The sequence below is a fragment of the Tamilnaduibacter salinus genome, assembly GCF_003096655.1.
GTDB classification, from domain to species: domain Bacteria; phylum Pseudomonadota; class Gammaproteobacteria; order Pseudomonadales; family Oleiphilaceae; genus Tamilnaduibacter; species Tamilnaduibacter salinus.
Map to the genome: position 1 here is coordinate 113724 of NZ_QEKQ01000005.1, position 114337 is coordinate 228060.

Here is a 114337-nt window from a genome sequence, read left to right on the forward strand (position 1 = left end):
GCATTCCTGAAAACGCGGCATTATACCCCATAGCAGGGACATTCGGGTAACAACCTGTCCTGACCTGCATTGGTGGCAATGCGGACAACGCGTATCATGGCCGGCTGGCGAAAAGTGGATGGAATCTGGTTTGCATGTTGGATTGTTGAACAATTACCATCCCTTGCTGATTGTTTCTTGCGGAGGTTACCGATGAAAAAGTGGCAATGCGTTGTATGCGGCTGGATCTACGATGAAGCCGAAGGGTGGCCCGAGGATGGCATCGAGCCTGGTACGGCCTGGGAGGATGTCCCCGACGATTTCGTCTGCCCGGACTGCGGTGTGGGCAAGGAAGATTTTGAGATGATCGAGATCGGCTGAGGCCGGTTCGTCGCCGACGTTGAATGAATTCGGAGGTCTGTGCATGAGCAGCCGTGAAGCGCCGATTGTGATTATTGGAACCGGACTGTCCGGTTACACCCTGGCGCGGGAAATCCGCAAGCACGACAAGGACACACCGGTGCTGATGATCACCGCCGACGATGGGCACAGCTATTCCAAGCCGATGCTCTCGACCGGCTTCACCAAGGACAAGACCGCGGACGAACTGGCCCAGTCCGACGCGGCGGCCATGACAGAGCAGCTGGGTATCGAGCTGCGGACCCTGACGCACGTGACAGGCATCGACCCCGATGCCCACGAGGTGCTGATCGGGGACGAGCGGCTGCCCTACAGCCGGCTGGTGCTCGCCTGGGGGGCGGACGTGATTCGTCTGAACCTGGCCGGTGATGGCCTCGACCATGTGTATTCGATCAACGACCTGATGGATTATCGGACCTTCCGTAAGGCGGTCGATGGTGCGCAGAAAATCGCCATCATGGGTGCGGGGTTGATCGGCTGCGAGTTTGCCAACGACCTGCGCAACGGCGGTTACGAGGTGGAGGTGGTTGCGCCCTGTGAAACGGCCATGCCGGGGCTGTTGCCGCCGGTCGCCGGTGATGCCGTCATTAATGGCCTTCGCGAGGAGGGCGTGAGCTTCCATCTGGGGGCGGCGGTTGAGCGTGTGGACGCCGCCGGCGACGGTGTGCGCCTGCACCTGGATAACGGTCAGACGCTGGAGGCCGACCGGGTCATCTCGGCCGTGGGCCTGCGGCCCCGGACCGGTATGGCGCAGGAGGCGGGTCTGGACGTTGGCCGTGGCATCCGCGTGAATCGCCTGCTGGAGACCAGCCACCCGGACATCTACGCGCTCGGGGACTGCGCCGAGGTGGATGGGCATGTGCTGCTGTATGTGCTGCCGCTGATGAGCTGCGCCCGGGCGCTGGCGAAAACGCTGACGGGGCAGCCGACAGAGGTGGCCTATGGCGTGATGCCGGTCATGGTGAAAACTCCCTGCTGTCCGACGGCCGTCTACCCGCCGCCAGCCGATTCGGACGGGGAATGGCATGTGGAGCAGAATGGCAACAGCGTGAAGGCGCTGTTCCGCGCCCCGGATGAGCAGCTTCTGGGCTTTGCGGTAACCGGTGATTACGCCATCGAGAAGCAGGCTCTGGCCAAAGAGGTGCCGCCGATCCACGGCTGATGTCGATTGTCGGGCATGGTCATCCCCTGCGATTATTCGTAAGATAACGATCGCTGAAGTCTGAGGCCCCTCTGAAACGGATTCAGGGGGGCAAAGCTGGGAGAAGGGTATGCTCGACGTCACACGCAAGCTGGTGGAACTGCTGGATCTCGCCCCGATTGGCGACGACCACTTTCAGGGGGATAGTGAAGACCTGGGCTTTCCCAATGTGTTTGGCGGCCAGGTACTGGGCCAGGCATTGATGGCGGCCAGCCGCACGGTCGAAAACCGCCTTGCCCATTCTCTCCACGCGTACTTCCTGCGCCCCGGCAATCCCCGGCTGCCCATCGACTATGAGGTCCAGCGTGTCCGGGACGGGGGTACCTTCACCGTCCGGCGGGTGATCGCCCGGCAGGACGACAAGGAAATTCTCACCGGTTCGGTGTCCTTCCAGGTGGAAGAGACCGGGTACGATCACCAGTTCGACGCGCCCGAGGCGCCGGACCACGAGGGGCTCAAGTCTGAGCACACCTATGCGCTGATGCTCAAGCAACACATTCCCGAGCATCTTCAGGAGAGTTTCACGCGCGAGCGCCCGATTGAGATCCGACCGGTGAATCCGGTCAATCCGCTGAAGCCGGAGCCCCGGGAGCCGGCCAAACAGAGCTGGTTTCGCGCACAGGGCGAGCTGCCGGACGACCCGGTCCTGCATCGCTGCCTGCTGGCCTATTCTTCAGACTTCGGGTTGCTGGGGACGTCGCTTGCCCCTCACGGGGTCACCTTCATGGACCGTGACATGCAGGTCGCCAGCCTCGATCACGCCATCTGGTTCCATCGCCCCTTTCGGATGGACGACTGGCTGCTCTACGACATGGACAGCCCCAGCGCTTCTGGCGGACGTGGCTTCAATCGAGGCAATGTCTACAGCCACGATGGCACGCTCGTGGCCTCCACGGCGCAGGAAGCGCTGATCCGCCGGCGCCCCCGCCGGGACTGATCAGGCCTGGCGGGCGCGCTCCGGCGCGTCCAGCCATTCCACGAACGCGTCGATAGGCCGCGGTGGCACCAGGACATAGCCCTGGATCATATCGCAGTCCATTCGGGAAAGCAGTTCGAGCGTCGCCTGATCCTCCACCCCTTCGGCCACCACCTGATATCCCAGGTCGTGGCACATATTGATGGTGGTCTGAACGATGACCCGATCCTCCGGCTGGCTGCGCAGATCCGTGACCAGAGAGCGGTCGACTTTGACCTCGGTGGCTGGCAATTGCTTGATGTAGGACAGCGAGGAGTAGCCAGAGCCAAAATCGTCGATGGCCACTGGAATGCCTGCGGATGCAAGGGCCCGCAGGGCGCGCAGTGAGTTGGCCGGGTCCAGCATCATGGAGGTTTCGGTGACCTCCAGCATCAGCCGGTTCCGGTGCTCCGGATGGGCGGTCATCAGCCGCTGCACGAACACGGGAAAGTCCGGCTCCCGCAGGTTGTTGGGCGACACGTTGACCGACAGCGCCAGATCGTGGCCGGCCTCGACCAGGCGTGTTCGCAGCGTCAGGGCCGTTTCCAGCACCCACCGTGTCAGCGGCTTGATCAGTCCGGTCCTCTCCGCAACGCTGATGATCTGGTCGGCCGGTACCGGTTTGTCCCGGCCGGGCCAGCGGATCAGCGCCTCGGCGCCAACGACCCTGCGACTGGTCAGCGAGAGCTTGGGTTGGAGGTAGAGTGCCAGCTCGTTCTGCGCCAGCGCCTCACGAAGCTCTGCCACCATCGTCAGCCGATCGGCACTGTAGGAATCCTGGTCGGCCCGGTAATAGGCGAGGCCCCGGTCGCGGGCCTGGTCACTTTCCAGGGCGACGTACGCCTGGCGGACGAGTGTGTTGGTATCGTCGGAGTGGGTCGGGTACACGGCGACCCCGGCCAGAGGATTGAGCGGCAGACGCATGCCGAGGTATTCGATCGGCTCACGAATGGCGTCCAGGCACTGAATGATCATCCGTGGCGTTTCCAGCGGGCGGCGGGCGTCCGCCATGAATCCGAAACTTGCCGGGTCCAGGGATGCGACGTAGAACGGCTGTCGTTCCCGGCGCTCCACCGGATAGATGCCTGGCAGATCCCTGAGGACCCCGTTGAAGCGCCTTGCGACCAGCTCCAGTACCCGATCTGTATTGCGGTGACCAAGGGTTCTGGTCACCGCCTGCAGGTTGGTCAGCTGGATAACGCCAACGGCAAGCTGATCGTTCGGTCGCTCGGAAAGTGACTCCTGCAGGGCCAGCTCGAACGCTGTCCGGTTGGGCAGGCCGCTCAGGGGGTCGTGCAGGGCCTGATCCATTAGTTTCAGTTCCGCCTCGTGGCGGGCGGCCATGGCGTCCAGCTGCGATTCGCGGGCCCGTATGCGGTCTTCGCGCTCCTGGTAGAGCCGGGCGGCCAGCGCCACGGTCAGCAGAATGGCTTCAAAAGCCGACCCGATCTGCATGCCGTATTCGGTGACGAAGCTGCTGGCCAGCAGTCCGTATTTGTTCAGGGCGGTGAGCGCGGTGCCAACCGTCAGCGCGCCCCAGGCGATGGTATACAGCCCGGCCTGACGGTTGCCTCGAAACCACTCGATTGGGCCGATCGCCGCCAGAAGGAGAAAGCTGGGAATCGCCAGGGCCACGGACAGCCGGATCGACGTGTTGTAGTCCAGTACAAATGTGCCCAGTCCCGCTGTGACACTGCCCGCAATGGCCATCAGAACCAATCCGTTGAGGACCCGACTGCGCTCGGCCAGCTTCAGGAACGCCCGCGCAAACAGGGATGCAAAGAGCACAACCAACGGAACGGCCAGCAGAATGGCCTGGTTGTGGGCCCAGGGCGTGTCCGGCCAGAATACGGGATAGGTGGCCCCGCGCAGGGATGCCACCAGAAACAGATAACCGGATGTGGCGAGCGAATAATACAGATAGGTCCGTTCGCGCAGGGCTAGGAACACCAGCAGGTTCAGGAAGCTCACAGTGGCGAGGATGCCGTAATAGAGCGCGTGGATCTGATCGGCGTTGCGGCTGTGACCGAAGTACGCAGTGCGCTCCCAGATCGTGACAGGCACCTGCAGTGCGCCGCGGGTTTCGACCCGTAGCAGCAGTGTCGAGTCTTGCCCAGCACGTGTGTCGAACGGAAACAGGAAGTGCGGATGGGCGATGGCCCGGGAGTCAAATGGGCGACGATCGCCGGTGTCCAGCTCGCGGACCAGCTCGCCGTTCCGAAACAGATAGATGTTCAGGGCGTCCAGATGGGGGTAGCTGATCTCCAGAATGCGTTGGGCATCGCCAGCCGGGGCCTGGAAGCGGAACCAGTAAGGGGTTTTGTCGTAGCCGAAATTGGGCGTTTCGCCGGGCAGGGTCTGCCAGCCGTCCCCGCGCATGACGTCCCGTGCCGATCGGCTCTGCGTGGCGGTCTGGAACTCAATGGGGGGCACCACGCGGCTGGCCGTCTCCGGCGCCGCCTGGGTCGTGTGGATCGGCATCATGACGGCGACGCCGAGCATGAGCAGTAACAGCAAAGTCAGGCGCACTGGGTCGTTCTCATTTCTCGTTATTGTGGTTGAGTGCTGCTGAAAGAGCGATGCGCAGTCGGTCAACGAATGAACCAGACGGGACACTAGACGCAGTATGGCGTTTTGCCGGGAGCGACTCAATTGATGCCGGTGTTTCCGGGGCATCCTGCTGTCAGGTTGTGGTCTGGTCGAGTGTTTTGGCCCATTCCCGGGCCCAGGGCAGGGCCTCGGCTTCCGGCTCAACGGTTTCCATCGCATCGATGCGCAGGGTGTCACCGACCTTGCGGCAGGCGATCTCGTAAAGGGCTTCTTCCATCAGTTCGCCGGCGCCGCAGTAGGTGTCGCCATAGGAACTGTCGCCCAGCACGATGACGCCGAATGGCCGGCCGTTCTGCAAAGGCAGTTTGTCTCGTATCTCGGCCCAGAAGGGCACCAGGTTGGAGGGCAGTTCGCCCTGGCCGGTTGTGGATGTGCACACCAGGATCGCGTCGTCGTGGCTCGTCAGCTGCTCAAGCTCGGGAGCTTCGAAGAGTCGGATCTGGTGGCCGGCTTCCGTCAGGTCTTTTTTCAGGGCGCGGGCGGTGAGCAGGGCGCCGCCATAGACGCTGCCGGTAAAGATGCTGATCTGTGCCATGATGCTCCTCCAACAAAGGCGCAATGGTAGCGTTTGCTCCGGGGCGCCTCAATGGCTTCGTACGCGAGGCGCAATGCGGTTTCGGCCAGCCTCCTTGGCCTCGTAGAGGTTCTGGTCCGCCTGGCGCAGCAGTTCATCCAGATTGTTGCACTGACTGATGGAGCAGACCCCGGCGCTGATGGTGACCGGCAGGCGCTGGCCGTCATGCACGAACTCATGCCCTTCAACGGCGTCGCGCAGGCGTTCCGCCAGCGTCAGCGCCTGCAGGAGCGAGGTGTCCGGTAACAGCAGCAGGAATTCCTCACCGCCCCACCGGGCGGCAAGATCGCTCTGTCGACACAGCGACTGCATCAGCCAGGCGAATTGCTGGAGGACTTCGTCGCCGGCGTCGTGGCCAAAATCGTCATTAATGCGCTTGAAATGGTCCAGATCCATCAGGACCACGGAGAAATGGTGACCGGCACGCTGGTAGCGGGAGAACTCGTTGTCCATCCGGTGCTGCATGTCGCGCCGGTTTGCCAGCCCGGTCAGTTCGTCCGTTCGGGCGGCCTGCTCATAGGACGCTGCCAGCGTAACCAGGTCGTTGCGGGCATTACGGCGGCTGGCTTCCAGGACGTAGCAGAACAGTGACGAAAACAGCATGGTGGCGAAGAATCGAAGCTGGAAGTTCCCCCCGTACTCGGCGAAGACGAATGGCAATCCGGGAAAACGGAAGACGATGGCCGTAAAGAACAGGCAGGCGAGCAACAGGATCGTGCCGGTGCGCAGGCTGGTCAGGTAGAATACGAGCGGAGGAAAGACGTACAGCCATAGCGGACCGGTATTGCTCTCGCCGCCAGAGGCCACCAGATAGATGAACAGACCGGCGACGATGGTCAGCATGCCGGTTTTGTTGCGACCGCGGTTGCCGGTGCGCCAGAACACCAGCAGGTTCAGCACCACCAACAGGAAGAACAACGCGAGTGCGAGTGCGTGGCCGGTATGATCGGAGAACCAGGACTTGATGCTGATGCCGGCCAGAAAGAAAAGCGCGGCGACGGAGAGTCCGGTCAGCACGCGGGCGACCCGCACCTCCTCGTCGGCACGGGCGGCTTCAAATCGTGTCTGTCGGAACTCGCTCATTCAGTGTCCCGTCCGGTTGGGTCGATGATCGGTGCGCATGACGCCAGGGTTGTGGCCTGTCGGCATCGCGCGGGATAATGCTGTCATTGTTTTGTAGAGACTGTCATGCCATCGCAAACGGTCAGCCGGGAGTTGCATTATGACCACACCAGTCGAAAGCCAACAGGCTCGGGTTATCGACGAGCTCCGTCATTTCATCAAGAAAGTCCTCAGTGATCCCACCGTTGCCGTCAAGTGCGTGGAGATCGCGCGCCGGTATCGGCATGAGCCGGACGGCGATGAAAAGATGGCTCGCGAGATCAGCGCCAGCACCATTGTCCGGATTCCGGAACAGTGGAGTGAAGCGGACCGGATGTTCATTGAGGTCCTCAAGGACGTGCTGGACGACGAAGCCGCGCTTTACTGACGTCGTGCCCGTCCCTCCCGGGGTCCGGTCACCGCGCAAACGGGGCCGAGGTCTGCGCTGGTCGATCGGGTCGCCGTTCTGCCGCGCAGATTGTAACCAAAAGCGACACAGGGTGATAGGCGTCCGCCCCGGGGCCGTCGGGTCGCTTACTGACGGTATGCGAAACCATCAGTCTGCCTCTGTTGGCCTTGGTCTCTGAGCCTCCTGCACGCGCCTGGCAGGCCCGCGAACGAGCGTTTAGCGTGCAGCCAGGACTCGTTGTGACAGTTCCGACAGGACCCGCCTTTCATCCTGAATTGCCTCATCATCGGCGATCGCACGCTGTTCGCTGAGAATGTCGTCGAGAATTTCCCGGCTGGTGAGTGGGTTGGCCAGCACCACGCGCAGGACCACGCACGGGAAATGATCGTATCGGGCCGGTTCGAGACGGGTCCGGGAGACAAAGGCCTTGCCGTGTTCCCGCTGTGTTTTCTGCACGTATTTGGTGATGCGGTTCAATGACGCGTTGATCCGCTCGGCACTATGGCTGTCGGCGATGCCGAGGGCCTTGCGTGCCTCGGGGGGGCAGTAGCGGTAGGTGAGAATGTTGAGTTCCGGCTCGGTGATCAGTTCGAAGTCCGGGCGCTGGTCGATCATGTGGGCGAACGTCTGGGCTTTCTCGATGCCCTGATCAATCAGTATTTCGTAGCCTTCTTTCGCCAGAATGCGCAGGCCGGAATGTATCAGCATGGCCATTCCGGGGCGCGAGCCTTCCAGGGTGGTGCTGCCCAGATCCCGGGAACCTTTGCGAATGATGTACTGGGCGTGGTGCTCGATGGCGGATGGCAGTTCCGGGTTGCGGAAAACCACGAGCCCGGCGCCCATCGGTACATAGAGCTGTTTGTGGGCGTCCAGGGTCACTGAGTCCGCCCGCTCAATGCCCTTGAGTTTGTGGCCGTGCTGGCGTGAAAACAGGGTCGGCCCGCCCCAGGCCGCATCCACATGGAAGTGGGCTCCGAACTCACGGGCGATGTCGGCCATTTCATCAAGCGGGTCGATGTTGCCCGTTTCGGTGGTTCCCGCAATCCCACAGATGGCCAGTACCTTGATGTTCTGATCCCGGAGTTCCCGGCACTTGTCGCGCAGTGCATCGGTTTCGATGCGGTTGTGCCCGTCCGTGTCCACGGGGATCAGGAAGTCGCGTCCCAGGCCGAGGACATCGGCCGCCTTGCCCAGCGAATAGTGACCGCGGCGGGACACCAGCACGGCCGCGCCTTCGTAGCCGTAGTATCGCAGTGCCCGGAACAGGCCCTCGCGGTGAAGCCCCCGGAAGTGTCCTTCGGCGGGAAACGCGTGATTGCGTGCGACCCACAGCGCGGTCAGATTGGCGACGGTGCCCCCGGAGCACATGGCGCCCAGCGCGTGCCCCGGGTCATGCATCCATGTGCGGTACCAGGCGTCGTCCCGGCCGTACACCAGCCGATGGATCATGCCGATGACCTGGCGCTCCATTGGGGTAAATGCCTTGGACGTCTCGGTCTTCACCAGGTTCTGGTTCAGGGCAATCATGATCTTCGACAGCGGCAGCATGAAGTAGGGCAGCGCTGAGGTCATGTGTCCGATGAAGCTCGGGGAGGCGGTGTGGACCGAATTGGCGACCAGCTTGTCGAGCAGGAACTGGGTCTGCTCGGAGACGAAGACGGGCTTGTCCGGCACTTCCGAGTCGGAGAAATTTTTCTCCACATCCGACAGATCCCGCTCCAGGGCCACGATATGCTCCTGCAGGAACCCGGCCAGATTGCGGGAAATGTCCTGATCGATACGGCTGAGGGTGGAGTCCGGCGCCTCAGGTACGGTAAAGACCCGATACATCGCCTCCAGTGAGGCCTTCGCCGTCTTCTTCTTACCGGTCATAGGAATACGGAGTCAAAAGCCGGCATTATAAAGCGACATGCCGTGGGAAACCATCGTGTCGGCAAAAACGGCCCGACAGGACCGTCTGAAACGTCCTTCAGAGGACGTCACATTGGACGTCCACGATGGGTGCGTCAATGCGTTCGGCGATGGCCTTCTCAATCTGGTCGAGGCGTTGGCGGATCTGTTGGCTCGAGGGGCCCAAAGCGGCGATGGACCAGCAGGCCCGGTCGAGGGCGTCCTGATCGCCGGTTTCTGACACGGCCAGGTCGGGTTCCCGTCCCCAAATCGACTTCAGTGGCGCAAACGCCCTTTGTTTGTCCCGGCCGTCGAGGCATCCGTGGAGTTCAAAACGCAGCGTCATCACGCCGACGTGCGGCGTGATGACGGGGTCTTCGGGAGTGTTGTCCAGTAGCCGTCGCAGGGCGTCCGACATCAGCCCACCACCGGAGTGCTGCGGTCGATAATGGCTCGAGCGTCGATACCGGCCGGCAGGTTGCCGATATTCAGCCCGTCGTTGCCTTCCAGGCGCCCCGCGCAGAAGGCATCGGACACAGCGGCCGGGGCGTGACGCAGTAGCAGGGAGGCCTGCATGGTCAGCGCCAGCCGGTCCACAAGGTTCCGGGCCCGGAACTGGACGTCCGACGTGTCGGCAAAGTCGTTCTGGAGCCTGGCGAGGAAACGGTCGAAACGCGGATCGGCACCGCGCGCCTGCGCCGCCTCGGTGAAGAAGGCATCCAGCGAATCCGGCGACTTCTGCAGCGCCCGCAAAGTGTCCAGGCACTGGACATTGCCGCTGCCCTCCCAGATGGCGTTGACCGGTGACTCCCGCAGCAGCCTCGGCATGATGCAGTCTTCCATCACCCCGCTGCCGCCGATGCACTCCATTGACTCGTAGGCGTAGTTGGCCGTGCGCTTGCAGATCCAGTACTTGCCAACCGGTGTCAGCAGACGGGCCAGCAGTCGCTCGTGTTCGTCGTCCTGATGGTCCATGGAACGCGCCAGGCGCAGTGTCATGGTCAGGGCCGCTTCGCTTTCCAGGGACAGGTCCGCCAGGACGTTCTGCATCAGCGGTTGGTCCTGGAGCGTCGCGCCAAAGGCGCTGCGGTGACGGCAGTGGTGGAGCGCCTGGGCGGCCGCCTGGCGCATGCCGGCAGAACTGCCGATCATGCAGTCGAACCGGGTCATGGACACCATTTCGATGATGGTCGGCACGCCCCGGCCTTCCTCGCCAATCATCCAGCCCAGGGCTCCGCGCAGTTCGGCTTCACTGGAGGCGTTGGCAACGTTGCCCATCTTGTTCTTCAGGCGCTGGATCTGCCAGGGATTCTTGGTGCCGTCCGGGCGCCAGCGCGGCATCAGAAAGCACGACAGGCCGCCGGGCGCATGGGCCAGCACCAGGAACGCATCGCACATGGGTGCCGAGACGAACCATTTGTGACCGACCAGTTCATAGGCCTCTCCCGGTCCGCCGGAACCGGTCGGGTAAGCGCGGGTGCTGTTGGCGCGCACGTCCGAGCCGCCCTGTTTCTCGGTCATGGCCATGCCGATGGTGACCGCCTGCTTCTGGCTGTCCGGTACGTTGCGCGAATCATAGGCCTCCGCGGTCACCTTCGGTCCCCATATCGCCTCCAGCTCCGGCTGCTTACGGATGGACGGCATGGCCGCGAAGGTCATTGTGACCGGGCAGCAATGGGCTGCTTCGACCTGAGAGTGCAGGTAGTACTTGGCGGCGCGGGCGACGTGGGCGCCCTCGCCAGGCGTGGTCCACGGCCGGCTGTGCAGGCCGTTTTCGAGCGCCATGCCCATCAGCTGGTGATAGGCCGGGTGGAACCGCACTTCATCGATACGATGCCCAAACCGGTCATGGGTATGGAATTCGGGTTTGCTCGCGTTGGCATCGAAGCCAAGAGCGATGATCTCGCGCTGGCCGGTCAGGGCGCCGTAACGGGTCAGGTCATCGTGAGCCCAGGCGGCTCCCTCGCGGGCGACGCCCTCGCTGAGCGCGGGGTCCTGCTCGTAGGAGTTGTAGCCCTCCAGGGCCGGCGGCTGGTTGAACACCGTGTGGGTGTCAGCCAGCCAGGGGTCCCGTTCCTGGTCGGTCATGCTGTTCCGGGCGTTCTGGTCAGGTGCGTTCATTGTCTCCTCCCCGGCCGGTCAGCGCCTGCATGCAGAAGCGAATGATCGGCTCGATCAGTGTCTCTTGTTGTGCGTTTTCCAGACCGGTATACCGGTCGCGATGTGCTGGCGCCAGCGGGCCAACCAGGCTCTCTGCAATGGCGCCAACCAGGCAGGTGGCGGTGATGTCCGCGTTCTGCGGCGGAAGCGATGTTTCCCGGATGCCATCGTCGATGGCCTGCCGGAACTGGAACGCATACGCCTCGCGGTACTGCAATCGCTCCCGTTCCACCTTGGGGTCCACCGGTTCGGCAATCAGCGACCAGGCGATGGTGGGCCCGCGTAACGCCCGGTGAGCGAACCGGCGCAGTGCCCGCTCCAGACGGGCCGGCGCGGGTTCGTCACCGGCCAGTGCCTCCGTCACCTTGTCCACTTCCCGTTGCGTGGCCTGGCGGAACACTTCCGCGAACAGTGCTTCCTTGGACTCGAAATGGCGGTAGACGGTTCCCGTTGCAACGTCGGCCTCTCGGGCAACCCGGGATATCGTGGCCTGCCCGAAGCCTCCCTCCGCCACACAATGGCGGGTGGCTTCCAGAATCCGCTGCCGGGCCGCTGCCTTCCGGCGTCTCATTTTCTCGGTTTCACGGTAAGGCATGACGGAATGCGATCTCCTGCCTGTAAAGAAGTGAATCACTATTCATTTGTTGTGTCAAATGGCCTCAGCCATTCAGTTCAGTCCGACTGTCCGGGCGACAGGCTGACTGCTAAGATAGTCGACATTGCGGTTCAACGTCTCTGAGATGTCTGACTTTTTGCGGTCAGTTATCCGGGATGTTCTGAGAGTGTCTCCGGTTTTTTTAACGAGCCTGTCATAAGGCGTTACGTATCATTCGCGTTGGTTGTATGATCTCGGGAACGACGCGTCCCCAGTCTGTCGGTAGCGCGGTCCGCGCCCGCCAGCATGCTCCTGCTAGCCAGCCTGTTCCTGCTAGAGAGTACAGCCCGTCAAAGAAGAGGTCTTTATCGTGTTCAATGCCGTCCGCCGCCAGTTTCCCGCCACCCGTTTACGCCGTAATCGCCGGGACGATTTTTCCCGTCGCCTGGTGCGCGAACATCGCTTGAGTGTGGACCATCTGATCTGCCCGCTGTTCATTCGCGAGGGAGAGCAGCAGCGTGAACCGGTGGCCTCCATGCCAGGCATTGAGCGGCTCAGCGTGGATCAGCTGGCGGATGAGGCGGATGAACTGGTCGGGTTGGGCATTCCGGCCGTTGTTCTGTTTCCGGTAGTGCCCGCGGAGGAGAAAAACGCGGACGGATCGGCGTCCTGGGCGCGGGACGGGCTGGTGCAGCGTGCCGTCCGGGCGCTCAAGAAAGCCCGACCGGAGCTGGGCGTGATTACGGATGTGGCGCTGGACCCGTACACGACCCATGGGCAGGACGGCATCATTGACGACAATGGCTACGTTCTCAACGATGTGACAACCGAAGCGCTGGTGCGTCAGGCGCTGTCTCACGCAGATGCCGGAGCGGATGTGGTTGCCCCCTCGGACATGATGGACGGTCGCATCGGCGCGATCCGTGAGGCCCTGGAAGAAAATGGCTACAGCAATACCCGGCTGCTGGCCTATTCCGCGAAGTATGCATCCGCCTACTACGGGCCCTTCCGGGATGCGGTCGGATCGGCCAGTAACCTGGGCAGTGGGGGCAAGGCCACCTACCAGATGGACCCGGCCAACAGTGATGAGGCGTTGCACGAGGTGACGATGGATCTGTCCGAAGGGGCGGATATGGTCATGATCAAGCCCGGGATGCCCTACCTGGACGTGATCCGCCGGGTGAAACAGGAACTTCAGGTGCCCACCCTTGCCTATCAGGTCAGCGGTGAATACGCCATGCACATGGCCGCGGCCAACAACGGTTGGTTGGACGGTGAGGCGGTCATGATGGAAAGCCTGCTGTCCCTGCGCCGGGCGGGTGCCGACGCGATTCTCACTTATTTTGCCAAACAGGCGGCGCGGCAGTTGCGCGCCTGACCCCAGACACGGAACGGACCCTATATGACAGAGCAGAGCCAGCAGACCGCCGAGGCGGTCACACCGATCAGCGACGCGTCGGCGCCGGCCGTGCCCGATCTCCGGGCCAGCGAGAACTATTTCAACCGGGAACTGAGCCACCTGGATTTCAACTATCGGGTGCTCCAGCAGGCAATGGACGACACCCACCCGCTGATCAACCGGTTGATCTTCTGTTGCATTTTCAGCAGCAACATGGACGAGTTCTTCGAGATCCGCGTCGCCGGTCTTCGTCAGCAGATGAAGTATGGCCGCGAGATCGTCGGGCCCGATGGCATCCTGCCCGAGCAGTTGCTGAATGACATCAGCCGGGTGGCCCACGAGTACATTCAGGAACAGTACGAGATCCTGAATGACACACTGATTCCCGCCATGGAAGAGGAGGGCATCCACTTCGTCCGTCGGCGGGACTGGACTCAGGCCCAGGCCGACTGGGTCCGTCGGTATTTTGAGGATGAAATCCTGCCGGTCGTCAGCCCGATCGGGCTGGACCCGTCGCACCCGTTTCCCCGGCTGGTCAACAAAAGTCTGAACTTCATCGTTGAGCTGGACGGCAAAGACGCGTTCGGGCGTGAGACGGGCATGGCGATTGTCCCCGCCCCGCGTTCGCTGCCGCGTCTGGTGCGCCTGCCGGACGACATCTGTAACGGCGGTGACAACCTGGTATTTCTCTCGTCAATGATCCACGCCCATGCCGATGAGCTGTTCCCGGGCATGGAGGTCAAAGGCTGCTATCAGTTCCGCCTGACGCGCAATGCGGACCTGGAGCTGGAAGACGATCTGGAGGATCTGGCCTCGGCGCTACGTGGTGAGCTGCTGAGCCGGCGTTTCGGCGATGGCGTGCGACTGGAGGTGGCGGACAACTGCCCGCAACCGCTGATCGATCTGCTGCTGGCCGAGTTCAAACTGACCGAGCGTGAGCTTTATCGCGTGCATGGGCCAGTGAACCTGACCCGGCTGATGGCGGTCAGCAGCCTCGTGGATCGGCCGGATCTGGTTTACCCGGGCTTTTCGCCGACGGTGCCGAAGACGCTGCGCAATCATGAGGTGATCTTCGACGCCATCCGTCAGAAGCCGATCCTGATGCTCCACCCCTACCAGAGCTTCACGCCGGTGGTGGATTTTCTCAGGCAGGCCGCGCGGGACCCGCAGGTGCTGGCCATCCGACAGACGCTGTACCGGACCGGTGCCGATTCAGAGATTGTCGACGCCCTGATGGACGCGGCCCGCCGGGGCAAGGAAGTGACGGCGGTGATCGAGCTGCGTGCCCGGTTCGATGAGGCGGAAAACCTGGAACTGGCCAGCCGCCTGCAGGAGGCTGGCGTGATCGTGGTCTACGGCGTGGTGGGGTACAAGACCCACTCCAAAATGATCCTGATCGTGCGCCGCGAGGAAGGCCGTCTGAAGCGTTACGTGCATCTCGGCACCGGCAACTACCACGCCGGCAATGCCAGGCTCTACACCGACTACAGCTACCTCTCGTGTGATGAGGCGCTGGGGGATGACGTCAACAAGCTGTTCCAGCAGCTCACCGGCATGGGCAAGGCGCTCAAGGTCAAGAAACTGTTCCATGCGCCCTTCACCCTGCACGACCGCCTGATCGACCTGATTGATCGGGAAGCCGAGCATGGTGAGGCAGGGCACGTCATCATCAAGGTCAACGCCCTCACCGAACCCCGTTTGATGGAGGCGCTCTACCGGGCCTCCCAGGCAGGCACGCGCGTTGACATGATCATTCGGGGCATCTGTTGCCTGCGACCCGGGGTGCCGGGCCTGTCCGATAACATCCACGTCCGCTCCATCGTGGGGCGCTTTCTGGAGCACACCCGGGTCTATTACTTCGCCAACGGCGGGCGGTCAGAGGTCTACTGTTCCAGTGCCGATGGCATGACGCGCAACCTGGTCAACCGGGTGGAAGTGGCCTTCCCTGTGGAGGACCCCGAACTGGTGAAACGATTGCGCGATGATCTGGAGACCTACCTGGCCGACAACTGCCAGAGCTGGGAACTGCAACCGGACGGACGCTACATCCAGAATCAGCCGGGGCCGGAGGAAGAGCGTTTCGCTTCTCAACTGGTGCTGCTGGATCGACTCTCCGCTCAATGACGCGTGGTCTCCAGGGGGCAGTGCTGCTGCTCGTGCTGATTCCGCTGGCCGTTGCGGCCGGGCTGCGAGTCACCGACGACAGCGGGCGCGAGGTGGCGCTGTCGGACCCGCCGGAGCGGCTGATCAGCCTGGCGCCGCACCTGACTGAGCTGCTCTATTCCCTGGGGCTGGGTGACCGGCTGGTGGGCGTCAGTGCCTACAGTGACTACCCGTCCGACGCCCGATCGCTACCTCGGGTTGGGGGGCACGACCGCTTTGATCAGGAGCGCATTCTCGCGCTTGATCCGGATCTGGTGGTCGCCTGGAAAAGCGGAACCGACCGGGCTCTGGTTGACCGTCTGGAGGCTTTGGGCATTCCCGTTCTCGTCCTGTCTTTTTCCGATCTGCAGAGTATCCCGGATGCATTGGAAACGCTGGGGCGGATGACCGGCACCAGTGGTGTGGCGGGGCGTCAGGCCCGGGCGTTCCGGGAACGTCTGACCGCCCTGACGAACCGCTATCAGACGCCTCCCAGGATCCGGGTGTTCTATCAGGTCTGGTCCTCCCCACTGATCACCGTCGCCGGTGACCAGTACATTCAGGATGTCATTCGACGGTGTGGGGGGCGGAATCTGTTCTCGGAGCTGGATGGGGCGACCGCCACCGTCACGCGCGAAGCGGTTCTGGACCGCCAGCCTCAGTTGATCGTGACCGCCGCGAAAGAGGGCGGGGAACCGCTGGCGGAATGGCGGACGCTTGGCGGCACTCCGGCGGTCCAGTACGATCAGCTGGCGGTGTTGCCACCGGACACACTGGCCCGGCCGAGCCTGCGGGTGCTGGAAGGCATGGAACGGGTGTGCCGGCGAATCGAGGCAGCGCGTCAAGCGATGACAACAACGGGAGAGTAGTGCGCATGAAGAAATGGATTCTGGTGGCCGTCGTGGTTCTGGTGGTCGGTGTGGCCGCCCCCTGGGCGACCGGCAAGCTGACCGAGCAGCAATGGCACGCCGCGGCGAACCAGCTGGACACGGAGGCGTCCCCGGTGACGCTGGACAGCACGCAGTATGAGCGTGACTGGTTTGGCAGCGACCTTTCGGGCCGGGTGACTCTCAGAAACCCGCAGACTGGCGAGGTGGTTCCGGTCCCCTACACGGGCTCTGTGTCCCACGGCTGGCTCGGCAGCGAGATCACCCTGACGCCCGAGGTCAACGATCAGGAGCTGGCACAACGCCTGTTTCCGGACGAGCAACCGACAGTCGTCATCAGTACCTCGGTGTGGGGCACGGGCCGGGTGGATGTGACGGTGCCGTCAATCCACGTTGAGGATAAGGAGACGGGCGAGAGCCTGAATATGTCCGAGGCTTATGGCTGGGCCGAGTTCTCGGACGGGGGTCGTGATGTGAAGGCCCATCTGAGCTGGCCCGGACTGGTGGTCCGCGCGCCCGGACTGCGTGCCCGGCTTGGCAACCTTCAGTTTGACCAGGATGCCCGGCGTGTGGCCGAGTCCCTCTGGGCGGGCGAGATGGATATGACGCTCGATTCGCTGGCCCTGGAGAGCGAAACGCAGCCCGACGTTGTGCTGAGCAACCTGTCGCTGACCGGTGACACGGAGGCATCGGAAGGGAACGAAACCGTGCGCTCGGATTCCACGATGACCGTGGAGTCACTCAAGGTGGCCGATCAGGCGACTGGACCGCATCGGATGACCCTGACCCTGGACAATCTGGACGTCGAGTCCTGGACGCGTCTGATGGCCGTCTCAAGGGACGTCCAGCAGTTTCAGGTGCGGGTGGCCAACAATCCGAACCCGGACGTCAATCAACTGCGCCAGCAGCAGATGCAGCTCATGCAGCGATTCAGCCACGCGGCCAAGGGGCTGGCCGGCGCCGGTATCGCGTTGCAGCTCAAGGAACTGTCGCTGGAAACCCCTCAGGGCACCGTGTCCGGGCATCTGTCCCTGAGTCACCCCGAGGTGGCGCCGAACAAGCGGGACAGCATGCCGCTGATCATGCAGCAGCTGACCGGCAAGCTGGACCTGAGCCTGCCGGTGGCGCTGGTGAAACAGGTGCCGCGCCTGGAGCGTGACGCCGAATCCCTGATCCGCCAGGGCTTCCTCAAACGCGACGGTGAGACCTATTCCGTTGACGTCTCCCTGAAAGACATGCAGGTGAACCTCAACGGCGAAACCATTCCGGTGCCGCCCCTGATCTGATCAGTCCACGGGTTGGGCAATGGCCTGGCCGATTCCCCGTGGATCGGCCACAGCCTGTGTCTGCCCGCTTGTGTGATCGGTCAGAATCAGCTGCATATTGCCGTATTTCCGCCCGACGTTCTCCAGGCGATGCCCCAGCGCCTGTAACCGGAAACGCTGATCCGGCGTGAACGCCTCCGGCTCATGCTGGATCTGATCCGGCCGATACTGGTGGTGGTAACGGGGACGGCTGACGATGGCTCCGGCCGGGTGACCGTCCATGACATCCAGCAGGCCCAGAAACACCATCGAGATGATGCGGCTGCCGCCGGGGGTGCCAATGATGGCACTGCGCTGCGGCGTGTCGATCAGGGTCGGGCTCATGCTGCTGAGAGGGCGCTTGCCGGCTTCCACCTGATTGGCTTTGCCGCCCACCAGTCCATAGGCATTCGGTACCCCGGGTTTGATGGCGAAGTCGTTCATCTCGTTGTTCAGCAGAATGCCCGTCTGGCCGGAAAGGAAGCCTGATCCGAATGGCCAGTTGATGCTCAGCGTTGCGCTCACGCGTCGGCCATCGCTGTCCAGCACCGAGAGGTGAGTCGTATGTCGCCCGCCGGTTCCGGCGTCGAACAGGGTGCGGCTGTCAGAGGCCGTCAACGGCTCGATGGAGCCGGCCTGGCGAGCGAGGTAGTCACTTGAGCGCAGCCGCTCGCGGGGGACATCGGTGTACGCCGGATCGCCCATATGGCGGGCCCGGTCCCGATAGGCGCGACGCATGAGTTCTGTGCGGTAGTGGATACGATCCACCGCGTCAGGTTCCGGATACAGCTCAGTGATGGGCCGCTCCGCCATCATCCCGAACATCTGGGCCAGCGCCATGCCGCCGGACGAAGGCAGTGACGCTGTCTGGATGACGGCGTCCCGGTAGCGGATGGTCACCGGATCGCGTTCGATGATCTGATACGCCGCAAGATCCGCCTTCGTCCAGATGCCGCCTGCTGCCTGAACGTCCTCGACCAACTGACGGGCGACCGGCCCGGAGTAGAACCCCTCGGCGCCGTCCTCGGCCAGTTGCTCCAACGTGTCGGCGAGGGCGGGTTGACGCAGGAGGGTGCCCGTTTCGGGCACCTTGCCTTTATGCAGGAATACCCGGGCAGTGTCCGGGTGCTGTCGCAGAACCTTCCGTCGCCAGGACGCCAGCTTCTGGTAACGCTCATCAATCCGGAAGCCCTGGCGGGCCAGTCGAATGGCAGCGGCCAGATTCGCCCGCAGTGGGCGCTCAGCATAGAGGCGGTTGATGTGTGCAAACGCCGCCGGCTGACCGGGAATGCCCGCGGCGAGCGGGCCGTTGAGGGACGGTTGATCGGAGCGCACCTCGCCGGCCTCGTTCAGGTACATATCCGGGTGGCTCTGGCCGGGTGCGGTCTCCCGCGCATCAATCATCACCGTCTCGCGGTTGCGCTTCTGGAGCAGCCAGAATCCGCCGCCTCCCATGCCTGCGCTGTAGGGCTCGACGACCGCCAGCACAGCTGCTGTGGCGATCGCGGCATCGAAGGCATTGCCGCCGGCCTGGAGGGCCTGAAGGCCCGCCTGTGTGGCGAGTGGGTGGGCGCTGGCGACGGCGTTGGTGCCTGTCGAAAGCGGTGTAGTGGCGCAACCGGCGAGCGCCAGCAGCGTGGCGACGATCAGGGTACGGGACAGCAGCATCATGATCGGGCTCCTTGATCGGGACTGGTCTGTCCGCGGCCAGCGTGTGGAGCGACGTCAGTCCGGGGTGCTGAAGCGGGCTTCCAGAGTGCGGGCGACCGGTTCGGGTACGAATTCACGGATGTCACCGCCCAGCGAGGCAATTTCGCGAATCAGTGTGGAAGAAATATAGGACACATGATTGGCGGGCGTCAGGAAGATACTTTCCACGCTGGGGGCGAGGCGTCGGTTCATATCGGCGAGCTGGAACTCGAATTCGAAATCCGAAACGGCCCGGAGTCCGCGCAGGAGAATGTTGGCGTTTTGCTGAACGACAAACTCGGCCAGTAGATTGCTGAAGCCCATCACGCGCACGTTCGGCAGATGAGCCAGCGACGCCTCGGCCAGCGAAACACGCTCCTCCAGTGTCAGCAGGGGCTTCTTTTTGGGGCTGGCCGCAACGGCAACAATGATGTCGTCAAACAGCCGCGAGGCCCGGGCAACCAGATCGGTATGGCCATTCGTGATGGGATCGAATGTGCCCGGATAGACCACGTTGTTCATAGGGTGCCCCTGTCTCGGAATAGTGGCGCTGATAGTAGCCTGACAGGGGAAAGCGGTTCAAGGAAAGGCGGGGCGGTCGCGCCGCCCCGCCGGATTGCTCTTACCGGATAAACAGGCGATAGACCATCCTCTGGAATGCGGAGCCGTAGGGCGGATAGATCAGTTTGCCGCTGTTGAGCTTCTGGCGGCTGAACACCCCCCGGGCATGGGAGAACGTTTCGAAACCCTCCCGGCCATGGTAAGCCCCCATGCCGGACTGGCCGACGCCGCCGAACGGCAGGTCGTCCTGAGTGACCTGCATCAGGGTATCGTTCACCGCCATTCCCCCCGATATGGTGTGCTTGGCCACGTGATCCTGTGCTTCCCGGTCGTAGCCAAAGTAATACAGCGCCAGTGGCCGGGGCCGGTCGTTGATGTAGTCAATGGCCTCGTCGATGCTGCCATAGGTCACCACCGGCAGGATCGGGCCGAACAGCTCGTCCTGCATCACTAGCATGTCATCGGTGCCACCCAGGACCAGATGTGGAGACATCTTACGGGTCCCGTCCGTCAGGTTTTCCGAACCTGGGTTCACCTCGATGACCTCTGCGCCTTTCTCGCGGGCATCCTCGAGAACGGACTGTAGCCGCTGATATTGACGCTCGTTGATGATCGACGTGTAGTCAGTGTTGTCCCGCAGGGTTGGGAACATCGTGGCGATGCGGTCACGGAAGGTGTCGATGAAGCTTTGCCGGCGATCGGCAGGGACCAGGACGTAGTCTGGCGCCACACAGGTCTGGCCGGCATTGAAGACTTTGCCAAAGGCAATGCGCTCAGCGGCGTCGTCCATCGGTACATCGCTGGAGATGATGGCCGGCGACTTCCCGCCCAATTCCAGTGTGACCGGTGTGAGATTCTCGGCGGCGGCCCGCATGACATGATGGCCGACGGCCGTGGACCCTGTGAATAGAATGTGATCGAACGGCCGGCTGGAGAAATCCGCGGCCACATCCGCCTCGCCGTTGATAACGGCGACCAGATCCTGCGGAAACGCCGATTCGATCAGCTCGCTGAACAGGGCTGAGGTGTGGGGCGTGAACTCCGACATCTTGATCATCACCCGGTTGCCGGCTGCCAGAGCGGCAGTCAGCGGGCCGATGGCCAGAAACAGTGGGTAGTTCCAGGGCACGATAATGCCTGCCACACCCTTGGGCTGGTACTGTACCTGATTGCTGGCGGGCTGGAAGAGAGACGTCACGTGGCGCCGTGACGGCTTCATCCACCCCCGCAGATGTTTCAGCGCGTAGTTGATGCCCTGAACACTGGGCATCAGCTCGGCAATGCGGGTCTCATCGGCTGACCGGCAGCTGAAATCCTGGTCGATGGCCTCGATCAGCCGATCCTGATGCGTCAGCAGAAGCCGTTTGAGCCGCCGCAGGTTTTCCCGGCGCTCGACTTCCGTCGGGTAGGGGTTGCGCCGGAACGCCTGGCGCTGATCCTCGAAGATCCGGGCGGTCTGCTGGATCTGCTTTTTGCTCTCGGTCAGGTGAACGACGCTGGCAACCATGTTGGTCCACTCTCCTTGACCCCCGTGTCGAACGACGCGGCCGGGCCTGATTGTCCGGATGACTCACAAAGAAACGTCAAACAGGGTATCGTTACCCGTTTGCTATTATTAGAGTATATGCTCTAGCCCGTCAAACCGAAACCAGTATGCCGGGACTGGTCGTCCCGGTCCGTGTGAATGCGTGCGGGAATGCGACCGTGTTCCCGACGATAAAAAAGGTGCTGTCGGATTCATGAAGACACGCGAGAAGATCATCCTGACCAGCCTGGAACTGTTCAATGAACAGGGCGAGCGCAATGTCACCACCAACCACATCGCCGCCCACCTCGGCATTTCGCCCGGCAACCTCTATTACCACTTCCGGAACAAGTCAGACATCATCTACGACATCTTTCAGGAATACGAAAAGCTGGTGGACTATTACCTCGATATCCCGACCGATCGCCCCCTGACGGTCGACGACATGATGGGGTATCTGGAGTCGGTGTTCGACGGTCTCTGGAGCTATCGTTTCTTCCATCGCGACCTCGAATTCCTGCTGGATAATGATCAGCGCCTGAGGGAGGACTACCGGAAGTTCACCTACCGCTGCCTGGACGCGATCCGGCGCATTTTCGACGGCCTGCGGGACGGTGGCGTTTTCCACGACCAGAGTGAGGAGCTGAAGGAGGCCATGGCGCTGAACGTCTGGCTGGTGATCACCCACTGGATGGCCTTCCTCAAATCCGCCCAGCCGAGCGACAGCGGTTCCGACAGTATTCGCCCGGAACAGCTCAAAGAAGGGATCTACCAGGTGCTGACACTCGAAATGCCCTACCTGCGAGAGCCATACCGGGATCAGGTCATGGCGCTGAGGGCGCAGTACCGTCCGTCGGTGATGGCGAAAAAAGCCGTGAATGGGTGACCGGGAACTTGTTCGACAATGTGCGGTCAAAGGGAGTGACGCGCATGGGAAGGACTCCGATGGGCGTCTTCCTGAGTTCTCCTCAGGTTTTAGCTGAAGCGAAAGCAGCTGACGTGTTCTCCCGGAGCCCTGCAGCTCCGGGAGCTTTTCCTGAACACCTCCGAGAAGGCCCCTGAGGCCATGAATTTCTGCGTTGCGCGGTACTCGAATGCTCACCTACCAGTCAGGTATGCCTCGCATTCTGCGTTCCGTGCGCCTTGAACTTCATGGCCTCAGGGGCCTTCTTAGAGGTTTTCCTTGGTCTATGGCGCCCAGGGTTCGATCTCGTCGAGCCAGTCCGCCAGCACCTTCCGGGTCTGGTCCAGTCCGGTCTTCTTCATGGCCGAAAACAGAATCACGTTCTGCACGCAGCCGTGACCGGCCAGCTCGCCCCGCATGGTGTTCAGCGCCCGCTTTGCCTGCCCGGATTTGAGCTTGTCCGCTTTGGTCGCCAGCAGTGTCAGCGGCAGCTGATTGTGCTCGCACCAGTCCAGCATCATCCGATCGAATTCCCCGATCGAGCGTCGGATATCGGTGATCAGTACCATGCCCTGAAGACTCTGGCGGTGCAGCAGATAGTCCTCCAGATGCTCCTGCCATTCCTCCTTCAACTCACGGGTGACCTTCGCGTAGCCATACCCCGGCAGATCGACCAGACGCGCGCCGGGGCGGTTGAGGGAGAAGAAGTTGATCAGCCGCGTCCGGCCCGGCGTTTTGCTGGTTCGGGCCAGCTTGCTGTTGGCGGTCAACGTATTGATAGCGCTGGACTTGCCCGAGTTGGAACGTCCGGCGAAGGCGATTTCAACACCTTCGTCCGGCGGGCACTGATCAAGCCGGGCTGCGCTGGTCAGGAACCGGGCGCTGTTGAACGAGATGGGGCGCGGGTTCTCATTCGGGGAATCGGAGGTGTCGGTCACGGTTGAACGCTTCGGAGGTGGCTGGATTTCAGTTATGATCGAAAAATGTATAATACCATAACGGTTTAAAGCCCGGCGGGTGTGTTCTCCGATCCAACGCGCCTCCGGTCCAAAAATGACGATTGATGAGAGAGCGGTGCGAGCATGAATAAACTGATCGCAGGTCTGGTTATCGGGTTGAGCCTCGCGGTAACAGCCCATGCTGATGGCGACCCGCAGGCCGGCAAGAAAATGGCTGGTGTGTGTGCCGGTTGCCACGGACAGAATGGCGCTGAGCCGGTGCAGCCTGCCTACCCCAAGCTGTCCGGGCTCGGTGAGAACTATCTGTACAAGCAGCTCAAGCTGATTCAGTCGGGGGATCGCCAGGTGATGGAGATGACCGGGATTCTGGATGGCATGAACGATCAGGACCTGCAGGATCTCGCCGCCTATTTCGATCAGCAGCAGATGCCGATTGGCAAGGCGGACCCGGAGCTCGTTGATCGGGGCCGCAAACTCTATCGTGGGGGGGACCTGTCAAAAGACCTCGCCGCCTGCGCCGGTTGTCACAACCCGCAAGGACAGGGCAACGAGCCGGCGGCGTTCCCGCGTCTGAGTGGCCAGACCCCTGGCTATGTGGAAGCCCAGCTCAAGGCCTATCGGGATGGTGAGCGCGACGCGGGTGGCAATGCCCAGATCATGATGGACATTGCGTCGCGACTGAGCGATGAGGACATCAAGGCCTTGGCGGCTTACGTGTCCGGGCTGCACTGAGCGGTTCCAGATGTGTCAAAACCCTGCTTCGGCGGGGTTTTTTTGTATCTGGAATGGCACCGGGCGGATCATCAACCGCTGGTCCTGTCTCTGGGTAGTCCCCCGTATTTCAAGGCGTCATGACGGGCGTTAGACTTTCGAGTAGCAAGGGTTGAAGAGTGACCGCCGGGTCGGGCGGTCACACGTTGATTCATTTTCCGGCCCCGCAGCAGAGGGGTCGGTCCGTTCAAGGGAGCGCACTATGTCACAGGCACCGGAATATCAGCTCTGGATTGAGGGTGGCTACCGTCCGGGCCGTCAGGGTCAGTACTTCGACGCACTGAACCCGGCCAATGGTGAGGTGATCGGCCGGGTCGCTCAGGCTGACGAAGAGGACGTGGATGCTGCTGTGGCCGCGGCCGTTCGCGGCCAGAAGGTCTGGGGTGCCATGAGTGGTGTGGCCCGGGGACGGATTCTGATGAAAACCGCCACGCTGCTTCGCGAGCACCGTGACGAGCTGGCGCGCCTGGAAACCCTGGACGGTGGTAAGCCGATTGCCGAGACGCCGGAGGCCGATGTCGACTCCGCCGCGGATTGTCTGGAGTATTTCGCCGGCCAGGCCAGTTCCCTGCAGGGGGAATACCAGTCGGTGGACGGGGGCTTCTTCTACACCCGTCCGGAGCCGCTGGGTGTGTGTGCCGGTATCGGGGCCTGGAACTACCCGATCCAGATCGCCGCCTGGAAATCCGCCCCTGCGCTGGCGGCGGGCAACAGCATGGTCTTCAAGCCGGCGGAACTGACGCCGCTGTCAGCGTTGCGCCTGGCCGAGCTGTTCCGTGACGCGGGGCTGCCGGACGGGGTGTTCAACGTCGTGCAGGGCTTTGCTGAAACCGGCCAGGCCATGACGGCGCATCCGGACGTTGCCAAGGTGTCGCTGACGGGCGAAGTGGGTACTGGTAAAGCGGTCATGAAAGCCTCCGCTGACAGCCTCAAGGCCGTGACGCTCGAGCTGGGCGGCAAGTCCCCGCTGATCGTTTGGGACGATGCGGACCTGGACAATGCCGTCTCTGGCGCCATGATGGGCAACTTCTACACCCAGGGCCAGATCTGCACCAACGGGACCCGGGTGTTCGTCCATGAATCCGTTCGCGATGCATTCGTCGAGAAGCTTCTGGAACGCACGGGCAAGCTTCGTGTTGGCGACCCCATGGACCCGTCCACGGACGTCGGGCCGATGGTCAGCAAGGGCCATCACGACCACGTCATGAGCTTTATCGAGAAGGGCAGGTTCGAAGGGGGCAAGGTCCTGATCGGTGGCGAATCGGTGTCCGTGCCCGGGTTTGAGAACGGTGGTTTTGTGGCGCCAACGGTGTTCGACAGCCTGAACGATGACATGACCATTGTTCGCGAGGAAATCTTCGGTCCGGTGCTGTCGCTGCTGACCTTCCGGGATGAAGACGAGGTGGTGTCACGGGCGAACAGCACGCCGTTTGGTCTGGCGGCGGGCGTCTTTACCCGCGACCTGAACCGTGGGCACCGCATGGCGGCCGCGCTGGATGCGGGCATTGTCTGGCTCAATGAGTACAACCTCACGCCCATTGAGATGCCGTTCGGTGGTATCAAGCAGTCCGGCATCGGCAAGGAAAACAGCCGCCGGGCGTTTGAGCATTACACACGCCTGAAAACGGTGTATGTGGCGGAAGGGGACGTCGACGCCCCGTATTGATGCGGGCCGTCGACGCTCTGAGAAAAAAAGGGGCCGAATGGCCCCTTTTCTGTTACTGGCCGGTCTTCATCGGCCGTTCCGGTTCGCCTTCCCGCTGCCGGTTCTCCCAGTCCTCGACGAAGAAAGACGGGGCATCCGACGGTGTCAGCATGCCCTGACCGAGAATGTGATCGGCGCCTTTCTCGCCAATCATGATGGTCGGGGCGTTCAGGTTGCCATTGGTGACGGTTGGCATGATGGACGAGTCCACCACCCGCAGTGATTCCACACCACGCACGCGGCATTCCGGGTCCACCACGGCCATCTCGTCGGCCCCCATCCGGCAGGTGCCAGCGGGGTGATAGGCGGTTTCGGCCGACTCGGAGAGCCAGTCGTCAATCTCGTCATTCGACTGCACGGCGGGCCCCGGTGACAGCTCCTTGCCACGGTAGGGGTCCAGCGCCGGCTGATTGAAAATTTCCCGGGTGAAGTGCAGCCCGGCCCGGAATGCCTCCCGGTCTTCTTCCCGGTCGAAGTAGTTGAAAACGATTTCGGGGTGATCTTCCGGATTGGCGGAACGCAGTTTCACCCAGCCGCGACTCTTGGGCTTATTGGCGCCCAGATGCACCTGGAAGCCATGCCCCTTCACCGCGCTGGAACCGTCGTAAGCAATGGCCCCGGCGAGGAAATGATACTGGATATCCGGGTACTTCAGGCCCGCCCGGCTGCGCAGGTAACCGTTGGCCTCGAAGTGGTTGGACGTGCCCAGTCCCCGCTTGAGGAACAGCCAGTTGGCCCCAATCCAGGCCTTTGCCAGTGGGTTGAGCCAGCCATTGAGCGTGATTTTCTGAGTGCACTCGTGCTGGACCCAGACTTCCAGGTGATCCTGGAGGTTGCGCCCGACGCCCGGCAGGTCATGCACCACGTCGATGCCATGTTCCTTGAGGTGCTCGGCCGGGCCGATCCCGGAGAGCATCAGAAGCTTCGGGGAGTTGAAGGTGCTGGCGGAGAGGATCACCTCCTTGCGGGCGCGAACGCGGAACGTCTGCCCGTTCTTGCGGTATTCCACGCCCACCGCCTTCTTGCCCTCCATGATGACGCGCTGGGTCAGCGCGTGCATTTCCAGGGACAGATTGGACCGATTCAATGCCGGCTTGAGATAGGCCATGGCGGTGGAACAGCGCACGCCGTTACGCACACTCATGTCCATTTTGCCAAAGCCTTCCTGGCGATACCCGTTGTAGTCCTCGGTGAAGCCATAACCGGCCTGCCTGCCCGCCTCGATGAAAGCGCGGTAGAGCGGGTTTTTCATGTTATTGCCATTGCAGACAGTCACCGAACCGTCGGCGTTTCGGTAGTCGTCGCTGCCGTAGACGCACTGTTCGGCGCGCCGGAAGTAGGGCAGCACGCCCGCATAGTTCCAGCCGTTCGCGCCCAGCTGTTCCCACTCCTCGAAATCACCGGCGCTACCGCGGACGAAGGCCATACCGTTGATCGATGATGAGCCGCCGATCACCTTGCCGCGGGCTTGGTGAATGCTGCGGCCTTTAAGGCCGGGTTCCGGCTGGGAATGAAATCCCCAGTCGAACCGCTTCATATTGAGCGGAATGGAGAGGGCGGTGGGCATCTGGATAAAGATTGAGTTGTCCTTGCCGCCGAATTCCAGAACCAGAACCTCGTCGTGACCGCTTTCCGTCAGCCGGCTGGCGAGCACGGAGCCGGCAGAGCCGGCCCCGACCACGACATAGTCCACCTCACGGTCGAACCCTGTGTCAGTCATTGAACAATGTCCTCCAGTCATTCCTCGCCGCTGTCGTTCAGACCGGCGGCCTCGCGTTTCTTGTACAGGAAGTGCAGGTGTGCCTCGAAGTGGTCGACCACGTCCTCAATCACCTGCTCCTGGTTGTAGCCCATCAGGTCGTAGTTCAGGCCGCCTTCACGAAGGTGTACCTCGACCCGGTAATACGACGACCGGGAATGGCTTGCCTGGACCGTGAAGGAGGGCATGGCGCAGCGGCGTGGCCAGACCTGGTAGGTAAAGTCCTGCTCGCCACCCAGATCGACATCGATGGACAGGTTACGGCGCTCGCCCCGGTCGTTGTGGACCGTCACCGGATACCCCTGCTCGCTGAGTTCGTTGCGAACGGCCTCGAATGCCGGCTCAACAACGCTATCCAGAAACTGCGCCATCTGTTTGTCGTTCGGGAAGCTCAGAGTGCGCGACAGGCGTTTCGCCCAATTGGCCTGTCCAGAGCTTTCGGAGCCAGTCCGGGCCGAGATCTGCCCGGCGAGCACGTCCTGCATGCTGGCTGTTTTCATGCTTTCGATCTTAAACGCCTTGTAGAGCCCCGCCATCATCAGGAACAGCACGAAGGCGAATGGCAGCCCCATGACGACCACAATGCTCTGCAATGCCGTGAGGCCGTCTGTTGCCAGCAGTGCGACCGTAACAACGCCGATAATGGCGGCCCAGGTGATGCGCATCCAGGCGGGTGCGTCGTTGTTGGGGTTGCGGATGATGCTGGTCAGGTTGGACAGCACCAGCGACCCGGAATCCCCGGAGGTGATGAAAAACACGATTGCGAGAATCGTCACCACGATGGTCGTCAGCGTGACCCAGGGCAACTGCTCCAGGAACAGGTAGATGGCCGATCCCGGATTGGATGTTGCCGACTCGGCGAAGGCCTGGGCGCCGCCGTTGAGCACCAGGTCGATGGCCGAGTTCCCCATGATGGACATCCACGCCATCATGAAGGTCAACGGCAGAATCAGCGTGCCCGCCACAAATGTGCGCACGGTCCGCCCGCGGGAGATCCGTGCGAGGAACAGGCCAACGAATGGCCCCCAGGCAATCCACCAGGCCCAGAAGAAGACCGTCCAGGCATTGAGCCAGCCCGTCGGTTGATCGAACGCGTAGGTGTTGAACGACATGGCGACAAAACCGGACAGGTAGTCGCCGACATTCATAACGAAGGCGTTGAGCAGGAACGTGGTGTCCCCCGCGAACAGCACGAACGCCATCAGCACGATGGCCAGCAGGATGTTGAACTCCGACAGTCGGCGGATGCCTTTGTCAACACCGGTGACAGCGGAGATGGCCGAGAAGCAGACGATCAGAACCGCCAGAACCGACTGGGTCGCCGTGTTCTCCGGTATGCCGAACATGTAGCTCAGGCCGAAGTTCAGCTGGATGATGCCGATCCCCAGACTGGTGGCCACACCAAAGACCGTGCCCAGCACGGCGGCGATGTCGACCGTATTGCCAATGGTGCCGTGAATGCGCTTGCCGAAAATGGGGTAGAGCGCCGAGCGGATGGTCAGCGGCATGCCGTGGCGATAACTGAAGAACGCCAGGCTCATGCCCACCAGCGTGTAGACGCCCCAGCCGGACAGCCCCCAATGCAGAAACGTCAGTTCCATCGCGTGACGGGCGGCTTCTGCCGTGCCGCCTTCGCCCAGTGGCGGTGCCATGAACTGGCTCAGCGGTTCCACGATGCAGTAGAAAATCAGGTCAATGCCAATGCCGGCCGAGAAGAGCATGGCCGCCCAGGTGATCAGGTTGAATTCGGGTTCGGAGTGGTCCGGCCCCAGCTTGATGCTGCCAAAACGCGAGAATGCGATCACGATGACGAACACGAGATACGCCACCACCGAGAGGAAGTAGAACCAGCCAAAGCTGTTGGAGATCCAGCTCAGGGCCTGTCCGATGGTGGCATTGGCCTGGTCAGTGAAGACCATCGCCCACAGGGCGAAGACGATGATGCCGATCGTTGATCCGTAGAACACCAGCGGGTTGAGGCGATCGTCCGGATCGCTCCCATGGAGGGGGTGCTGACTCATTCAGTGAACTCCTGTGTCGTTGATGCATCAGTCCCAACACCCTAGCAAACGGTGGGGCTGGCCTCGGGACAGGCGCGGCGATTATCCCGTGACTGACAGCATAGTCCGGTTCGCGGGGTCGCGGATTGTGCCCGCCGCCAGCCGGCCGATCAAGGGTTCTGGGTTGGTGTGACGGGGCTGCAGCGGTTGAGATTCCGAATGAAGCCAAAGGCCGCTAAGGTGAGGGGAGAATCCGGTTGTTGGTTGCGTCCTGACTTCGCGGTGTCAATAATGCGCCTCATCATGGGAACCTCGTCGCGTTGTGCCAGTCCCAGAACTCCGACGCGATTCACTATTAACAGGAGTCCGCTATGGCATACCTCTGGAAAGGGTTGATCACTGCACTGATGCTGCTGCCGCTGGTGGCCCAGGCACAATCCTGGGAGTCCGGCACGCACTATCAGACGCTCGACCAGCCCTTGCCGACTGATAGCGCTGATCGCATTCAGGTCACCGAGGTCTTCTGGTACGGCTGCCCGCACTGCTACTCGTTCAAGCCGCACGTTGAGTCCTGGGAGCAATCCCTGCCCGAGGACGTTCGGTTTCGGTTGATGCCGGCCATTCTCGGCCAGTCCTGGGAACCACATGCCCGGGCGTTCTATGCACTCAAGGCGCTGGATGCGCTTGGAAAGGCCCATTCGCCGCTTTTTGAGGCGCTCGCGGGTGAACGTCGCCCGCTGAACAGTGCCTCTGCGCTGGGTGATTTTCTGTCCGGTGTTGGTGTCGACCCGGAAGCTTTCGTAAAGGCCTATGACAGTTTCGGGGTCAATGCCCGACTGCAGCAATCGCAGTCCCGCATTCGAGCGGCTCGCATCACAGGTGTGCCGACCATGTTGGTGAACGGCCGATACAAGGTCACTGCGTCCATGGCAGGCGGTCAGGAAAAAATGCTGGATGTTGTGGATTATCTGATTGAGAAGGAGCGGCAGGCCCAATAGGCCCGCGCCAGACGGGAACCGGTCATGTACCAGCGACTGCGCAGACAGCTCTCGGCGCTCATGGTGAACGATGCCCCTGCTCGTGGTGCATCATCCGGGCTGGAGCATGTGCCGGATCTGCCGGGGCATGATCATATCCGGTTGCTCACCTACAACATTCAGGTGGGCATCCAGACCTCGTCTTACCGACACTACCTGACCCGCAGCTGGCAGCACATTCTGCCCCACCGGCAGCGTATCGAGAATCTCGACCGGATCAGTCAGCTCCTGCGCCACTACGATGTGGTGGCGTTGCAGGAATGTGATGGCGGCAGCCTGCGCAGTGGCTACATCAATCAGGTCCAGTATCTGGCCGAAGCCAGCCGTTTGCCGTTCTGGTATCAGCAACTCAACCGCAATCTTGGTCACCTTGCCCAGCACAGTAACGGGCTGCTGAGTCGGTACCGACCGCTGGATGTCAGCGAACATCGGTTGCCCGGACTGATCCCTGGCCGCGGCGCCATCGTGGCGAAGTATGGTGATCCCGATGACCCGCTGGTGCTGGTCATGATGCACCTGTCGCTCAGCGCCCAGGCCCAGCAGCGGCAGTTGGGGTTCGTCCGCGATCTGGTGGATGACTACGATCACGTCGTCCTGATGGGGGATATGAACAATCACGCCGATCAGCTGCTGAATAAGACGCCGCTGAGTGGCACCGATCTGGTCCCACTACCAACGACGGCCCACAGCTTTCCCAGCTGGCGGCCGGAGCGGGCGCTGGACCATATTCTTGTCAGTCCAACACTCGAGATCCGCAAGGCCGAGGTGGTTCGTTATCCGGTGTCGGATCACCTGCCGATTGCTATGGATATTGGGGTGCCGAAAGGGCGAGTCCAGTCCTTTTGAACCAACCTGCGGGAGACGATTTCTTCGGGCACAAAAAACGGCGGGCACCCAATGGATGCCCGCCGTTTCGTCGATCCGGAAACCCGCTGAATTTACTTCAGCTTGGATTCCTTGTAATCAACGTGCTTACGAACAACCGGATCGTATTTCTTCATGGAAATCTTTTCCGGTGTGTTGCGCTTGTTTTTCGTGGTCGTGTAGAAGTGACCGGTTCCGGCTGATGATACCAGCTTGATTTTCTCGCGCATGATGCGGCTCCTCAGACTTTTTCGCCGCGGGCACGCAGATCGGCCAGCACAGCGTCAATTCCTTTCTTATCGATGATGCGCATACCCTTGGTGGATACCCGCAGCTTCACGAAACGCTTTTCAGATTCGACCCAGAACCGGTGGTTCTGCAGGTTCGGCAGAAAGCGACGCTTGTTGTGATTCATCGCGTGGGACACATTATTACCAGCAACCGGGCGCTTGCCGGTCACCTGACAGACTCTGGACATACTTGCCTCCGACCATTGCGGAAAGCTCGCCACAGGCGGATGCATCAGGCCTGACCCGCGCGCTTTCCCAGTAAACCGCGTTCGATGTTTCCGCGCCTCTGCGTGTTCTTTCGCCAGACGCCGCCAGAAAGGGCCGCTTTTATACCAGAAACGCGCCCTGAACGCAAAGTCCGGTTTGCTTTTTCGAGGCGTGCTGGCCGGGTCAGATCAACCCGCGCTCTGCCAGCGAAACCTGTTCGCCGTGGCCGATCACGATGTGATCCAGAACGCGGATGTCCATCAGACCGAGGGCGTCGGTCAGCCGTTTGGTCAGGCTGATGTCCGCCTGACTGGGTTCCGCCACGCCCGATGGGTGGTTGTGGGCGAAAATCACGGCCGCCGCATTGTGTTCCAGTGCCTGACGGACGACTTCCCTCGGATAGACGGCCGCGCCGTCAATCGTGCCGCGGAACAATGGTTCGTAGCGGATGACCCGGTGACGGTTATCCAGGAACAGTCCCGCGAAGACCTCGTGCGGATGCCCGGCGAGGCGACTGCTCAGATACCGGCGGGTGTCCTCGGGGGATCGCAGCGGCTCGCCCTGGCGGATGGGGTCATCCATGACCCGCCGGGCCATCTCCATGGCTGCCTGGACCTGGGCAAACTTGGCGTTGCCAAGACCCTTGACCTGGCAGAAGCGCTGAACCGAGGCGGTCAGCAAGGGGCGCAGCCCCCCGAATTCCGATAGCAGGTGCCGGGACAGCGCCATAACCGGCTGGCCCGCTGTGCCGGTGCGCAGGAATATGGCCAGCAACTCCGCGTCGGTCAGGCTCTCGGCTCCGTGCCGGAGCAGTCGTTCCCGAGGCCGCTCGTCGCGCGGCCACTGAGCATCGTCCATGATGACTCTCCTTCTGACTTCTGAATCTTTCGCCACAGCATCCATGAATGGCGGGCGGTAAGCTATCAGGAGTTCAGCGCCAATGCTATCTTAGGAACCTCTGAGAGAGTACCTGCCCGCAGGCCGGGCCATAGTGCGCCATGCGCTTTGCCATTCATTTTTCTCGGGGATTCCAGGAGAAATGCAGGACGGAGACACAACCGGATGACACCACAACGGATTCTGCTGGGCGTGACTGGCGGCATTGCTGCCTATAAAAGCGCCGAGCTGTTGCGCTTGCTGAAAAAGGCCGGTCATGAAGTCCGGGTGGTCATGACCGAAGGAGCGATGGCGTTCGTTCAGCCGATGACCTTTCAGGCCCTCTCCGGCGAGCCGGTCCGCACCTCATTGCTGGATCCGGAGGCGGAAGCGGGCATGGGGCACATCGAATTGGCGCGTTGGGCGGAGCGCATCCTGGTGGCACCCGCCTCGGCCAACTTTCTGGCGCGGCTGGCCCACGGCATGGCGGACGACCTTCTGACCACAGTCTGCTGTGCCACAGACGCCCCGATTGTGCTGGCACCGGCAATGAACCAGGCCATGTGGCGGAACCCGCGCACCCTGCGCAACGTCGCCGTGCTGGATGACGATGCCCAGATCACCCGTCTGGGGCCTGACGACGGCGATCAGGCCTGTGGTGACACGGGGCCTGGACGGATGCTGGAACCGGAGCAGATCCTGTTGCGACTGGTTGCGGACCAACCGGTTGATGGGCCCCTGGGTGGGCGCCATGTGGTCATTACAGCGGGTCCGACCCGCGAAGCGCTGGACCCGGTGCGTTACCTGACCAATCACAGTTCCGGGAAAATGGGGTATTCCCTGGCCGACGCCGCGCGTCAGGCCGGTGCCCGGGTGACGCTGATCAGTGGTCCCGTCCAACTGGCCTGTCCGGCGGGGGTGGCCCGGATCGATGTGACGACTGCTGAAGAGATGCTGTCCGCCACCAGCCGTGCGGTGGATGAGGGTTGCGATCTGTTTGTGGCAACGGCAGCCGTCGCCGATTACCGTCCGGCGGAGGTGGCCGGTGACAAGATCAAGAAAACGGATGGCACCGTCAGCTTGTCGATGGTGCCCAATCCCGACATTCTCGCCACCATCGCCGCCCGGACTGACCGACCGTTCACCGTTGGCTTTGCCGCCGAAACCCGCGATGTGGCCGCTTACGCTCGGGACAAGATGGCCCGTAAGAAACTCGACATGATCGTGGCCAACGATGTGTCGCAGTCTGGTCTGGGGTTCAACAGCGACCAGAACGCCGTCACGGTTTTCAGTGGCGAAGGCGAGGCCCGCTTTGGCCCCTCGGACAAACGGGCTCTGGCCGTCGACTTGCTGGATTACATCAGTCATACCATGAACGCATAAAAGGATACCCATGACGACGCAGACATTTCAGGTCAAGGTGCTCGATGACCGTATCGGGCGCGACATTCCCATGCCCACCTATGCCACCGAGGGGTCTGCGGGTCTGGACCTGCGGGCGTGTCTGGACGAGCCGCTGACGCTGGCGCCGGGCGACTGCGAACTGGTCCGTACAGGGCTGTCCGTGCATATTGCTGACCCCGGGCTGGCGGGCATGATCCTGCCGCGCTCCGGACTGGGCCACAAGCACGGCATTGTGCTGGGCAATCTGGTGGGGCTGATCGATTCGGACTATCAGGGCGAGCTGATGGTGTCCGTCTGGAATCGTGGCGAATCGTCTTTCACGATGGAACCGGGTGAGCGGATGGCCCAATTTGTTCTGGTGCCGGTCGTCCAGGCCCGGTTTGAAGTGGTGACGGCATTTGATGCCAGCGACCGTGCCGAGGGCGGTTTCGGCTCCACCGGCACGCGCTGATCGAGTCTGTCTATACTGGTACTGTTTTCACTGTTCCTGAACCGAGTTTTTCTGAACGTCAACCGGGAGCCATCGCAAGACCATGACATTCCGAAAGAAAAAGGCGGCGGAGGCGGGCGAGGAGTCACCTGCCCCGAAAAAGAAGCCATCAACCGGTCAGAAAAAGAGTCGCAGTCTCCGACATCTTGGGTCTCTGGCGTTGTCCCAGGCGGGTGTGGTGGTCCTCGGTGGCGCGGCGGCGATTGCCCTGGTCCTGTTTCTGGTGCTGCAGCCGGCGCAGAAGAGCCAGCAGTCGGAGCGTGAAGCGATGGCGGCAGACACGTTGGCCGACCGGGTCAATCAGCGCATTGCCATTCTGCGGGATCTGGTGAGTGGCTACGCGGCCCAGCCCGCGGTGATGGCAAGCCTCCGAAGCGGGGGCGAGGGCGACCGGATGACGCCGTCATCCGCCGGGTTGCTGCCCCAGACCCGCGCCACCTTTGTCTTTCCCGACAATCGCATCCGCCGGGATCAGCCAGGCGATTTCCAGCTCAGTTTCGTGAACGTGGATCTTGCCCGCCGCGCCGAGCGGGGCAAGATCGTGGGGCCGGATGCTTTCCCACGCGACGGCACCTGGTTTGTCCAGGTCGCTGCCCCCATCCGTTCGGGCGACGATGTTGCCGGTACGGTGCTGATGGTCTTCGAAGCGAGCGTCCTGCGTCCGGCGCTGACCCATGCCGATGCGGAACTGGATGGTCGCGCGTCGATCCAGCAGACCGTCAACGGTCAGACCCGCGCGGTGATTGCCGCGGGATCGGGGCAGGGAGAATCTGTGTCGCGGGATCTGTCGCCGTCCGGCTGGACGCTGAGCTATCAGAGCGGCGGTACGGTGGCGCCGGTTGCCGGGCCGGTTGCCATGGCGCTGGTGATCGGGGTGCCCCTGCTGGTTACAGCGATCGTGGTGTGGTTGCTTCTGAACCGGGCTCAGAGCGGTCTGCGCCGGGATGTGGCGTTGTTGCTGCAGTGGTCGCACAAGGTGTTCGGCGGCGAGCGGGCGAAAATGCCGACCTTCCGGTGGGAAATGGTCGGCTCGGTCGGTGAGGCGTTGCAGCGCCTCTCACAGGCGGTCGATAAGCGCATCAGTCGCGCCGAAGCCAACGCCCGTCCGGCTGCGGCCAAAGGGGGCAAAGGGAAGGCGGCGCCTGCGGGTGGAGACAGCAGTGCGACCGACGAACCCCTGTTCAGCGATTCGGACATGCCGGACATCGACATGCTCGACGGCGATGACGATGTGCTCGGCATTGGCGAATCCGACAGTGGTTCGGGGGATCTGGACGTGGTGGAGTCGTCCGCCCCGTCGGTTTCTGTGGCGCCGGAGATATTCCGGGCGTATGACATCCGGGGCATTGTCGGCGACACACTCAATGACAATGTGGTCCGAGCGATTGGTCAGGCCATCGGGAGTGAGGCCCGTGCACGGGGCGTCAGCGATTTCTGTCTGGGATACGACGGTCGCGACTCCAGCCCCGGGCTGGCCGCCGCGCTCGGCGAGGGGATTCTCAGCACCGGCTGCAACCTGATCGAGCTGGGCGCCGTGCCAACGCCCGTGCTGTATTTCGCGACCCATGAATTCCACACCGGCTCCGGCGTCATGGTGACTGGCAGTCACAATCCGCCCGAGTACAACGGCATCAAGATAATGATCGGCGGTGACACGCTCTCGGGGGAGGCCATCCAGAAACTGAAAACCCGTATCGACGCCCAGGATTTTGAGTCCGGTCAGGGCGAGCGTTCACAGGAGGATATCCGTCGCACCTATCTGGACCGGATCGTCGATGACACCGCTGTGGCGGCACCGTTGCGCGTCGTGGTGGACGCTGGGAATGGTATCGCCGGCGAGCTCGGGCCGATGCTCATCGAGGAGTTGGGCTGTGAAGTCATTCCACTGTTCTGTGACGTGGATGGCAGTTTCCCGAACCACCACCCCGATCCGGGCAAGCCGGACAATCTGCAGCCGCTGATCGACAAGGTGGCGGAGACGAAGGCAGACATTGGTATTGCCTTTGACGGCGACGGGGACCGGCTCGGCGTGGTGTCCAACACCGGCCGGATCGTTTGGCCGGACCGCCTCATGATGCTGTTTGCCCGTGATGTGGTTTCCCGGAACCCAGGGGCGGATGTGCTTTACGACGTCAAGTGCACCCGGCGTCTGGCGGGGGTCATCAGCGAAGCCGGCGGCCGGCCGATTATGTGGAAGACCGGCCACTCGCTGATGAAGGCGAAAATGCGTGAGACCGGCGCGCTGCTGGCCGGTGAAATGTCAGGCCACATCTTCTTCAAAGAGCGTTGGTACGGCTTCGATGACGGACTCTACTCCGCCGCCCGGCTGCTGGAAATCCTCGGCATCGAAGACCGGGACAGCGATGAGGTGTTCGCGGAATTCCCCGAGGACATCAGCACCCCGGAGTTGAATGTACCCGTGTCCGAGGACACCAAGTTCGGCATTGTCGAAACGCTGAGCGAATCGGGGGATTTTGGTGATGGCAGTGTGTCCGGTATTGATGGGGTCCGGGTGGACTACCCGGATGGCTGGGGGCTCTGCCGGGCATCCAACACCACGCCAGTGTTGGTGTTGCGCTTTGAGGCCGAGACCGACGAGGCATTGGCCCGTATCCAGGGGGTGTTCCGGGAGCAGCTCCAGAAAGCGGCCCCGGACATTGCCGTCGACTTCTGATCGGGCCCGGGAGCCCACAGTAGCGGCGTGCGTTGCGTCCTCTGCGCTGTGGGTTAGAATGTCCGGCCTTTGACGCTCATTGAAGGTGACACCATGGCACTGGATCGTGACACGGCGATGCAGGTTGCATCCGTTCTCAGCAAAGGCCTGCCGTACATTCAGCAATTCACCGGCAAGACCGTGGTGATCAAGTACGGCGGTAACGCCATGGAGAACGAGGAGCTCAAGAGCAGCTTCGCGCGGGACATGGTGTTGATGAAGCTGGTGGGTATCAATCCCATTGTTGTCCATGGTGGCGGTCCACAGATCGGCGATCTGCTCAAGCGGCTCAAGATTGATTCGCGATTCGTCAACGGCATGCGCGTGACCGACAGCGAAACCATGGACGTCGTCGAAATGGTGCTGGGTGGCCAGGTCAACAAAGAGATCGTGTCGCTCATTAACCAGCACGGGGGCACGGCGGTTGGCCTGACGGGTAAGGACGGCAACCTGATCCGCGCGCGCAAGCTCGAGGTAAAACAGGAGTCGCCCGAACTCTCCCGCTCCGAAATCATCGATGTGGGGCACGTCGGGGAGGTTGAAAACGTCAGCACCGGCGTCATCGACATGCTGACCCGCAGCAACGTCATTCCGGTTATTGCCCCGATTGGTGTGGGGGACGATGGGCTGTCCTACAACATCAATGCGGACCTGGTCGCCGGTAAGGTCGCCGAAGCCCTCAAGGCCGAAAAACTGATCCTGCTGACCAATGTCGCGGGCCTGCAGGGGCAGGACGGGAACGTCATGACCGGGCTCAGTGCGAGTCAGGTCAACGACCTGATCGCCGACGGCACCATCCACGGCGGTATGTTGCCCAAGATTCGCTGCGCGCTGAATGCGGTGGAAGGCGGCGTGGAGACGGCCCACATTATTGACGGTCGGGTGGCTCACGCCACGCTGCTCGAAATATTCACGGATGAGGGGGTTGGCACGCTGATCGCGCGGGACTGACGCCTTACAGCGTGGATGTCTTGCCCGGGTCGTCTTCCTGATAACACCAGTCGTCCTGGGCATAGGAACTGGCGTAGCGATCGATCCATTCGCGGGCGGCCTCCTCCTGGGTGAGCTGGCGTCCTTCCCGTTGCCAGGCATCGTATCGGTATTGTTCGATCTGGCACACCTGCTCCACCATCCGCACCTGGTACGCATCGGCCGGACTGTAGAACGCCACACCCAGTTCGTAGCGGTTGCCACGGCGCTCGCACCAGACGACCTGTCCGCGGATCTGAAGTGGGTTGGGGCAACAGCGGATACACAGGCACAACTCGCTACCCAGCTCGTAGGGCGCCTCGGAGGTGAATGCCAGACCACCGGGGCTGAGGTTGCGCACATCCCCGGAGCGGCCCGACGGACTGCCTGGCTGGACTTCCAGGGGGATATCGGTGGGATGGCGGATATAGGACCGCTCCCGCATCGTCATCATTGCCCGCCTCCCGGGAACCGTTCTGGGACGCGCCTCTGGTCCCTGAACGATTCTGCCTTGGGCCCGGCTGGTCACACCGTCAGCGTCCGGGCCGAGATTGAGCATCACCTGCTACAGTAGTATAGCTCGTTGGCACTGATCCGGAAGCGGAATTCCCATGAAGAAGCTGTTTGTTTTCCTCCTCATTGTTGTCATTGTCGGTTACGCGGCATTCAAAGGGGGCGCCTGGTACCAGACCCGTCAGGCGCTGATCGACACCCGTGAACGTCTCGATGAAATGGGCGTCCTGCGCTGGAGCGGGATCGGATCCGGCCTGAGCGGGCAGGTGTCGGTCTCCGGTCTGCAGTGGTCGCCGTTTGCGCTTTCCAGTCCGATCACGGCGGATCGTGTGGTCTTCCGGCCGGGCGGTGTGGCCGGGCTCTGGCCGATATTGAGCGAGGGGCGGCTGCCGGACGAGTGGTCCTTCAGCGCAACGGGCGTTCAGTTGATGCTGAAGGACGAGTTGTTACAGGACTGGATTGCGCCGGATCACCGTCAGGCGCTGGTGCAGTGGCTGCAAATCCCCTGTGGCGGGCGAGTGCTGGGCGTGTCCGATCTCCGCCAGCTGGGCATCGGACAGTTGAATGGCGATCTGACGCTGCGCTCGTCGGCGGACCGCCCGGGGATTGCGCTGGAGGTCAATGCCGGTGCGCTGGGTAGCATCGATCTTTACGCGCCGCAGGCGCGGCCATCGACCCTGTCGGAACTGCGTTCGGCCGAGACGCTGTGGACAGGGCCCGTTCAGGTCACGCTTCGCGATGGTGGCCTGATGCGCAAGCTCTCGGCGTGGTGCGCGGAACAGGGAAAACAGTCAAAATCCGCCTGGACCGCCAGCGTCCTGAAGGCTCTGGAGAAACCGTTGGCGGCCATGCGGCTCGCGCCGAGTGAACAACTGGCCAGCCTGTATCGCACCTTCCTGCGGGACGGCGGTGCGCTGAGTACCACGCTGCAAGTGAATCAGCCCTTCTGGGGGGTGCCGGTAAGGGCGCCGGATCAGTCGGGCGAAGGGGCCTCGCTCAACGCCCGATACAATGGCAACGGTGTGCCCGGCCTTTATCTGAGTCGCACAGAACCGGATGCGCCAACCGTGGTCACGCCGGTTGAACCGGAACCGGAGTCGCCCGCCGCGGGCACGGCCTCGGACGGTCCCGCCTATCGCGCCGTCGGGCCGGAGGCCTACGGTGACCAGCTGGGCCGGGATGTGCGCATTGAGCTCGATACCGGTCGTGTTGTGGAGGGGCGCCTCTCCGGTGTTTCCGAGCATGTTCTGGAGGTGACCCGGATGATGGACGGTGGAGAAGTGGCCTACCCGCTGGCTCGGGAGGCCATCGTGCGGTTCGCGGTCTGGCGGGCGGTGCCGACTGACAGCGCTGACACAGAGAAAGGACAGTGATATGACGGCTCATTCCCCCGATATCCGCACCATGCTGGAGCGGCTGATTGCGCAACCGTCGATCAGCAGCGCCTCGCCTGACTGGGATCACAGCAACGAACCCGTGATCGACACGCTGGCGGAGTGGCTGGAGCCCCTCGGGTTCCGCGTTGAGCGACTGCCCGTGCCGGGCATGCCGGGCAAGTACAACCTGATCGCGACACTGGGCGAGGGGCCAGGCGGGTTGGTCCTGTCGGGCCATACCGACACCGTGCCGTTTGACGACAAGCGCTGGCAGAGTGATCCGTTCCGCCTGGATGAGCGGGACGACCGCTGGTATGGGCTGGGTACGTGCGACATGAAGGGCTTTTTTCCGCTGGCCATCGAGGCGGCGCGGTCCGTGGCCGTGGGGCAGCCCCTGAAGCAGCCGCTGATCATCCTGGCGACCGCCGACGAAGAAAGCTCCATGAACGGCGCCCGGGCGCTGGCAGAAGCCGGTCGGCCCGAGGCCCGCTACGCGGTGATCGGCGAGCCGACGGGACTCAAGCCCGTGCGAATGCACAAGGGCATCATGATGGAGCGGCTGGTGTTCGACGGCCTGTCCGGCCATTCGTCCGATCCGTCGCTCGGCCACAATGCGCTGGAAGGAATGCATGCCGCATTGGGCGAGTTGCTGAGCCTTCGGCAGCAGTGGCAGCAGCAGTACCGCAATCCGGCGTTCCGGGTCGACGTGCCCACGATGAATCTGGGGTGCATTCATGGCGGGGATAACCCGAACCGCATCTGCGGCCACTGCGAGCTGCAGTTCGACCTGCGACCGCTGCCCGGCATGTCGATGCCGGAGCTGCGTCAGTCCATCCTGGACCGGATGCAGCCGCTGGCCGAGCAGCGTGAACTCAAACTGCGGTTCGAACCGCTGTTTGATGGGGTACCCCCCTTTGAAACGCCCGAAGAGGCGGCCCTGGTGCGGGCCTGTGAGTCACTGACGGGGCATCCGGCAGAGGCCGTGGCGTTCGCTACCGAGGCGCCCTGGTTGCAGTCAATGGGCATGGAGACACTGGTGATGGGCCCCGGACACATTGATCAGGCGCACCAGCCGGACGAATATCTGGCGCTCTCGCAGATCAAACCGGCGGTGCGGATACTGGAGGGGCTGATCCAGCGGTTCTGCCTCTAATGCGAAGGAGAAAGCAGTGGATTCAAACGACTGGTTGCACGGATTCCGTCATTCCTCACCCTACATCAACGCCCATCGCGGGCGAACGGTGGTGCTCTCGCTGGGTGGTGAGGCGCTGGCGCATGGCAACCTGCTCCACATCATTCATGACATAACCCTGCTCAGCAGCCTCGGCGTGCGCCTGGTTTTGGCGTTCGGAGCACGGCCCCAGATCCGTGAACGGTTGGACCGGGCCGGGCTGCCCTCACGGATTGAGGATGGCCTGCGCGTGACCCCCGAGGAACAGATGCCCAGCGTCATCGACGCGGTGGGGCAGTTGCGCGCGTATCTGGAAAGCCAGCTGTCGATGGGGCTGGTCAATTCGCCCATGCACGGCGCGCGTATCCGGGTCACCAGTGGCAACCTGATCGCCGCCCGCCCGGTTGGGGTGCTCAACGGCGTGGATTTCGGCCATACCGGTCGCGTTCGTCGGGTCGATGTGGCGGGCATCAACGGCCTGCTGGACGCCGGTCACATCGTGCTGCTGCCGCCACTGGGCTATTCACCAACCGGCGATATGTTCAATCTCTCCTACGAGGATGTCGGCAGCCACGTGGCGGCGGCTCTGGAAGCGGAGAAACTCATTATCTTCACCGGTGAGACCGGTGTGCTCGACACGGATGGGCACCTGATCCGGGAACTGACCGTGGGCCAGGCCCGTCAGCAACTGCATGAGGCCGGCATGGCGGGCCATGCCGGCGACCTCTTGCGGGCCGCCTGTGATGCCTGCGCCCGCGGCGTTCGTCGCAGCCATATCATCAGCTACAGCCATGACGGCGCCCTGCTCGAGGAGCTGTTCACCCGGGATGGTTCCGGCACCATGGTGAGCGACGACAATTACGAACAGATCCGACCGGCCCGGGTGGGGGACATGGGAGGCATTCTGGAGTTGATCCAGCCGCTCGAGGAGCAGGGCATTCTGGTGCGCCGCTCCGAGGATCGCCTGGAAACCGAGCTGGACCGCTTCATCGTGGTCGAGCGTGACGGCAGCATCGTTGGCTGCGCGGCGCTCTATGCCTACCCGGCAGATAAGGTCGGTGAGCTCTCCTGCTTCGCGGTGGACCAGCAGTACCGCCGCTCAGGCCGTGGCGATGACATTCTGGCGATGATCGAGAAAATGGCACGTGGCCAGGGGCTGGACCGGCTTTTCGTGCTCACCACCCAGACCGAACACTGGTTCCGAGAACGCGGGTTCGTGCCCAGCCGGGTGGATGAGCTGCCAGGGCCAAAGTACGAGGGTTACGACAGTCAGCGCAACTCAAAGGTCTTCGTCAAAGCGCTTGGCCAGTAGGTCGAGCGCCGCGCGGCGCTGCTCAGGGGGTTGCTTGCCCAGTGCACGGACGGCGTCGTAGAACGCCGAAAAGTCCCCGTTCTGGTCCGCGAGCAGTTGCCGGAAGGCGGGTACGTCCGCGTTGTACTGCCGGAACAGGCCGATGACGGCGTTGTTGAGATCATCCAGCAGATAGTGAAGTGGCCCCGGCTCGTCCCAGTCGGCCTCCAGCGTCCGGTAGTCGGCGCGCAGCGCATCGAAGAGAGCCGTCTTGCGGGCCCGGAGCGTGTCGCGCTCGAGTGAGTCTTTGCGGTCATAGAGGGCCTGAAGCCGTTCTGCGGTGTGCTCAATCAAGGCCAGCGTCTCGCGGTGTCGCCGCTCGTGTTCGAGTGTTTGCTGGAAGAGCGCGGGATCGCCCCCGTCGCGCTGGAGCCAGCGCTTGAGTCCCTCCAGCTCCACCGCTGTCGCGAAGCTCTCATTGAATTGGGTGTCGCCATCGATGTAGAGCACGCGGTGGGCCAACTCGTGAAACATCAGGGCCACCATGCGGTGCGGTTCCAGGCGAGTGAAACCGGTATGCAGCGGGTCATCGAACCATCCGAGTGTGGAGTAGGCTGTTACGCCACCGATGAACGTGTCCTGTCCGTCGGCCTGGTAGCGGGCTCGCTCGCGGCGGGCATCGGCCAGGTCAAAATACCCACGGTAGGACTGACAACCGACCACGGGGTAGCACCATTGTTTCGGAGCAAGTCCGTCCGGGGGTGCGACCACCAGGTTGTAGACGACGTGGGAGCGCTCGAATGCCACGTAATCGAGGAAGGTGTCGCCAACGGGCAGGGAGAGGTCCGTTCGGGCGAATGCCCGAGCGGCCATGGCCGTCTGCAGCTTGCCTCTGAGGGTGTCGGACGTCGATTCCCGGTCAAGCCATTCGCTGACGGGCTCGCGGTCCCAGAGCAGGGTCATCTGGCCAACGGCGGCCTGATGGTAATAGCCCAGCGTCTGGCAGCCAGCGAGGAGCGGAATGAGTAGCACAAACAGGGGGATCGGACTACGCTTCACAGAGGTGGTCCCGGCCGTAACAGGAATGGGTTCGGTGTCTTGAATCATCGGTTTATAATAAAGGCCAGTCGCAGTGGAAGTCAGGTCATCCATGGAATCGAAGGAACGACGCGCCAGTCCCCGCTATCCCATCTCTCTTGATGCCGAGCTTGTTACTGGGGCCGAGCAGCCCTGGCCCTGCGAGATCGCCGATTTCTGTGCCGAGGGCCTCTTTATCCGTTTTGACGGAGGGCTCACCGGCCCCCTGCGTGCTCAGCTCGGTGCGGCGCCCGAACGGGAGCTGGTGGTGCGCTTCCGGTCTCAGGAGGCCGGCGATTCGCACGAGTTGGCGGTCGAGGTCGTGCGCCTGATTGAGGGAGCGGCCGGCGTGCATTTTACCCGTTCCAACCCCGGTGCCGTCGAAGCCATGCTGGCACTGAGTCAGTCCGTGGCCGCGCCTGAACCGTCGCGACTGCAGCCCGCCAGTGATCAGGTCCAGTTCGTTCTGCACCAATGCTCCCGTGCGGTGATCGAGCATATTGAGCCGCTGATGGGGGATTGCCTCCGGGCCATGGTCGGGGATCTGCGTGACGCCGGACTGAACGCGACCTCTGATCAGGCGGCCAACGAGTTCATGGACGCGTCCGGCCAGATGGAGGCACGCCAGTCCGCCGTATGGTTGCAGATGAAACGGGCACTGGAGTCCCCCTTGAAACCCGAGCGTGGGGAGGTGCATGGGGGATCGGAGCTCTCATTGGTGGACAAGGGCGAATTCGAAGACTGGTTGATGCTGCGGGTTATGGTCACGCGCGCCGATACCATGCACCGTTCCGAGCTGCTGCCGCTGCGGATGCGGCTGGACCATCTGGGCCTGACCAACGAAACCGGCCATCAGAACCCGCTCGGTCCCGCACTGGTCTGCGATGCATTCCACGCCGGTCTGCAGAACCTGACCATCGGTCGGGAAGTGGAGAAACTCTGCCTCCGCGCGCTGGAGAAGACGGTACTGAATGAGTTGGGACCGCTTTACGAAGCGCTCAATGATATCCTTATCCGCCAGAATGTGCTTCCGGATCTGGACCTGAGCCGCTACATCAGCCGCGACAATCATCCGGAGCGCCCGGCGAAGCCCGCAACGCCATCCTCGCGTCCCGAAGAACACGACCCGGTTACCGCTGACTCCGAGCCAGTGGCGCGCCCCCCGGAGCCACCCCCGACCCAGTCAGCCGACGACCCTCGACAGGCGACCTTCGCCAGCCACACGGCGCTGGCCAATAACGCATTCGCCACGGTTCGCAACCTCCTGTCCACGTTGTCCGCCAGTCGCCAGGCATCGGGGATGGCGCCAGTCAGCGACTTTCCCAGCGATGCCAAGCCTCTGTCGGGCGCGGACCTGCAACGGGAACTCCATGGTCTCCAACAGGCCTCGGCCAGTCGCCCGGCCGACGAGGAAAGCCGGCCTCTGAAAGAGCAGGTGGTGGAAAAAATCCGGGCCGTCGGCGATGCGGCTCTGGATGACGAACAGCAGGAAACCCTGGATGTGGTGGACCGCTTCTTCAGCAGTGTCGTGGACAGCCCTCGGCTGAACGATATGGCCCGCGGTCAGTTACGGAAGTTGGAATTCCCGGTGCTGCGAGTCGTGATGCGGGACCGTCGCTTCTTTGAAGACACGGGCAGCCCCGTCCGGGGAGTCATGAACCGTCTGGCCCAACTGGGTGCAAAGGACGCCCGGGTCAGCCCGGTCGTTGAGCGACGCATCGATGAACTGGTGCAGCGCATCGTCACCGAGTTTGATCAGGACACAGGGGTGTTCGAGTCGGCTCAGGAAGAGCTGGACTCGCTGATTGAACGCCAGAATCTGGTGTACCGCCGAAACGTGGAACGGGTCATGGCCGCCGCCGAGGGCAGCCAGAAAGTCCAGGACTCCAAGCGTGCCGTGAAGGCGGCGCTGGACAGCCGCTTTGGGGGCCGCGAGGTGCCCAGGGCGCTCCTGACCTTGTTGGAAGGGGGCTGGCGTGACCTCCTGTCGCTGACCTGGATACGCCAGGGCGCGGACAGTCCACTCTGGCAGGACTATCTCCAGGTTCTGGACTCGCTCATGGCCTTTGGCGAAGACAGGGACGCCCAGATCAACCTCCCGGAGCTGCTGCGGACGATCCAGGAGGGGCTGGCGTCCATTTCAAGCAATCACATGCCCTCGGCGAGCATTCGCGAAGAGCTCAAGCAGTACGTGACCCGCCGAGAGGACGACCCGGTCGAGTGGGTGCCCTATCCCGACACTCCGGGGCCGGTCGAAGAAGGCGATACAGAGCCGGTTCCCCAGCAACAGCGCTGGCTGCACCGCGCGCGTCGCCTGCAGACCGGGGAGTGGCTCAGCGATTGCAGCGATGCCGATCATCCCCAGTCCATCCGCCTGGTCTGGATCGCCCGCAATCACAGTCGTTTCGTGTTTGTGAACCATCAGGGGATGCGCGTCAGTGAGTTGACGCTGGACGAATTGGCGGCGCGTCTCCAGGCCGGTACGCTGGTGCCGGATGAGGAGCATGACCGGCCTCTGGTGGATGAGAGCATCGACCGGATGGTCAAGCAGGTGTACGACCAGCTGTCGTGGGTCTCCACCCACGACGAGATCACGGGGCTGCTGACGCGACGTGAGTTTGAGCGTGTGGTCGAGCAGCATCTGGCCCGTGGGGTTGAAGGCCGGACTCTGGTGCAGGTGGCGCTCCGGGGCCTGCGGCTGCTGAATGACACAGCCGGTTATCAGGCCGGTGATGACGTACTGGGCCGCGTTGCATTGATGCTGCGGGAGCATCTCGGTGAAGGGGCGCTGGCGCGTCTGGACGGGCATACCTTCGCCTGGCTGACCGATGCCGATTCCGCCGAGGCTCAGACCCGTGAGTTGATCAGAACCATTGAGGGCATGAATCCCGAGCATGAGGGGCGTCAGTACCAGCTGTCCGCCAGTGCCGGCATCGCTCCCCCGGCAGCGACGCTCGTGACGGCTGATCGTTGGCTGCGGGGGGCCGCCCAGGCCACCGGCTCCGCCATGGATCAGGGCGGCGGGAGAATTGTTCACTACGGGCCGGATCCCGCACTGGAAGCGCGACAGGAACAGATCGCCGCCCGGATTGCCGGGCTCGACAATCCGGGCGGCAACCCCCTTCAACTTCGTTGTCAGAAAATCATTGCGCTGCACGGCCGGACCACCATGGGGACCCAATACGAGGTGCTGATCAGCATGTATGACGACCAGGGGGATCTCATTACCGGCGCCGAGTTTGTCCGCATGGCCGAGCGCTATGATCGCATGCAGGCCGTGGACCGATGGGTCGTGGGCCAGATGCTGGATTGGCTGCGTGGGGGCGACACGGCCGGTGCGGGTGGAAGCGGCCTGAGTATCAACCTGTCTGGCCACTCCCTCAACGATGCGACGTTGCTGGAATTCATCTACGAAACCCTGAGTCAGCAGGACGCGCCCATCGAGCGACTCTGGTTCGAGATCACCGAGGCGGCGGCCATCCGCAATCTTCAGGAGGTGGCCGAGTTCATGCGGGAGATGCGCGAACTCGGCTGTCGTTTCTGCCTTGGACAGCTTGGCAGCGGGCCGACCTCCTACGAATTCATGCGGGCGCTGCCGGTCGAGCTGGTCCGGCTGGACGGCGCCTTCACACGGCATGTGTCCGGCAGTGAACTGGACCGGGCCATGGTGCGCTCCATGGTGGATATGGCGCACTACACCGGCCGGGAGGTGATCGCCGGTCTCATCGAGGATCGAGAGACACTGGATGTGCTTACCGGCCTGGGGGTGGACTATGGCCAGGGTTATGTCGTCGAAAAGCCGCAACTACTGGAACAGCTATTGAGCTGACACGACGGCCGGGAGCGGCTACCCTGACGGTTTTGCGACCAATGCGGGGCGGTCCATGTCCAAGCGTCACCCGATTATTGCCGTGACCGGTTCCTCCGGTGCGGGCACCACCACGACGGGCCGGATCTTCAGCCAGATCTTCTCGGGCGAGTCCATCAACGCCGCCATGGTCAGCGGGGACAGTTTTCACCGTTTCACGCGTGACCAGATGTCGGATCTCGCCGATGAGGGCCTGTATGGCGCCCGTAATCACTTCGCACTGGCGGCCAATCACGTCGACCGGCTGGAAGCGCTGTTCTACGACTACAGCCTGACCGGGACCGGTCAATATCGTGAGTACATCCACGACGAGGATTACGAGCTGATCCGGCAGGGTTATGAGCCGGGTACCTTTACGCGCTGGGCCTCACTGGCACCGGGGACGGACGTGCTGTTCTATGAGGGGCTACACGGTGGGATCAGCAACGAAGAATTCCGCATCGCCGATTATGTGGACCTGCTGATCGGCGTGGTGCCCATCGTCAACCTGGAATGGATCCAGAAGATCCACCGGGACACCTACCACCGGGGCTATTCCGAGGAGGCGGTCGTCCAGACCATCATCAACCGGATGGACGACTATGTGCAGGACATTGTTCCCCAGTTCTCCAACACCCATGTCAATTTCCAGCGCGTGCCGATGGTCGACACGTCCAATCCGTTTCAGGCGCGGGATGTGCCGACCGCCGACGAAAGCCTCGTTGTCATCCATTTTCGCGACCACAGCGGTGTGGACTTCCCCTACCTGCTACAGATGATCCCCAACAGCCACATGTCCCGCCACGACACCATCGTGATTCCGGGCACCAAACTGCCGCTGGCGATGGACCTGATCGTCCGGCCGATGGTGCTGGAGCTCATGGCCCACAAACAATTCGCCTGAGGGGCCTCTGAAAAGCCCCTGCTACGGCGAACTTCCGCGTTGCGCGGTGGGCGTGCGCGCCTCCGATCAAAGACTCACCTACCAGGCAGGTATGCCTCGCCTTCTGTGCTCCGTGCGCCTTGAATGTCACCGCATCAGGGGGCAAAGGCCCCTTTTATGAGGTTTATCGCGGATTAGCGTGATAGTACCTGTAGCCGATGTCTCCGACTTCGGAGTCGTCCGCAGGACGACCGGGTTTGCAGGCAAATTCCGGTCAACATACAAGGAGCAAGCTTGCTCGCGACCAATCCGACGGGCGAGGCCAGGTATTCGCATGAGATTGGTCGCTTGCAAGCAAGCACCTGCGGGCTGGGTCAGTCCTGTTGATCCGGCAGGCCTGACGGCCTGCTCCGAAGTCAGAGACATCGGCTACAGGTGCGGCACCGTTGGCATGACGACCTGCCGCTTCCTCTGCGTTTTCACGCGGATCGGCGAGAACGTTTAATGATGCTGGCCAGTCGAACAAAAAATCTGAACAACCCCACCATAACGTTTCGATTTTCCCGGGAGCGGAATGGGCGTTTAATAAAGGTCAGTGGAATCGGGGCTGTTCCCCGGGGAGGTGCGAAATGACTGACCGTGTTGTGAAGCGGTCCATCCCGTCCAGGGAAACGTCCGACGGCGCCGGTGTGCGCATCCGCCGTTCCATCGGCCAGCAGCCGACGATCCGGCTGGATCCGTTCCTGATGCTGGATGAGTTTGGCTCGGAGGACGCGGCCGATTACATCGCCGGGTTTCCGTCCCACCCCCATCGGGGTTTCGAGACGGTGACCTACATGATCGACGGGCACATGCTGCACGAGGATCACATGGGCAATCGGGGCGATCTGCGCAACGGTGGCGTCCAGTGGATGACCGCCGGGCGCGGCATCATCCATTCAGAGATGCCCCAGCAGGAATCCGGTGCCATGCGTGGCTTCCAGCTCTGGCTCAACCTGCCGGCGGCGGAAAAGATGACGCCCGCCAGGTATCGTGACATCCAGCCCGGGGACATCCCCGTGGTGTCCTTCGACGGCGGCCGGGCACGTCTGATCGCGGGTGTTCTGACTCTGGCCGGAGAGGCTCACTCCGGAGCAGTGACCGGGGGCACAACCGAGCCGCTTTATGCCGATGTGCAGCTGGACCCGGGTGGCGCCGTGACGCTGCCCGTCCCTTCGCGTCTGGATGCCATGGTGTATCTCTACGAAGGCACGGCCAGTCTCGGGGATTCAGCGCTTGAACGTCAGGCGGCCAGTATTCTCGATGATGGCAACCAGGTGAGCGTTCGGGCCGGTCAGGAGGGCGCGCGATTGCTGCTGCTGGCGGGACGGCCCATCAACGAACCGGTCGTGCAGTATGGTCCGTTCGTGATGAACACCCGCGATGAAATCGAGCAGACGCTACGGGACTATCGGGACGGGGTGCTGGCGGCGGAACAGCCGCAGGCATCGTGAATCCCCTGCCGGGGGAGCGCGGCCAGCCGGGCAGGATGCCGGGCTGGCCGTTTTTTCTTGGGGTGAGGGCGGTTCAGCGTGTGCCGTACACCACCATGGTCTTGCCTTTGACCATGACCAGTCCCTGGTCCTCCAGCGTCTTGAGTACCCGTCCCACCATCTCGCGGGAGCAGCCGACGATGCGACCGATTTCCTGACGGGTGATCTTGATCTGCATGCCGTCCGGGTGGGTCATGGCGTCAGGCTCCTGGCACAGATCCAACAGGGTGCGGGCCACGCGGCCGGTGACGTCGAGAAACGCCAGGTCGCCGACCTTGCGGGTGGTCTGGCGCAGTCGGCTGGCCATCTGTTCGCCGATAAAGTAGAGCACACGCGGGTCTTCCTGAGAAATCTCCCGGACCTTTGTGTAGCTGATCTCGGCCACCTCGCACTCGGTTTTCGCCTTCACCCAGGCCGTGCGGTAATCCATGCTGTCGAACAGGCCCATTTCGCCGAAGAAGTCGCCGGCGTTGAGATACGCCATGATCATCTCGCGACCGTCGTCGTCTTCGATGATGACGGTAACGGATCCTTTGACGATGTAGAACAGCGAATCGCTCTTGTCACCGGCGTAGATGATCGTGCTCTTGGCCGGGTAGCGTCGGCGGTGACACTGGGATAGGAAGTAGTCGAGATGCCTGGTCTTCTGCTCGACCGGTTTGAGTATCGTGGCCATAAGCTGTGTGTGCCTCCTACTATCTATGCAGTCCCGGTAGTTGTTGTATTGAGGTTCCTTGAGCCCCGCAGTCCGTGCGGAATTGGCACTGCATTCCGGGAACGGTGTCCGGGGGAGTATAGAACAATCGTACGGGTTTTCCGAAGCCGGTCCGTCGAGCGGTGTGATAGCATGCGGAGTTTTCAGCGCCGGAGGTCAGGATGAAAACGACGATCGAGTGGACCGGGGATGCCGGGTTCCGGGCCGACAGCGGTTCCGGCCACAGCGTTCAGATGGATGGCCCGCCCGACCACGGTGGCCGGAATCAGGGGCCACGGCCGATGGAGATGATGCTCATGGGTCTGGGTGGCTGTTCCTCGTTCGACGTCATGAGCATCCTGAAGAAGTCCCGCCAGGACGTGACTGACTGCCATGCCGAGCTTGAGGCGGAGCGGGCGGACGCGGTGCCGGCCGTTTTCACCCGTATTCACCTGCACTTCGTCGTGACCGGTCGTGGCCTGAAGGAGAATCTGGTCAAGCGGGCCGTGTCGCTCTCGGCCGAGAAATACTGCTCCGCCTCGATCATGCTCGAAAAGGCCGGCGTGTCGATCACCCACAGCTATGAAGTCCGCGAGGCGGAATAGGTCAGCCCGGGGGCGATGCGCTACACTGTCAGACGGACGTGGGGGCCGGTTCGGCGCACCGCCCATACATTCTCTCCAGCCTGGAATGTGGCGATGGAATCCAATCTCGAACTGCACGGTTTTAATAACCTCACCAAGTCCCTGAGCTTCAACATCTATGACATCTGCTACGCGCGCACTGAAGAGCAGCGCAAGGCCTACATTGAGTACATCGATGAGACCTACAATGCCGAGCGACTGACACAGATTCTTACGGATGTGGTCAAGATCATCGGGGCCAACGTGCTCAACATCGCCCGGCAGGACTACGAGCCCCATGGGGCGTCGGTGACCATGCTGATCGCAGAGCATGAGTTTGAATCGGAACCGGACAACGCCGAGTCACCGGGTCCACTTCCAGATGCCATCGTCGCGCACCTCGACAAGAGCCACGTGACGGTGCACACCTACCCGGAGAGCCACCCGCACGAAGGAATCAGCACCTTCCGGGCCGATATTGACGTGTCCACCTGTGGTCTGATCTCACCACTGAAGGCGCTGAATTACCTGATCCACAGTTTCGACTCGGATGTGGTCACCGTGGACTATCGCGTGCGGGGCTTTACGCGGGATGTGGATGGCAAGAAGCATTATATTGACCACGACATCAATTCGATCCAGAACTACCTGACCGAGGACACGCGCAACGCGTACAAGATGATCGACGTGAACGTCTATCAGGAGAACCTCTTCCACACCAAGATGAAGCTCAAGGACTTCGAGCTGGATCGCTATGTGTTTGGTGTGAGCGCGGAGGATCTGCCCGAAGAGGAGGCGGACAGCATCTCCGAGCGCCTGCAGCGCGAGATGCTGGAAATCTTCTACTCGCGCAACGTCGAGTAGTCTCCTCAGGCCGGCCCGGTCCGAACCCAGACCAGGCACTGGTTGTTGGCCGGCATGGGGTACCGGTCGGCCAGGGCCAGATTGCTGAAGCGCGCCAGGACGTTAAGGTCGTCGATGTCCCGGATGCCCATCGCCGCATCCTGCGCCCGCAGATGCTGGTCAAACCGGGCATTGCTGTCGCTGGTGAACCGGCCGTTTTCATTGAACGGCCCATACAGGCAGAACGACTGCCCAGGTCCGAGCAGCTCTCCCACCCCCGCGAACAGCGCCTCCACAGCCTGCCACCCCATGATGTGTGCCGTGTTGGCGGAAAATACGCCATCCACATGCCCGACCGGCCAGGGCCGGTGACGCACATCGAGCGCGATCGGTTCGAGGACATTGGGCAGATTGGCCCGGCCCAGCCGGGCCCGACAGGTATTGTGGTGGTCCGGCTGGTCACTGGGCTGCCAGGTCAAATGGGGCAGCGAGCGCGCAAAGTGCTCGGCGTGCTGGCCCGTACCGGCGCCAATCTCGAGAATCACCCCGGGGTCGGTGAATACCGTCCGGAGCACGGAAAGAATCGGTGCCTTGTTGTTCTCGCAGGCCTGTGAGAAGGGGATCGTTTCCATGGTCATCTCGTCCGGGGTATGGTGGGATTGTCGCACAACAACCTACAACAATGCGTCGGTTTCGACGACCGGGAGGATCCGACATGAACGGTTTTACGTTCAATACCACCCCCAGCATCCTTCACGAAGCGGGCGGCACGGAAAGGCTGGCGTCGCTGTGCCGCGAGCACGGCGCCCGATCGGCACTGGTGATCACCGACCGTGGGATCGTCGGGGCCGGCTTGCTCGGCGCTGCGGAGCGCTCCTTCGCCGATAGCGACGTGGCGGTGGACTGGTTTACCCGGGTGGAGGCCGACCCGCCCGATACAACCGTCCGGGCGGCTGCGGAACAGGCTCTTGCGGCCGGTGCGGATATCATCATCGGGTTTGGCGGTGGCAGTTCCATGGATGTGGCCAAGGTCGTGGCGCTGCTGGCCTCCGGGGATTGCCGTCAGAGCCTGGAAGAACTCTATGGCGTTGGCAGTGCACAAGGGAAACGGCTGCCCCTGATCCAGGTTCCCACCACGGCCGGCACGGGCTCCGAGGTGACCCCGATCGCCATCATCACCACGGGCGAGACCACCAAGTCCGGTATCGTATCGCCGCTGCTGCTGCCGGACATCGCCCTGCTGGATCCGGCCCTGACACTGGGCCTGCCGCCCCACGTGACGGCGGCCACGGGGATTGATGCGATGGTCCATGCCATCGAGGCCTATACCAGTAAAATCCGGAAAAACCCGGTGTCTGATGCCCTGGCGCGTGAGGCGCTCCAGTTGCTTTCCAACAACATCGTCACGGCCGTGCATCAGGGCGACAATCTGGAAGCGCGCTCCGCGATGCTGTTAGGGGCATTGCAGGCCGGCCAGGCCTTCGCCAATGCGCCGGTGGCGGCAGTCCACGCGTTGGCCTATCCATTGGGCGGGCATTTCCACATCCCGCATGGCCTCAGCAATTCCCTTGTGTTGCCTCAGGTGTTGCGCTTCAACGAACCGGCGGCGGCCACGCTTTACGACGAGCTGGCACCGCTGGTGGGCGGGCCGGAGCCCACCGGTGATCTGATTCACCGGATGGAGAGCCTGATCGGTGCGGTGGAACTGCCCAGGCGCCTGCGGGATATGGACATCGGCGAGGATGTTCTGCCGACGCTGGCGGCGGATGCGATGAAACAGCAGCGGCTGCTGGTCAATAACCCCCGTGAGGTATCCGAGGCGGATGCCCTGGCAATCTATCGGGAGGCCTACTGATGGCGAAACCGGAGCCGTTTCCGCGTGAGGCGTTCAGCGCGTTCCAGACGATCACCACGCGCTGGAAGGACAATGACGTCTACGGTCACGTGAATAACGTCACCTACTACGCCTGGTTCGATTCCGCGGTTAACCGCTACCTGATCGAGGAGGGCGGGCTGGACATCCACAACAGCCCGGTGATCGCGTTTGTCGTCAGTTCCAACTGCCAGTATTTCAGCCCGGTGGCCTATCCGGAGCCGGTTGAGGCCGGGCTGCGTATCGAGCGGCTCGGGCGCAGCTCCGTCACCTATGGCGTCGGCATATTCCGACCGGGCGACGACACGCCCTGCGCCCAGGGCGAGTTCGTCCACGTGTTCGTGGATCGTGAAACGCAGGCCTCCGTTCCCATGCCCGAGCCCATACGTGCGGCCCTGGCGTCCCTGCCGACGGGCTAAGAAAGATTGGGTTCAGAGGTTCCTGACCGACTCCAGCACCTCGTCAACATGCCCCGGTACTTTGACGCCCCGCCACTCCTGGCGCAGGACGCCGTCCCTGTCGATCAGGAAGGTGCTGCGTTCGATGCCCTGGCGCTCCTTGCCGTACATCATCTTGGTCTTGATGACGTCAAACTGCCGACACAGCGTTTCATCCTTGTCAGAAATCAGGTGAAACGGGAAGTCGTGTTTGGCCCGGAAGTTCTCGTGGGCTTTCAGCCCGTCCCGGGAGACGCCGATCACCACCGTGTCCAGAGCGTCAAAATCGGCGTGCCGGTCCCGGAAGTCCTGCCCTTCTGTGGTACAGCCCGGGGTGTTGTCCTTGGGGTAGAAATACAACACGACATGTTTCCTGCCCCGGAAATCCGCCAGCGACAGGGTCTGATCGCCGGTGGCCGAGCCTGAAAAGTCCGGGGCTGCGTCTCCGATGGTCGTCGTCATGGGTTCTCCTTATCGCCAGTGTATGATGGCGCCTACTTTAACCGGTTCGGAAGTGCCTTTCAGCCATCAGGGCGTCGCGCTACCCTACCGATAGCGATTGGACGGCAGGGAGAGATGACAATGGGAACGGCTCGGGCGTTGCTGGCCACATTGGTCATGACGGGGTTGGGCGGCTGCGCGGGGCTGGAGGCACCCTCCGACACGGTGCCAACGCCGGACGCGGGACCACTGACGATGCAGTGCGGCACCCTGTCAGCCGCTTTTGAAAACCGCGGAGACCAGCCCGTTCTGGCGGTCGCGGGCGAGCGCTACCCGCTGGCGCGCGTGCGCTCGGCATCCGGTGCCCGGTATGAGGCGGTGGGTGATTCCGGGACGACGTTCTGGAACAAGGGCGACCGCGCCCGTCTGACGCTCAATGGGGAGCCCCGACCGGTGTGCCTGTCACCGGGCGCCGTGGCCCAGCCATTCGAAGCGTCTGGCAACGAGCCCTTCTGGCATGTCGTGCTGGACGGCGGCACACTGACGCTGGAACGACCCGGTGAGGCATCGGTGACCGGTCCGTTCCGATGGCATTCGCAGTCCGCGTCGGTGTCCCGGGGCGCCGTCTCACTCAACGGTGATGAGGCGGAGGTCACCGTGCGGCACGAGGCGTGCCAGGACTCCATGAGCGGTATGCCGCACCCACGTCAGGTGGCGATCTCGTGGCAGGGAAGGACTCTTTCCGGTTGTGGTGGTGATCCGGCCCGGCTGCTGCGGGGTGGCACCTGGATTGTCGACGACCTGCCCGGTCGAGGGATCGTCGATGGGTCTCGAATGAGCGTGACGTTCCTCGAAGACGGCCGCCTGACCGGAATGGCCTCATGCAATCGCTACATGGGCGTCTATAGGCTGACGGGCGAGGGGCTGACCATCCGTCGTCCCGCCTCGACCCTGAAGGCCTGCGCCCCGGCCCTGATGGATCAGGAACAGCGGTTTCTGGAGCGTCTCAGGGCGGTGCAGCATTTTCGCCTCGCCAAAGGCGGTCTCCTTGAACTGGTCGGGGCGGACGGTACCTTGGTTCGGCTTCATCGACAGTCTGTGCCCAGTGTCTATACTGACGGTTGAGGGCCTGACAACAGCGGGGCAAGGATGGAGTTCAAGGCACGCGATTGTCGCCTGGGAGTTTGCGCGATAGAAAGTCGAACCGCTGCGACTGTCCCTCTGCGGTCCCTTGTGAGCGCTCATTGTCGTCACATCGAACCACTATGCACCTCAAGTGACCGTCAGGATGGCCTCGCAGTGGGACGATCTCGCCTGGCACGATTTCTACCGCGCAGATTCCTGGCGGTTCTTTTTGTCGGACTGTTGCTCCCGGGGTGGCTCTCCGCCGAGCCAGCTTCTCTGATCCGAATGGTGACGGGCAGTGATTATCCGCCGTTTGCCGACAAAGCGATGCCCGGCCAGGGGATCGCCACGGAGCTGGTGCGAATGGTTTACCGTGAGCGCAATCAGCCCACCAAGCTGACGATCACACCCTGGAACCGGGCGCTGAGGGATCTGAAGACAGGTCGGGCCGATGTGGCATTTCCGTTTGTTCCTTCCTTTGAACGTCATCGGGAATTCCTGTTCTCCGATCCGCTGTTCCATGTCCAGTCCACGATGTTTCGTCGCCACGACGACCACGCCTTCCCCGAATCGTTGGAGGCGCTATCCGACGTCCGTATCTGTCGTCCAACCGGCTATGCGCTCATCCCTCAGTTGCGATACCGGCTGCAAATGGACGAGATTGACTGGGTGCGTCCCCAGACCATGAAATCCTGTTTCAATATGCTGCGTCTGGACCGGGTGGACATGGTGCCGTCCAATCGCCGTACCGGCTGGTACACGATTGATCATTCCGGTATGGACCCGAGCCTTTTCGCCACTTGGCCGGTTTTTGAGGAGGAAACGGCGCTTTACCTTGTTGTCAGTCGGGATCATCCAGAGGCGAGACGGGTCGTCCGTGAATTCAACCAGACATTGCGGCAGGTCAGGGAAACCGAGGCGGGGCGGGCGTTGATCAATCGGTACCGGAGCCCGCACTAAGGAAGTGCTGATCCATTCCCGGAGCCAGAGGCATGCGGGAATGGATCAGCACTTCCTTAACCGGGCTTCTGACGACGGACAGCCTGGACGTCTCCGCGGCAGCCCCTTTACCGTCATCCCGCCAGTCCTCAAGACCATAACGCGCCAGAATTGCGTCGAGGCGTCCGGACTCACGCAGCGTCACCATGCCGTCAGACAGAAGACTGGCGTGCCGGGCGGACTGGGGGAGTTCCGGTGAGAAGGCAACAAAGGCTCGTGTGGAAGGAAGACCGCCGGCGTCGCGAAGCGCTGGCAGGTCCGGGTTTTCCTGCCTCAGGAAGGTAAAGACCGCTCGTTCCTCAACCAAAACATCGGCTCGGCCCTGTGCGACCAGTTGCGCGGCCCGGTCGAGTGGCGAGGGGCCTGACAGCACCCAGATCCGCTCCGGGTCCTCGCGGTGCTGCTGAATATAGGTATCAAGCAACGCTGTGTAGGAATAGTCGTTGATCACGACGAGTAACTGGTTGCTTAGAGAGGGCACCCCCTGGAATGACCAGTCATCGTCTGGGCGCTTGTAAAAATGTACGGTCGCCTGGCCCTGTTCATTCTCTGGAAAGACAAAGCCTGGGGCGTCTTCGTGATAGGCGCCGACGACGGCGTCCAGCTCTCCCGCGTTGACCAGTCTCAACGCCCGGGCCCAGCTGGTGTTCACATACTCCACCGTCAGACCGTGTGACTCGAACACTTCGCGTGCGATGTCGATCATGTAGCCCTCGTGGTCGCTGCCGGCGGTGCAGTTATGCGGGCACCATGGGTCGGCGGCAATGGTGATCACATCGGGCCGGTTTTCCCCCACCGCGGCCTCCACTGCCGTCAGCGAAGCCCTTTTGTCGAGACCGGTCTCCCCTGCGAGGTCGGAGGCTGCAACCGCTGTAGCAGCCAGCATCAGCAGCGTGAGGCCGAGCAGCGGGGCACGTATCCGGTCAGACAGGAACAGGGCAGAGGCTGTCATCGCATCAATCATCCGGGCAAATAACTGTCAAAATAGACCTTCACGAAGTAAAGCACATATTCGGCAACCGGTCTGGCGATCCTGGCGCTTGGGGCCCGTTATGGAATGTCCGCCAATTGCGTTAGTCTTTCCCCTGGATTCATGAGTGCCGGACGGGCACTGAACAGGAGCAACACCATGGCAACCGGGGAAGGTGACGTGCCCGTCGGCCTGCAGGCCATCCACGCCAACCATCTGGAGGATCTTCGCCGGACGGTGGTCTGGGTCAGCCGTCAGTACCCGGTGCCGCCGCTGGCGCAGGAGACCTTCCTCGTCCAGTCCAACGGTATCGCCCAGTGGCTGAAGCTGGCTCTTGCCGAGGACCCGCAGGATGATCGGGAGGGCGGTCTGGGAATTGCCGCCTCAACCCGGTTCCTGCTGCCGTCGCGCTTCATCTGGGAGGCCTATCGGAACGTGCTGGGAGCCGATCAGGTTCCCGAGCAGTCGCCGTTCGACAAGGACCGATTGATCTGGCGCCTGTACCGATTGCTGCCGGATCTGCTGGATGAGCAAGCGTTCGCGCCCCTGCGCCGTTTCATGGACGGTCCTCGCCCGGAGCAGCGACGGTACCAGCTGGCTGGCCGGGTTGCGGACCTGTACGACCAGTACCAGGTATTCCGGGCCGACTGGCTGGCGGACTGGGAGCAGGGCGCCGACCACATCACCTTGGCGCGGGGCGAGCAGCAGCCGCTGGACGATGAACTGCGTTGGCAGCCCCGGCTCTGGCGGGCACTGGTGGCCGACATGGACGACGCCGGCGCAGGGACCAGTCGCGCGGCCATCCATCGCCGGTTTTTAGAGGCCGGGCGGGGCCCTGTCACCGACCTCGACACCCGTTCGCTGCCCGAGCGCATCATCGTCTTCGGTGTGTCGTCGCTGCCGCAGCAGACCCTGGAAGCTTTGGATATCCTGGGTCGCTTCTGTCAGGTCATTCTCTGCGTACACAACCCCTGCGAATTCTACTGGGCGGACATCGTCAGCGACCGGGACCTGCTGCGCTCGGCCCGTAAACGCGGGGCGCAGCGTCCGGGCATGCCCGTCGATCCCGATCCCGAGGAACTGCACCTGCATGCCCAGCCGTTGCTGGCCGCCTGGGGGAAGCAGGGGCGGGACTACATCCGGCTGCTCGACACCTTTGACGACCCGGAAAGCTACCGGGCCCGCTTCGAGAATGTCGGCCAGCGGGTGGACCTGTTCGCGCCGCCCGCGGGACAGGGGCTGCTCCATCAGATCCAGGACGACATCCGGGCGCTCCGCCCGCTGGCGGAGAGCCGCGAGCACTGGCCGGCCTGCGATCCGGTGCGGGACCAATCCCTGGTCTTTCATCAGGCGCACAGTCCCCAGCGCGAGGTGGAGATCCTGCACGACCAGCTGTTGGCCGCGTTCAATGCGGACGACACCCTGCGCCCACGGGATGTGATTGTCATGGTCCCGGACATCAACGCTTACACGCCTCATGTACAGGCGGTCTTCGGCCGTTACGAGCCGGACGACCCGCGCCATATTCCCTTCACCCTGTCCGATCAGGGGCAGCGCCACCGTCAGCCAGTGCTGGTGGCGCTGGAAACCCTGCTGTCGCTGCCGGAATCCCGGTTTGGTGTCAGCGAGATTCTCAGTCTGCTGGAAGTCCCGCCGGTACGGGCGCGCTTTGGCATTGATGAAACGGACCTGCCGCGCTTGCGCGAATGGGTGGAACAGGCGCACATCCGCTGGGGACTGGACGCCAGTCAGCGGGCCAGTCTGGATCTGCCCGAGGGTATGACCCGTAACACCTGGGCCTTCGGGCTGCGCCGTATGCTGCTGGGGTATGCGGTCGGTGCGGGAGAGGACTGGCAGGGCATTGAGCCCCTCGGTGACGTTGGCGGTCTGGAGGCCCGGCTGGCCGGCGACCTGGACCGGTTCATCGACCGGTTGGCGGCGCTGCGGAGTCAACTGGCGGCCGACGCGCCCCCCCAGGAATGGGCGCAGCGCCTGCACTGGATTCGCGACACCTTCTTTGGGGCGCTGGACGGCGCGGACCTGCTGCTGTTCAACCGCCTGCAGGAGACGCTGGCGCACTGGCTGGCGGCCTGCAGCGAGGCACACATGGAGGAGCCGGTGGCCCTCAGTATCGTTCGGGAATCCCTGCTGGAAGGGCTGGAAGCAGGCGGCCTGAACCAGCGCTTCCTTGCCGGCAAGGTCAACTTCGCCACCCTCATGCCCATGCGGGCCATCCCCTTCCGGCGGGTCTGTCTGCTGGGGATGAACGATGGCGACTACCCTCGTGTCCGCCCGCCGCTGGATTTCGACCTGATGGCGAAGGACTACCGCCCGGGGGATCGCTCCCGGCGGGAGGACGACCGTTACCTGTTTCTCGAGGCGCTGCTCTCGGCCCGGGAACAGCTCTACATCAGCTGGGTCGGGCGGAGCGTCCGGGACAATGCCGAGCGTCCGCCGTCCGTACTGGTCTCGCAGCTTCGGGATCATATCGACGCGGCCTGGTCCACCGAAAGCGGGGCTGTGACCCCGGCGCTCACCACCGTCCACCCGCTGCAGCCGTTCAGCCCGGCCTATTTCCCAACGACCAGCGGCGGGCTGTTCACCTACGACCGGGAGTGGCGCCAGGCCCACGATGCGGTGGCCACCACCGGCCCGGATCAACCTCTGGCGGTGTTCACACCCGAGGACCCGCTGTCGGTCGGTGCACTGGTGGCGTTTCTCCGGTCCCCGGTTCGGGCGTTCTATGAGCAGCGCCTTCAGATCCGTTTCAACGAGGGCGAAGCGGCTCTGGATGAAACGGAACCGTTCGGCCTGACCGGTCTTGATAACTGGCGATTGCAGCGTGAGCTGGTGCAGGAGGCGGTGATCAGGGCCGACGATGAGACGGACCTGGCCGAGCGGCTGGACCGGGTCCGCGATCGCATGGCGCGGCGCGGCGAGCTGGGGATGGCCACCACGGAGAATGCCCTGCGCGAGCGCCTGGTTGAGCCGATGGCGGACATGTTCCGGCGTTATCAGGCCGCACTGGCGGAGTGGCCGCAGGCGCTGGAGGGCCACCGGACACTGTCGTTGACGCATGATGGGGCGGGCGTGTCGCTGACACTGGAAGACACCATCGACGGCCTGCGCACGAATGACCAGGGAGAGTTGGCCCGGCTGGTGGTCACCGACGGTGATCTGCTACGCCGCCAGGGCAGCGGCAAGACCTATCACTACGCCAACATGCTGGACGGCTGGGTGCGGCACCTGGCCGCCCATTGTGCCGGCGGGCCGCTGACAACACGGCTGATCAGCCGGCGTACGGACGTGACACTGCCGCCCCTGGAAAGAGACCAGGCGGAAACCTGGCTGCGCACGCTGCTTGACGCCTGGGTGGTGGGCATGACCGAACCGTTGCCGGTGACGCTCCAGGGGGCGATGGCCTGGTTCGATGGTCAGGCGCAGCGCAACGGCGGTGAGGAAAAGGCATGGGAGCGCGCCTCCGACGCGCTGGACAACGACTGGGCCTACGACCCCGGTTACCTGCGGCGCGCATGGCCGGATGCCGGGGCGCTTCTCGGGGATGAGCGTTTCGTGGAATGGCGCGATGCGCTCTATCGCCCGCTCTGGCAGCTCGTGAAGGGAGAACGGACATGACCGACGACGTCCGCCCACTCGACCTGCTGCGCTTTCCGCTGCATGGCAGCCGCCTGATCGAAGCCAGCGCCGGCACCGGCAAGACCTTCACCATTGCGCTGCTGTACGTCCGCCTGGTGCTTGGCCATCGCGGCGACGCCGACACTCTGGACCGGGGCTCGGTGCCGCCGGAGATCCTGGTGGTCACCTTTACCGAGGCGGCCACGCGGGAGCTGCGTGACCGGATACGCGCCCGCCTGACCGAGGCCGCCGCGTGTTTCGCGGAGGACCCCGGGACGGCCGATCGCTCGCCCGAGATCGGCGACCCGCTGTTGGCGCTCCGTAATGACATCCCGGCAGAGCAGTGGCGGGCCTGCGTGCGCAAGCTGCAGCTGGCCGCTGAATGGATGGACGAAGCAGCGGTGGCCACCATCCACGGCTGGTGCCATCGCATGCTGAACGAACACGCGTTCGACAGTGGCAGCTTCTTCCGCCAGACCCTGGAGACGGATCAGAGTGAGTTGCTGGCCGAGGCCGTCCGGGACTATTGGCGGACTCACGTGTATCCGCTCGATGATCAGAGCTGGTCACTGCTCAATACCTTCTGGGACACCCCGGACGCGCTGAGTGGTGCCCTTGGACCGCTGCTGGATCAACGTGATGCACTCACGGTGGCCGCCCAGTCACCGCAGGACGCGCTCAGTGACATGGCCTCCGGGGTGCGCGAGCTCAAAACCCGCTGGCGGGACCTGGTACCGGAGCTGAGCGCCACCATGGACCAGGCGATCCAGAAGAAAGCCGTGGATGGTCGCAAGCTGCGCCGGGACTGGTGGGCCAACTGGTTCGATGCCCTCAACGGCTGGAGTGAGAGCGCGGATGCGATTCTGCCGGACCTCAGCGCCAGCGCCTGGAAACGGCTGACCCCTGAGGGGATCGCGGAGATCCTGAAAACGGACTCGGACCTGGCCGGCCACGAGGCCTGGGCACTGGTGGAACAACTCGGCGAATGGTGGGAGACGCTGAAAACCCGGCGCACCCCGCTCCTCGTTCATGCCACCCATTGGGTTGGTGAGCGACTGGCGTCGGAGAAGCAGCGCCGGGCCGAAATGGGCTTCGACGACCTGCTGACCGGACTGGATGACGCCCTGGCGGGCGCGCACGGCGAACGGCTTGCGTCGGTGATCCGCCGTCAGTTCCCCATGGCCCTGATTGATGAGTTCCAGGATACCGATCCGGTGCAGTACCGCATCTTCAACCGCGTCTATCGCGTGGCGGACAACGACGCCGACACCGGCCTGTTCCTGATTGGCGACCCGAAGCAGGCCATCTATGCGTTCCGGGGCGCGGACATCCACGCCTACCTGACGGCCCGTGAGGCCACGGCGGGCCGGCATTATTCCCTGGCGACCAACTTCCGTTCCGCCGACGGCATGGTCGGCGCCGTGAACACCCTGTTTGGCGCCTCTGATCAGGCGTTGGAAGCGGGCGCCTTTCTGTTCCGCCGCGGCGACCGCAATCCGCTGCCGTTTCTGCCGGTGGCGGCCAAAGGGCGCTCGGATCGCTGGCAGGTGGCGGGCGAGCCTGCGCCAGCACTGACGGTCTGGCATTTTCCGGAGGAGGACGCCCCGCTGCCCAAGAACCGGGCGGAGCCGGAACTGGCCGAGGCCTGCGCCTCGCGGATCGTCGAGCTGCTGCAGGGCGGCCAGCAGGGCCGGACCGGGTTTGAGGACCCTGAAGCGGGCTGGCAGCCGGTTCGGGCCCGGGATGTGGCGGTGCTGGTGAACAAGGGCAGTGAGGCACGACTGGTCCGGGATGCACTGGCCCGTCGGGGCGTTCGGAGCGTGTATCTGTCGGACCGGGATTCGGTGCTGAACACGACGGTCTCGGATGAGCTGGCCCGCTGGCTGAATGCCTGTGCCGAACCCGAGACCATTGCCTGGCTCCGGTCGGCCCTGGCCACACCCACGCTGGGGTTGTCGGATGCGATGCTGGACCACCTCCAGCAGGACGAGCTGGCGCTGGAGGACACCATTGAACGCTTCCGTCATTATCGGGCCCTGTGGCAGGCGCAGGGGGTGCTGCCCATGCTGAGACGGCTGCTGATGGACTATCAGGTCCCGGCCCGCCTGCTTGCCCAGCCCGATGGTGAACGGGTACTGACCGACATCCTGCATCTGGCCGAAGTGCTGCAACAGGAAAGTCAGCACCTGGACGGCGAGCATGCCCTGATCCGTCACTTCGCCGATATGAAGGACAACGCCCGGGGCGATGCGGAGCTGCTGCAGGTGCGTCTGGAGAGCGATGCGAGTCTGGTGCAGGTGGTGACCGTCCATAAGTCCAAGGGGCTGGAATATCCGCTGGTGTTTCTGCCGTTTCCCTTCAACTACCGTCCGGAGAAACGGAGCCAGTCGTTCATCAAATGGCACGATGACGAGGGTCGGGTGCAGGTCTCTCTCGACCCGGATGACGAGACACTGGCCCGCGCCGACCGGGAGCGCCTCGGGGAGGACATCCGCAAGCTGTACGTCGCGCTCACCCGCGCCTGTCACGCCACATGGGTTGGTACGGCGCCGGTGAAAGGCTGGCCCCTGAGCGGCCTCGGTCATCTCCTCGCGCCCGAGGCGGACGAAGACGATGAACCGGTCGAGGCCTACCTCCGGGCACGCCTGGGCGACTCGCCCGATATCCGGATTGAGCCGCTGCCCGACTCCGTGGAAGACCAATGGATGGCAACCGACCCCGTAGAACTGGGGGAGGCCCGGGTGGCTCACCGGGATCCCCGGGAAAACTGGTGGATCGCCAGTTACTCCGCACTGCGTCTGGCTGACGAGGACGAACCGACGGACGCGGGCGACTCGCCAGAGGAAGAAACCGCGCGGGAAGAAACGGACGACCCCGCCCACCAGACGCTACCAGCGGAGCCGGACAGCCCGCACGGGTTTCCGCGGGGCGCCGATCCCGGTACCTTCCTGCACGGTCTGCTGGAGTGGTGCGCCGAGCGCGGGTTTGATCGGGTCCCGGGGCAGCCGGACGCCCTTGGCGACATGCTCACAAGCCGTTGTGAGATCCGGGGCTGGGACGCCTGGGTGCCGATGCTCCAGCGCTGGGTGCTGACCCTGCTGAACAATGAGATGCCCACCCCATGGGGCGTCTGCCGACTCCGGGACCTGAGGGTGTACCAGCCCGAGCTGGAGTTCTGGTTCGAGAGTCACCACGTTGACACGCGCGTGCTCGACCGTCTGGCCCGCGACCACACGCTGGACGGGGCACCGCGCCAGCCATTGGCACCGGACGCGCTCAACGGCATGCTCAAGGGGTTCATTGACCTGGTGTTCGAGGTGGACGGGCGTTTCTACGTGCTGGACTACAAATCCAACGCCCTCGGCGATCAGAATGGGGACTACACGGCACAGACCATGACCGGGGCGATACTCGACAAACGCTACGACCTGCAGTATCTGCTTTATCTGCTCGCCCTGCACCGGCTGCTGAAAGCCCGGCTGCCGGATTACGACTACGAGCGCCATGTGGGCGGCGCCATCTACCTGTTCCTGCGCGGTTGCGATGCCGACAGCGCCGGTGTCTTCCACGACCGGCCGTCGAGAGCGGTGATTGAATCGCTGGACCGCCTGTTCCGGGGCGTGCCGGTCAGTGAGGTGACGGCATGATGGATTCCGAAGCCCTCGTTCGCCCCGGCGTCGGTCGGGTTGAAAGTGTGCAGGCACTGCTCGATGCCTGGGTCGGCGCCGGTTGGCTGCGGGCACTGGATCGGTCGCTGGCGTGTTTCCTGTTGGATGAAGTAGACGGGGAACTGCCGCCCCTGACGATGCTGGCCGTCGCCCTCGTGTCCCATCAGGTGGGGCGGGGGCATGTGTGTCTGGATCTTTCGGGACTGGTGGCCGGTCGGGCGGATGATGTGTTGGCCTTGCCGCCGGAGGCGGCCGGCGTCAGCGATGGGGTTCCGGCCCCTTCGTCGGTGCTGGCGGGCGTTTCGGAGGCGGACTGGCAGGCGGTGCTCACCGCCGTGCCCTCGGTCATTGGCACCGGGGAAGGGCGAACGCCGTTGGTATTGGCGGCCAATCGCCTCTACCTGCGCCGCTACTGGCAGTACGAGCAGACGATCGCAGCGGGGATTCGGTCCCGTCTGACGCCGGTCGAGGATTTGTCCGATCCGGAGGGGGCCGCGGCCCGGGCGTTGGCCGCCACGCTGGGGACTCTCTTCCATACGCCGACGGACAGTCTGGACTGGCAACGACTGGCCTGCGGGCTTGCCGCCCGGACGTTGTTCAGCATCATTACGGGCGGTCCCGGCACCGGGAAGACCACGACCGTCCTGCGTCTGCTGGCGGCCCTTCAGTCGGTCGAGCAGGCAACCACCGGCGCTCCCGGACTGCGTATCCGACTGGCCGCACCGACGGGCAAGGCCGCCGCGCGGCTTGGCGACTCCATCGTTGGCAAGCGGGACGAGCTGCGAGAGGTCGGCCTGCCCGGTGGCGATGCACTGGTCGACAGCCTGCCGGACCGGGTCACTACCCTGCACCGGCTGTTGGGGAGCCGGCCGGGCACCCGCCAGTTTCGCCACAACCGGGATCATCCCCTGCCACTGGATGTACTGGTGATCGACGAAGCGTCCATGGTGGATGTGGAAATGATGGCCTGCGTGTTCGACGCGCTGCCGCCATCGGCCCGTATCATTCTGCTGGGCGATAAGGATCAGCTCGCCTCCGTGGACGCTGGCGCGGTGCTGGGCGACCTGTGTCGCCGGGCCGACGGCGCGCATTACCGGGCGGATACGGCACAGTGGCTGGCTGCTGTGACCGGGCAGGCGCCGGGGGATGAATGGCTGGATCAGCAGGGCGCTGAATTGGATCAGGCGGTCGCCATGCTAAGGGTCAGTCACCGCTTTGGTGCGGACAGCGGCATCGGCGCGCTGTCGCAGGCGGTGAATGGTGCGGGGCTGGACCGGGGGACTGCGGCGCCCTTCCGGGAAGGGCGCTGGCCGGACATTGCCTGGCACCCCGTCAATGCCTCCTCGATCGGTGCGACCCTGTCCCGGCACGTGCTCGACGGCTCACCGTCCCTGTTCGGCAGAACGGATACCCCATCCGATGCGGCTGGCGGCTATCGCAGCTACCTGATGCGCATGGCCGAGCGCCCGTCGGCCGAGGATCGTGAGACGCTGGATGCCTGGGCCGCCAATGTCCTGTCGGCGTTTGACCGCTTTCAGGTCCTCTGCGCACTGAGAGGCGGGCGCTTTGGCGTTGAGGGGCTGAACGAGACCATCGCCGGCGCGTTGCAGCGGGCGGGGCTGATCGAGCGAACCCACGGCTGGTACGCGGGTCGCCCGGTGCTGGTCACCCGCAATGATTACAATCTGGGGCTGATGAACGGCGACATTGGTGTGACCCTGCCGGTGCCCTGGGGGCGACCCGATTCGCCCGGCGATGTCCTGCGCGTCGCCTTTCCCTCCGGCGACAGCCCGACCGGCGTGCGCTGGGTATCACCCAGCCGGTTGCAGTCGGTGGAGACGGTGTACGCGATGACGGTCCATAAATCCCAGGGGTCGGAGTTCCACCACACCTGTCTGGTGGTACCCGACCGCCGCAATCCGGTGCTCACGCGGGAATTGCTATACACCGGGATCACCCGGGCCAGTCGCTGGTTCAGTCTGATGGTGCCGGATGAACGGGTGCTCCTGGAGGCGACCGGGGAGCGGGTGATGCGGACTTCTGGGTTGGCGTCTCTGGTGCATCTGTGAGCTTGGGATTCGGGGTGTCGGGAGGGTGATTCGTTTCAAAAACCGCCCGCAAGTACGTCCCTGTAGGGCTTGAGTCCAGTGTCCTGTCTGGCTCATTCGCTGATCGCCTGCGCGTCGCTGACGGTTCTGGACAAGGCGCCGGACCGCAGGCGGGGTTATTCCCCGTCAAGGGATGGCAACGCAGGCCCAGAGCCGTCAGCGACGCGCCCGTCGGGAGCCCCTGAGAGTACAGATAGCCGCGTTGCGCTGACTCGATTTGGAACCACCAAACCTTCGCCATCGCGCCTTGCTCTCAGTACTCTCAGGGGCTCAGGCGATCAGCGAATGAGCCAGACAGGGCACTAACCTTCCCTGGCCAGGCTGCATTTTTGACCCCAATCAGCACCCCGACACCCCGTTAGAGTCCACTCGTGCCTGAGATACCAACCAAGTTCGACGCGGCTGCTGGGAGGTTTGTTGAGCTCAAAAATGCAGCATGGCCTGGACGGCCATGCTCAAGCCGCACATGGACGTGCTTGCAGGCGGTTTTTGAGCTCAACAAACCTCCCAGCAGCCGCTCCCCCAATGTTGGAGAGCATAGGAGGCAGGATGAAACACCACATCGTCGTCATCACCGGCGCCGGCATCAGCGCCGAAAGCGGCCTGTCCACGTTCCGCGATAACGGTGGCCTCTGGGAGCAGGTCCGCCTCGAAGACGTGGCCACACCGGACGCCTTCGAACGCGATCCCGAGCGCGTGCTGTCGTTCTACAACCACCGTCGCCAGCAGCTCCGGGATGCCGAACCCAACGACGCCCATCGCGGCCTGGCGGAGCTGGAAGAGCGCTACCGCGTCTCGGTGGTCACCCAGAACGTGGACGACCTGCACGAGCGCGCCGGTTCGTCCAACGTGCTTCATCTGCACGGAAAACTGACCCAGGCGCGGGGCGCCGCTCACCCCGAGCCGGTCTACGAGATCGGCTATCGTGACATCTCCCCCGGCGACACCTGCGAGCGGGGCACCCCCCTGCGGCCCAACGTCGTCTGGTTCGGGGAAGAGGTTCCCATGATGGGGCCCGCCGCCGAAACCGTCGCCACCGCCGATCATCTGCTGGTCATCGGCACCTCCCTGCAGGTGTACCCTGCGGCCGGGCTGGTCAGCCTCGCCGAACCGGGGATTCCCGTCACCGTGATCGACCCGGCCGCCGTGGAAGCGGTACCCGGCGCCCACGCCATCCGAAAGACGGCCACCGAAGGGCTGCGTGAGTGGATCGACCGACTTGGCGATACTTGACCATTCGTTCAAGACCCGGGCATGCTCGGATACGTATCAACCTAACGGCAGCGAGAGAACAACATGAAGATTCTGGAAACCAAGACCGCGCCCAACCCACGCCGCGTGCGCATGTTCCTGGCCGAGAAAGGCCTGGTGGATCAGGTGACCTTCGAGCAGATCGACCTGCTCAAGGGCGAGAACCTGACACCGGAATACGCCGCCAAGAACCCCATGAAAAAAGTCCCGGTGATGGAGCTGGACGACGGCACCTGCATTGCCGAAACCATGGCGATCTGCCGGTACTTCGAGGAGCTGTATCCGGAGAGCACCCCGATGCTCGGCCGCGATCCACTCGAAAAAGCACAGATCGAGCAGTGGCTGCGCTGGATTGAGTTCTATTTCTTCATGCCGACGGGCATGTGTTTCCAGCACACCAGCGGTTACTTCAAGGACCGCATGAACTGCTATCCGGACTGGGGCGAGGAGTGTCGCACGAACGTTGAGAAGTTTCTGCACTTCCTCAACAAGCACCTGGAAGGCCGGGAATACATCTGCGGCGATTCGCTGACCGCCGCCGACATCAACGCCTTCACCACCGTGGACTTCAACAAGGTCAACGACATCCGGATCAAGCCCGAGCAGACCCATCTGCAGGCCTGGTACGACCGTATCAAACAGCGCGAATCCGCATCCGTCTGAGCGAGGTCTCCATGATAGACGTCTACACATCGCCCACTCCGAACGGCCACAAGGTCACCGTGGCGCTCGATGAAATGGGTGAGGACTACAACCTGATTCCGGTGGATCTGTCGAAGAATGAACAGAAAACGCCGGAGTTCCTCAGGATGAACCCCAATGGCCGGATCCCCGTGATCGTGGATCGGGACAACGACGATTTCGTGGTCTTTGAGTCCGGCGCGATTCTGATCTATCTGGGGGAGAAATTCGGCAAGCTCTACCCGAGCGACCCGAAAACCCGGTCGGTGGTGCAGCAGTGGCTGATGTTCCAGATGGGTGGCCTGGGGCCGATGATGGGGCAGGCCAACGTCTTCTATCGGTATTTCCCCGAGAAGATCCAGCCGGCCATCGACCGCTACCAGCATGAGACGCGCCGTCTGTTCGAGGTCCTGGATCACCGGCTGTCGGAAGCGCGCTATCTGGCGGGCGACGAATTCACCATCGCCGACATCGCCAACTGGACCTGGGCCCGTACTCACAAGTGGTCCGGCGCCTCCGTGGAGGGTCTGGAGCATCTGAACCGCTGGCTCGACGAGTTGGCCGAACGTCCGGGATGCCAGAGCGGCATCAGCAAGCCGGAACGGATTCAGGACCCGGACAAGATGGTCAGCCATGCCCAGAAGATGGTGACACGGTAATCCCTGGTGTATTGCCAGCAGGGCACACAACCGGTGAACCACAGGCCGAATACCGCGTATCTCCTCCGACACACCTTAACGGAGAGTTTCATGTTCGGCCTTTTCAAATCCAATCCCGTCAAAGCCCTCAAAAAAGAATACGAACGCAAGCTCGAAGCCGCGATGAAAGCACAGCGCAACGGCGATATGAGAACGCATTCCGACCTGATGACCGAGGCCGATGAACTGTATAAACGCCTCCTCCAGCAACAGCAGGAGTAATTCTCCGGTCGTCATGCGCGCCACCCCCTCATAGACGGTAAACTGGCGCCATGGCGACACTGAATTACAAACATCTTCGGTATTTTCATGCGACGGCGCACGAGGGAAACCTGACGAGGGCGGCCGAAAAGCTTCATGTGTCCCAGTCAGCGCTCTCCTCGCAGATCCGTCAGCTCGAACATCAGTTGGGGCAGGCACTGTTCGAGCGCCGGGGTCGGCGACTTGTGCTGACTGAGGCGGGGCGCATCGCTCTCGATCATGCGGATCGTATTTTTTCAACGGGGGAGGAGCTGCTGGCCGTTCTGACCCACCGCATGGCGGCGCGCCAGCACGTTCTTCGGGTCGGTGCGCAGGCTCACCTGTCCCGAAACTTCCAGATTGAATTCCTGAAACCGCTGCTGGCGCGGAACGACGTTGAAATCGTCGCGCGTTCAGGCAACGTCAGGGATTTGCTTGCCAGCCTGGAATCCCACAACCTTGATGTCGTTCTTACCAACGTGGCGCCAGCCTCCGATGCGGCGACGCCGTGGGTGATCCACAAGATCGCTGAGCAACGGATCAGCCTGGTCGGTCCGGTCGAGTTGGACCAGCGCTATGAGGGGGTTGAAGACCTGTTGCAGTCGGAACCACTGATACTCCCGACGCTGGGGTCGAGTATCCGGTCCCGTTTTGACGCCATGGCGCACCGGCTTGGTGTGACGCCCATGATTGCCGCTGAGGTTGAGGACATGGCGATGTTGCGCCTGATGGCCCGCGAGGCCCGACAGGTCTGTGTTCTGCCGCCCATTGTCGTGCGTGACGAGCTTCGCAGCGGTAGTCTCACAGAAATCGCACAACTGCCCGACCTTCGGGAAACGTTCTACACCATTACCCTTGATCGACAGTTTCCCAATCCGCTTCTGAGAGACCTCTGGGCGGAGGGTGGTGGCGATTTTCGCTGATCGAGCCTGCCTCTGTTCTGTTTTTGTGAATGATTTGTCGAAAAATATCTATTTTCTTGTTTTCACGGGTTGCTTGATACTGCTCCAACGATGATTTCCGAGTCGGAGGGGCAATATGCTGGAACGGTTCGAGGGGATCCAATGGCTGTCGTTGTTGTGGCTCATGGTGCCTTTGGGGCTATTCCTACTCTCCGGACTGACCTCGCGTCATCGACTCCGAATCGTCAGCAGCTGTGCGCAGGCGCTTTTTCTGACTGGGGCGACTCTGAACGTACTCGCCATCATTCTGATCGCCGCTGGCCAGGGACCAATGACGGTCGGCCCCTGGCTGAGGCTGGATGGCCTGACCGCCTGGATGGGGTTACTGGTTGTATTTCTCGGATGGGTGAACCTCCGGTATAGCCGTCGCTACCTGGCTGGCGACCAAGCCGGGATCCCTTTCCAACGCTGGTTTCTTGCGACCATCGGCTCGGTACTGATTCTGGTCTCTACCGGGCACCTGCTGCTGCTTGCCGGCTCCTGGCTGCTGATCAGCCTGACACTGCATCCATTGCTTTGCCTGTACCCGCGCCGGGGGGCAAGGGAAGCGGCCTGGCAGAAGTTTCTTGTCAGTCGGCTCGGTGACCTGGCTCTTTTTGTCGGAGTCATCTGGTTGCATCAACGGTTTGGTAGTTGGGAGCTCGCTGTGATCACGGAGGCCGTGAGCGCTGGCCATGCTCCCTCGGTGACGGCGCCGGCTGCCGCCTTTGCGCTGGCGGCTGTTCTCAAGTGCGCGCAGATCCCGTTCCATGGCTGGTTGGTGCGCGTTATGGAGGCGCCCACGCCCGTCTCAGCACTGTTGCATGCGGGCATTATCAACCTTGGCGGTTTCCTCTGGTTGAGAATGGTGCCCGTGTTCGAGTCCAGCATGGTGGGGCATGCGGTTCTTCTTGGGTTTGGGGCAGTGACGGCGGCGATGGCTGGGCTGATTATCATCACCCAGTCCAGCATCAAGCACTCGTTGGCGTGGTCGACCAACGCGCAGATGGGGTTCATGTTGCTGGAGTTGGGGCTCGGAGCCTACACGCTCGCGCTGCTGCACCTGATCGCGCACTCGCTTTACAAGGCCCACGCCTTTCTGAGCACGGGGCGGATTGTTGTGTCGTCCCGTGTCGGAGACCTGAAGCAGCCCGTTGCCAGTCCGGGACTGCTGCCTGCCGGGGTCGTTGCCATTATCGTGCCCGTCGCCGCAATGACTGCGGGCCACTTCGGATGGTTCAGCCCGGTTCCTGGGCTGGTTTTTATGATGGCGATGGCCTACGTGTTGATCTTTTCGGTTCCGGCATTGCCCAGACGCTCTCGCACGACGGTCGCCGCACTCGTGGTCTTGCTGCCAATGGCTCACGGTCTTGGGCAGGCCGTTCTGTCTCCCTCGGTGCCGGTGGCCGAAACTCCCTTTGGACCGTGGCATGGCGCTGTCACCGGTGTCATGGTGTTGGGGGCGGCGGTTTACTGGTTTGTCTTGACCAGCATTATTCGACGGTCGGACCTGGCCATCTGGCAGCCTCTACTGGCCCACAGTCGCAACGCGTTCTATCTGAGTGTCCCTCTTGACCGACTCATTCAGATGGTGCGCCAGTGGCTCCTCAGCGGACCCCATCGCGAACCACGCAATGACGGCAGGTTTTCAGGCGTCGAGCGCAAGCCCCGGGGAGCCGAGACATGAATACGAGCGCCACCATCACATCATCGGTTGAGCAGGGAATGCGGGCGGGCCGGAATATGGTGGCCGCGGTCGGGCATATTGCGCCGTCATGGCCGTTGGACCGCTGGGTTGCTGTGAATCCCTGGTGGCCCTTGCGAGCGTCCCGTTTCCAAAATGTGGCACTTGATCTGCAAGAGCGTTGCGGGATTCGTCCGTTGATGGACACCGAATACTATCGGCGCCGATTTGAGGACGGTGCCATTTCGGAGCAATCGCTACGCCGGGCGCTGGCGGACGAGAGGGGGACCGGCGACGGCGAGCACGCCCTGAACGATCTGAAACGAGACGAGGCTGTGAATGAGCCGATCGTCCCCCTGTGGTCCCGATTGCTGGATCAGGCCTTGGCACCGGACCCGATGGCACAGGTTGTTTGCGGGATCCGGGACCAGATCAGTCGGTTCTGTGGCGGATACTTTGACTCGCATCAGGCGCTGATACAGAGCAAACGGCCTGCCTGCATGCTGCGGGCCTGGCTTGATCAGATGCGCCACGGCCGTGATCTCGAGCAGGTTTTACGCAGTCGCCGTGCCCGCCCCTTTCTGGAGGCCTTTCCCGATCAGCCGGATGAGTTGATCGCGCTGGGGTGCCAGTGGCTGGAGGTCCGGGTTGATCGGGCTCAAGCGATCGGTCATGCACTGCTGCTGGATATCAACGGATGGGCCTCATACTGTGCCTGGCTGGCCTGGGAGGCGCATCTTGTGGGTGAGCGTGATGACAATCTGAAAGCGCTACTGGCAATTCGTTTCGCCTGGGAAGTTCTTGTCTGGGCCAGTCGCACCCGCACAGACTGGCATGAACCCGCCGAGAAGGCATGGAAGAGACTTGAATCGACACGCCAAGTCCGGGAAAAGCAGGCGCACCGCATCTGGCGGTGGCAGCGGGCATTGGAGTGGTCCTACCAGAGCGATATGATCGCCCGGCTGAACGAACCCACCGAACTGCCAGCCCCCGATATTCCAGAGCTTCAGGCCGTTTTCTGCATTGATGTGCGCTCCGAAGTGATCCGGCGGAACCTGGAAGCCCAGTCGGACGGTATCCAGACGTTGGGCTTTGCGGGGTTCTTTGGTTTGCCCATGGATTATCAGTCCCTGGATGCGTCAGCGCCGTCGCCCCAGCTACCCGGTCTGCTCTCCCCGGTATATCGGGTTCAGCAAACCTCGGGCAGTCAACGCCGTGATTGGTCGTTGCGGGCGCTCAGGCAGGGCAAACTGGAGCGCTCAAGAAGCTTTTCACACTTGAAAAGGAACACGCTGACGATGTTCCCGTTCGTGGAAGGGTTTGGGGCACTCTCGGCCTGGGGCCTGTTGCGGGATACGCTGGGAATTGGCAACCGAAGAGGTGATGAGTGCGCCACACAGCCCGGTGAATTGCGACACGCATACGGTGGCGATCCCCTTCAACCGGGTGAAAAGGTCGCGCTGGCGGCCTCTATTCTACGGGGGCTCTCACTCTGCGAACCCTGGGCGCCGTTGATATTGCTTGTCGGCCACGCCAGTCGGGTCGACAACAACCCGCATCAGGCCAGTCTCGCCTGTGGGGCCTGCGGTGGACAGAATGGGGGTGTGAATGCCGAAGTCGCCGCGTCGCTTCTGAATGACCGTGAGGTTCGTGCCGGTCTGCAGGAGCAAGGGCTCTCTCTGCCAGGGCATGTGTGGTTTGTATCGGCTGAACACAATACGGTGACTGATGAGATTTCGCTGCTCGACGAGCAGAATGTGCCCGAGTCCCACTGGCCGCGCCTGGAATCGTTAAGGGACTGGCTGGAAAAGGCGGCAGCCGGCTGTCGACGGGAACGCTCAGCAGCGCTGGGTGTCGGGAAGCTCAGTGATGTGGCGCTGAAAAAAGCGCTCGCTCGTCGTACGGCCGACTGGTCCGAAGTGCGTCCCGAGTGGGGGCTGGCAAACAATGCGGCTCTGGTGATTGCTCCACGTCACCGAACCCGGCACCTCGATCTGGAGGGGCGGGTGTTTCTCCATGAATACCGGCCGGATCTGGACTCGGATGGCTCGGTGCTTGAGGCGCTGATGACGGCCCCGATGATTGTCGCCAACTGGATTAATCTGCAGTACTACGCGTCAGTCACTGCGCCCGAGGTCTATGGTGCCGGGAACAAGCTCCTGCATTCCGTTGTCGGCGGAAATATTGGTGTGCTTGAAGGCAATGCGGGCGACCTGCGGATTGGTTTGCCCTGGCAGTCGGTTCATGACGGCACGAAATGGGTTCACGAGCCGTTGCGGCTTTCGGTTTTCATCGATGCACCCACGGATCGGATTGATGGTGTGCTCGATCGCCATCCCGACGTCCGGGACCTTGTGAATGGCGAGTGGTTATTCCTGTTCAGCATTGAAGATGGTGGGAGGATTCGACATTACCATCAGGGCGGATGGCGAGACGTGGTGGTTGAGTGACGCACACTCCGGAGACGCGGTCGCGCCTCCGGAGCGTGCCAGGGACGGAATTAAAAATAGCCCTCGCGTTTTTTCTTCTCCATGGACCCGGTCTGGTCCTTGTCCAGAAGGCGCCCTTCGCGTTCGCTCGTCCGGCTGGCCAGCATCTCCTGGACCACCGAGCTGACCGTATCCGCGTCACTCTCCACGGCCCCGGTCTGCGGGTAGCACCCCAGAGTTCTGAAGCGGATATTTCGTTCCCGCAGGCTGTCGCGCTCCCATGATGAGAGGTAGGGCAGCATGCGATCGTCGTCCAGTGCCAGAATCTGCCCACTGTCCTCATCAATCCAGCTTAACCGCGATCGCGCCAGATAGAGCGGTACCACCTCAATTTGCTCTCGCAGTATATAGAGCCAGATATCGAATTCTGTCCAGTTCGACAAAGGGAAGACCCGAACGGACTCGCCCGGACCAAGCGATGTATTGAACAGATTCCACGGCTCTGGACGCTGGCGCTTCGGATCCCATTGGTGGTTCTGATTGCGAACCGAGAAGATCCGCTCTTTGGATCGTGATGCTTCTTCATCGCGGCGTGCGCCTCCGAGTGCGGCATCGAACTGGTAATGATCAAGCGCCTGTTTCAGGGCCTGGGTTTTCATCTGATCGTTATACCGCACTGAGCCCGACTCAATCGGGTGAACGCCCTCGCGCAGGGCCTGTTCGTTGATCCAGACCGCGAGTTTGAGTCCCAGACGATCGACAAGCCGGTCCCGGAACCGGCCCATCTCCGCAAACTCCCAGGTGGTATCAATGTGGAGTAATGTGAAGGGGACGGTCCCCGGCCAGAACGCCTTCCTCGCCAGATGCAACATAACGGTGGAATCCTTGCCAATTGAGTAGAACAGGCAGGGATTGTCGTAGCAGGCGGCCACCTCCCGCATAATGAAAATGGCCTCTGCCTCAAGCTGGTCGAGATGACTGAGATGGCCTGGGACGTCCATGGAATGCCTCCTGTGGTCAAGTGTCTCGTCTGGTTCCTTCTCTGACTGACTGCGTGCCTCTGGCGGTTTTGGGCAGGGCGTCAGTCAGTCAGCGAATGAACCCAGTAGTCTGCGCGGTAGAGGGTCGCACCGCTGCGACCGCCCCACTGCGGTCCCTTTTGAGCGCTCATTGTCGTTACATACAACCACTATGCGCCTCAAATGGCCTCGCAGTGGGACGATCTCGCCTGGCACGATTTCTACCGCGCAGACTCCTAGAGCTCCTTGATGGCCCGAGTGGTGTCCTGAACCACTGCTTTGGCGTCACCTTTCACCATCAAGCTGTTGTCACGCGTAAACAGGCCGTTCGGGATGCCCGCGAAGCCGGCTGACAGGCTCCGTTTGACCACCACTACCGTCTTGGCGCGGTGGACCTCCAGAATCGGCATGCCATAGATCGGTGAGCTGGGCTCCTCCGAGGCGGCCGGATTCACCACGTCATTGGCCCCCAGAACGATCGCGACATCCGCCTGCGGCATTTCCGGGTTGATGGTGTCCATGTCCTTGAGCTGATCGTAGGGGATTTCCGCTTCCGCCAGCAGCACGTTCATATGGCCGGGCATGCGGCCTGCCACCGGGTGGATGGCATAATTGACGGCCGCCCCGCGGCCTTCCAGCTCGCTGGCCAGCTCTTTGACGCTGTGTTGGGCCTGTGCGACGGCCAGACCGTAGCCCGGCACCAGCAGCACGTTCCGCGCGCCGTCCAGCATCATGGCCAGGTCATCGGCCGTGGCGTATTTGACCTTACCGGCGTAGAACTCGTCCTCGTTCTGGGCCGGGCCGTCATCCGCCTGCCCCCCGAAGGCGCCACCGAACAGCACGTTGGGCAGGGACCGGTTCATGGCCTTGCACATGACCGCCGTCAGAATCAGGCCAGAGGCGCCGACCAGCGAACCGGTAATGATCAGCCCCTGGTTTTCCAGAACGAAACCGGTGGCCGCCCCGGCCAGCCCGGAGTACGCGTTCAGCAGCGCGACCACAACCGGCATGTCCGCACCACCGATGGGCTGCACCAGGCCAACCCCCAATAGCAGCGCCAGTGCGACCAGCGCGCCAAGAATCAACGGACTCACCGCTCCCTGCGCGATGAACAGGACGCCGGCAACGACGACGGCTGCCAGGCTGGTGGCGGTGGCGAATTGCCACAGACGCTTCCGGCTGGAGTCGCCCAGGCGGCCCTTGAGCTTCAGGACGGCGACAATGGAGCCGGTCAACGTGACCGCACCGATCAGAATCGAGGCGAGGATCGCAATGGACCAGCCCGCCGTCGGTGTCTCGCCTGCAGCGATGGCGTTCAACCACGTGCTGGCGGCCACGGACAGGGACGCACCGCCGCCGATGCCGTTCAGACTGGCGACCAGCTCCGGCATGGCGGTTGTTTCGGTTGAGCGTGCGAGCCAGATGCCGATGGCGGCCCCCAGCAGCATGCCGGCAATGATGCCCGCGTAGCTGATGACCGCATGGTGGAGCAGCGCTGCCACGACGGCGATCAGCATCCCGGTCGCCGCAATCAGATTGCCGCGAACGGCGGTGGACGGGCGGGTCATGCCTTTAATGCCAAGGATGAAGCAGACCGCGGCCGTCAGGTAGGAAATGTTGATCAGTGCAAACATGGTTCATGAATCCTTGCGCTTGAACATGTTGAGCATACGGTCCGTCACGAGAAAGCCGGCGACAATGTTGATGGTGGCCAGCGTGACCGCAATGAATCCGAGGATGCTGGCGAGCGTTGGGTCCATGCCACCGCTGCCCGCGCTGATGATCGCGCCGACGACAACGATGCCGGAAATGGCATTGGTACCGCTCATCAGCGGCGTGTGCAGTGTCGGTGGGACCTTGTTGATCAGTTCCACACCCACGAACAGTGCCAGCACGAAAATCGTGAAGCTAAGAACGAACATTTCCATCAGGCAGTGGCCTCCTCGGGCTGTTGAGTGGTCGTCGGTGCAATGGCCTCGCGCAACCCCGCATGGGTGATCGCTCCCTGATCGGTGATGCGCGTGGCGCAGACGATGTCGTCCTCATCGCTGGGTGCGAGTTGCCCGTCCTCGGTCATGTTCTTGATGAAGGCCACCATGTTGCGGGTCAGCAGCTGAGAGGCGTGAACCGGCACGCGAGACGGATGGTCAACGTGACCCACGAGAGTGACGCCATCCACCTCCGTTTTCCCGTTGAGCACCGTGCCCTCCACATTGCCGCCACGCTCCGCCGCGAGGTCGACAATGACCGAGCCCCGCTTCATCCGGTGGATCATCTCCCGGGTCACCAGAGTCGGCGCCTGGCGGCCCGGAATGGCGGCGGTCGTGATCACCAGATCGGCGCGGGCGACGCAGTCGGACAACTGCTGGCGCTGGGCGTCGTAGAACGCATCGCTCTGCTCGCCGGCGTAGCCGCCGTCGCCGTTATCCGCGTCAGGCACGTCAATCTCGACGAAATCCGCGCCCAGGCTCTCCACCTGCTCGCGCACTTCCGGGCGCAGGTCATAGGCCTCGACAACGGCGCCAAGCCGCCGGGCCGTGGCGATGGCCATCAGCCCGGCAACGCCGGCGCCGATCACGAACACGCGGGCCGGGTGGATGGTGCCGGCGGCCGTCATCAGCATCGGGAAGTAACGGGGCAGCGACATGGCGCCGCTCAGCACCGCGCGATAGCCGGTAATGCCGCCCATTGCGCTGAGCACGTCCATGCTCTGCGCCCGCGTCGTACGGGGAACAAAATCCAGAGCGAAGGTCCGGACGCCGCGCTCCGCCAACTGCCGTACACGATCCTGGTGGAACCATGGGTCCATGATCGTGATCAGGGTCGTATCCGGCCGCATCTGCGCCGCTTCGTCCTCGCTGGGCGTGCGGACCTTGAGGACCACGCTGGCCTGGCGGTAAAGCGACGCGGCGTCATCGGCAATGATGGCGCCGTTGTTGCGGTACTCATCGTCGGCAAAATGGGCGGCAGTGCCGGCACCACTCTCGATGATGACTTCAAAACCCGCCTCAAGCAGTTCCGGTATGCCGGAGGGAATGATCGCCACGCGATTCTCCCCGGGCGTCGTTTCTCGGGGGATGCCAATCAGCATGGTTGAGACTCCTCTTGTGGATCGATTGAAGATCGGCCAGGCCCAGTGTGCCCAGCGTAAACTGACGAACCTCGCGCAAAAGACCGGCGTCCCCGATCAGCGACTGCCCATAGGAAGGGATCAGTGATTGCAGTCGCTCTCTGGCCTCGCCCTGAGTGAGTTCCGGCAAGCACCGCTCGATGACATCGAGCATGGCCGACACACTGGTGGAGGCGCCGGGGGAAGCGCCCAGCAAAGCGGCCAGGGAACGGTCGCGGGTGTTGAGTACTTCTGTCCCGAATTCGAGCTTGCCCCGGCCATTGGCATCGGGCTTGATGATCTGAACCCGCTGACCGGCGTAGCGCAGTTGCCACTGATCCGGGTCGTACTCGGGCAGGAAGCGTTCAAGCTGAGCGAGTCGATCCTCACGGGAGCTGAGCGCTTCCTTGATCAGGTAACGGGTCAGCGGCCACTGAGTGCCTGCGACTTCCATCATCGGTTTCAGGTTGTGGGAGCGGACGGACTGCATCAGATCCAGCCGGCTGCCCTGTTTCAGAAAGCGGGTGGTGAAGCCGGCGAATGGGCCGAACAGCAGGGCGGGGCGTCCGTCGATCACCCGCGTATCAAGGTGTGGAACCGACATTGGCGGCGCACCGACCGGGGCCTTGCCGTAGACCTTGGCGCCGTGCTCCCGGGCGATGGCCTCATTCTCACAGGCCAGCCAGATGCCAGAAACCGGGAATCCGCCGTAGCCTTTCGCTTCCGCAACGCCTGCCTTCTGCAACAGGGGCAGGGCGGCGCCGCCGGCACCGACGAAGACAAAGCCGGCATCGACAACGGTCGTCTGGCTGGTGGCTTCGCACCGAAGAGTGACCTGCCAGCGCTTGCCGCGCTTGTGGAGATCGATCACGCGGGTGCCGAGGCGTACGTCCACGCCCGAGTGTGTTTCCAGGTGCTGCCCGAGCGTCCGGGTCAGAGCGCCGAAGTCGACGTCGCTGCCGTGTCCCACCCGTGTGGCGGCGACCGGCTCACCATCGGAACGGTTTTGGCCCATCATCAGGGGGAGCCATTCGGCCAGTCGCCCGGGATCGTCGCTGAAGCGCATGGCATCAAACAGGGGGTGGGCTGACAGCGTCTCATGCCGCGCTTTGAGGTAATCCACTGCGTCCTGGCCGCGAACCCAGCTGAGATGTGGCACCCGGTTGATAAAGGTTGCCGGGTCCGGCAACACTCCCTGGCGAACCAGTGAGCTCCAGTACTGAAGGGAAATTTCGAATCGTGCATTGATATCGAGTGCCCGCTCGATGGCGATGCGACCGTCCCGTTGCTTTGGCGTGTAGTTCAGCTCACAGTATCCGGCGTGACCGGTGCCCGCGTTATTCCAGGCATCCGAGCTTTCACCGGCCAGACTCTGCGACTGCTCGACCAGCATGATGTGCCGTGTAGAGTCCAGTTGCGACACCAGACTGGCCAGAGTCGTGCTCATTACACCGCCGCCAATCAGCAGGATGTCGGTGGTCTGGCTTGTCATACTGCTCCCTCCGGATTGGCCTGTGACGCAAAGGTTCAGGGATTATACGACTTTCGTCTAAAGAAAAAAGCGAATATATCGAGTTTGATGCTCGAAAAAACCGTATCGGGTTGTCGGTTTTGGCGGATTTCATGGGACAGGAGCCGCTTCGGCACCGGATGGCCCTCTGACACAGGGCGGCTGTCACGTTACTGTCCGCCGCGAAAGATGAGTCGCACAACAATGCGGTGGTATTGCGGGACGTTCTGTTGGGGGGGAGCTGGACGAGGAGCGACGGCCCGACAAACCGTCCTCTCCCGCATGCGGGTGACACGAGACGGGCGACGGGCACCGCTAAGGAACCTCTGAAAAAGTTTCTGATGCGGCGAAGTTCGAGGCGCACGGAGCGCAGAAAGCGAGGCATACCTGACTGGTAGGTGAGCTTTTGACCGGGGGCGCGCACGCCCACCGCGTAACGAAGAAATTCGCCGTAGCAGGGACTTTATCAGAGGTTCCCTAACCGTTTGGCCGGGTTATCGGTCAGTGCGTCTGGTGGGTTGCCGAGTCATCGGAAAAATACTCCTCCATCCAGCGCACCAGCAGGGCACTGTCGACGCTGGCCATGGGGATGCGCTGGAACGCGTTTCCGGCCTCTTCCTCAAGCGTTGTGAACTGATAGAGCAGGGTGTCGGCCTCGTCGTCGTGCAGGATCAGTACGATTCGACGCCGGGTGCGCAGGCAGTCGATGGTCATGGCATCAGCCGGAATGCCCGCATCCCGCATCCCCCGGCGCACGGCCACCACCGGGTTGATGTGCTGGTGTTTGTTCTGGATCTGGGTATGAGCCTCGCTGGCCATGTCGGACAGGACTTTCATCGCGGAGTCATCGGTCATGGGTCGCTCCATTGGCAGTCGTGCCGGGAGGGTAGCAGACCTCGCCGGTCGATTGGATCAGAACCGGGTCCGGCCCCGCAGCAACACCTGTACCTGATCGATGCTGTTGTCACCATCCAGCGGAAAGGCGACATCCAGATGCAGCATCCGCTGGACCTCGATCCGGCTTGACGCCAGTCTCAGCCCGACGCCGACGTCCTTCAGTATCCCGTCATCCGGACCATTGTTGCGGCCGTCGTCGAACCAGGCCCGCCCCACATCGGTGAACACCACGCCGCCCAGCCGGAACAGTTTGAACGGGTGCCAGTCCGGGAAATAGCGTCGTTCGATCGTCCAGAGCGCGCGCCGGTTGCCCTGCTGGTAGTCGCTGGGGTAGCCGCGCAGGCCGTTGTCGCCGCCAATGAGCAATTGCCGGTCCACGGTCAGGTTGTGAGCGGCAGTGAACGACAGGTGGGTGTACCAGCTGTTCCAGCGCACGGAACCGCCATGGAAGTACTCGAGGCTCAGTGTGCCGATCAGGTTCTCAAACCGGTCCGTGTCCAGCCGATAGCTTCCGCTCTGGCTGAGGCCGTATCGCGCATAATTGGTCTGCGTGGCGACGAGGGCATCCTGGGCGTCGATATTGATCATGAGCCGGTCCTCCGTGGCACCGAATCCTGTTGCGGAGTAGCCCAGTTCGGTACGCCAGACATAGCCATCCCGTACGTCCTCGACCCGTTGCAGCCGCGTCAGGTTGACCATCTCCCGGAAGCGGTTCTGCCGGTAGTCAAAGCCGATCCACGGATAGCTCAGTGTCCGGTCGGTTGGCAGAACATCCAGAGCGGCCTGGCCGGGCACTGGGTCAAAGGCCAGCGCCTCATAACGGAAGCCGCCCAGCAGACGAAGCTGGCGACTGTGGCGTTCGGCCAGTCGCCGGCCCGCATCGATGCTCGCGTAGTCGCGCTCGCGTCGGTAGTCGGCGATCGCCTCGGCGCCGACGAATCGCGACTCCTCTCGCACGTCGTCGTCGCCCCTGAGCCCAAAACGCCAGTCGGTGCGCTCACTGTAGAACGGCCGCACCAGGTAGGCGCTGCGACCATGGCCGTCGCTGCGCTGGTCATAGGAACCACCGGCCTGCCAGTGGGAACCGAGGAGGTTGGGGTCATCAAACGCGACGGTGGTTTCGGTCCGGTCCGGGTCTTTCGTGTAGGACAGGCCCAGACTCTTGCCGGAACCGAGGAAATTCGGGTCCGACAGACCGACAGCGGTGGTGTTCTCGCCACCCGAGCGCGAAGCGCCCACCGTGGGGAGCAGCGTCCAGGTGTCGCGGGCAAGAACACTCACTTCCAGCTCGTTCCCGCAGACTCTGGTGACACCGACCCAGGCCGCGGTGAGGTACGCCCGCCCCCTGAGTATCCGCTCGGATTCTTCAATCATACCCGGGCGGAAGGCATCGCCTTCATCAAATACCAGTTGCGCGCGAAGCGCCGACTCCCACGTGGGTGTGTTGAGGGTGTTCAGTGCTCGATAAAGCCAGTTGTCCTGATCGGGGTCGCTCGTGTCGAAGATCGGTCGGCGAACAATGCGGATGTCGCCAATGCGCGCATCCCCGGGGATCGCCAGATCGCTCTGGCGGGCGAGCTGATCCCGGGGCTGGTCGAGGTCAATGGTGTGGGGCTGGACGTTGCTTGAAACGCAGTCGCGGTTATCCGGCTCGACTGACCAGGCTGGACTGATGGTGGCATTGGCAAAACATAGCAGGCTCAGCCCGATTGTCTTTCCGTTGAATTGCTGATTTGCCATGTGAAACCGTCGTTTTCAGGGGCCCTTTCTCTGCGCATGAATTGGCCGGGAGAGGCCAATCAACCGCTGGGGCGGGAAAACAGGAAGACCAGCAGTGCGGTAAAAAACGTGCCTAGCCCGGCCAGCAGCCACACCGGTGCGCCTGATGCCAGCAGCGTACTCCAACTGATCAGCAACGTGGCCAACGCGAGCCATTTCACATGCCGGGGCACGGCACGGTGGGCGTGCCAGTTTTCGATCATCGGACCAAAGGTGGGGTGCTCGTGGAGCCATCGCTGGAACGCCGGTGAGCCACGTCCCGCAGACCATCCCGCCAGCAGCACAAACGGGACGGTCGGCACCAGTGGTAGCACCATTCCGGCGAAGGCGAAACCAAGGCTGATGTAGGCGAGGAGCCGATAGCCGAGTGCGCTAAGAGCCACGTGGACGCTCCCTGTATGAGTGGTGAGTTGGTTTCAAGATAGGGTGGTGAGGCTGTCGGGGCAAGGACAAGAACAGTCGGTAGGTGATTTCAATGGTGCTTCTGGGGAGGGTTGACGCCTCGACGATCTTTCCATGGAGGCTTTCCCGGGACAGAGCTGCGAACTGGTTGTGGTAGAGGCCCGGTTGCCTGGCTTTCATTTCCGGAGTGAGTGCGCGTGAAATCAGTCGTGACAGCTGAAAACCAGGGCGCGGAGCGGTACAATTCGCCGCCTTAATGCGTCTGTCCATCCCGGTCATCTGCCTCCGTGTCTTCTGTCGATACTGGAAGCACATGACTTCGCGGTTGCATACGGCCGGTAAGTCGCCTGAGCAGTTTAGAAGTAAATCAAGTTGAAAAGTGAATCAAGTAGAGAAGTCCGATAAGCGGATGTTAGCCACCGTGCTCATAGTTTGGGCTTGCAGAAGCACGCTATTGAGTGAGGCCGAGATGTTTCGTTGAAGGCTTGATGCTGATAGAGGGCATCGCGCGGTCCCAAGGGGCTGGCACCTCCGGACAAAGCCGGAATCTTTTTGTAAGAGTGAACTGACCATGCTAGCGAGACTCACAATATCGCGGAAATTGGCCGTATTGGTAATAACGGCGGTAGTCGCCTTCGCGCTGACACAGGTTTTTGCGTTGGTGACTCAACATCGCAATTCCGAGCGACTGGCCAGCGTCGAAAATCAGCTCTACCCCACACTGGAGCTGACGACGGTGAACCTGGGGCAGCTGGAGTTGATGGAAGCGCAGATTAAAAGTGCCGTGACGACGGGCGATGACGCCCAACTGAAGGAGACCCGCGCCTACTACGATCGTATTCGCCAGAATCTGGAGCAGCTAAAGGAACTGTCACCGGGGATGTCTGATCGTCTGGACCGGCTCGATAACGATCTTGAGTCCTACTACTCCAACGCCGTTCGGATTGCCAGTGCATTCATCGCCGGTGACCAGGATTTTCGCGAACTTGCGGATGAGGCGAAGGAAAATGCGAAGCGGCTGGAAACGCTGACGGCGAAAATGGAGGCTCTGCGTGATGATACTCGCGAGAACTTCACCTCAACGATCAGTGAGACGGTTTCTCTGAGTCAGAAGAGCAGTGTGACCAATCTTGTCATTGGCGTCGTTGCTGTGGCGGTTCTGATTGGCCTGAGTCTGCTGATCGGGCGCTCAATCACCGCCAGCCTCAGTCGAGTGGTTGATTCACTCCGCGATATGGCCCAGGGGGATGGTGACCTGAGTTCGCGGATTGATTACCAGGGAAGGGATGAGTTGGGTGATCTTGTCACGCACTTCAACGGTTTTGTCTCAAAGCTTCATGAGTCTTTCGCATCAATCAGTAACGAGGTGGAGACGCTCAGGGGAGTGGCATCGCAGCTCTCAACGTCAAGCCAGACGAACCTGGACCGGATACAGGCGCAATCCAGCGAGATTGCCTCGGCACGCCATTCTGTTGATGAGCTGGTGAACAGCGTGGAGGAGGTGGCTGGCTTTGCCTCAAATGCGTCGGAGCAGACGCGTAATGCCTCGGAATATGCCGGGCGAGGCAAGGATCACGTGGCCAACAATGTCAAAACCATCGAGACTCTTGCCAGCGATGTCGAGGAGACCTCTCGATTGGTGAACCAATTCGAAACGCACTCTGAGCGTGTGGGGGGGTTGCTGGACACCATTAAAACGGTGACCGAGCAAACCAACCTTCTGGCACTGAATGCCGCCATTGAGGCAGCGCGTGCCGGCGAGCATGGTCGAGGGTTTGCGGTTGTCGCGGATGAGGTCCGGAACCTGGCGGTAAGGACGCAGAGTTCCGCGTCGGAAATAGAAACGGTCATAGGCGAGTTGGCGACTCTTTCCAGCTCTTCCGTTTCGGCCATGAAGAGCAGTGTTGAGAAGGCGCAGGACGGCCTGACGTCCACGCAGGAGTCTGGTGAAGTGCTCGACCATATCCTGACGAACGTTGAGAGCATTAGCAGCATTAATGAGCAGATTGCGGCGGCGACCCATGAGCAGACGGCAACGTTCAACGAGGTCGTTGGCCGCTTTTCCGAGATTCACGCAGACGCGGAATCGGTTATGGAGAGCTCCCGTGAACTGGACCAGATTAGCCAGCAGAGCCATGAGATCAGTGAGCGACTGCATCGCGTCTCGTCCCAGTTCCGCGTGTAATGGATGACAACTTAATTGAAACCACCTTTGGGAGATTGAACATGAGACACACATTGTCGCGGCGAGCGTCCCTGGCCCTGTCTGTCGCGCTGATTTCCAGTGGCGCCCTGGCACAGAGCAATGATGAGCGACTGGATGCGCTTGAGAGTCGGGTTGATTCACTGCAGCAGGATCTTCGTGCAGCGGGTGAGCAACGGGTCACGTTTAACGGATTTTTGAGCACCGGCTATGCAAGGGCGAGTAATGACGCCGGCTTTGATGGCGTTACGGAAGAGTCCGAGGCGCAGTCATTGACACTCTTTGGTCTGCAGGGGCGTTTCGATATCAGTGACAGTACGAATGCGACCGTCCAGCTCCTTTCCTTTGGTGAGGACAGTGGCCGCAGTGACTTTGCGACCCAGTTGGAATGGGGGTACATCAGCCATGAGTTGCAGAACGGCCTTCGAGTGCGTGCCGGGCAAATGCGTATACCGCTATTCATGTATTCCGACTCCCTGGACCTGGGATACGCTCAGCCTTGGGCGCGCTCGCCCGGTGTGGTGTACAACCAGGTGACGCTGAGCAACTATACAGGCGTTGATGCTGCCAAGCGTTTCAGTCTGGGTGGCGGTTCTGTGCGTGCCCAGGCATTCGGTGGGCATAGCAGTGAAGAGCAGACCGTTGCTGGTCAGCCTGGTGACATTGAACTGCGCAACCTGGTGGGCGGCGTGCTCTCCTGGAGTGATTATACCTGGACATTGCGTGGTGTGGCCGCGCGTGCAGATACCTCTTTTGAGTTTCTCGGGAATGACGAAGTGGACGGTGAGTTCTATGGCTTGGGTGTTGAGTATGATGACGGCTCACTGATGGCGATTTCTGAGGTTACCCGCCGCGAAGTGGGAGGCATTTTCGCGGATACTGATTCGGCTTATGCCACGGTCGGATACCGGATAGACGGTGTGATGCCCTATGCCACAGTCGGATGGCTGGAGAGTCAGGATGATAACCTGCGCTCTGGGCAAGCGTTTTCGGTGCAACCGTCGCCAGGAGTGACGTCGTCTATTCCAGCGGCGGTGCTCAATGAACAGCGCACCGTTTATAGTCTCGGCGCGCGCTATGACGTGATGCCCGGCGTTGCCCTCAAGGCAGACTGGACCCACGCCCGCAACTTTGGTGATACCAATGGGGGATTGTCCGGCAATGGTGCTTTGACGCCGACGTTTGAGCATACCAACGTCTATACCGTCAAAATCGATGCGGCGTTTTAAGGGGGCTGTATGAAGTCATTAAAGAGTCTTGCGGTGGTGCTGATGTTGGCTGCGCCGCTTGCAAACGCAGAGGTGGTTATCATTGCGCATCCCAATGGCGTCAGTGGGCTCACAGAGGGGGACGTGCGCAGTATCTATCTGAATCGCAGTGGAAAAGCGACCCCAATCGAAATGGCACAGGGCATGTCAGAGCGTCGTGACTTCCACGACTGGATTACCGGACGAAGTGAGTCGCAGCTACAGTCTTTTTGGTCTCAGCAGACCTTCACCGGGGAGGGTGAACCGCCGGAAGAGGCCAGCTCACCCAGCGCCATGAAGTCGATCATCGCTAATGACCCTGATGCGATTGGGTATGTCAGTCCGCAGGATGTTGATGACTCGGTCAAGGTGATTCTTTCCCCTTAAAAACCCACTCTTGATTGTGCACGCCGGGCCCGGGTATCGGGCCTGGTCTTTCCCGCCCGCCTTCTCGCTGCCCCGACTACGAACCGACTCAGATGGGAAGGGGAAGCCGACCCCCGACGGTTTTCCGGGCCCGGAACTCAGCCGGGTAAGCGATCGGTGTTGCGGTTCGCAAGCGATGGTCAGACCACCAGCACCGGACACTTCCCGTTGGAGGCTACGCGGTGGGACACGCTGCCGAGCAAGAAACCATCCTTGTCGCTGTGGGTCCCCCGGGTGCCCACCACGATCAGGTCCGCTTTCTTCTCCCTGGCGAACTTGACGATTACCTTGGACGGGCGACCCGCCTTGACGAAGCCACGCACGTGAGTTGCGCCGTGCTCGATCGCCTGGCTCTTGGCGTGCTCCACGACCTCCTTGGCGTACTCGGACAACACCTTGTCCGGAATATCCATCTCCGCGGGACGTCCGATCGACAGCGACGCCTCGAACAGGCTGTGGTGTTTGTAAACGCACAGCAGAAAGATTTCCGCGTCCGTCAGCTGTTGCAGCTCGATGGCCTTCTCCATGGCGTTGAATGACGCGGAGGAGCCATCAATCGCTACCACAATTCGGTTGAACATGTCGCTCTCCTTTTGTTCCGCCCCTCAGGGCATCAATCCCTGAAGGCCAGGTCACGCAGGAACAGGGCAATGTCCGGGAAGGCAATGATCAGCCCGGCGGCGGCCACCAGCATGAAAATGAACGGCGGCGTGCCCCGGATGACCTCCAGGTACGGCCGCTTGAAGATGGCAATGGCCGTGAATATGTCGCAGCCAAAAGGCGGCGTGGCCGACCCGATGGCAACCTGAAGCGTGATCAGGACACCCACCAGGACCGGGTCCAGGCCGGCCGACGCAATGGCGGGTGCAAAAATGGGTGTCAGCACTAGGATCACCACGATGGGGTCCACGAACATACAGGCAATGAAGAAGGCGATACAGATCGTGATCATCACGCCAACCGGGCCCATATCGCTGATGCCAACGGACTCGAGAATGGCCTGTGGGATCTGCGCAAACGAGATGATGTAAGAGAACCCGTTGCCCACAGCAACCAGTATGAAGACCACCGCCGTGATCAGGCCCGTGGACTTGGCGATCCGGTAGATGTCGGGCATTTTGAGGGATCGGAACACCACGAACTCGAGCAGGAAGGCGTAGAGCACGCAGACGGCGGCGGCCTCAGTCGGGCTGAAGATACCCCCATAGATGCCGCCGACGATGATCACCGGGAAGAACAGCGGCCATAGGGCATCCCGGACGGACACGGCCCGCTGCTTCCAGGTGGAACGCTCCTCCGTCGGGACATTGTTCTTGTACGCGTAGATCAGGCAGTACAGGGAGAACATGAACAGGATCAGAATGCCCGGCCCGACGCCGGCGATAAACAGCTCCGCGATGGAGGTTTCGGAAATGACCCCGTAGATGATCATGCCGATACTCGGCGGAATCAGGAACGCAATATCGGACGAGTTGATGATCAGTGCCAGCGTGAACGGGTCTGAGTAGCCGGCTTTCAGCATCTTGGGCCGCAGAGGCGAGCCCACGGCGACCACCGTTGCCTGCGTGGAGCCGGAAACCGCACCGAACAGGGTGCAGGAGGTGGCGGTGCTGATCGCAAGGCCGCCCTTCACGTGGCCGATGAAGGCCATGACCATGTTGATCAGCCGGTCCGCCGACTGGCCGCGGGTCATGATATCCGCCGCCAGAATGAACATCGGAACCGCGATGAGAGAGGCCGGGCGAATCCCGCCCATCATCTGCTGGATGAAAATGCCCATCTGCCCGAAGCCATCGAACATCATCACGAAGCCAATAACGGCACCGGTGATCAGGGGCACCATCATCGGGAAGCCCAGCAGAAGCAGCCCGATCATGATCACCATCATTATAGTTGCCATGATTTTATTCCTTTTTGCTGCAGCTTCAGGGGGTCAGACTTCGGACTCGGTATCCGAATAACCATCGACCACACCGGTGGAGAGATACACGTCCTTGCTGGTGAGGTTTTTGATGGCCGTCAGGAAGTACTGGATGCCGGTGATCGCGAAGCCGATCGGCGCCCAGATGTAGATCCACCAGATTTCAAAACCCAGTGCCGGGAGGATCCGGCCACGGCTGTAAAGCGTCTCGATATAGCCGTAGGAGTGATAACAGAGGAAAAACATCACCACGGAAGTGAACAGGGCGATAAAGATCATCAGGTATCGCCGACCTTTCGTGGGGATGGAGTCGTAGACCGCTGACATACGGATGTGCCGGCCATGACGGGCCGCATAACCAATGCCGGCAAAGGTGATCAGAATGATCAGGATCCGATTGATCTCGCCCGAGAAGAACAGGCCTTCACCGAACACGAAACGGGCGATGACGTTCACACACGTGTTCACTGCCATCAGCATCACGCCAAGCGCGAGCATGACGGCTTCGATCTTGCTGATGAAGACGTCGATGGTTCCCAGAAACCCGGGTAGCCCGGACTCGTAGGAGCCGGTGTCGTCTTCTAGGTCCGGGGACTTTTCAGACATGGGAACGCTCCCTTTCAATCCGCTGCCGGTTGGCGCTGGGGGCGCTCCGGCGGAGCGGGTTTAACCGCGAGATCCCCGCCGGAGGCCGGCGGGGATCATTCCCTCGGAGTTACTGGTTCGTAACTTCCTTCAGATCTTCCTTGAACTGGTTCAGCAGCTCTTTGCCGCTTTCGCCAGTCATTTCGATGAACTTCTTCTCAACCTGCGGTGCACGCTCCTTGAAGCGTTGAACCTGCTCTTCGTTCAGTCGCGTCACCGTCACCTCATCGCTGTCTGCCTTGATCTTCTCAAGGGATTTCTCAGCCAGACCGCTGATGTGCTCGATGATCTTCTCAAACGCGTAGTCAGCCGCGTCCTGAACCAGTTGCTTGTCCTCGTCGGACAGGCCGTTGTAGAAGTTCTGGTTGGCCATCATCGCGGTGGTGAACCAGCCGTGCTTGGTGAAGATCAGGTTCGGTGACACTTCGTACAGACCGCCGGATTCGATCCAGAAGATCGGGTTCTCCTGACCCTGAATCATGTTGGTCTGCAGTGCGCCGTACACCTCACCCCAGGGCAGCGGCGTCGGGGTGGCGCCAAAGGCGTCGTAGGTCTCCGACAGCAGCGGATTGGTCATCACCCGGATCTTCTTGTTATTGAAGTCCTCGGGTTTGGTGATCTTCTCATCAGCCGTGACGACCATCTCGCCTTCCGGATACATCTGCAGCAGTTCAAGGCCGTGGTTGGCGTAGAGTTCCGGGAAGTCCTCGTTGATGGCCTCACTCTCACGGAAGAACTGGATGACCGTTTCCATGTCGGTAGGCATCAGGTAGGGAATGAAGAAGATCTGGGCTTCGGGAATCAGAGAGCCGGTGAAACCAGGCGACTGGTTCACGAACTGCAGAATGCCGTTCTGCGTCTGTTCCATGATGTCGTCGGACTCGCCCAGCTCGCCGAAGCGATAGATCTGCAGGGTGTGGTCAGAATTCTCTTCGATGTACTCCTTGAAATCGTGGGCGAATACGTCCTGGACGTCGCCTTCGTATTCTTCGTGTGCGTAGCGCCAGTTGGCGGCATTCACCGCGTTGGCCGCCGTCATGGTGGCGAAAGCGATGGCCGAAATACCGGCCAGTTTCCTGAATTTGCTGGCGGTGCTCATCGAGTAGTCTCCCTTTTCTCGTTGCTTCACTGTTTTGTTACATTCAAGAACATTGGCAAATAAGTCCGGGTTCCGCAAGAAAATAAGCGAATTTGAGGAGCCCCGTGCCCTTAACTTCAAGCTTAGTCCACATTTCAGCCTTTTACTGCCATACTTTGGTGGATACATGTCGTGATAGGCGATAGGTCCTCTGCGCGATCCGAAACGGGCCTGTCCCGTGGATGGAGACGGCTTTGGGCGATGTCACGAGGGGTGCAGACACGGCGGGGCATAAAAAAGCCCCGCAGAGAGCGGGGCGCTAAAAACGGTGACGGCTTACTGGGTTGAGCGCCGACGGCGCGACAGTGCCAGCCCGGCCAGCGCAAGCGCGAGCAGGGCCAGAGTGCCGGGCTCCGGAACGGGGTCCGGGTCAGGATCCGTGCCGTTCTGGCAGTCAGGATCGTCCGGGAACTCCACGCAGAAGTCACTTTCCGTGATGCCGGCGTACAGGACGTTGGCCTGAGAGTAGTTGTAGAACCCGAAGGAACCGTCATCGAACGAGCCCAGCCCGAAATCGGCGGCCGTGACATCCAGCTCCAGAACATCGTCTACCCAGACCTTGATCAATTGCGAGGTGAACAACAGGTCGAAGGCATACTCGGTGTTGTCGCTCCAGCCGGTCGCGCCGAGATTGGTCGCGCTGGCAATCTGGGTCACTTCGTCATCGGGATGCTGCCAGAAGGACCCTCCGGTGCCCGTCGTGTTGCCATTCGTGCCATTCTCAACGTGAGAGATCGACAGCCCCTGATCCCAGCCAGACTGGTCCCCCTGTTTCCAGTCGATCAGGTAGTAGTCTGCGTTGGCGTCAAAGATCTCGCCAGCGTCGTAACCAAGTGCAAAGCCGATGAAGTCATTGTCGCCGCTGGTGGTGACCTGGATGGTCCCGCTCAGTTCCGTTCCCTGCGTGCTGGTGGTGGCCGGATCAAAGAAGATCGTGGGTGCTCCGTTGACCGTCTGCAGGACGGAGTCGTTACCCGGCTGCACATTCCAGCTCGATGATCCGCCATTGGCGGTCCAGCCACTTAGGTCTACCGGAACCGGCACGGCGAACGCCCCTGGTGCGGCCAGCACTGCCGCGAGCGCCAGCGCGCAGGTGCCCTTCGTAAGATGATTCATGACGCGTTCCCCCTTTGGGTGGATCTGGTGACCGTACAGCGACGAAATAAGCCGCAAAATGGGCGCCAGCGGAGCAGGAGCCGAAGTCAAACAAGAGCATGGGGAGGGCCTTGGGGCGGTTCCGGACAGGGTGTCGTAAAAAAAGCTGACGGAAAGTCAGGCCGGAGCCGGGGAACTGTAAAGAATCGATGATCGGGAAGGGCCCGGCGAGCCGGCGCCGGGCGTTCCGTTTGCGTCTTACTCGGGCCGGCTGATCTGGTATTGGGCCAGCTTGGTCCGGGTCGCTTCCGACAGGGGATGGGAGGAGCGTGACTCGTCGTTCATCTGCACGATCACCGTCTCGGCCGTCGCCGCACAGGTGCCGTTCTGGAAAATGCCCTGGAGTAACTGAATCGAACTGTTGCCGATCCGCGTGATGGCGGTGCCGATATCGACGGTGCCCGGCCAGGTGATCTCAGAGCGCAGTTGCAGATTGAGGTTCGCGATCACAAACGAGGCGCCGTCCGAGGCCAGCGGATCGTCCGGCGAATACAGGAACTCGACCCGCCCGGTTTCCAGAAACGTCGAGAACAGCGCATTGTTCACATGCCCCTGCCGGTCCGTGTCGGCATAGCGGAGCTTGTCGTAGGTGCGGGACGGGAAGTCGTCCAGGGTGAGCGGTTGGGTGGTGTCGTTCGGTGCCATAGACCTTCTCTCGTTGACGGGACACTAGGAGTCTGCGCGGTAGAAAGTCGCACCGCTGCGACCGCCCCACTGCGGTCCCTTTTGAGCGCTCATTGTCGTTACATAGAACCACTATGCGCCTCAAATGACCGTCAAAATGGCCTCGCAGTGGGACGATCTCGCCTGGCACGATTTCTACCGCGCAGACTCCTAGCGTGCGATTGTCATCGGTTCGGGCTCCATTGTCAGCCCCGTCGGAATACTGGCATGTGTCGCTGGGTTTCTAGCGCGGCCGGACAGCCGGTATAGTGCCCCCATGAGCTACCCACAACGCATCGTCTGCCTCACCGAAGAAACCACCGAGACCCTGTACGCCATCGGGGCCGAGGATCGGATCGTCGGCATCTCCGGTTTTACCGTCCGGCCCGAACGGGCGCGGAAAGAAAAGCCCAAGGTGTCCGCCTTCACGTCCGCCCGGATCGAGCGGATCCGCGAGCTGGAACCAGACCTGGTGCTGGGTTTCTCCGACATGCAGGCGGACATCGCGGCGGAGCTGGTGCGGGCGGGCATCGACGTCCACATCTTCAACCACCGCACCGTGGCAGGCATTCTCACCATGATCCGCACACTGGGCGGCATGCTCGGCCTCGCGGACCGAACCGACCCCTACGCGGACGAACTGGCCGCCCGGGTGGACGCCGTCCGCGCGAGGCAGGCAGAGGGCCCACGACCGCGCGTTTACTTTGAAGAGTGGGGCGACCCGATGATCAGCGGCATCGGCTGGGTGTCCGAACTCATCGGCATTGCCGGGGGCGACGACATCTTCCCCGAACGCGCCGCCGAACCCGGCGCGCTGGAACGGATCATCAAAGACCCCCAGGAGGTCGTGGACCGCCAGCCCGATATCATCATCGGCTCCTGGTGCGGCCGCAAATTCCGGCCCAAAGAAGTCGCCGAACGCCCCGGCTGGGATGCCATCCCCGCCGTGGCCAACAACCACCTCTACGAAGTGAAATCGCCCATCATCCTCCAGCCCGGACCGGCGGCGCTGACGGATGGGCTGGAGGCGTTGTGTGGGATCGTGGATGGGGTGAGGGAGCGCCTTTAAGGCGTCTCCCGCTTCCAAAGGCCGGCCCTGGCCGACTCACGCTTATTTGTAACACCGCACGTGCGTTGCGATTTTCCGAACGATTCTGGGGCCATTGCCGGCGGCGTCCGATTCGCGACTGGTCAGAACGTCAACACCATTCGCCCGCAGGAATCCCCGGGCGACGTGGCCCTTTATCACGAAATTGGCGTTCTGAACATCGGTTTTGAATTTGGTCCGGAAATACTCCTGATTTACCGTGCTCACCACCACGGCGACCACATTGCCGTCCTTGTCGACCACGGGGCCACCGCTATTCCCCGGCTGGATGGGCGCTGTGGTCTGATAGTGCGTGGACAGGCCTCCCATTCCCTCCAGTCCGGAGATAATGCCATTGGTGAGGTTCCCGGACTTGGTCAGCGTGTGGGATAACGGAAAGCCGAAGATATAGACCGGGTCGCCCAAACGCGGATCGCTGTGGGTTCGGAACCGCGCCACCATGGGCACATCGAAATCGGTGGTTTTGAGCAATGCCAGATCGTCCTTTTTCGACACGTTGACCAGCCTTGCGTCAGCGATCGGGTTGCCCAGAGTACGGATTTCGAGTCTCTCACACTCGTCGACCACGTGATGATTGGTCAGGACGTGGCCGCGGTCTGAAACGAAGAAGCCCGTGCCAGTGCCGGCCAGAGACGGGTCGCCCTCGTCGGCCTTGGGCCGTGGGCTGCCTGCCGTCGCCTTGCAATCGGGGTAGCGGCTTTGATTGTTCTGACGCCAGGCATCAAACCGGGTCCCGTGGGCTTTGCGTCGGTTGGCGGGATACTCCTCCCGGATCGTGGTCATCAGGTTCTGGAGGACTTTGTTCTGTTTGTCAGTGAGGCTGCCCATCCGGTTGTTGCCCGATGTGGACAGCTTGTCCGCCGCCAGGAACCAGTAGACGGATTCGGCGCCACTTTTCTCCACGCCTTTGCCCTGGTAATAGGCAAACCCCAGCTTGAAGGCGGCCATGGCGTGTCCGTCCGCCGCTGCCTTCTTGTACAGTTCAACACCACGGGCCGGGTCCCTGGTGATGCCCTTGCCGATGGTGGTCAGGAAGCCCAGCAGATATTCCGAGGTCGGCAGCTCTGCCGCCACGGCCTGGCGCAACAGGGGAACCGCCTTTCGGGGAGCGTCCTCCTTCAGCAGAAGATGAATGGCCATCGCTTGCGCCTTGCAGGCGGATTGTGCCGATGCGGGCGGTTTCGGCTCGGGTTTTGGCGCCGGTTTGGGTGGCGGTTCTGGTTCGGGTTTCGGTTTAGACTTGGGCGCCCCTTCCGTGTCCGCCTCAATGTAGCGCCAGAAATTGTCCATGTGCCGGGACAGAATGGTCTCGTACCGTTCCGATTCCTTCAGCCGAGCCAGCCCGGCATTGAACCGGTACATGAAGGCCGTTCCCCGGGCATGGGTTTTGGAGACAACCACGTGCAGGCCCTCGATGGAAATGGGGCGCTCCATGGCTTTCACCTGACTCTCCAGGCCCTGCTCCTTGATGGTCAGCCGGCCGGTGAATTCGTTGACCGTCACGCCATCAATCTGGCCGCGGACCAGTCGCTGAAAGCAGTCATCCAGACTCTCTCCCCGGACCAGTTTGACGTGTCCCTGCGACAGCCATCGGCGGCCTCTGCGATCGAGATCGTGGTCGTAATAACCCTTGGGCCGGCACAGGGTCTTGCCGTGCAGATCCGCGTCCTCGCGGTACTCAAAGCCGGCGTTTTTGCGGGTGAACAGCAGCACAAGCATCTCAAAGAGCGGCTCCGAGAAATGAAAGTTCCGGCAGCGCTCGTTGGACCGGTTTTCCTCACAGTTGGGCTGGAGCCAGGGGAAGCCGACGTCATATGCCTTCTTATCCAGCAGCGGGAACAGGTGTTTGGACCAGTCATCCTCCCACGTCAGGGAGAAGGGGACGGGGGACGGGCTGTTTTCGAAGGAGGCGTTCACCAGTTCCGTGATCAGGCCGCCGCCGGGGAGTGATTGCCCTGTGAATGGCTCATAGTTGCCGCCGGTCAGCAGCTTAAGGTCGGCGTCGTCCTTCTGCAGTGTGCGCTCATCGGCTTCGCTGCTTTCCAGGCAGGGGATCCGGAGCCGGGTGCCGCGGGGAATGTCGCTGGGGTTGCTCCTTAGTGCATCCCGGTTGGCGTAATAGATCAGTGTCCACTTGCGCCCGTCGCCATAATACGTGTTGGCGATGTCGTAAATCGTTTCGCCGGTGCGGGTCACGTGTGTGCCTCCGCAACGTTCCGCAGCGACCCCATTCGACAGCGACACCACCAACAACAGCGCCCCGATGATGAATGACTTTAACGTGTGCATTCCCGACTCCTTGACTCCCGGATGATCGTGGTCCGTCCGTCTTCAGAATTGTTCCCAGAAGCGTGAAAGATGGCGATCAACAATCGACTGATACCGCCCTGAGTCCTTGATGGCATTGAGGCCGTCGTTGACCTGTCCGATCAGTCGCTCGGCCTGCGGATGATCACGATGCACCAGCACATGAAGCCCCTCGATGGAAAGCGGGCGGCTCTGCACAATCCGGACCCGGTTCTCAAGGTTCAGGCGCTTCATGGCGGAGCGCCCGGTGAATTCGTTGAGGGCGACCGCGTCCACGGAACCCGTTGTCAGCATCCGGAAACAGGCATCCACGCTGTCAGGCTGCTTGAGGACAACGCGGTTATTGGTGAGCCAGAGGCGACCGTTCTTCTCCAGGTCGTGGGTGTAGTAGCCGTCGGGGCGACAGAGCGTTTTCCCATGGATGTCGGATTCGTCCTGGAAGACAAAGCCGCCGGACCGGTCGACGAATAGCAGAACCAGCATCTCGAACATGGGATCGGAAAAGAGAAAGTGGCGGCAGCGCGTATTGTCCGGGGTCTGTCGGCAGTCGGGTTTGAGCCAGGGAAAGCCCAGGTCGTAGGTCCGGTTCGACAACAGTGGATCCAGGTGTCGTGACCAGTCATCCACCCACGCAACCCCGAAGCTGGTCACCCCGGGGGTATTGTTGAGGGCCGAGTTGACCACATCGGTCACCAGCCCGCCGTTGGGAAGCTCTTTTCCTGTGAACGGCTGGTAGTTGCCTCCGGTCAGAACCTTGATGGACTTGCCCTCAGCCGCTTGCCAGCCCGGTGTGGGTGCACTGGTCGCGGCAGCGTTCAGGCAGCCGATATGCAGCCGCGTTCCGATGTGGATCAGGTGTGGGTTGGTGCCGATGGTCCGTATGTTGTTGTTGTAGATCACGGTCCATTTGCGGACATCGCCATAGGCGCGCCCGGCGATGCGCGAAAGCGTGTCGCCCGGCTGGACGCGGTAGGCCTGGTCGCAGGGGATATCGGCCCAGGCGGCGGGTGGGAACAGGAGAATGAGACAGACGAGCACACCAATGTGCGTTGCCAGTCGAACACGGATCATTGCGAGTCTCTCCTTTCAGAGCGTCTGACAGACAACCGAGCGGACAGGGATGTTGTCCATTTCTGTGTCAACACCAAAACGGTTTGAGACTGCTATCAGTGCCTGGGTTGGTCAGGCCATGACCTTCAATGAGTCAGCGGCGCCAGCACGGCGAGGAGAGACAGCATGATCACGAACGGGGCAAGTGGTTGGTGCGAAGGTCCCCGTTGGCGGGCTTCTCCATGCTCGGTTGAGTTCGTTCCTTCGGTTCGGGTCTTTTAACTCTTAGCAATTCGGGGAAGGTTGTCAAGTAATGTGTCGGGATTGTTGGCCCGTTCGGCCGATTACGCTCTTCTCTTGAAAACGCGAGCGATCAGGAACACCGCGAGAACCGGAAGCCCATATTGGGAAAAGAAGGCTGCCGCAGTGGCGACGTAAGCCAATAGGTCCACGCTTACGATATCCATGAGTGCGACGACGACGGGCCCCGCCATGATTCCCCCGACGGCCATGGCGATGTACCCCGCCAGGATGGAGAACACCGGGAAGGACCAGCGATTGGGCAGATAGCGCCGGGTCCCGAGCCAGAAGATCGCGGTCACAATCAGCGGCCATGCCAACGAGAAGTACAGGGTCAGCGTCCCGACCGTGCCGTGCTGGTTTGGGTGGAGATCGACGGTTTCCCCCCGTTGAATCCTCTGAATCCAGTCGTCGACCGTTTCCTCCCGGCCTTCCCAGAAGCTCCGTATCCCCTCAAGGTACTCGACGACGGCCTCGTGCTCGCCTCGGGAAAGCATGGCCCTGGCCAGATCGAGCGTCGGCCCGAAACTGTCGAGTTGAGGCGAGCCCGGGGACTGGCCCGCCTCGATCAGGTGTTGTCTGGCGCTGGCGACGTCATCGGTCTCCAGGGAGACAAGGCCCAGTATGCGGTGGCTGAAGTGAATGGCGTTGCCATAGTTCCAGTCGCATTTGTGGTCGGCCGCGAGAGCAAGGTACTCCCGTGACAACGCTTTGACACGGTCGTAATCGCCATCCTGATACGCCTCACCAATCAGACTCTCCATTCCATAAAAACGGCTGAGCTCCGCGGTCAGCCCGGACGTTTCCGGGCAGTCAGAGCACTGAGGCTGTTGTTCACAGGCGAATGCTGGGAGGTGATGGAGAAGGGCGAGGATAAGGAACAGTCTGATTGTTGGCATAGAACGTCCGTGTGGTTGCAGGTCCGTCAAGGTATGTATTGGCGATTCGTCCGGCAGGGGGAAGGTAGAAGTTGCCGCTCGTAAAACCTACTTCGATCTGTTCTTTAGTGTTTTCTTTATGTAATAGACAACGAGTGTCAGAGCGATCAGCCCCGCCAGAATAAGTGCTGCGGAAAATGCATCAGAGCCCTCGGTTGGACAGATCTCGGGATGAACGCACGGTATGTAAACGATTGCCATCATGTGCAAGGCTCACAGATCTTTGTCGCGCTTTATCTTTGACCACTCATATATAAGGGAAAATGCGATACCCGGTAGGCATACCCAGAAAATGGCATAGGGAACACCCAATGCCGCCAGAACTTCGATTGAGCCGAGTATCGCAACACTGACAACAACGGCACCAAAAAGCCTTTTTGCCACGTTACTGATCTTAAAATCGTGCTTAGGCACTTACGTGTCTCCGACCACAGTAAACTCACTGACGATTGGCTGCGTCACGAGCTTCTTGATGATCCAGATCAATAGCCCGGAGAGAGCTGCCGCGAGAGCAAAACTGAACCAGAGCATGATGTCGCCCATGCGCTCGAATTCTTCGAACCCTTCACCCTCTGGAGGGGCAGGAAACTCCGGGAACAGGAAAAGCTGCATAATCAGCCCGCCTATCTGCCAGAGAACGCCAAACGAGAGTAGTCCAATGAAGATCAGCCGTGCCCAGTTTTTGCGTTTCAGGAGAGCGATGGCCGCAACAAAGGTGAAGATCGACAGAGCACAGAACCCATACACCATCAAATGAAAATACTCGAACATGAACCTCGCTATGGCGGGAGCGTCATCAGGAACAGACTGAAACTCGTCACCGCTGAACAGGGTTGAAACCATGATGGCCTGGAGAATGGATACAAAGGAGGCAAAGCCGGCTCCCACAATGAATATCCAGGCGATGACGGTGACGAACGTGGATCGTGACTCCATGTCAGAATTCTCCCTTGGTCTTTTGAGTCGCGGTTGGAATGGGTTAACAGGGCAGATTTGGGTTTTCGACAGGAGCTTAACAAGCACGCCCTGCATGTGGTTGAGACTTAGCGCTCGTTGTCCGAGACCGCCCTGTCGTAATACTCAAGCAGCAGCCGATCCTTCCGCCCACCGAACGCATGCACCAGACAGCCGAGACCAAACATCACAGCGACTGACATAAAGTGCCCCATGAAAATGCCGTTCTCTGTGCCGAGAGATTGAGCCGTGTCGATCATGGTTTCCGTTAGCACAACGTCCTGTTCGGTGATGGCCCTCCCCTCGAAAAGGGTGTCATCGGCTTCCAGAAAGTCGTCGATCCACTGGTCCTGATCCTTGGACGCGAAGTAGGTCCCGATGCCTGTCGCCACAATAATGAGAAAACCAAGGATGCCTGCCAGCTTGCGTCTGGCGTGGTTCTTTCGGATGAACTCGATGTATTGCTCGTCGGTCATTTTTAATTTCCGGTTCATTGGGAGGCTAAAAACCACCACCGCCATCGCCCCCGCCGCCACAGGAATCGCCACCGCCCAGAAAGCCACCCGAGGCGATGCCGCCCGCGTCATTGGTTGACGAAGAGCGGCCATGACTCATCCTGGCAGAGAGCCATACCACAAATGCGATCAGCACCAAGGTAAAAGCGACAGGCGCGATCCCACTTTCCAAAACGGTGTCGGCCTTCAAATCGATCATGTGCCACAGGGCGAATAACATCGCCGTGTAGATCAGAAACCACTTCATACGTCTTTCCCTGGTTTAAAGCTGAATTACGAGGCGACGACGCTGAACACAGCGCTCGCCCTTGCTATGCGATTGGAATCAACATGGAAATAGCAGTTGGCGAATGCGGTACGACGTCCGACCTTTTGCACATCGGTGTGAACCTCAATCCAGTCTCCCTGCTTCGCCTTGCCTGCATAATCGATGGCCTGGCTCGTCGTCACGATTGGCGCTGGAGGTTCGGTAGAGAATGCGGCGCTGTAGCCCATCGCAATATCAGCGAGTGTGCCCAGAACACCACCATGGACGATACCCCGGGCGTTGCAGTGCTTTTTCTCTGCAAAAGCCCAATCACCAAACCGGAGCAATCGGCTTTTTCGTAGATGGGGCCGAGCAGTTCCGTGAACGGGCTTGTACGGGATGGTGGCTCAAATCCTTCGGGTATTGCGCTCATATTCGCGTCCTCAAACTCACCACGGATCGTTGCCGCGCCAGTGTTCAAGGCCTGCCGGAAGATCCGCTTTGCTACCGGCGTACTGGCCGTTATCGAAAATCAGCTTCGTACCGTCAATCACAATGACCCGGGCCGACGGGCCGGGCCAGTCGAGCCCGGCCTCTCTCGCACTCGTTTCCTCATACTCGCCCAGCTCCCGCGCGACGACGTTCCTTACCGATTTGTATGAGGTATCGGCGCCCGATTGCTTGTAGAGACGCTCGACGACAGATGTTGTCAGGCTCTGCTCGGTCCATGCCTCCTGCCACTTGGATACGCGGTCGAGCAGAAACGCGTTTCCCAAAAGGGAACCGACGAGTGCCACACCGAGAATCCATCCTGTTCGTTTACGCATAGAGCGACTCGCTCACTGTTACCCCCTGAACGATTGCCCGACGGGGTGATGGATGGCGTCGTGGCGGAACAAAACCGTCTCGTTGGCGCACGGGGCAGAACTCACGGGTTCTGAAGCTCCCTGCCTTTGGTTGTGTACAGAAAGGTTGGCACATCGCATCGAGAAAACTCGGCTCAAAGGGGAGCTCTGCCCTACTCGTCCAACTGAATCGAAACGTTCCGGTCCGGCGGTGGCAGTTTGGGTAGCATCGCCTCCACATCAACCGTGTGGTTAGCGAAAAAGGATTCCGCCGCTTCAATCAGAGCCGCCTCGGTTTTGAGGATACCAAGATAGACCGGCCATTCGGCGTCAATCAGTTCCGTACTGTAACGGGACGGATCGACTTCCCCCTGCAGTGCCAGAAACCGAAACTCCATTTCGTTCATGACGGTGTAAGCGCACCGTTTGCGCAGAAACATGCGCAGCATCTGCTGGGCGTTGTACGCGTTGTGGCGGACCAGATCGGTACCGATCCGTCGCTCGAGTCGATCACTGTAGACAAACCATTTGCGCAGACAGATGCCGCCCTGAAGGTCATCGAAGGAGTCCGCTTGTTGGCCGGGTTGCGCAAACACACGGTCACGCCAGGTTAACACCGGTCCGACGGTGTGCATCCGGTCCGGCAGGGGCATCCATAGCGGGTTGGCGAACACCGCGTTGGCTCGTCCTTCTTTCAGGTTCCATGCCTGGCGTTTGCGCGCTGCCGGGCGGAAATCGGAGGCGATACCGGTTTCTTTGGTGAACTCATTGATCACCTCAACCAGAACGCCCTTGTTCAGGTCGTCGCCGTAATAGAATGGCAGAAAGGTCTCGTGCGACCCCATAATCTGGAGCGTTTGGGACGACGCCGGAACGAACCAGAACGCTGCGATGATCAGCAGGCCTATTCTCATTGGGTCTTCCTCACCAGTGATCGATCAGGGTCGGCCGCCGCTTGTCCGGCTTACCCTGGCCAGTCAAAGCCAGTGTGGCTCGGCTTTTGGTCCGGCGCCAAGACAGAGTCGAGAGCGCTGAGAACCATCGCGGCGCGACAATCGGTCCAGCTGGAGGCAGGACACGGCATTCACCCTCGATTTCAGCTCAAGCTGATGGCTTGTCAAAAATGCCTCGGTTGCTTCGGTTCATTCCGTTTCCGACGTAGGTAGGCCGGCCATTCGGGGTAGACAATCAGAAAAACTCGATCTGCCTCCCTTTTTCCCGGGATGAGTCGGCTTGCGCTGCATACCGGTCGTATTGGTCATCTCCATCACAGCGACTTCCTTTTAGAGGGAGCTAACCCCGCGGTCTCAATTACTAAGTGCAACACCCTCTGATCGAGTAAGGTGTTGCAATGCCAAGATCCTATCATCACCTCAGCCACGTCGATCGTGCCACTATCATGCTGATGCACGCTGAGGGCCATAGCCTCCGTGCCATTGCCGAACGACTCAAGCGCTCACCCAGCACCGTCAGCCGCGAGGTGCGACGCCATACCAGAGCAGGCCAGCCTTATGATGCCAACCGTGCTGCCCGTATGGCTCAGTTCTCACGAGCCCGCTGTCGCCCCCGGCGCAAGCTGGTTGAGGGCACCGACCTCTACGAGATGGTCCTCGACATGCTGCGAAACCGGTGGTCACCACAGCAGATCAGCGGCACACTGCGGCGTATGTTTCCCGATGATCCGGATTACCAGGTCTCTCACGAGAGCGTTTATAAAACGATCTATGCGATCCCCCATGGCGAGCTCCGCAAGGAACTCATCCAATGCCTGCGCCAGGGACGGACCAAGCGCCGCCCCCGGTCTGGCGGCGTGGATCGGCGCCAACAGATTCCGGAGCTGGTCAGCATCCATCTGCGCCCGCCGGAAATCGAGCAGCGCATTCTGCCCGGCCACTGGGAAGGCGACCTGATCAAGGGTGCGTTCAACCGCTCTGCCGTGGGAACGCTGGTCGAGCGGGTGAGTGGGCTGGTGTTTCTCGCCAGAATGGACGGCGCTACGGCCACCGCGGCCGTTGAAGGCTTCAGCGCCGCGCTCAACCGGATTCCGTTGTCGATGCGCAAGACAATGACCTATGACCAGGGGCGTGAGCTGGTACGCCACGCGGAGATCACCCAGAACACCGGCATGGCGATCTACTTCGCGGACCCGCACAGTCCCTGGCAACGCGCCGTGAACGAAAATACCAACGGCCTGCTGCGCCAATACATGCCCAAGGGAACCGACCTGTCCGTGCTGAGCCAGGAGGAGCTGGATGCGATCGCCTTCCAGCTCAACTCACGCCCGCGAAAGCGACTGGACTTCCAGACGCCTCTGGAGGTATTCATGGATCTGCTTAACCGCAGTCAGGATGCCCCCGCAGGGGTTCATTAACCGAGTGTTGCACTTGGAGTTGGAGACCGCCCCCCTTCCCTGTACATTCAAGCGTAGTTTGCGGTGTTTTTTACCACGTCTCGGCCTCAGAGATATTCCGAGAAGATCGCTTTAATCGCGTCCTTATCCAGGTAATCGGATTCCACCTTGTAGACCGCTTCATTCTTTTTGTCGGAGATGATAAATACCGTGGATTGCTCTGGTGAGACGAAGTAGTAGAACTGGTGGCCTTCGCCTGACCAGCGTCCGGAGTCGCGATCTTTCATAAACACGGTGCGAAACGCCTTGAGTGAACCCTCACGACAGGCGCCGTTTCTCTTCTCCAGAGCCTGCTCAAAGAAGGCTGCCGGCGGACATTCACCGGTATTAAGATCACGCTCCCGACTGAATCCAATGAATTTCTTGCCCGGTTTCTCGCTGTACTTGGCGATGAGGATATCGCTGTCGGTTCCCAGGTAGGCCATTAGCACCGGCTTTTCCGGCACGTAGAAATCGTAGTTCTGGTACACAATGCGCAGGCCTTCGCTCTGGGCGGTGGCGACAAAGGCCAGCCCCAATCCCAGCAACGGAAGTAGAAGCAGAGCTTGGCATCGGCGCATAATCAGATTCCTCTCAAGGCAAGGGCCATGCGGGTTTTGTAGCTGGCAGCGACCTGATCCCGGCACATGCTGTAGATACCGGCATCTCCGGACAGCATTTTGCGCCCGATCGTTGCGAGGGTCTTAATGATGTAGGTGATGCCAGGTGGAGAGAGCGTGGGGCTCGGTACCAGATCGACCGATGCCGTGCAGGCCTGGGCTTCACTCAGCGCCTCGTACAGAACCCGGGCGGCGCTTTCGTTGACGGTGTGCGGCTGAGTCATGCCCGGCCAGAAGAAGTTGATCGCCGCAGCGATGTATTCCCTTTGTTCGTGGTTCATTCCGTTGCGTCTCCCTGCGATAGCGCGTCCCTTTCCGTGGGACGTGGTCCGGAGTGTACCAGTATTTCATGATTCAGGAGAGCTCTGGATGGGAAGTGATTGGCCAAAAAAATCAATCCGCCCCTATCTAACGAGGTATGTGGTTGGGGCAGGCTCCTGGAAAGGAAGTTCTGCCCCATCGCCCACTATGAAGGCATCAGCTCTTTTCTCCAAGTCCCGTCGTTATCGCCATGCTCATCAATTTCAATTGTGTCAAATTTCGTCTCTCCTTCAGATCGCGATACTCTATAAATTGCTACATCTTCACAGTGAATATCCCCATTTTTTATTTTTTGGAATAATCCGTTTATCAGGTCCGGGGAATGGGTTTCAAGACAGATATGTGAGTCCTTATTGCGAGCTGTATCAATGAAGACATCTGCGAGATTTCGAGCTGCTTTAGGGTGGACGTGTAGCTCTGGTTGTTCGAACAAAAGTGTAGAGCCTTTTGGAGCAAAGCTGCACTGCGTAAGAACAGGTAAAACCTGTGAGACGCCGTAACCCAAATCAGCAAGAGGGAACTTCTTGGAATCTTCCAAAGTGACCTCCACCTTGAATAGGTCAGAAGATCCGATTCTTCCAATATCGACAGATTGACCTAAACCGAGTGTTTTAAGCCATTTTGTTATTTGATCTATATGGGGGCGAGATCTGCTCTGGACCGACTCATTGGCTAGCATTGTTATGGTCGACTCACCCATCGACCCTACTTCTTTCGGCGATGCTCCCCTACTTGCATACTTCCGCTCTGGAGGCATTCTGAACGGGCCTAAGTATAACGTTTTTGCTAGATTATCTTGGATGGCCGACTGTGCTGAGTTTGCTGCCATCATGCCGAAGAAAACATCTCGCATGTCACTTTCTGATTCTGCAATTGAAGGGCTCATCATTAGCGAGTAATCATCAACAAGAAACCCCTTTGAAAAGAGAAATTCCTCAGGGAGGTTGAACTTCTTTCCACCGCCAAGTGACATCGAGTATTCAGATTTAACTTTTTTGGCGTAAATGAGGTTTTTTGAGCAGTAATGTCCAGGGATTCCAATGTGACGTCTTGTGTTCTTTTGCTGCACTTGAATTGGTAGAATGAATTAACGTCAGATTGTCGAGAGATGTTTTTTATGCTGTGGTCGGATCCCTCCTCTGTATCCGGCTGCATCTCACTGATTGTAACGTTTGGTATAGTAACTCCTAAGCCAATTTGATCTTGATAAGACTTAGAATGGATAACTTCAATGAATCGTCCTAGGTGGACGTGAGCGGATTCATCATCGAGAATTATTGGGCGACTATCTGAAACTACTTTTACGGTTTGGCTCAAGCATGCTAGTGCGTGAATGCACGAGCTTTTTCCCGAAGAGTTTTCACCAACAAAAACAGTGATCGGCTTTATGTCAATTTCTCTTTTTTTTTTCCTATTCCTCGAAAATTCTCAATGTGAAGTTTTGAGATTGTCATGTATATTCCTTAAAATAGCGATTTCAGAGTTTTTTGAGAGTCTGCCAGAAAATAAACCGAGTTACCCTAGTTTTTAAATGAGATTCTATTTGGAGAGATGGATTTATAGGTCTTTAGGTACCTGGTTGCTATTTTTAATAAGTTTCGAACGTATATAGAGTAGCAATGCTTTAGCCCTGCCTCAAAAGGAATTCCGGCACTTGTAGAAAAGTATGCTCATCGGCTAGATCGTTTCGGGCAAAGAAAGGATAATATCCTCGACCAAGATCCGGCGAATATCTCGCTGGGAGGGCTGCTTTCCTAGTAAGCATGGCTTATATGATCTATTCCGCGAAAAACAACGCCCGCAATTTCTCCCCAGGCTCGTCCGCCCGCATAAACGATTCCCCAACGAGGAACCCATAGATCCCGCGCCCGGTCATGGTGGTCACGTCGTCACGGGTGTGGATGCCGCTTTCGGTGATGGTGAGGCGGTGGTCGGGGATGCGGTTGTGGAGGTCGATGGTGGTGTTGAGGTCCACGTCGAAGGTGTGGAGGTCGCGGTTGTTGATGCCGACCAGTGGGGTGTCGAGGGTGAGGGCGGCGTCGAGTTCGGCGCCGTTGTGGACTTCCACCAGTACGTCCAGCCCCGCCTCTTCGGCGGTGCCGGCCAGTTCCTGCATCTGGTCTGTGGTCAGGCACGCGGCGATCAGCAGGATGCAGTCGGCGCCGATCATCCGGCTTTCGTGGATCTGGTAGGGCGCGACCATGAAGTCCTTGCGGATCACGGGCAGGGCGCAGGCGTTGCGCGCCTCGGCCAGATGATCCTCATGCCCCTGGAAGAAGTCGTGGTCGGTGAGCACAGACAGGCACGCTGCGCCGCCGGCTTCGTAGCTGCGGGCGATGGTGGCCGGCTCGAACGGATCACGGATTACGCCCTTGCTGGGGGAGGCCTTCTTGATCTCGGCGATCACGCCGGGCTGCTGCGCGTTGATGCGCCCGGCGAGGGCGTTGGCGAACCCGCGCGTGGGCGCCTGATCCCGCGCCCGGTCCCGGACGTCCTCAGACGGCTGGCGGTAGCGCCGGTGTTCGATCTCTTCCCATTTGCGGGCGACGATCTTGCGCAGGATGGTCGGGGTCTGGTCGCTCATGGTGTCGCTCAGAAGCAGTGGGAGAAGTCGGACAGTTCGGTCATCTTGCCCTTGGCCAGCCCGCTGCCCAGCGCGTCCTGCGCCATGTCCACGCCTTCCTTCATGGTCTTGGCGAGACCGGCAACGTAGATAGCCGCGCCAGCGTTGAGGGCGACCATGTCGCGGGCCTTGTCGGCGTTCTCATCGTGCTTGGTGCCCAGCGCCGCCTCGATCAGCGTGAGGGATTCCTCGGAGCTGTCCACGTTCAGGCCCACCAGGCTCTGGCTCTTGATGTCGAAGTCTTCCGGCGTGATGTCGTATTCGGTGATCTCGCCGTCCTTCAGTTCCGCCACGTGGGTGCTGTTGGCGAGGCTGATCTCGTCCAGCCCGTCTTTGGAAGACACCACCATCACGTGCTCACTGCCCAGCCGTTGCAGGGTCTCGGCCATGGGGCGGCAGAGCTTGTCGGTGAACACGCCGGCCACCTGCCGTTTGACGCCCGCCGGGTTGGTCATGGGGCCAAGGATGTTGAAGATGGTGCGCATCCCCAGTTCCTTGCGCGGGCCGATGGCGTGCTTCATGGCGCTGTGATGGGCGGGCGCGAACATGAAGCCGACGCCGATCTGCTCGATGCAGCGGCCCACGTCCTCGGGTTGGAGGTCGAGGTTGATGCCGGCTTTTTCCAGCAGATCCGCGCTGCCGCTTTTGGAGGACACGGACCGGTTGCCGTGTTTGGCCACGTGGGCGCCCGCCGCCGCGACCACGAACGCCGAGGCGGTGGAAACGTTGAACAGGTTGGCGCCGTCGCCGCCGGTGCCGACGATGTCCACCACCGGTTCCGCGTTGACGGTGACGTTGGTCGCCAGCTCGCGCATGACCTGGGTGGCGCCGGTAATCTCGTCGATGGTCTCGCCTTTCATGCGCAGGCCCATCAGCAGGGCGCCGATCTGGGCGTCCGTGGCCTCGCCCTGCATGACGATGCGCATGACGTCCTGCATCTTGTCGGTGCTCAGGTCGATGTGATCAACAATGCGGTTCAGTGCGGTCTTGATGTCCATGATCAGTCTCTCTCAGGCGGCCTGACCCGGCTGGCCGGGCAGGCGCAGGAAATTGCGGAGCAGCTCGTGGCCCTGTTCGGTCATGATGGATTCCGGGTGGAACTGGACGCCCTCGATGGGCAGCGTCTTGTGGCGCAGACCCATGATCTCCTCCACCGATCCATCCGGATTGCGGGTCCAGGCGGTGACTTCCAGCTCGTCCGGCAGGCTGTCCTTATCCACCACCAGGCTGTGATAGCGGGTGGCCTCGATGGGGTTGTTGAGCCCCCGGAACACGCCCTGGTCGGTGTGATAGACGGCGGACGTCTTGCCGTGCATCACCTGACCGGCGCGGCGCACGGTCCCGCCGAACACCTGCCCGATGGCCTGATGCCCCAGGCACACCCCGAGGATCGGCAGCCGCCCGGCAAAGTGACGGATCGCCGCCATGGAGATGCCCGCCTCGTTGGGCGTGCAGGGCCCCGGCGAAATCACCAGCCGCTCGGGGTTGAGCGCCTCGATCTGCTCGACGGTGATCTCGTCATTACGGTGCACCTGCACGTCCGCACCCAACTCGGACAGGTACTGCACCACGTTGTAGGTGAAGGAATCGTAGTTGTCGATCATCAGTAACATGATGGCGGTCCTCACCGGTCAAAGTCGTTGAGCGCCATGCCCACGGCACGGAAGATGGCGCGGCCCTTGTTCATGGTCTCCTTCCACTCCAGCCGGGGCACGGAATCGGCGACGATGCCGGCGCCCGCCTGGATGTGGAGGGTGTTGTCCCGGATCACGGCGGTGCGGATGGCGATGGCCGTGTCCATGTTGCCGTTCCAGGACAGGTAGCCCACGGCGCCGCCATAGACGCCGCGTTTGACCGGCTCCAGTTCGTCCAGGATTTCCATGGCGCGGATCTTCGGTGCGCCGCTCAGGGTGCCCGCCGGCAGGGTGGCGCGCAGTACGTCCATGTTGGACAGGTTCGGGCGCAGCCGGCCGGTGACGTTGGAGACGATGTGCATGACGTGGGAGTAGCGCTCCACCGCCATCTTCTCGGTGAGCTTCACCGATCCGGTCTCGCAGACCCGGCCGATGTCGTTGCGGCCCAGGTCGATCAGCATCAGGTGCTCGGCGAGTTCCTTGGGGTCCGCCAGCAGCTCGGATTCCAGCGCCCGGTCCTCGGCATCGGTGGCGCCGCGCTTGCGGGTGCCCGCCAGCGGCCGGACGGTGACCTGCTCGTCCTCCACCCGCGCGAGGATCTCCGGTGAGGAGCCCACCACCTGGAAGTCGTCCAGATCCAGGAAGTACATGTAGGGCGAGGGGTTCAGTACCCGCAGCGAGCGGTACAGGTTGAGCGGCGGCGCGGAGAAGGGAATCGACATGCGCTGGGAGACGACGGTCTGCATGATGTCGCCGTCCAGCACGTATTCCTTGATCTGCTCGACCGCCTCCTTGAACCGCTCCTCGGAGAAGCCGGAAACGAAATCGGTTTCCTCCACGCTCGTGCCGCGCAGCGCTTCCGGAGTGACCGGGGCGTCGGCATTGCGGTGATGCAATGCGTCCTCAAGCTCGTCCAGGCGTTGCTCGGCGCGGGCCAGCGGATCGTGTTCGTCCGGCGTCACGTGCACGATCAGGTGCAGCTTGCCGCGCAGGTTGTCGAACACCACCACCTCGTCGGAGACCATCAGCAGGATGTCCGGCGAGCCGATCTGGTCCGGCGGGCAGGTATCGGCCAGGCGCTTTTCGATGTAGCGCACCGTGTCGTACCCGAAGTAGCCCACCAGGCCGCCGTTGAAGCGGGGCAGGTCGGGCAGGTCCGGCGCGTTGAAGCGTTTCTGGTATTCCTCGACGAAGGTCAGCGGGTCCTCGTGGACCGTCTCTTCGATGGTCTGGCCGTCGCGGGTGATCGTGATGTCCTGCCCGTGGACCGTCATGATCTCCCGGCAGGGCAGGCCGATGAACGAATACCGGCCCCACTTCTCGCCGCCCTGGACGGACTCAAACAGGTAGCTGTAGGGGCCGCGCGCCAGCTTGAGGTAGGTGCTGAGCGGCGTTTCAAGATCGGCGAGCACTTCGCGCTGTACGGGGATACGGTTGTAGCCGGCGTCCGCCAGCTCGGCAAACTGTTCGGGTGTCATTCGGATTGTCCTGACATCTGATCTGCAGAATCACCGGGGGCACCGGTGAGTGAAACGGGCAGGCAGAGGGGCCTCCGGCTGCCGGGCTGAATGCTCAGCCGGTACGCCATCGCCACCATCGAATCGCGCGGGCGGAGGGGATCGTGCCTCGCGCTGTTGCAGTCAGATTCAGAACCCGCACGGGAGGAACCTCAAATAAATGTTGAACGAGATAGCTGAGAGACTACAAAAGCTCCGTCAGCGAATCAACCACCCGGTCCGAGCCAGTGTCTTCCAGGCGCACGCCGTAGTTATAACCATAGCTCACCGCCACCACCGGCATGCCCGCCGCCTGCGCCGCTTCGATGTCGTTGATCGAATCGCCCACCATCAGGCAGGTCGCCGGGTCACCGCCCAGTTCGCGGCAGGCGTGGAATAACGGTTCCGGGTCCGGCTTCTTGACCGGCAGCGAGTCCCCGCCAACCACCACCTCAAACCAGTGGGCCAGGTCCATCTGCTCCAGCAGCGGCCCGGTGAACTCCAGCGGCTTGTTGGTCACCACGCCCAGTCTTGTCCCGGCATCCCGGCAGCCCTCAAGGAACGGCAGGATGCCCGGATAGACTGAGGCGGCGGAGCCGTTGCGTGCGCGGTAGGCATCAAAGAACAGCTGCCGGGCGCGGTCAAAGAGGTCGTCCGGCGCCTGATCCGACTGATAGTCGAAGCGATCCGCCAGCGCCCGGTGGACCAGCACACCGGCGCCATTGCCGACCCAGTCGCGGACCTTGTCCTCGCCCGCCGTCGGGCGGTCGAGGGCGTGCAGCATGTCGTCCACGGCCACCGCCAGATCCGGGGCGCTGTCCACCAGTGTGCCGTCCAGATCGAACAGCACCGTGCCGGGCCAGCGGTCGTTGAACAGGCGCGTCAGGCTCATCGGGCTTTGGCGATCTCGTCGCGCATCTGCTGGATGATGGTTTTGTAGTCCGGCTGTTTGAAAATCGCTGAGCCGGCTACGAAGGTGTCGGCCCCGGCGGCGGCGATGTCGCGGATGTTGTCGGCCTTCACGCCGCCGTCCACTTCCAGGCGGATGTCACGGCCACTGCGGTCGATCCGCTCGCGCGCCTCGCGCAGCTTGTCGAGTGTGCCGGGGATGAAGGACTGGCCGCCAAAGCCGGGATTGACGGACATCAGCAGCATCATGTCGAGCTTGTCCATCACGTAGTCGGCGTGGGTCAGCGGCGTGGCCGGGTTGAATACCAGACCGGCTTTGCAGCCACCATCTCTGATCAGTTGCAGGGAGCGGTCGATGTGCTCGCTGGCTTCCGGGTGGAAGGTGATGGAGCTGGCGCCGGCATCGATGAACATGCCGATCAGCTCGTCCACCGGTTTGACCATCAGGTGCACGTCGATCGGCGCGGTGACGCCATGCTTGCGCAACGCCTCGCACACCATCGGGCCGATGGTGAGGTTGGGGACGTAGTGATTGTCCATGACGTCGAAGTGAACCCAGTCGGCACCGGCGGCCAGCACCTGGTCGACTTCCTCGCCCAGCCGGGCAAAGTCGGCGGAGAGGATGGACGGGGCAATGAAATCGGGTTGCATAACGGAGCGGGTCCCGGATTGCGAAAAGAAGGCTGCTATTCTAACAGGTCCACCGACAGGAGTAAGGCATGAGCGCGCAACGCGGAGATCGATGGACGGGCATTCTCGCGCTGGTTCTGATGGGGCTGTTCGCGCCCCCGGTGATGGCCCAGCAGAGTGAGGGAGCCGATGGATCGGCGCCGGAAAGTGAGGATGCGCCCGCGTCCGGTGAGGAGACCGACAAGCCCCGCCCGGTGGTGCGCAGCGGCACGGGCGATGAGGCGCTGGCGGCTCACCGGTCGGACCGGGCCGTCTGGCTGGAGACGCCCGAGCACGGGCGCCTGCTGGCACTGCTGGAACGGGAGCAGGCCGCCAACGCCAAAGGGGCCGTGTTGATTCTCGCCGATGAAGGGCAGAGCGCCGACACGGCGCTGGCCGGTGCGCTTCGGGAGCCGTTGTCGAAGGCCGGTTGGGCGGCACTGTCGATGGGGTTGCCCGAGCCGCCTCAGCAGGTCGTCCGTGCGCGCCGCCATCCAGCTATGGCGATGGAGGGTGACAAGGAGACTGCGGGGCAGGAGGAGCCGGCCAATGAAGAGGCTGACGCCGTAATGATCGACGTGATGGACCCGACCGAGCTCGACGATCTGACGGAAACCTATCGCAGTCGCATCGACGCCTATGTCTCGGCGGCGCTGGAGCGACTGTCCTCAGAGGGCTATTCACCGGTCGTTCTGGTGGGGGTTGGGTATGGTGCCTCCGCCATGGCCCGCCACACGGGCTCTGCGACGGCGCTCGTCTGGGTGGCGCCGCAGATGTCCGAGTCCGCCCTGGAAGCCTTCCAGCCGGGCGTCCCGGTTCTTGAGCTCTACCCCAACCGCCAGCAGACCCAGGCCCGCCAGCGCTCGGCCCAGCTCAAACGCCAGCAGCTTCCGAGTTACCGGCAACAACCCGTGGCCATGGACGCCCAGCCGCAACGGCGCGACGCCGGACAGGTGGCCAACCGCATGCTCTCATGGTTGCGGGCGCTGGCGGAGAAAGGCGGGCGCTAGCGTTCGCCGCTGGGAAGGACTGTTCGCCGCGGAAACCGCGGAAGGACGCGGAAGGAAAAAGAAAGAATCGGTTAGCCACGGAAAAACACGGACGAACACGGAAAAACGACAAAACGATCGTGTGTCTGGGCTTACATGGCACCCGGTATTCATCATGCCCGAAACAGGCACTTGCGACTTTTAACTTGCCACTGTCTTTTTGCGTCCGCAGGACGCTTTCCGTGTTCGTCCGTGTTTTTCCGTGGCAATTTCCCTCTTTCTCTCTTTTCTTCCGCGTCTTTCCGCGGTTTCCGCGGCGAATCCATCACTACCGCATTTTCTTCCGGATCAACTCCCAGGCCTGCTGATACCGGTACAGCCGGTCGTTGGCGATGCGGTATTCGCGCTCGGTGTGGCCGACGCCGAGTTTGTCGGGGTGGCAGCCGGAGACTTTGCGGCGGTAGGCGCGTTTGATGTCGGTCAGTGAGGCGTTGCGGCTGACACCGAGCAGCTGGCAAGCGTCGTCGAAGGTCGACGGGGGCGCGTAGCGCTCGGGCTGGGTGATCCAGACCTTCTGGCCGTAGCTGTCGAAGATGTCCTGGAGCAGCTCGACGGGCAGGCCCATGTGGTGGACGGCGTCCTCACAGCGGTAGCGCCGGGCACGGCTGGGCGCACCGTGGAGCTGGGCGGCATGACCCAGGCAGATCGCCACCTGCAGGGCGGGCCATGGCCAGAGGCGGTGGGTCAGGCGCAACCGCAGGGCGCGGCCGTTGCTGATGACATCCGAGCTCTTGCCTCGATGGAAATGATGAATGGCCCGTCGGCGCTGGTAGGGCGACAGGGAGAACGCCTTCATCAGGCTCTCGGCAAACTGGATGTCCTTTTCGGTGACGCGGCCATCGGCACGGGCCACGTAGCCGAGAAAGAAA

The 114337-nt window shown here is 61.8% G+C and carries 101 protein-coding genes (1 of these 101 running past the window's edge); 45 read left to right on the top strand and 56 right to left on the bottom strand.

What is annotated here, in order from left to right:
• The first annotated feature begins 192 nt into the window (after positions 1-192).
• The 3 genes from C8D92_RS08810 to C8D92_RS08820 all read left to right on the top strand — a co-directional run bounded on the left by C8D92_RS08810 (position 193) and on the right by C8D92_RS08820 (position 2537).
• Complete coding sequence (locus C8D92_RS08810) at positions 193-360, top strand: rubredoxin (protein ID WP_095611302.1); 168 nt, start codon at positions 193-195, stop codon at positions 358-360.
• A 43-nt stretch (positions 361-403) separates the two neighbouring features.
• Positions 404-1561 (top strand): FAD-dependent oxidoreductase, encoded by a 1158-nt coding sequence (locus tag C8D92_RS08815; RefSeq protein WP_095611301.1) that lies wholly within the window; start codon positions 404-406, stop codon positions 1559-1561.
• A 109-nt stretch (positions 1562-1670) separates the two neighbouring features.
• Positions 1671-2537, top strand: coding sequence for an acyl-CoA thioesterase (locus C8D92_RS08820; RefSeq protein ID WP_116919124.1), 867 nt, complete (start codon positions 1671-1673; stop codon positions 2535-2537).
• Here C8D92_RS08820 and C8D92_RS08825 read toward each other — a convergent pair whose 3' ends face one another.
• The 3 genes from C8D92_RS08825 to C8D92_RS08835 form a co-directional block, all read right to left on the bottom strand.
• Positions 2538-5084 carry an EAL domain-containing protein gene (locus C8D92_RS08825; protein WP_243402410.1) on the bottom strand — a complete coding sequence of 849 codons (2547 nt, stop codon included), beginning with the start codon at positions 5082-5084 and terminating at the stop codon, positions 2538-2540. It lies immediately after the preceding gene.
• 154 nt (positions 5085-5238) lie between these two features.
• Positions 5239-5700, bottom strand: coding sequence for a flavodoxin (locus tag C8D92_RS08830; protein WP_095611299.1), 462 nt, complete (start codon positions 5698-5700; stop codon positions 5239-5241).
• Positions 5701-5748: 48 nt separating this feature from the next.
• Positions 5749-6822: a GGDEF domain-containing protein gene (locus tag C8D92_RS08835; RefSeq protein WP_116919125.1), complete on the bottom strand. Its 1074-nt coding sequence runs from the start codon at positions 6820-6822 to the stop codon at positions 5749-5751.
• A gap of 139 nt (positions 6823-6961) precedes the next feature.
• Between C8D92_RS08835 and C8D92_RS08840 the strand changes: the two genes are divergently transcribed.
• The gene (locus C8D92_RS08840; protein WP_095611297.1) at positions 6962-7228 is read left to right on the top strand and encodes a hypothetical protein; all 267 of its coding nucleotides are present in this window, start codon (positions 6962-6964) and stop codon (positions 7226-7228) included.
• 237 nt (positions 7229-7465) lie between these two features.
• Here the strand turns inward: C8D92_RS08840 and panP are convergent, their stop codons facing one another.
• From panP to C8D92_RS08860, 4 genes are all read right to left on the bottom strand, one after another.
• Positions 7466-9121, bottom strand: a complete 1656-nt coding sequence (panP, locus tag C8D92_RS08845) for a pyridoxal-dependent aspartate 1-decarboxylase PanP (RefSeq protein ID WP_095611296.1) — start codon at positions 9119-9121, stop codon at positions 7466-7468.
• Between the two features lie 97 nt (positions 9122-9218).
• Positions 9219-9557, bottom strand: a complete 339-nt coding sequence (locus C8D92_RS08850; protein ID WP_116919126.1) for a DUF503 domain-containing protein — start codon at positions 9555-9557, stop codon at positions 9219-9221.
• Positions 9557-11227, bottom strand: coding sequence for an isovaleryl-CoA dehydrogenase (locus C8D92_RS08855; RefSeq protein ID WP_116919239.1), 1671 nt, complete (start codon positions 11225-11227; stop codon positions 9557-9559). Before C8D92_RS08855 ends, C8D92_RS08850 begins: the two co-directional genes overlap by 1 nt.
• A gap of 19 nt (positions 11228-11246) precedes the next feature.
• A complete protein-coding gene (locus tag C8D92_RS08860) occupies positions 11247-11894 on the bottom strand; it encodes a TetR/AcrR family transcriptional regulator (protein WP_095611294.1) in 648 nt (215 codons plus the stop codon).
• A gap of 367 nt (positions 11895-12261) precedes the next feature.
• Here C8D92_RS08860 and hemB point away from each other — a divergent pair, with 367 nt between their 5' ends.
• From hemB to C8D92_RS08880, 4 genes are read left to right on the top strand one after another with little or no spacing between them, the layout of a single operon-like run.
• Positions 12262-13272 (top strand): porphobilinogen synthase, encoded by a 1011-nt coding sequence (gene hemB, locus C8D92_RS08865; RefSeq protein WP_116919127.1) that lies wholly within the window; start codon positions 12262-12264, stop codon positions 13270-13272.
• 24 nt (positions 13273-13296) lie between these two features.
• Positions 13297-15417 carry a polyphosphate kinase 1 gene (gene ppk1 / locus C8D92_RS08870; protein WP_095611292.1) on the top strand — a complete coding sequence of 707 codons (2121 nt, stop codon included), beginning with the start codon at positions 13297-13299 and terminating at the stop codon, positions 15415-15417.
• Positions 15414-16304, top strand: coding sequence for a cobalamin-binding protein (locus C8D92_RS08875; protein ID WP_116919128.1), 891 nt, complete (start codon positions 15414-15416; stop codon positions 16302-16304). Before ppk1 ends, C8D92_RS08875 begins: the two co-directional genes overlap by 4 nt.
• Before the next feature lie 5 nt (positions 16305-16309).
• Positions 16310-17608, top strand: a complete 1299-nt coding sequence (locus C8D92_RS08880) for a DUF945 family protein (RefSeq protein ID WP_165819260.1) — start codon at positions 16310-16312, stop codon at positions 17606-17608.
• Here the strand turns inward: C8D92_RS08880 and ggt are convergent, their stop codons facing one another.
• From ggt to C8D92_RS08895, 3 genes are all read right to left on the bottom strand, one after another.
• Positions 17609-19297, bottom strand: a complete 1689-nt coding sequence (ggt, locus tag C8D92_RS08885; protein WP_243402412.1) for a gamma-glutamyltransferase — start codon at positions 19295-19297, stop codon at positions 17609-17611. It abuts the gene before it with no gap.
• A 54-nt stretch (positions 19298-19351) separates the two neighbouring features.
• A complete protein-coding gene (coaD, locus tag C8D92_RS08890) occupies positions 19352-19837 on the bottom strand; it encodes a pantetheine-phosphate adenylyltransferase (RefSeq protein WP_095611289.1) in 486 nt (161 codons plus the stop codon).
• A gap of 100 nt (positions 19838-19937) precedes the next feature.
• Positions 19938-21383: a coniferyl aldehyde dehydrogenase gene (locus C8D92_RS08895; RefSeq protein ID WP_095611288.1), complete on the bottom strand. Its 1446-nt coding sequence runs from the start codon at positions 21381-21383 to the stop codon at positions 19938-19940.
• Between the two features lie 232 nt (positions 21384-21615).
• Here C8D92_RS08895 and C8D92_RS08900 point away from each other — a divergent pair, with 232 nt between their 5' ends.
• Positions 21616-22287, top strand: coding sequence for a TetR/AcrR family transcriptional regulator (locus C8D92_RS08900; protein WP_095611287.1), 672 nt, complete (start codon positions 21616-21618; stop codon positions 22285-22287).
• A gap of 302 nt (positions 22288-22589) precedes the next feature.
• On the opposite strand, the gene yihA is transcribed toward C8D92_RS08900, so the two are convergent.
• Complete coding sequence (yihA, locus tag C8D92_RS08905; protein ID WP_228151177.1) at positions 22590-23243, bottom strand: ribosome biogenesis GTP-binding protein YihA/YsxC; 654 nt, start codon at positions 23241-23243, stop codon at positions 22590-22592.
• A 144-nt stretch (positions 23244-23387) separates the two neighbouring features.
• On the opposite strand from yihA, the gene C8D92_RS08910 reads away from it, so the two are divergent.
• Positions 23388-23996, top strand: a complete 609-nt coding sequence (locus C8D92_RS08910; RefSeq protein ID WP_095611285.1) for a c-type cytochrome — start codon at positions 23388-23390, stop codon at positions 23994-23996.
• Between the two features lie 241 nt (positions 23997-24237).
• Positions 24238-25701, top strand: a complete 1464-nt coding sequence (betB, locus tag C8D92_RS08915) for a betaine-aldehyde dehydrogenase (RefSeq protein WP_116919131.1) — start codon at positions 24238-24240, stop codon at positions 25699-25701.
• A 52-nt stretch (positions 25702-25753) separates the two neighbouring features.
• Here the strand turns inward: betB and betA are convergent, their stop codons facing one another.
• The gene (gene betA / locus C8D92_RS08920) at positions 25754-27460 is read right to left on the bottom strand and encodes a choline dehydrogenase (RefSeq protein ID WP_116919132.1); all 1707 of its coding nucleotides are present in this window, start codon (positions 27458-27460) and stop codon (positions 25754-25756) included.
• 17 nt (positions 27461-27477) lie between these two features.
• The gene (gene betT / locus C8D92_RS08925; protein ID WP_116919133.1) at positions 27478-29520 is read right to left on the bottom strand and encodes a choline BCCT transporter BetT; all 2043 of its coding nucleotides are present in this window, start codon (positions 29518-29520) and stop codon (positions 27478-27480) included.
• Positions 29521-29870: 350 nt separating this feature from the next.
• Here betT and C8D92_RS08930 point away from each other — a divergent pair, with 350 nt between their 5' ends.
• Positions 29871-30497: a thiol:disulfide interchange protein DsbA/DsbL gene (locus tag C8D92_RS08930; protein WP_095611281.1), complete on the top strand. Its 627-nt coding sequence runs from the start codon at positions 29871-29873 to the stop codon at positions 30495-30497.
• A 24-nt stretch (positions 30498-30521) separates the two neighbouring features.
• Positions 30522-31382: an endonuclease/exonuclease/phosphatase family protein gene (locus C8D92_RS08935; RefSeq protein WP_095611280.1), complete on the top strand. Its 861-nt coding sequence runs from the start codon at positions 30522-30524 to the stop codon at positions 31380-31382.
• Between the two features lie 92 nt (positions 31383-31474).
• Here the strand turns inward: C8D92_RS08935 and rpmG are convergent, their stop codons facing one another.
• The 3 genes from rpmG to radC all read right to left on the bottom strand — a co-directional run bounded on the left by rpmG (position 31475) and on the right by radC (position 32755).
• Entirely contained in the window at positions 31475-31630 is a 156-nt protein-coding gene (gene rpmG, locus C8D92_RS08940) for a 50S ribosomal protein L33 (protein ID WP_095611279.1), read from the bottom strand.
• A gap of 11 nt (positions 31631-31641) precedes the next feature.
• On the bottom strand, positions 31642-31878 hold the full coding sequence (rpmB, locus tag C8D92_RS08945) for a 50S ribosomal protein L28 (RefSeq protein ID WP_095611278.1): 237 nt from the start codon (positions 31876-31878) through the stop codon (positions 31642-31644).
• A gap of 202 nt (positions 31879-32080) precedes the next feature.
• Complete coding sequence (gene radC, locus C8D92_RS08950; RefSeq protein ID WP_095611277.1) at positions 32081-32755, bottom strand: RadC family protein; 675 nt, start codon at positions 32753-32755, stop codon at positions 32081-32083.
• A gap of 204 nt (positions 32756-32959) precedes the next feature.
• Between radC and coaBC the strand changes: the two genes are divergently transcribed.
• From coaBC to argB, 4 genes are all read left to right on the top strand, one after another.
• Positions 32960-34156 (top strand): bifunctional phosphopantothenoylcysteine decarboxylase/phosphopantothenate--cysteine ligase CoaBC, encoded by a 1197-nt coding sequence (gene coaBC / locus C8D92_RS08955; protein ID WP_116919134.1) that lies wholly within the window; start codon positions 32960-32962, stop codon positions 34154-34156.
• A 10-nt stretch (positions 34157-34166) separates the two neighbouring features.
• On the top strand, positions 34167-34628 hold the full coding sequence (gene dut / locus C8D92_RS08960) for a dUTP diphosphatase (protein ID WP_095611275.1): 462 nt from the start codon (positions 34167-34169) through the stop codon (positions 34626-34628).
• A gap of 82 nt (positions 34629-34710) precedes the next feature.
• Positions 34711-37341 (top strand): phosphomannomutase/phosphoglucomutase, encoded by a 2631-nt coding sequence (locus tag C8D92_RS15940; RefSeq protein ID WP_116919135.1) that lies wholly within the window; start codon positions 34711-34713, stop codon positions 37339-37341.
• A 93-nt stretch (positions 37342-37434) separates the two neighbouring features.
• Complete coding sequence (gene argB, locus C8D92_RS08970) at positions 37435-38331, top strand: acetylglutamate kinase (protein ID WP_095611273.1); 897 nt, start codon at positions 37435-37437, stop codon at positions 38329-38331.
• Positions 38332-38335: 4 nt separating this feature from the next.
• Here argB and C8D92_RS08975 read toward each other — a convergent pair whose 3' ends face one another.
• Complete coding sequence (locus C8D92_RS08975) at positions 38336-38803, bottom strand: PilZ domain-containing protein (RefSeq protein ID WP_158222359.1); 468 nt, start codon at positions 38801-38803, stop codon at positions 38336-38338.
• 157 nt (positions 38804-38960) lie between these two features.
• Between C8D92_RS08975 and C8D92_RS08980 the strand changes: the two genes are divergently transcribed.
• Genes C8D92_RS08980 through argA form a run of 3 tightly spaced genes read left to right on the top strand, consistent with a single transcriptional unit; the run spans position 38961 to position 42721 of the window.
• Positions 38961-40235 carry a hypothetical protein gene (locus C8D92_RS08980; RefSeq protein WP_116919137.1) on the top strand — a complete coding sequence of 425 codons (1275 nt, stop codon included), beginning with the start codon at positions 38961-38963 and terminating at the stop codon, positions 40233-40235.
• 1 nt (position 40236) lies between these two features.
• Entirely contained in the window at positions 40237-41391 is a 1155-nt protein-coding gene (gene argE, locus C8D92_RS08985; RefSeq protein WP_116919138.1) for an acetylornithine deacetylase, read from the top strand.
• A gap of 16 nt (positions 41392-41407) precedes the next feature.
• Positions 41408-42721, top strand: a complete 1314-nt coding sequence (argA, locus tag C8D92_RS08990) for an amino-acid N-acetyltransferase (RefSeq protein WP_116919139.1) — start codon at positions 41408-41410, stop codon at positions 42719-42721.
• Here argA and C8D92_RS08995 read toward each other — a convergent pair.
• Entirely contained in the window at positions 42689-43759 is a 1071-nt protein-coding gene (locus C8D92_RS08995; RefSeq protein ID WP_243402413.1) for an aminopeptidase, read from the bottom strand. The two genes, argA and C8D92_RS08995, sit on opposite strands and share 33 nt — an antisense overlap.
• A 91-nt stretch (positions 43760-43850) precedes the next feature.
• Between C8D92_RS08995 and C8D92_RS09000 the strand changes: the two genes are divergently transcribed.
• The 3 genes from C8D92_RS09000 (at position 43851) to C8D92_RS09010 (ending at position 50000) form a co-directional block, all read left to right on the top strand.
• Positions 43851-47606 (top strand): DUF1631 family protein, encoded by a 3756-nt coding sequence (locus C8D92_RS09000; protein WP_116919140.1) that lies wholly within the window; start codon positions 43851-43853, stop codon positions 47604-47606.
• 55 nt (positions 47607-47661) lie between these two features.
• Positions 47662-48528, top strand: a complete 867-nt coding sequence (locus C8D92_RS09005) for a phosphoribulokinase (protein WP_095611266.1) — start codon at positions 47662-47664, stop codon at positions 48526-48528.
• A 608-nt stretch (positions 48529-49136) separates the two neighbouring features.
• Positions 49137-50000 carry a pirin family protein gene (locus C8D92_RS09010; RefSeq protein ID WP_116919141.1) on the top strand — a complete coding sequence of 288 codons (864 nt, stop codon included), beginning with the start codon at positions 49137-49139 and terminating at the stop codon, positions 49998-50000.
• A 73-nt stretch (positions 50001-50073) separates the two neighbouring features.
• Here the strand turns inward: C8D92_RS09010 and crp are convergent, their stop codons facing one another.
• A complete protein-coding gene (gene crp, locus C8D92_RS09015) occupies positions 50074-50715 on the bottom strand; it encodes a cAMP-activated global transcriptional regulator CRP (RefSeq protein WP_095611556.1) in 642 nt (213 codons plus the stop codon).
• A 200-nt stretch (positions 50716-50915) separates the two neighbouring features.
• Here crp and C8D92_RS09020 point away from each other — a divergent pair, with 200 nt between their 5' ends.
• Together C8D92_RS09020 and speD are read left to right on the top strand one after the other, a co-directional pair.
• The gene (locus C8D92_RS09020; RefSeq protein WP_095611555.1) at positions 50916-51338 is read left to right on the top strand and encodes an OsmC family protein; all 423 of its coding nucleotides are present in this window, start codon (positions 50916-50918) and stop codon (positions 51336-51338) included.
• Between the two features lie 93 nt (positions 51339-51431).
• Positions 51432-52220, top strand: a complete 789-nt coding sequence (gene speD, locus C8D92_RS09025) for an adenosylmethionine decarboxylase (RefSeq protein ID WP_095611554.1) — start codon at positions 51432-51434, stop codon at positions 52218-52220.
• Positions 52221-52225: 5 nt separating this feature from the next.
• Here speD and C8D92_RS09030 read toward each other — a convergent pair whose 3' ends face one another.
• Positions 52226-52831 carry a DUF938 domain-containing protein gene (locus C8D92_RS09030; RefSeq protein ID WP_116919142.1) on the bottom strand — a complete coding sequence of 202 codons (606 nt, stop codon included), beginning with the start codon at positions 52829-52831 and terminating at the stop codon, positions 52226-52228.
• An 83-nt stretch (positions 52832-52914) separates the two neighbouring features.
• On the opposite strand from C8D92_RS09030, the gene C8D92_RS09035 reads away from it, so the two are divergent.
• On the top strand, positions 52915-54054 hold the full coding sequence (locus tag C8D92_RS09035; protein WP_116919143.1) for an iron-containing alcohol dehydrogenase: 1140 nt from the start codon (positions 52915-52917) through the stop codon (positions 54052-54054).
• Positions 54054-54491: an acyl-CoA thioesterase gene (locus C8D92_RS09040; RefSeq protein ID WP_116919144.1), complete on the top strand. Its 438-nt coding sequence runs from the start codon at positions 54054-54056 to the stop codon at positions 54489-54491. Before C8D92_RS09035 ends, C8D92_RS09040 begins: the two co-directional genes overlap by 1 nt.
• 12 nt (positions 54492-54503) lie before the next feature.
• On the opposite strand, the gene C8D92_RS09045 is transcribed toward C8D92_RS09040, so the two are convergent.
• Entirely contained in the window at positions 54504-54971 is a 468-nt protein-coding gene (locus tag C8D92_RS09045; RefSeq protein ID WP_116919145.1) for a peroxiredoxin, read from the bottom strand.
• Positions 54972-55091: 120 nt separating this feature from the next.
• Here C8D92_RS09045 and C8D92_RS09050 point away from each other — a divergent pair, with 120 nt between their 5' ends.
• Positions 55092-56075 carry an META domain-containing protein gene (locus C8D92_RS09050; RefSeq protein ID WP_165819261.1) on the top strand — a complete coding sequence of 328 codons (984 nt, stop codon included), beginning with the start codon at positions 55092-55094 and terminating at the stop codon, positions 56073-56075.
• Positions 56076-56249: 174 nt separating this feature from the next.
• On the top strand, positions 56250-57035 hold the full coding sequence (locus C8D92_RS09055; RefSeq protein WP_158222372.1) for a substrate-binding periplasmic protein: 786 nt from the start codon (positions 56250-56252) through the stop codon (positions 57033-57035).
• On the opposite strand, the gene C8D92_RS09060 is transcribed toward C8D92_RS09055, so the two are convergent.
• Positions 57010-58026 carry a substrate-binding periplasmic protein gene (locus C8D92_RS09060; protein WP_243402414.1) on the bottom strand — a complete coding sequence of 339 codons (1017 nt, stop codon included), beginning with the start codon at positions 58024-58026 and terminating at the stop codon, positions 57010-57012. The two genes, C8D92_RS09055 and C8D92_RS09060, sit on opposite strands and share 26 nt — an antisense overlap.
• Positions 58027-58203: 177 nt before the next feature.
• On the opposite strand from C8D92_RS09060, the gene recC reads away from it, so the two are divergent.
• The 10 genes from recC (at position 58204) to C8D92_RS09110 (ending at position 75401) form a co-directional block, all read left to right on the top strand.
• Positions 58204-61680 (top strand): exodeoxyribonuclease V subunit gamma, encoded by a 3477-nt coding sequence (recC, locus tag C8D92_RS09065; protein WP_116919147.1) that lies wholly within the window; start codon positions 58204-58206, stop codon positions 61678-61680.
• The gene (gene recB / locus C8D92_RS09070) at positions 61677-65327 is read left to right on the top strand and encodes an exodeoxyribonuclease V subunit beta (RefSeq protein ID WP_116919148.1); all 3651 of its coding nucleotides are present in this window, start codon (positions 61677-61679) and stop codon (positions 65325-65327) included. Before recC ends, recB begins: the two co-directional genes overlap by 4 nt.
• A complete protein-coding gene (gene recD, locus C8D92_RS09075; RefSeq protein WP_116919149.1) occupies positions 65324-67417 on the top strand; it encodes an exodeoxyribonuclease V subunit alpha in 2094 nt (697 codons plus the stop codon). Before recB ends, recD begins: the two co-directional genes overlap by 4 nt.
• Positions 67418-68005: 588 nt before the next feature.
• The gene (locus C8D92_RS09080) at positions 68006-68689 is read left to right on the top strand and encodes an SIR2 family NAD-dependent protein deacylase (RefSeq protein WP_116919150.1); all 684 of its coding nucleotides are present in this window, start codon (positions 68006-68008) and stop codon (positions 68687-68689) included.
• A gap of 63 nt (positions 68690-68752) precedes the next feature.
• Positions 68753-69370, top strand: a complete 618-nt coding sequence (locus tag C8D92_RS09085; RefSeq protein ID WP_116919151.1) for a glutathione S-transferase family protein — start codon at positions 68753-68755, stop codon at positions 69368-69370.
• Positions 69371-69381: 11 nt separating this feature from the next.
• Positions 69382-70047, top strand: a complete 666-nt coding sequence (locus tag C8D92_RS09090) for a glutathione S-transferase family protein (protein ID WP_095611543.1) — start codon at positions 69382-69384, stop codon at positions 70045-70047.
• Positions 70048-70137: 90 nt separating this feature from the next.
• Positions 70138-70308: a DUF6435 family protein gene (locus tag C8D92_RS09095; protein WP_116919152.1), complete on the top strand. Its 171-nt coding sequence runs from the start codon at positions 70138-70140 to the stop codon at positions 70306-70308.
• A 50-nt stretch (positions 70309-70358) separates the two neighbouring features.
• Positions 70359-71249, top strand: coding sequence for a LysR family transcriptional regulator (locus tag C8D92_RS09100; RefSeq protein ID WP_095611542.1), 891 nt, complete (start codon positions 70359-70361; stop codon positions 71247-71249).
• Positions 71250-71364: 115 nt separating this feature from the next.
• Entirely contained in the window at positions 71365-72954 is a 1590-nt protein-coding gene (locus C8D92_RS09105) for a proton-conducting transporter transmembrane domain-containing protein (RefSeq protein ID WP_116919153.1), read from the top strand.
• A complete protein-coding gene (locus C8D92_RS09110; RefSeq protein ID WP_116919154.1) occupies positions 72951-75401 on the top strand; it encodes a YbcC family protein in 2451 nt (816 codons plus the stop codon). Before C8D92_RS09105 ends, C8D92_RS09110 begins: the two co-directional genes overlap by 4 nt.
• 50 nt (positions 75402-75451) lie before the next feature.
• Here the strand turns inward: C8D92_RS09110 and cysD are convergent, their stop codons facing one another.
• The 8 genes from cysD to C8D92_RS09155 form a co-directional block, all read right to left on the bottom strand.
• Positions 75452-76381 (bottom strand): sulfate adenylyltransferase subunit CysD, encoded by a 930-nt coding sequence (gene cysD / locus C8D92_RS09115; protein WP_095611539.1) that lies wholly within the window; start codon positions 76379-76381, stop codon positions 75452-75454.
• 254 nt (positions 76382-76635) lie between these two features.
• Positions 76636-78033 (bottom strand): NAD(P)(+) transhydrogenase (Re/Si-specific) subunit beta, encoded by a 1398-nt coding sequence (locus C8D92_RS09120; protein ID WP_116919155.1) that lies wholly within the window; start codon positions 78031-78033, stop codon positions 76636-76638.
• A 3-nt stretch (positions 78034-78036) separates the two neighbouring features.
• A complete protein-coding gene (locus C8D92_RS09125) occupies positions 78037-78327 on the bottom strand; it encodes an NAD(P) transhydrogenase subunit alpha part 2 (protein WP_095609857.1) in 291 nt (96 codons plus the stop codon).
• Complete coding sequence (locus C8D92_RS09130) at positions 78327-79490, bottom strand: Re/Si-specific NAD(P)(+) transhydrogenase subunit alpha (protein ID WP_116919156.1); 1164 nt, start codon at positions 79488-79490, stop codon at positions 78327-78329. Before C8D92_RS09130 ends, C8D92_RS09125 begins: the two co-directional genes overlap by 1 nt.
• Positions 79408-81000, bottom strand: a complete 1593-nt coding sequence (gene mqo, locus C8D92_RS09135; RefSeq protein WP_116919157.1) for a malate dehydrogenase (quinone) — start codon at positions 80998-81000, stop codon at positions 79408-79410. The genes C8D92_RS09130 and mqo overlap by 83 nt, the downstream gene beginning before the upstream one ends.
• A 519-nt stretch (positions 81001-81519) precedes the next feature.
• Complete coding sequence (locus C8D92_RS09145; RefSeq protein ID WP_116919158.1) at positions 81520-81873, bottom strand: hypothetical protein; 354 nt, start codon at positions 81871-81873, stop codon at positions 81520-81522.
• 57 nt (positions 81874-81930) lie between these two features.
• Positions 81931-83655 (bottom strand): BamA/TamA family outer membrane protein, encoded by a 1725-nt coding sequence (locus C8D92_RS09150; protein ID WP_116919159.1) that lies wholly within the window; start codon positions 83653-83655, stop codon positions 81931-81933.
• A 59-nt stretch (positions 83656-83714) separates the two neighbouring features.
• Positions 83715-84077: a YbaN family protein gene (locus C8D92_RS09155; RefSeq protein WP_095609853.1), complete on the bottom strand. Its 363-nt coding sequence runs from the start codon at positions 84075-84077 to the stop codon at positions 83715-83717.
• A 680-nt stretch (positions 84078-84757) separates the two neighbouring features.
• Here C8D92_RS09155 and C8D92_RS09160 point away from each other — a divergent pair.
• From C8D92_RS09160 to C8D92_RS09170, 3 genes are read left to right on the top strand one after another with little or no spacing between them, the layout of a single operon-like run.
• Entirely contained in the window at positions 84758-86281 is a 1524-nt protein-coding gene (locus tag C8D92_RS09160; RefSeq protein ID WP_228151088.1) for a methyl-accepting chemotaxis protein, read from the top strand.
• A gap of 41 nt (positions 86282-86322) precedes the next feature.
• A complete protein-coding gene (locus tag C8D92_RS09165; RefSeq protein WP_116919160.1) occupies positions 86323-87528 on the top strand; it encodes a porin family protein in 1206 nt (401 codons plus the stop codon).
• Between the two features lie 9 nt (positions 87529-87537).
• Positions 87538-87933, top strand: a complete 396-nt coding sequence (locus tag C8D92_RS09170; protein WP_116919161.1) for a type 2 periplasmic-binding domain-containing protein — start codon at positions 87538-87540, stop codon at positions 87931-87933.
• Positions 87934-88112: 179 nt separating this feature from the next.
• Here C8D92_RS09170 and C8D92_RS09175 read toward each other — a convergent pair whose 3' ends face one another.
• The 6 genes from C8D92_RS09175 to C8D92_RS09200 all read right to left on the bottom strand — a co-directional run bounded on the left by C8D92_RS09175 (position 88113) and on the right by C8D92_RS09200 (position 93476).
• Positions 88113-88553, bottom strand: a complete 441-nt coding sequence (locus tag C8D92_RS09175) for a universal stress protein (protein ID WP_095609849.1) — start codon at positions 88551-88553, stop codon at positions 88113-88115.
• Positions 88554-88585: 32 nt separating this feature from the next.
• Positions 88586-89872, bottom strand: a complete 1287-nt coding sequence (locus C8D92_RS09180) for a TRAP transporter large permease (RefSeq protein ID WP_095609848.1) — start codon at positions 89870-89872, stop codon at positions 88586-88588.
• A gap of 33 nt (positions 89873-89905) precedes the next feature.
• The gene (locus C8D92_RS09185) at positions 89906-90499 is read right to left on the bottom strand and encodes a TRAP transporter small permease (protein ID WP_095609847.1); all 594 of its coding nucleotides are present in this window, start codon (positions 90497-90499) and stop codon (positions 89906-89908) included.
• Between the two features lie 109 nt (positions 90500-90608).
• A complete protein-coding gene (locus tag C8D92_RS09190) occupies positions 90609-91637 on the bottom strand; it encodes a TRAP transporter substrate-binding protein (RefSeq protein WP_095609846.1) in 1029 nt (342 codons plus the stop codon).
• A 315-nt stretch (positions 91638-91952) separates the two neighbouring features.
• A complete protein-coding gene (locus C8D92_RS15775; protein ID WP_207775149.1) occupies positions 91953-92792 on the bottom strand; it encodes a PEP-CTERM sorting domain-containing protein in 840 nt (279 codons plus the stop codon).
• Positions 92793-93029: 237 nt separating this feature from the next.
• A complete protein-coding gene (locus C8D92_RS09200) occupies positions 93030-93476 on the bottom strand; it encodes an acyl-CoA thioesterase (RefSeq protein WP_116919162.1) in 447 nt (148 codons plus the stop codon).
• Between the two features lie 295 nt (positions 93477-93771).
• On the opposite strand from C8D92_RS09200, the gene C8D92_RS09205 reads away from it, so the two are divergent.
• Positions 93772-94563: a cobalamin-binding protein gene (locus C8D92_RS09205; protein ID WP_116919163.1), complete on the top strand. Its 792-nt coding sequence runs from the start codon at positions 93772-93774 to the stop codon at positions 94561-94563.
• A gap of 42 nt (positions 94564-94605) precedes the next feature.
• On the opposite strand, the gene C8D92_RS09210 is transcribed toward C8D92_RS09205, so the two are convergent.
• From C8D92_RS09210 to C8D92_RS09255, 10 genes are all read right to left on the bottom strand, one after another.
• Positions 94606-96891 carry a trypsin-like peptidase domain-containing protein gene (locus C8D92_RS09210; protein WP_116919164.1) on the bottom strand — a complete coding sequence of 762 codons (2286 nt, stop codon included), beginning with the start codon at positions 96889-96891 and terminating at the stop codon, positions 94606-94608.
• Between the two features lie 42 nt (positions 96892-96933).
• On the bottom strand, positions 96934-97980 hold the full coding sequence (locus tag C8D92_RS09215; protein WP_116919165.1) for a transporter substrate-binding domain-containing protein: 1047 nt from the start codon (positions 97978-97980) through the stop codon (positions 96934-96936).
• Positions 97981-98303: 323 nt separating this feature from the next.
• A complete protein-coding gene (locus C8D92_RS09220; protein WP_116919166.1) occupies positions 98304-99158 on the bottom strand; it encodes a hypothetical protein in 855 nt (284 codons plus the stop codon).
• A gap of 252 nt (positions 99159-99410) precedes the next feature.
• Complete coding sequence (locus C8D92_RS09225) at positions 99411-99611, bottom strand: hypothetical protein (protein WP_116919167.1); 201 nt, start codon at positions 99609-99611, stop codon at positions 99411-99413.
• On the bottom strand, positions 99612-100229 hold the full coding sequence (locus C8D92_RS09230) for a hypothetical protein (protein ID WP_133243122.1): 618 nt from the start codon (positions 100227-100229) through the stop codon (positions 99612-99614).
• 11 nt (positions 100230-100240) lie between these two features.
• Positions 100241-100627 carry a hypothetical protein gene (locus C8D92_RS09235; RefSeq protein ID WP_116919169.1) on the bottom strand — a complete coding sequence of 129 codons (387 nt, stop codon included), beginning with the start codon at positions 100625-100627 and terminating at the stop codon, positions 100241-100243.
• A 25-nt stretch (positions 100628-100652) separates the two neighbouring features.
• On the bottom strand, positions 100653-100913 hold the full coding sequence (locus C8D92_RS09240) for a hypothetical protein (RefSeq protein WP_116919170.1): 261 nt from the start codon (positions 100911-100913) through the stop codon (positions 100653-100655).
• A gap of 26 nt (positions 100914-100939) precedes the next feature.
• Positions 100940-101260, bottom strand: coding sequence for a hotdog domain-containing protein (locus C8D92_RS09245; RefSeq protein WP_207775150.1), 321 nt, complete (start codon positions 101258-101260; stop codon positions 100940-100942).
• Between the two features lie 102 nt (positions 101261-101362).
• On the bottom strand, positions 101363-101740 hold the full coding sequence (locus tag C8D92_RS09250) for a hypothetical protein (protein WP_133243123.1): 378 nt from the start codon (positions 101738-101740) through the stop codon (positions 101363-101365).
• 191 nt (positions 101741-101931) lie between these two features.
• The gene (locus C8D92_RS09255) at positions 101932-102672 is read right to left on the bottom strand and encodes a type 2 periplasmic-binding domain-containing protein (RefSeq protein WP_116919172.1); all 741 of its coding nucleotides are present in this window, start codon (positions 102670-102672) and stop codon (positions 101932-101934) included.
• A 437-nt stretch (positions 102673-103109) separates the two neighbouring features.
• On the opposite strand from C8D92_RS09255, the gene C8D92_RS09260 reads away from it, so the two are divergent.
• The gene (locus C8D92_RS09260; protein WP_116919173.1) at positions 103110-104129 is read left to right on the top strand and encodes an IS30 family transposase; all 1020 of its coding nucleotides are present in this window, start codon (positions 103110-103112) and stop codon (positions 104127-104129) included.
• Between the two features lie 86 nt (positions 104130-104215).
• On the opposite strand, the gene C8D92_RS09265 is transcribed toward C8D92_RS09260, so the two are convergent.
• The 9 genes from C8D92_RS09265 to rpe all read right to left on the bottom strand — a co-directional run bounded on the left by C8D92_RS09265 (position 104216) and on the right by rpe (position 112401).
• Complete coding sequence (locus C8D92_RS09265; RefSeq protein WP_116919174.1) at positions 104216-104728, bottom strand: hypothetical protein; 513 nt, start codon at positions 104726-104728, stop codon at positions 104216-104218.
• A gap of 2 nt (positions 104729-104730) precedes the next feature.
• A complete protein-coding gene (locus tag C8D92_RS09270) occupies positions 104731-105048 on the bottom strand; it encodes a hypothetical protein (RefSeq protein WP_116919175.1) in 318 nt (105 codons plus the stop codon).
• 185 nt (positions 105049-105233) lie between these two features.
• Positions 105234-106061 (bottom strand): AAA family ATPase, encoded by an 828-nt coding sequence (locus tag C8D92_RS09275; protein ID WP_116919176.1) that lies wholly within the window; start codon positions 106059-106061, stop codon positions 105234-105236.
• An 804-nt stretch (positions 106062-106865) separates the two neighbouring features.
• Positions 106866-107672 (bottom strand): indole-3-glycerol phosphate synthase TrpC, encoded by an 807-nt coding sequence (gene trpC, locus C8D92_RS09285; protein WP_116919178.1) that lies wholly within the window; start codon positions 107670-107672, stop codon positions 106866-106868.
• A gap of 8 nt (positions 107673-107680) precedes the next feature.
• Positions 107681-108709: an anthranilate phosphoribosyltransferase gene (trpD, locus tag C8D92_RS09290; protein ID WP_116919179.1), complete on the bottom strand. Its 1029-nt coding sequence runs from the start codon at positions 108707-108709 to the stop codon at positions 107681-107683.
• A gap of 12 nt (positions 108710-108721) precedes the next feature.
• Positions 108722-109324 (bottom strand): anthranilate synthase component II, encoded by a 603-nt coding sequence (locus C8D92_RS09295; RefSeq protein WP_116919180.1) that lies wholly within the window; start codon positions 109322-109324, stop codon positions 108722-108724.
• Between the two features lie 11 nt (positions 109325-109335).
• Positions 109336-110823 carry an anthranilate synthase component I gene (trpE, locus tag C8D92_RS09300; RefSeq protein WP_116919181.1) on the bottom strand — a complete coding sequence of 496 codons (1488 nt, stop codon included), beginning with the start codon at positions 110821-110823 and terminating at the stop codon, positions 109336-109338.
• Positions 110824-111046: 223 nt separating this feature from the next.
• On the bottom strand, positions 111047-111733 hold the full coding sequence (locus C8D92_RS09305) for a phosphoglycolate phosphatase (RefSeq protein ID WP_116919182.1): 687 nt from the start codon (positions 111731-111733) through the stop codon (positions 111047-111049).
• The gene (gene rpe / locus C8D92_RS09310) at positions 111730-112401 is read right to left on the bottom strand and encodes a ribulose-phosphate 3-epimerase (RefSeq protein WP_095611216.1); all 672 of its coding nucleotides are present in this window, start codon (positions 112399-112401) and stop codon (positions 111730-111732) included. The genes C8D92_RS09305 and rpe overlap by 4 nt, the downstream gene beginning before the upstream one ends.
• A 68-nt stretch (positions 112402-112469) precedes the next feature.
• Here rpe and C8D92_RS09315 point away from each other — a divergent pair, with 68 nt between their 5' ends.
• On the top strand, positions 112470-113429 hold the full coding sequence (locus tag C8D92_RS09315) for a DUF3530 family protein (RefSeq protein WP_116919183.1): 960 nt from the start codon (positions 112470-112472) through the stop codon (positions 113427-113429).
• Between the two features lie 307 nt (positions 113430-113736).
• Here C8D92_RS09315 and C8D92_RS09320 read toward each other — a convergent pair whose 3' ends face one another.
• Positions 113737-114337: the 3' portion of a DnaJ domain-containing protein gene (locus C8D92_RS09320; RefSeq protein ID WP_116919184.1), read on the bottom strand. 146 nt of this gene lie beyond the right edge of the window; only the last 601 of its 747 coding nucleotides appear in the window; its start codon lies beyond the right edge, outside the window; its stop codon occupies positions 113737-113739.

Excerpts from the sequence above, each read along its gene's own strand:
- C8D92_RS08810 (WP_095611302.1), top strand. The coding sequence starts at position 193 with ATGAAAAAGTGGCAATGCGTTGTATGCGGCTGGATCTACGATGAAGCC.
- C8D92_RS08815 (WP_095611301.1), top strand. The coding sequence starts at position 404 with ATGAGCAGCCGTGAAGCGCCGATTGTGATTATTGGAACCGGACTGTCC.
- C8D92_RS08820 (WP_116919124.1), top strand. The coding sequence starts at position 1,671 with ATGCTCGACGTCACACGCAAGCTGGTGGAACTGCTGGATCTCGCCCCG.
- C8D92_RS08830 (WP_095611299.1), bottom strand. The coding sequence starts at position 5,700 with ATGGCACAGATCAGCATCTTTACCGGCAGCGTCTATGGCGGCGCCCTG.
- C8D92_RS08835 (WP_116919125.1), bottom strand. The coding sequence starts at position 6,822 with ATGAGCGAGTTCCGACAGACACGATTTGAAGCCGCCCGTGCCGACGAG.
- C8D92_RS08840 (WP_095611297.1), top strand. The coding sequence starts at position 6,962 with ATGACCACACCAGTCGAAAGCCAACAGGCTCGGGTTATCGACGAGCTC.
- panP (WP_095611296.1), bottom strand. The coding sequence starts at position 9,121 with ATGACCGGTAAGAAGAAGACGGCGAAGGCCTCACTGGAGGCGATGTAT.
- C8D92_RS08850 (WP_116919126.1), bottom strand. The coding sequence starts at position 9,557 with ATGTCGGACGCCCTGCGACGGCTACTGGACAACACTCCCGAAGACCCC.
- C8D92_RS08855 (WP_116919239.1), bottom strand. The coding sequence starts at position 11,227 with ATGACCGACCAGGAACGGGACCCCTGGCTGGCTGACACCCACACGGTG.
- C8D92_RS08860 (WP_095611294.1), bottom strand. The coding sequence starts at position 11,894 with ATGCCTTACCGTGAAACCGAGAAAATGAGACGCCGGAAGGCAGCGGCC.
- ppk1 (WP_095611292.1), top strand. The coding sequence starts at position 13,297 with ATGACAGAGCAGAGCCAGCAGACCGCCGAGGCGGTCACACCGATCAGC.
- C8D92_RS08875 (WP_116919128.1), top strand. The coding sequence starts at position 15,414 with ATGACGCGTGGTCTCCAGGGGGCAGTGCTGCTGCTCGTGCTGATTCCG.
- C8D92_RS08880 (WP_165819260.1), top strand. The coding sequence starts at position 16,310 with ATGAAGAAATGGATTCTGGTGGCCGTCGTGGTTCTGGTGGTCGGTGTG.
- ggt (WP_243402412.1), bottom strand. The coding sequence starts at position 19,297 with ATGATGCTGCTGTCCCGTACCCTGATCGTCGCCACGCTGCTGGCGCTC.
- coaD (WP_095611289.1), bottom strand. The coding sequence starts at position 19,837 with ATGAACAACGTGGTCTATCCGGGCACATTCGATCCCATCACGAATGGC.
- C8D92_RS08895 (WP_095611288.1), bottom strand. The coding sequence starts at position 21,383 with ATGGTTGCCAGCGTCGTTCACCTGACCGAGAGCAAAAAGCAGATCCAG.
- C8D92_RS08900 (WP_095611287.1), top strand. The coding sequence starts at position 21,616 with ATGAAGACACGCGAGAAGATCATCCTGACCAGCCTGGAACTGTTCAAT.
- C8D92_RS08910 (WP_095611285.1), top strand. The coding sequence starts at position 23,388 with ATGAATAAACTGATCGCAGGTCTGGTTATCGGGTTGAGCCTCGCGGTA.
- betB (WP_116919131.1), top strand. The coding sequence starts at position 24,238 with ATGTCACAGGCACCGGAATATCAGCTCTGGATTGAGGGTGGCTACCGT.
- betA (WP_116919132.1), bottom strand. The coding sequence starts at position 27,460 with ATGACTGACACAGGGTTCGACCGTGAGGTGGACTATGTCGTGGTCGGG.
- betT (WP_116919133.1), bottom strand. The coding sequence starts at position 29,520 with ATGAGTCAGCACCCCCTCCATGGGAGCGATCCGGACGATCGCCTCAAC.
- C8D92_RS08930 (WP_095611281.1), top strand. The coding sequence starts at position 29,871 with ATGGCATACCTCTGGAAAGGGTTGATCACTGCACTGATGCTGCTGCCG.
- C8D92_RS08935 (WP_095611280.1), top strand. The coding sequence starts at position 30,522 with ATGTACCAGCGACTGCGCAGACAGCTCTCGGCGCTCATGGTGAACGAT.
- rpmG (WP_095611279.1), bottom strand. The coding sequence starts at position 31,630 with ATGCGCGAGAAAATCAAGCTGGTATCATCAGCCGGAACCGGTCACTTC.
- rpmB (WP_095611278.1), bottom strand. The coding sequence starts at position 31,878 with ATGTCCAGAGTCTGTCAGGTGACCGGCAAGCGCCCGGTTGCTGGTAAT.
- radC (WP_095611277.1), bottom strand. The coding sequence starts at position 32,755 with ATGGACGATGCTCAGTGGCCGCGCGACGAGCGGCCTCGGGAACGACTG.
- coaBC (WP_116919134.1), top strand. The coding sequence starts at position 32,960 with ATGACACCACAACGGATTCTGCTGGGCGTGACTGGCGGCATTGCTGCC.
- dut (WP_095611275.1), top strand. The coding sequence starts at position 34,167 with ATGACGACGCAGACATTTCAGGTCAAGGTGCTCGATGACCGTATCGGG.
- C8D92_RS15940 (WP_116919135.1), top strand. The coding sequence starts at position 34,711 with ATGACATTCCGAAAGAAAAAGGCGGCGGAGGCGGGCGAGGAGTCACCT.
- argB (WP_095611273.1), top strand. The coding sequence starts at position 37,435 with ATGGCACTGGATCGTGACACGGCGATGCAGGTTGCATCCGTTCTCAGC.
- C8D92_RS08975 (WP_158222359.1), bottom strand. The coding sequence starts at position 38,803 with ATGATGACGATGCGGGAGCGGTCCTATATCCGCCATCCCACCGATATC.
- C8D92_RS08980 (WP_116919137.1), top strand. The coding sequence starts at position 38,961 with ATGAAGAAGCTGTTTGTTTTCCTCCTCATTGTTGTCATTGTCGGTTAC.
- argE (WP_116919138.1), top strand. The coding sequence starts at position 40,237 with ATGACGGCTCATTCCCCCGATATCCGCACCATGCTGGAGCGGCTGATT.
- C8D92_RS09000 (WP_116919140.1), top strand. The coding sequence starts at position 43,851 with ATGGAATCGAAGGAACGACGCGCCAGTCCCCGCTATCCCATCTCTCTT.
- C8D92_RS09005 (WP_095611266.1), top strand. The coding sequence starts at position 47,662 with ATGTCCAAGCGTCACCCGATTATTGCCGTGACCGGTTCCTCCGGTGCG.
- C8D92_RS09010 (WP_116919141.1), top strand. The coding sequence starts at position 49,137 with ATGACTGACCGTGTTGTGAAGCGGTCCATCCCGTCCAGGGAAACGTCC.
- crp (WP_095611556.1), bottom strand. The coding sequence starts at position 50,715 with ATGGCCACGATACTCAAACCGGTCGAGCAGAAGACCAGGCATCTCGAC.
- C8D92_RS09020 (WP_095611555.1), top strand. The coding sequence starts at position 50,916 with ATGAAAACGACGATCGAGTGGACCGGGGATGCCGGGTTCCGGGCCGAC.
- speD (WP_095611554.1), top strand. The coding sequence starts at position 51,432 with ATGGAATCCAATCTCGAACTGCACGGTTTTAATAACCTCACCAAGTCC.
- C8D92_RS09030 (WP_116919142.1), bottom strand. The coding sequence starts at position 52,831 with ATGGAAACGATCCCCTTCTCACAGGCCTGCGAGAACAACAAGGCACCG.
- C8D92_RS09035 (WP_116919143.1), top strand. The coding sequence starts at position 52,915 with ATGAACGGTTTTACGTTCAATACCACCCCCAGCATCCTTCACGAAGCG.
- C8D92_RS09040 (WP_116919144.1), top strand. The coding sequence starts at position 54,054 with ATGGCGAAACCGGAGCCGTTTCCGCGTGAGGCGTTCAGCGCGTTCCAG.
- C8D92_RS09045 (WP_116919145.1), bottom strand. The coding sequence starts at position 54,971 with ATGACGACGACCATCGGAGACGCAGCCCCGGACTTTTCAGGCTCGGCC.
- C8D92_RS09050 (WP_165819261.1), top strand. The coding sequence starts at position 55,092 with ATGGGAACGGCTCGGGCGTTGCTGGCCACATTGGTCATGACGGGGTTG.
- C8D92_RS09060 (WP_243402414.1), bottom strand. The coding sequence starts at position 58,026 with ATGACAGCCTCTGCCCTGTTCCTGTCTGACCGGATACGTGCCCCGCTG.
- recC (WP_116919147.1), top strand. The coding sequence starts at position 58,204 with ATGGCAACCGGGGAAGGTGACGTGCCCGTCGGCCTGCAGGCCATCCAC.
- recB (WP_116919148.1), top strand. The coding sequence starts at position 61,677 with ATGACCGACGACGTCCGCCCACTCGACCTGCTGCGCTTTCCGCTGCAT.
- recD (WP_116919149.1), top strand. The coding sequence starts at position 65,324 with ATGATGGATTCCGAAGCCCTCGTTCGCCCCGGCGTCGGTCGGGTTGAA.
- C8D92_RS09080 (WP_116919150.1), top strand. The coding sequence starts at position 68,006 with ATGAAACACCACATCGTCGTCATCACCGGCGCCGGCATCAGCGCCGAA.
- C8D92_RS09085 (WP_116919151.1), top strand. The coding sequence starts at position 68,753 with ATGAAGATTCTGGAAACCAAGACCGCGCCCAACCCACGCCGCGTGCGC.
- C8D92_RS09090 (WP_095611543.1), top strand. The coding sequence starts at position 69,382 with ATGATAGACGTCTACACATCGCCCACTCCGAACGGCCACAAGGTCACC.
- C8D92_RS09095 (WP_116919152.1), top strand. The coding sequence starts at position 70,138 with ATGTTCGGCCTTTTCAAATCCAATCCCGTCAAAGCCCTCAAAAAAGAA.
- C8D92_RS09100 (WP_095611542.1), top strand. The coding sequence starts at position 70,359 with ATGGCGACACTGAATTACAAACATCTTCGGTATTTTCATGCGACGGCG.
- C8D92_RS09105 (WP_116919153.1), top strand. The coding sequence starts at position 71,365 with ATGCTGGAACGGTTCGAGGGGATCCAATGGCTGTCGTTGTTGTGGCTC.
- C8D92_RS09110 (WP_116919154.1), top strand. The coding sequence starts at position 72,951 with ATGAATACGAGCGCCACCATCACATCATCGGTTGAGCAGGGAATGCGG.
- cysD (WP_095611539.1), bottom strand. The coding sequence starts at position 76,381 with ATGGACGTCCCAGGCCATCTCAGTCATCTCGACCAGCTTGAGGCAGAG.
- C8D92_RS09120 (WP_116919155.1), bottom strand. The coding sequence starts at position 78,033 with ATGTTTGCACTGATCAACATTTCCTACCTGACGGCCGCGGTCTGCTTC.
- C8D92_RS09125 (WP_095609857.1), bottom strand. The coding sequence starts at position 78,327 with ATGGAAATGTTCGTTCTTAGCTTCACGATTTTCGTGCTGGCACTGTTC.
- C8D92_RS09130 (WP_116919156.1), bottom strand. The coding sequence starts at position 79,490 with ATGCTGATTGGCATCCCCCGAGAAACGACGCCCGGGGAGAATCGCGTG.
- mqo (WP_116919157.1), bottom strand. The coding sequence starts at position 81,000 with ATGACAAGCCAGACCACCGACATCCTGCTGATTGGCGGCGGTGTAATG.
- C8D92_RS09145 (WP_116919158.1), bottom strand. The coding sequence starts at position 81,873 with ATGACCGATGACTCCGCGATGAAAGTCCTGTCCGACATGGCCAGCGAG.
- C8D92_RS09150 (WP_116919159.1), bottom strand. The coding sequence starts at position 83,655 with ATGGCAAATCAGCAATTCAACGGAAAGACAATCGGGCTGAGCCTGCTA.
- C8D92_RS09165 (WP_116919160.1), top strand. The coding sequence starts at position 86,323 with ATGAGACACACATTGTCGCGGCGAGCGTCCCTGGCCCTGTCTGTCGCG.
- C8D92_RS09170 (WP_116919161.1), top strand. The coding sequence starts at position 87,538 with ATGAAGTCATTAAAGAGTCTTGCGGTGGTGCTGATGTTGGCTGCGCCG.
- C8D92_RS09175 (WP_095609849.1), bottom strand. The coding sequence starts at position 88,553 with ATGTTCAACCGAATTGTGGTAGCGATTGATGGCTCCTCCGCGTCATTC.
- C8D92_RS09180 (WP_095609848.1), bottom strand. The coding sequence starts at position 89,872 with ATGGCAACTATAATGATGGTGATCATGATCGGGCTGCTTCTGCTGGGC.
- C8D92_RS09185 (WP_095609847.1), bottom strand. The coding sequence starts at position 90,499 with ATGTCTGAAAAGTCCCCGGACCTAGAAGACGACACCGGCTCCTACGAG.
- C8D92_RS09190 (WP_095609846.1), bottom strand. The coding sequence starts at position 91,637 with ATGAGCACCGCCAGCAAATTCAGGAAACTGGCCGGTATTTCGGCCATC.
- C8D92_RS15775 (WP_207775149.1), bottom strand. The coding sequence starts at position 92,792 with ATGAATCATCTTACGAAGGGCACCTGCGCGCTGGCGCTCGCGGCAGTG.
- C8D92_RS09200 (WP_116919162.1), bottom strand. The coding sequence starts at position 93,476 with ATGGCACCGAACGACACCACCCAACCGCTCACCCTGGACGACTTCCCG.
- C8D92_RS09205 (WP_116919163.1), top strand. The coding sequence starts at position 93,772 with ATGAGCTACCCACAACGCATCGTCTGCCTCACCGAAGAAACCACCGAG.
- C8D92_RS09210 (WP_116919164.1), bottom strand. The coding sequence starts at position 96,891 with ATGCACACGTTAAAGTCATTCATCATCGGGGCGCTGTTGTTGGTGGTG.
- C8D92_RS09215 (WP_116919165.1), bottom strand. The coding sequence starts at position 97,980 with ATGATCCGTGTTCGACTGGCAACGCACATTGGTGTGCTCGTCTGTCTC.
- C8D92_RS09220 (WP_116919166.1), bottom strand. The coding sequence starts at position 99,158 with ATGCCAACAATCAGACTGTTCCTTATCCTCGCCCTTCTCCATCACCTC.
- C8D92_RS09230 (WP_133243122.1), bottom strand. The coding sequence starts at position 100,229 with ATGCAGGGCGTGCTTGTTAAGCTCCTGTCGAAAACCCAAATCTGCCCT.
- C8D92_RS09235 (WP_116919169.1), bottom strand. The coding sequence starts at position 100,627 with ATGACCGACGAGCAATACATCGAGTTCATCCGAAAGAACCACGCCAGA.
- C8D92_RS09240 (WP_116919170.1), bottom strand. The coding sequence starts at position 100,913 with ATGAAGTGGTTTCTGATCTACACGGCGATGTTATTCGCCCTGTGGCAC.
- C8D92_RS09250 (WP_133243123.1), bottom strand. The coding sequence starts at position 101,740 with ATGCGTAAACGAACAGGATGGATTCTCGGTGTGGCACTCGTCGGTTCC.
- C8D92_RS09255 (WP_116919172.1), bottom strand. The coding sequence starts at position 102,672 with ATGAGAATAGGCCTGCTGATCATCGCAGCGTTCTGGTTCGTTCCGGCG.
- C8D92_RS09260 (WP_116919173.1), top strand. The coding sequence starts at position 103,110 with ATGCCAAGATCCTATCATCACCTCAGCCACGTCGATCGTGCCACTATC.
- C8D92_RS09265 (WP_116919174.1), bottom strand. The coding sequence starts at position 104,728 with ATGCGCCGATGCCAAGCTCTGCTTCTACTTCCGTTGCTGGGATTGGGG.
- C8D92_RS09270 (WP_116919175.1), bottom strand. The coding sequence starts at position 105,048 with ATGAACCACGAACAAAGGGAATACATCGCTGCGGCGATCAACTTCTTC.
- C8D92_RS09275 (WP_116919176.1), bottom strand. The coding sequence starts at position 106,061 with ATGTCACTTGGCGGTGGAAAGAAGTTCAACCTCCCTGAGGAATTTCTC.
- trpC (WP_116919178.1), bottom strand. The coding sequence starts at position 107,672 with ATGAGCGACCAGACCCCGACCATCCTGCGCAAGATCGTCGCCCGCAAA.
- trpD (WP_116919179.1), bottom strand. The coding sequence starts at position 108,709 with ATGGACATCAAGACCGCACTGAACCGCATTGTTGATCACATCGACCTG.
- C8D92_RS09295 (WP_116919180.1), bottom strand. The coding sequence starts at position 109,324 with ATGTTACTGATGATCGACAACTACGATTCCTTCACCTACAACGTGGTG.
- trpE (WP_116919181.1), bottom strand. The coding sequence starts at position 110,823 with ATGACACCCGAACAGTTTGCCGAGCTGGCGGACGCCGGCTACAACCGT.
- C8D92_RS09305 (WP_116919182.1), bottom strand. The coding sequence starts at position 111,733 with ATGAGCCTGACGCGCCTGTTCAACGACCGCTGGCCCGGCACGGTGCTG.
- rpe (WP_095611216.1), bottom strand. The coding sequence starts at position 112,401 with ATGCAACCCGATTTCATTGCCCCGTCCATCCTCTCCGCCGACTTTGCC.
- C8D92_RS09315 (WP_116919183.1), top strand. The coding sequence starts at position 112,470 with ATGAGCGCGCAACGCGGAGATCGATGGACGGGCATTCTCGCGCTGGTT.